This window comes from Croceicoccus sp., assembly GCF_983967925.1.
The window spans coordinates 1-103,687 of the sequence record NZ_CFETID010000010.1 but is presented as its reverse complement, the minus strand read 5'-3'; the positions used below and the strand labels follow the sequence as shown (position 1 = coordinate 103,687).

The 103,687-nt window shown below is 65.5% G+C and carries 98 protein-coding genes, 1 tRNA gene and 2 pseudogenes; 59 read left to right on the top strand and 42 right to left on the bottom strand.

Going from position 1 to position 103,687, the window contains the following annotated elements:
• Positions 1 to 968, top strand: a 968-nt coding sequence (locus AC4FIJ_RS07890; RefSeq protein ID WP_490336158.1) for a type II toxin-antitoxin system HipA family toxin, incomplete at its 5' end; no start/stop codon positions are given.
• A gap of 319 nt (positions 969 to 1,287) precedes the next feature.
• A complete protein-coding gene (locus AC4FIJ_RS07885; RefSeq protein WP_490336157.1) occupies positions 1,288 to 2,049 on the top strand; it encodes a sulfite exporter TauE/SafE family protein in 762 nt (253 codons plus the stop codon).
• A gap of 606 nt (positions 2,050 to 2,655) precedes the next feature.
• On the opposite strand, the gene AC4FIJ_RS07880 is transcribed toward AC4FIJ_RS07885, so the two are convergent.
• Positions 2,656 to 2,850, bottom strand: coding sequence for a DUF465 domain-containing protein (locus AC4FIJ_RS07880; protein ID WP_490336168.1), 195 nt, complete (start codon positions 2,848 to 2,850; stop codon positions 2,656 to 2,658).
• A 255-nt stretch (positions 2,851 to 3,105) separates the two neighbouring features.
• Here AC4FIJ_RS07880 and AC4FIJ_RS07875 point away from each other — a divergent pair, with 255 nt between their 5' ends.
• The 6 genes from AC4FIJ_RS07875 (at position 3,106) to ftsH (ending at position 10,834) form a co-directional block, all read left to right on the top strand.
• Positions 3,106 to 3,261, top strand: coding sequence for a YdcH family protein (locus AC4FIJ_RS07875; RefSeq protein WP_490336156.1), 156 nt, complete (start codon positions 3,106 to 3,108; stop codon positions 3,259 to 3,261).
• Between the two features lie 165 nt (positions 3,262 to 3,426).
• Complete coding sequence (ptsP, locus tag AC4FIJ_RS07870) at positions 3,427 to 5,703, top strand: phosphoenolpyruvate--protein phosphotransferase (RefSeq protein WP_490336155.1); 2,277 nt, start codon at positions 3,427 to 3,429, stop codon at positions 5,701 to 5,703.
• 202 nt (positions 5,704 to 5,905) lie between these two features.
• Positions 5,906 to 6,715: a helix-turn-helix domain-containing protein gene (locus AC4FIJ_RS07865; protein ID WP_490336154.1), complete on the top strand. Its 810-nt coding sequence runs from the start codon at positions 5,906 to 5,908 to the stop codon at positions 6,713 to 6,715.
• A gap of 105 nt (positions 6,716 to 6,820) precedes the next feature.
• Positions 6,821 to 7,813 carry a tetratricopeptide repeat protein gene (locus AC4FIJ_RS07860; protein WP_490336153.1) on the top strand — a complete coding sequence of 331 codons (993 nt, stop codon included), beginning with the start codon at positions 6,821 to 6,823 and terminating at the stop codon, positions 7,811 to 7,813.
• Positions 7,809 to 8,810 carry a tRNA lysidine(34) synthetase TilS gene (tilS, locus tag AC4FIJ_RS07855; RefSeq protein ID WP_490336167.1) on the top strand — a complete coding sequence of 334 codons (1,002 nt, stop codon included), beginning with the start codon at positions 7,809 to 7,811 and terminating at the stop codon, positions 8,808 to 8,810. Before AC4FIJ_RS07860 ends, tilS begins: the two co-directional genes overlap by 5 nt.
• An 86-nt stretch (positions 8,811 to 8,896) precedes the next feature.
• Entirely contained in the window at positions 8,897 to 10,834 is a 1,938-nt protein-coding gene (ftsH, locus tag AC4FIJ_RS07850; protein WP_490336152.1) for an ATP-dependent zinc metalloprotease FtsH, read from the top strand.
• 62 nt (positions 10,835 to 10,896) lie between these two features.
• On the opposite strand, the gene AC4FIJ_RS07845 is transcribed toward ftsH, so the two are convergent.
• From AC4FIJ_RS07845 to rpoZ, 3 genes are all read right to left on the bottom strand, one after another.
• Complete coding sequence (locus AC4FIJ_RS07845) at positions 10,897 to 11,394, bottom strand: GNAT family N-acetyltransferase (RefSeq protein ID WP_490336151.1); 498 nt, start codon at positions 11,392 to 11,394, stop codon at positions 10,897 to 10,899.
• Positions 11,388 to 12,470 (bottom strand): DUF3667 domain-containing protein, encoded by a 1,083-nt coding sequence (locus tag AC4FIJ_RS07840; RefSeq protein WP_490336150.1) that lies wholly within the window; start codon positions 12,468 to 12,470, stop codon positions 11,388 to 11,390. The genes AC4FIJ_RS07845 and AC4FIJ_RS07840 overlap by 7 nt, the downstream gene beginning before the upstream one ends.
• A 133-nt stretch (positions 12,471 to 12,603) precedes the next feature.
• The gene (gene rpoZ, locus AC4FIJ_RS07835) at positions 12,604 to 12,948 is read right to left on the bottom strand and encodes a DNA-directed RNA polymerase subunit omega (protein ID WP_066846919.1); all 345 of its coding nucleotides are present in this window, start codon (positions 12,946 to 12,948) and stop codon (positions 12,604 to 12,606) included.
• 148 nt (positions 12,949 to 13,096) lie between these two features.
• Between rpoZ and AC4FIJ_RS07830 the strand changes: the two genes are divergently transcribed.
• The 3 genes from AC4FIJ_RS07830 (at position 13,097) to AC4FIJ_RS07820 (ending at position 15,404) form a co-directional block, all read left to right on the top strand.
• A complete protein-coding gene (locus AC4FIJ_RS07830; protein ID WP_490336149.1) occupies positions 13,097 to 14,281 on the top strand; it encodes a phospholipase D-like domain-containing protein in 1,185 nt (394 codons plus the stop codon).
• Positions 14,282 to 14,547: 266 nt separating this feature from the next.
• Positions 14,548 to 15,105 (top strand): hypothetical protein, encoded by a 558-nt coding sequence (locus tag AC4FIJ_RS07825; protein WP_490336148.1) that lies wholly within the window; start codon positions 14,548 to 14,550, stop codon positions 15,103 to 15,105.
• Complete coding sequence (locus AC4FIJ_RS07820) at positions 15,105 to 15,404, top strand: transcriptional regulator (protein ID WP_490336147.1); 300 nt, start codon at positions 15,105 to 15,107, stop codon at positions 15,402 to 15,404. The genes AC4FIJ_RS07825 and AC4FIJ_RS07820 overlap by 1 nt, the downstream gene beginning before the upstream one ends.
• Before the next feature lie 90 nt (positions 15,405 to 15,494).
• Here the strand turns inward: AC4FIJ_RS07820 and AC4FIJ_RS07815 are convergent, their stop codons facing one another.
• The 4 genes from AC4FIJ_RS07815 to dapB form a co-directional block, all read right to left on the bottom strand.
• Complete coding sequence (locus AC4FIJ_RS07815; protein WP_490336146.1) at positions 15,495 to 15,743, bottom strand: hypothetical protein; 249 nt, start codon at positions 15,741 to 15,743, stop codon at positions 15,495 to 15,497.
• A gap of 118 nt (positions 15,744 to 15,861) precedes the next feature.
• Positions 15,862 to 16,716 carry a MipA/OmpV family protein gene (locus tag AC4FIJ_RS07810; protein WP_490336145.1) on the bottom strand — a complete coding sequence of 285 codons (855 nt, stop codon included), beginning with the start codon at positions 16,714 to 16,716 and terminating at the stop codon, positions 15,862 to 15,864.
• Positions 16,717 to 16,755: 39 nt separating this feature from the next.
• Positions 16,756 to 17,433 (bottom strand): endonuclease III, encoded by a 678-nt coding sequence (gene nth / locus AC4FIJ_RS07805; RefSeq protein WP_490336144.1) that lies wholly within the window; start codon positions 17,431 to 17,433, stop codon positions 16,756 to 16,758.
• Entirely contained in the window at positions 17,433 to 18,161 is a 729-nt protein-coding gene (dapB, locus tag AC4FIJ_RS07800) for a 4-hydroxy-tetrahydrodipicolinate reductase (protein WP_490336143.1), read from the bottom strand. The genes nth and dapB overlap by 1 nt, the downstream gene beginning before the upstream one ends.
• A 35-nt stretch (positions 18,162 to 18,196) precedes the next feature.
• On the opposite strand from dapB, the gene AC4FIJ_RS07795 reads away from it, so the two are divergent.
• A complete protein-coding gene (locus AC4FIJ_RS07795; RefSeq protein WP_490336166.1) occupies positions 18,197 to 18,898 on the top strand; it encodes an NAD-dependent deacylase in 702 nt (233 codons plus the stop codon).
• A gap of 4 nt (positions 18,899 to 18,902) precedes the next feature.
• A complete protein-coding gene (locus tag AC4FIJ_RS07790; RefSeq protein ID WP_490336142.1) occupies positions 18,903 to 19,292 on the top strand; it encodes a GFA family protein in 390 nt (129 codons plus the stop codon).
• Between the two features lie 54 nt (positions 19,293 to 19,346).
• Here AC4FIJ_RS07790 and AC4FIJ_RS07785 read toward each other — a convergent pair whose 3' ends face one another.
• Positions 19,347 to 21,620, bottom strand: coding sequence for an NADP-dependent malic enzyme (locus AC4FIJ_RS07785; RefSeq protein WP_490336141.1), 2,274 nt, complete (start codon positions 21,618 to 21,620; stop codon positions 19,347 to 19,349).
• Positions 21,621 to 21,880: 260 nt separating this feature from the next.
• Between AC4FIJ_RS07785 and mutS the strand changes: the two genes are divergently transcribed.
• Together mutS and AC4FIJ_RS07775 are read left to right on the top strand one after the other, a co-directional pair.
• Complete coding sequence (mutS, locus tag AC4FIJ_RS07780; RefSeq protein WP_490336140.1) at positions 21,881 to 24,499, top strand: DNA mismatch repair protein MutS; 2,619 nt, start codon at positions 21,881 to 21,883, stop codon at positions 24,497 to 24,499.
• Between the two features lie 41 nt (positions 24,500 to 24,540).
• Positions 24,541 to 24,960, top strand: coding sequence for a YidH family protein (locus AC4FIJ_RS07775; RefSeq protein WP_490336139.1), 420 nt, complete (start codon positions 24,541 to 24,543; stop codon positions 24,958 to 24,960).
• Here AC4FIJ_RS07775 and AC4FIJ_RS07770 read toward each other — a convergent pair whose 3' ends face one another.
• The 4 genes from AC4FIJ_RS07770 to gluQRS all read right to left on the bottom strand — a co-directional run bounded on the left by AC4FIJ_RS07770 (position 24,961) and on the right by gluQRS (position 27,054).
• Positions 24,961 to 25,284: a hypothetical protein gene (locus AC4FIJ_RS07770; RefSeq protein ID WP_490336138.1), complete on the bottom strand. Its 324-nt coding sequence runs from the start codon at positions 25,282 to 25,284 to the stop codon at positions 24,961 to 24,963.
• A 66-nt stretch (positions 25,285 to 25,350) separates the two neighbouring features.
• A complete protein-coding gene (locus tag AC4FIJ_RS07765; protein ID WP_490336137.1) occupies positions 25,351 to 25,929 on the bottom strand; it encodes a cob(I)yrinic acid a,c-diamide adenosyltransferase in 579 nt (192 codons plus the stop codon).
• A gap of 16 nt (positions 25,930 to 25,945) precedes the next feature.
• Positions 25,946 to 26,173, bottom strand: a complete 228-nt coding sequence (locus tag AC4FIJ_RS07760; RefSeq protein ID WP_490336136.1) for a hypothetical protein — start codon at positions 26,171 to 26,173, stop codon at positions 25,946 to 25,948.
• Positions 26,170 to 27,054 carry a tRNA glutamyl-Q(34) synthetase GluQRS gene (gluQRS, locus tag AC4FIJ_RS07755; protein ID WP_490336135.1) on the bottom strand — a complete coding sequence of 295 codons (885 nt, stop codon included), beginning with the start codon at positions 27,052 to 27,054 and terminating at the stop codon, positions 26,170 to 26,172. Before gluQRS ends, AC4FIJ_RS07760 begins: the two co-directional genes overlap by 4 nt.
• Before the next feature lie 331 nt (positions 27,055 to 27,385).
• On the opposite strand from gluQRS, the gene AC4FIJ_RS07750 reads away from it, so the two are divergent.
• Together AC4FIJ_RS07750 and AC4FIJ_RS07745 are read left to right on the top strand one after the other, a co-directional pair.
• Complete coding sequence (locus AC4FIJ_RS07750) at positions 27,386 to 27,994, top strand: HNH endonuclease (protein ID WP_490336134.1); 609 nt, start codon at positions 27,386 to 27,388, stop codon at positions 27,992 to 27,994.
• A gap of 44 nt (positions 27,995 to 28,038) precedes the next feature.
• Positions 28,039 to 28,602, top strand: a complete 564-nt coding sequence (locus AC4FIJ_RS07745; protein WP_490336165.1) for a DUF1993 domain-containing protein — start codon at positions 28,039 to 28,041, stop codon at positions 28,600 to 28,602.
• Positions 28,603 to 28,628: 26 nt separating this feature from the next.
• On the opposite strand, the gene AC4FIJ_RS07740 is transcribed toward AC4FIJ_RS07745, so the two are convergent.
• From AC4FIJ_RS07740 to AC4FIJ_RS07725, 4 genes are all read right to left on the bottom strand, one after another.
• Positions 28,629 to 29,699 carry a class I SAM-dependent methyltransferase gene (locus AC4FIJ_RS07740; protein WP_490336133.1) on the bottom strand — a complete coding sequence of 357 codons (1,071 nt, stop codon included), beginning with the start codon at positions 29,697 to 29,699 and terminating at the stop codon, positions 28,629 to 28,631.
• Positions 29,700 to 29,831: 132 nt separating this feature from the next.
• Positions 29,832 to 30,875: a ferrochelatase gene (hemH, locus tag AC4FIJ_RS07735; RefSeq protein ID WP_490336132.1), complete on the bottom strand. Its 1,044-nt coding sequence runs from the start codon at positions 30,873 to 30,875 to the stop codon at positions 29,832 to 29,834.
• On the bottom strand, positions 30,872 to 33,373 hold the full coding sequence (locus tag AC4FIJ_RS07730; protein ID WP_490336131.1) for a molybdopterin cofactor-binding domain-containing protein: 2,502 nt from the start codon (positions 33,371 to 33,373) through the stop codon (positions 30,872 to 30,874). Before AC4FIJ_RS07730 ends, hemH begins: the two co-directional genes overlap by 4 nt.
• Positions 33,370 to 34,362, bottom strand: coding sequence for an Mrp/NBP35 family ATP-binding protein (locus AC4FIJ_RS07725; RefSeq protein WP_490336130.1), 993 nt, complete (start codon positions 34,360 to 34,362; stop codon positions 33,370 to 33,372). Before AC4FIJ_RS07725 ends, AC4FIJ_RS07730 begins: the two co-directional genes overlap by 4 nt.
• Positions 34,363 to 34,570: 208 nt before the next feature.
• Here AC4FIJ_RS07725 and hflK point away from each other — a divergent pair, with 208 nt between their 5' ends.
• From hflK to AC4FIJ_RS07710, 3 genes are all read left to right on the top strand, one after another.
• Positions 34,571 to 35,737 (top strand): FtsH protease activity modulator HflK, encoded by a 1,167-nt coding sequence (gene hflK / locus AC4FIJ_RS07720; protein ID WP_490336129.1) that lies wholly within the window; start codon positions 34,571 to 34,573, stop codon positions 35,735 to 35,737.
• A complete protein-coding gene (hflC, locus tag AC4FIJ_RS07715; protein ID WP_490336128.1) occupies positions 35,737 to 36,588 on the top strand; it encodes a protease modulator HflC in 852 nt (283 codons plus the stop codon). Before hflK ends, hflC begins: the two co-directional genes overlap by 1 nt.
• Positions 36,589 to 36,737: 149 nt before the next feature.
• Positions 36,738 to 38,291, top strand: coding sequence for a Do family serine endopeptidase (locus AC4FIJ_RS07710; RefSeq protein WP_490336127.1), 1,554 nt, complete (start codon positions 36,738 to 36,740; stop codon positions 38,289 to 38,291).
• 114 nt (positions 38,292 to 38,405) lie between these two features.
• On the opposite strand, the gene AC4FIJ_RS07705 is transcribed toward AC4FIJ_RS07710, so the two are convergent.
• The 4 genes from AC4FIJ_RS07705 to AC4FIJ_RS07690 all read right to left on the bottom strand — a co-directional run bounded on the left by AC4FIJ_RS07705 (position 38,406) and on the right by AC4FIJ_RS07690 (position 42,836).
• Entirely contained in the window at positions 38,406 to 40,700 is a 2,295-nt protein-coding gene (locus AC4FIJ_RS07705; protein ID WP_490336126.1) for a transglycosylase domain-containing protein, read from the bottom strand.
• Between the two features lie 173 nt (positions 40,701 to 40,873).
• On the bottom strand, positions 40,874 to 41,293 hold the full coding sequence (gene msrB / locus AC4FIJ_RS07700; protein WP_490336125.1) for a peptide-methionine (R)-S-oxide reductase MsrB: 420 nt from the start codon (positions 41,291 to 41,293) through the stop codon (positions 40,874 to 40,876).
• 33 nt (positions 41,294 to 41,326) lie between these two features.
• On the bottom strand, positions 41,327 to 41,821 hold the full coding sequence (locus tag AC4FIJ_RS07695; RefSeq protein WP_490336124.1) for an NfeD family protein: 495 nt from the start codon (positions 41,819 to 41,821) through the stop codon (positions 41,327 to 41,329).
• A 13-nt stretch (positions 41,822 to 41,834) separates the two neighbouring features.
• On the bottom strand, positions 41,835 to 42,836 hold the full coding sequence (locus tag AC4FIJ_RS07690) for an SPFH domain-containing protein (RefSeq protein WP_490336123.1): 1,002 nt from the start codon (positions 42,834 to 42,836) through the stop codon (positions 41,835 to 41,837).
• Between the two features lie 177 nt (positions 42,837 to 43,013).
• Between AC4FIJ_RS07690 and AC4FIJ_RS07685 the strand changes: the two genes are divergently transcribed.
• Positions 43,014 to 44,534: an HWE histidine kinase domain-containing protein gene (locus AC4FIJ_RS07685; RefSeq protein WP_490336122.1), complete on the top strand. Its 1,521-nt coding sequence runs from the start codon at positions 43,014 to 43,016 to the stop codon at positions 44,532 to 44,534.
• 81 nt (positions 44,535 to 44,615) lie between these two features.
• Here AC4FIJ_RS07685 and AC4FIJ_RS07680 read toward each other — a convergent pair whose 3' ends face one another.
• Together AC4FIJ_RS07680 and AC4FIJ_RS07675 are read right to left on the bottom strand one after the other, a co-directional pair.
• Positions 44,616 to 46,115 (bottom strand): arylsulfatase, encoded by a 1,500-nt coding sequence (locus tag AC4FIJ_RS07680; RefSeq protein ID WP_490336121.1) that lies wholly within the window; start codon positions 46,113 to 46,115, stop codon positions 44,616 to 44,618.
• Between the two features lie 194 nt (positions 46,116 to 46,309).
• Positions 46,310 to 47,185: pseudogene (locus tag AC4FIJ_RS07675) on the bottom strand (YifB family Mg chelatase-like AAA ATPase); the annotation flags it as partial.
• Between the two features lie 76 nt (positions 47,186 to 47,261).
• On the opposite strand from AC4FIJ_RS07675, the gene AC4FIJ_RS07670 reads away from it, so the two are divergent.
• The 7 genes from AC4FIJ_RS07670 (at position 47,262) to AC4FIJ_RS07640 (ending at position 54,315) form a co-directional block, all read left to right on the top strand.
• Positions 47,262 to 48,893 (top strand): recombinase family protein, encoded by a 1,632-nt coding sequence (locus AC4FIJ_RS07670; RefSeq protein ID WP_490336120.1) that lies wholly within the window; start codon positions 47,262 to 47,264, stop codon positions 48,891 to 48,893.
• Positions 48,894 to 49,873: 980 nt separating this feature from the next.
• Positions 49,874 to 50,656: a hypothetical protein gene (locus tag AC4FIJ_RS07665; protein WP_490336119.1), complete on the top strand. Its 783-nt coding sequence runs from the start codon at positions 49,874 to 49,876 to the stop codon at positions 50,654 to 50,656.
• Positions 50,657 to 50,694: 38 nt separating this feature from the next.
• The gene (locus AC4FIJ_RS07660; RefSeq protein WP_490336118.1) at positions 50,695 to 50,988 is read left to right on the top strand and encodes a hypothetical protein; all 294 of its coding nucleotides are present in this window, start codon (positions 50,695 to 50,697) and stop codon (positions 50,986 to 50,988) included.
• A gap of 281 nt (positions 50,989 to 51,269) precedes the next feature.
• A complete protein-coding gene (locus AC4FIJ_RS07655; protein ID WP_490336117.1) occupies positions 51,270 to 51,854 on the top strand; it encodes a hypothetical protein in 585 nt (194 codons plus the stop codon).
• 535 nt (positions 51,855 to 52,389) lie between these two features.
• Positions 52,390 to 52,968, top strand: a complete 579-nt coding sequence (locus AC4FIJ_RS07650) for a recombinase family protein (protein ID WP_490336116.1) — start codon at positions 52,390 to 52,392, stop codon at positions 52,966 to 52,968.
• A 195-nt stretch (positions 52,969 to 53,163) separates the two neighbouring features.
• Positions 53,164 to 53,658: a hypothetical protein gene (locus tag AC4FIJ_RS07645; protein WP_490336115.1), complete on the top strand. Its 495-nt coding sequence runs from the start codon at positions 53,164 to 53,166 to the stop codon at positions 53,656 to 53,658.
• A gap of 126 nt (positions 53,659 to 53,784) precedes the next feature.
• Positions 53,785 to 54,315, top strand: a complete 531-nt coding sequence (locus tag AC4FIJ_RS07640) for a hypothetical protein (RefSeq protein WP_490336114.1) — start codon at positions 53,785 to 53,787, stop codon at positions 54,313 to 54,315.
• A 22-nt stretch (positions 54,316 to 54,337) separates the two neighbouring features.
• Here the strand turns inward: AC4FIJ_RS07640 and AC4FIJ_RS07635 are convergent.
• Positions 54,338 to 54,976: pseudogene (locus AC4FIJ_RS07635) on the bottom strand (magnesium chelatase domain-containing protein); the annotation flags it as partial.
• Between the two features lie 215 nt (positions 54,977 to 55,191).
• Here AC4FIJ_RS07635 and rpmH point away from each other — a divergent pair.
• The 5 genes from rpmH (at position 55,192) to yihA (ending at position 58,565) form a co-directional block, all read left to right on the top strand.
• Positions 55,192 to 55,326, top strand: coding sequence for a 50S ribosomal protein L34 (gene rpmH, locus AC4FIJ_RS07630; RefSeq protein WP_066847021.1), 135 nt, complete (start codon positions 55,192 to 55,194; stop codon positions 55,324 to 55,326).
• A gap of 107 nt (positions 55,327 to 55,433) precedes the next feature.
• Positions 55,434 to 55,832 carry a ribonuclease P protein component gene (rnpA, locus tag AC4FIJ_RS07625; protein ID WP_490336164.1) on the top strand — a complete coding sequence of 133 codons (399 nt, stop codon included), beginning with the start codon at positions 55,434 to 55,436 and terminating at the stop codon, positions 55,830 to 55,832.
• Positions 55,829 to 56,038: a membrane protein insertion efficiency factor YidD gene (gene yidD, locus AC4FIJ_RS07620; RefSeq protein ID WP_490336113.1), complete on the top strand. Its 210-nt coding sequence runs from the start codon at positions 55,829 to 55,831 to the stop codon at positions 56,036 to 56,038. Before rnpA ends, yidD begins: the two co-directional genes overlap by 4 nt.
• 80 nt (positions 56,039 to 56,118) lie before the next feature.
• Positions 56,119 to 57,891: a membrane protein insertase YidC gene (yidC, locus tag AC4FIJ_RS07615; protein ID WP_490336112.1), complete on the top strand. Its 1,773-nt coding sequence runs from the start codon at positions 56,119 to 56,121 to the stop codon at positions 57,889 to 57,891.
• 8 nt (positions 57,892 to 57,899) lie between these two features.
• Positions 57,900 to 58,565 (top strand): ribosome biogenesis GTP-binding protein YihA/YsxC, encoded by a 666-nt coding sequence (gene yihA / locus AC4FIJ_RS07610; RefSeq protein WP_490336163.1) that lies wholly within the window; start codon positions 57,900 to 57,902, stop codon positions 58,563 to 58,565.
• Positions 58,566 to 59,098: 533 nt separating this feature from the next.
• Here the strand turns inward: yihA and AC4FIJ_RS07605 are convergent.
• The gene (locus AC4FIJ_RS07605; RefSeq protein ID WP_490336111.1) at positions 59,099 to 59,770 is read right to left on the bottom strand and encodes a YitT family protein; all 672 of its coding nucleotides are present in this window, start codon (positions 59,768 to 59,770) and stop codon (positions 59,099 to 59,101) included.
• 187 nt (positions 59,771 to 59,957) lie between these two features.
• On the opposite strand from AC4FIJ_RS07605, the gene AC4FIJ_RS07600 reads away from it, so the two are divergent.
• Together AC4FIJ_RS07600 and AC4FIJ_RS07595 are read left to right on the top strand one after the other, a co-directional pair.
• Positions 59,958 to 60,392, top strand: coding sequence for a DUF4019 domain-containing protein (locus AC4FIJ_RS07600; protein ID WP_490336110.1), 435 nt, complete (start codon positions 59,958 to 59,960; stop codon positions 60,390 to 60,392).
• A gap of 82 nt (positions 60,393 to 60,474) precedes the next feature.
• A complete protein-coding gene (locus AC4FIJ_RS07595) occupies positions 60,475 to 61,176 on the top strand; it encodes a glutathione S-transferase family protein (protein WP_490336109.1) in 702 nt (233 codons plus the stop codon).
• A gap of 4 nt (positions 61,177 to 61,180) precedes the next feature.
• Here the strand turns inward: AC4FIJ_RS07595 and AC4FIJ_RS07590 are convergent, their stop codons facing one another.
• On the bottom strand, positions 61,181 to 61,666 hold the full coding sequence (locus AC4FIJ_RS07590; RefSeq protein WP_490336108.1) for a DUF2165 family protein: 486 nt from the start codon (positions 61,664 to 61,666) through the stop codon (positions 61,181 to 61,183).
• 118 nt (positions 61,667 to 61,784) lie between these two features.
• Between AC4FIJ_RS07590 and ligA the strand changes: the two genes are divergently transcribed.
• Genes ligA through AC4FIJ_RS07575 form a run of 3 tightly spaced genes read left to right on the top strand, consistent with a single transcriptional unit; the run spans position 61,785 to position 65,580 of the window.
• Positions 61,785 to 63,923 (top strand): NAD-dependent DNA ligase LigA, encoded by a 2,139-nt coding sequence (gene ligA, locus AC4FIJ_RS07585; protein ID WP_490336162.1) that lies wholly within the window; start codon positions 61,785 to 61,787, stop codon positions 63,921 to 63,923.
• Between the two features lie 43 nt (positions 63,924 to 63,966).
• Positions 63,967 to 64,392, top strand: coding sequence for a hypothetical protein (locus tag AC4FIJ_RS07580; RefSeq protein ID WP_490336107.1), 426 nt, complete (start codon positions 63,967 to 63,969; stop codon positions 64,390 to 64,392).
• 54 nt (positions 64,393 to 64,446) lie between these two features.
• Entirely contained in the window at positions 64,447 to 65,580 is a 1,134-nt protein-coding gene (locus AC4FIJ_RS07575; protein WP_490336106.1) for a transporter, read from the top strand.
• 23 nt (positions 65,581 to 65,603) lie between these two features.
• On the opposite strand, the gene AC4FIJ_RS07570 is transcribed toward AC4FIJ_RS07575, so the two are convergent.
• From AC4FIJ_RS07570 to AC4FIJ_RS07555, 4 genes are read right to left on the bottom strand one after another with little or no spacing between them, the layout of a single operon-like run.
• Positions 65,604 to 66,290: a DUF2459 domain-containing protein gene (locus tag AC4FIJ_RS07570; RefSeq protein WP_490336105.1), complete on the bottom strand. Its 687-nt coding sequence runs from the start codon at positions 66,288 to 66,290 to the stop codon at positions 65,604 to 65,606.
• Complete coding sequence (locus tag AC4FIJ_RS07565) at positions 66,263 to 67,168, bottom strand: 50S ribosomal protein L11 methyltransferase (RefSeq protein ID WP_490336104.1); 906 nt, start codon at positions 67,166 to 67,168, stop codon at positions 66,263 to 66,265. Before AC4FIJ_RS07565 ends, AC4FIJ_RS07570 begins: the two co-directional genes overlap by 28 nt.
• Positions 67,165 to 68,055 (bottom strand): subclass B3 metallo-beta-lactamase, encoded by an 891-nt coding sequence (gene bla, locus AC4FIJ_RS07560; RefSeq protein ID WP_490336103.1) that lies wholly within the window; start codon positions 68,053 to 68,055, stop codon positions 67,165 to 67,167. Before bla ends, AC4FIJ_RS07565 begins: the two co-directional genes overlap by 4 nt.
• On the bottom strand, positions 68,045 to 68,779 hold the full coding sequence (locus AC4FIJ_RS07555) for an SDR family NAD(P)-dependent oxidoreductase (protein WP_490336102.1): 735 nt from the start codon (positions 68,777 to 68,779) through the stop codon (positions 68,045 to 68,047). The genes bla and AC4FIJ_RS07555 overlap by 11 nt, the downstream gene beginning before the upstream one ends.
• A gap of 205 nt (positions 68,780 to 68,984) precedes the next feature.
• Here AC4FIJ_RS07555 and sdhC point away from each other — a divergent pair, with 205 nt between their 5' ends.
• The 3 genes from sdhC to sdhA are packed head-to-tail and all read left to right on the top strand — an operon-like array spanning position 68,985 to position 71,606.
• Positions 68,985 to 69,386, top strand: a complete 402-nt coding sequence (gene sdhC, locus AC4FIJ_RS07550) for a succinate dehydrogenase, cytochrome b556 subunit (protein WP_490336101.1) — start codon at positions 68,985 to 68,987, stop codon at positions 69,384 to 69,386.
• 20 nt (positions 69,387 to 69,406) lie between these two features.
• Entirely contained in the window at positions 69,407 to 69,787 is a 381-nt protein-coding gene (sdhD, locus tag AC4FIJ_RS07545; protein WP_490336100.1) for a succinate dehydrogenase, hydrophobic membrane anchor protein, read from the top strand.
• Position 69,788: 1 nt separating this feature from the next.
• Positions 69,789 to 71,606: a succinate dehydrogenase flavoprotein subunit gene (gene sdhA / locus AC4FIJ_RS07540; RefSeq protein ID WP_490336099.1), complete on the top strand. Its 1,818-nt coding sequence runs from the start codon at positions 69,789 to 69,791 to the stop codon at positions 71,604 to 71,606.
• Between the two features lie 6 nt (positions 71,607 to 71,612).
• Here the strand turns inward: sdhA and AC4FIJ_RS07535 are convergent, their stop codons facing one another.
• The 3 genes from AC4FIJ_RS07535 to thrS are packed head-to-tail and all read right to left on the bottom strand — an operon-like array spanning position 71,613 to position 75,096.
• On the bottom strand, positions 71,613 to 72,143 hold the full coding sequence (locus tag AC4FIJ_RS07535) for a hypothetical protein (RefSeq protein ID WP_490336098.1): 531 nt from the start codon (positions 72,141 to 72,143) through the stop codon (positions 71,613 to 71,615).
• A 42-nt stretch (positions 72,144 to 72,185) separates the two neighbouring features.
• Positions 72,186 to 73,073, bottom strand: coding sequence for a DMT family transporter (locus AC4FIJ_RS07530; protein WP_490336097.1), 888 nt, complete (start codon positions 73,071 to 73,073; stop codon positions 72,186 to 72,188).
• 25 nt (positions 73,074 to 73,098) lie between these two features.
• Positions 73,099 to 75,096 (bottom strand): threonine--tRNA ligase, encoded by a 1,998-nt coding sequence (thrS, locus tag AC4FIJ_RS07525; RefSeq protein WP_490336096.1) that lies wholly within the window; start codon positions 75,094 to 75,096, stop codon positions 73,099 to 73,101.
• 352 nt (positions 75,097 to 75,448) lie between these two features.
• Here thrS and AC4FIJ_RS07520 point away from each other — a divergent pair, with 352 nt between their 5' ends.
• The 5 genes from AC4FIJ_RS07520 to AC4FIJ_RS07500 all read left to right on the top strand — a co-directional run bounded on the left by AC4FIJ_RS07520 (position 75,449) and on the right by AC4FIJ_RS07500 (position 80,829).
• Positions 75,449 to 76,603, top strand: coding sequence for a YjgN family protein (locus AC4FIJ_RS07520; protein ID WP_490336095.1), 1,155 nt, complete (start codon positions 75,449 to 75,451; stop codon positions 76,601 to 76,603).
• Complete coding sequence (locus AC4FIJ_RS07515; RefSeq protein WP_490336094.1) at positions 76,560 to 77,666, top strand: M48 family metallopeptidase; 1,107 nt, start codon at positions 76,560 to 76,562, stop codon at positions 77,664 to 77,666. Before AC4FIJ_RS07520 ends, AC4FIJ_RS07515 begins: the two co-directional genes overlap by 44 nt.
• Before the next feature lie 30 nt (positions 77,667 to 77,696).
• The gene (locus AC4FIJ_RS07510) at positions 77,697 to 78,479 is read left to right on the top strand and encodes an alpha/beta fold hydrolase (protein ID WP_490336093.1); all 783 of its coding nucleotides are present in this window, start codon (positions 77,697 to 77,699) and stop codon (positions 78,477 to 78,479) included.
• 30 nt (positions 78,480 to 78,509) lie between these two features.
• Complete coding sequence (locus AC4FIJ_RS07505; protein ID WP_490336092.1) at positions 78,510 to 79,505, top strand: LLM class flavin-dependent oxidoreductase; 996 nt, start codon at positions 78,510 to 78,512, stop codon at positions 79,503 to 79,505.
• Positions 79,506 to 79,596: 91 nt separating this feature from the next.
• A complete protein-coding gene (locus tag AC4FIJ_RS07500; RefSeq protein ID WP_490336091.1) occupies positions 79,597 to 80,829 on the top strand; it encodes an NAD(P)/FAD-dependent oxidoreductase in 1,233 nt (410 codons plus the stop codon).
• On the opposite strand, the gene queG is transcribed toward AC4FIJ_RS07500, so the two are convergent.
• Positions 80,826 to 81,884, bottom strand: a complete 1,059-nt coding sequence (queG, locus tag AC4FIJ_RS07495; protein WP_490336161.1) for a tRNA epoxyqueuosine(34) reductase QueG — start codon at positions 81,882 to 81,884, stop codon at positions 80,826 to 80,828. The genes AC4FIJ_RS07500 and queG overlap by 4 nt on opposite strands.
• A gap of 127 nt (positions 81,885 to 82,011) precedes the next feature.
• Here queG and AC4FIJ_RS07490 point away from each other — a divergent pair, with 127 nt between their 5' ends.
• From AC4FIJ_RS07490 to AC4FIJ_RS07470, 5 genes are all read left to right on the top strand, one after another.
• Positions 82,012 to 83,013, top strand: a complete 1,002-nt coding sequence (locus AC4FIJ_RS07490; RefSeq protein WP_490336160.1) for an ABC transporter ATP-binding protein — start codon at positions 82,012 to 82,014, stop codon at positions 83,011 to 83,013.
• Positions 83,010 to 84,266 (top strand): ABC transporter permease, encoded by a 1,257-nt coding sequence (locus AC4FIJ_RS07485; protein ID WP_490336090.1) that lies wholly within the window; start codon positions 83,010 to 83,012, stop codon positions 84,264 to 84,266. The genes AC4FIJ_RS07490 and AC4FIJ_RS07485 overlap by 4 nt, the downstream gene beginning before the upstream one ends.
• A gap of 25 nt (positions 84,267 to 84,291) precedes the next feature.
• On the top strand, positions 84,292 to 84,783 hold the full coding sequence (gene msrB / locus AC4FIJ_RS07480; RefSeq protein ID WP_490336089.1) for a peptide-methionine (R)-S-oxide reductase MsrB: 492 nt from the start codon (positions 84,292 to 84,294) through the stop codon (positions 84,781 to 84,783).
• A 92-nt stretch (positions 84,784 to 84,875) separates the two neighbouring features.
• Entirely contained in the window at positions 84,876 to 86,813 is a 1,938-nt protein-coding gene (gene dxs, locus AC4FIJ_RS07475; protein WP_490336088.1) for a 1-deoxy-D-xylulose-5-phosphate synthase, read from the top strand.
• The gene (locus tag AC4FIJ_RS07470) at positions 86,810 to 87,619 is read left to right on the top strand and encodes an alpha/beta hydrolase (protein ID WP_490336087.1); all 810 of its coding nucleotides are present in this window, start codon (positions 86,810 to 86,812) and stop codon (positions 87,617 to 87,619) included. The genes dxs and AC4FIJ_RS07470 overlap by 4 nt, the downstream gene beginning before the upstream one ends.
• On the opposite strand, the gene AC4FIJ_RS07465 is transcribed toward AC4FIJ_RS07470, so the two are convergent.
• A complete protein-coding gene (locus AC4FIJ_RS07465) occupies positions 87,616 to 88,302 on the bottom strand; it encodes an NnrU family protein (protein ID WP_490336086.1) in 687 nt (228 codons plus the stop codon). The two genes, AC4FIJ_RS07470 and AC4FIJ_RS07465, sit on opposite strands and share 4 nt — an antisense overlap.
• 57 nt (positions 88,303 to 88,359) lie before the next feature.
• Positions 88,360 to 89,937, bottom strand: coding sequence for a peptide MFS transporter (locus tag AC4FIJ_RS07460; RefSeq protein ID WP_490336085.1), 1,578 nt, complete (start codon positions 89,935 to 89,937; stop codon positions 88,360 to 88,362).
• A gap of 175 nt (positions 89,938 to 90,112) precedes the next feature.
• Between AC4FIJ_RS07460 and AC4FIJ_RS07455 the strand changes: the two genes are divergently transcribed.
• The 7 genes from AC4FIJ_RS07455 (at position 90,113) to AC4FIJ_RS07425 (ending at position 96,028) form a co-directional block, all read left to right on the top strand.
• Complete coding sequence (locus AC4FIJ_RS07455; protein WP_490336084.1) at positions 90,113 to 90,472, top strand: GntR family transcriptional regulator; 360 nt, start codon at positions 90,113 to 90,115, stop codon at positions 90,470 to 90,472.
• A 206-nt stretch (positions 90,473 to 90,678) separates the two neighbouring features.
• Positions 90,679 to 90,957 (top strand): integration host factor subunit beta, encoded by a 279-nt coding sequence (locus tag AC4FIJ_RS07450; RefSeq protein ID WP_490336083.1) that lies wholly within the window; start codon positions 90,679 to 90,681, stop codon positions 90,955 to 90,957.
• Positions 90,958 to 91,076: 119 nt separating this feature from the next.
• A tRNA-Leu gene (locus AC4FIJ_RS07445) sits at positions 91,077 to 91,161 on the top strand.
• 176 nt (positions 91,162 to 91,337) lie between these two features.
• Positions 91,338 to 92,033: a PilZ domain-containing protein gene (locus AC4FIJ_RS07440; RefSeq protein ID WP_490336082.1), complete on the top strand. Its 696-nt coding sequence runs from the start codon at positions 91,338 to 91,340 to the stop codon at positions 92,031 to 92,033.
• A gap of 142 nt (positions 92,034 to 92,175) precedes the next feature.
• Positions 92,176 to 93,792: an NAD(P)/FAD-dependent oxidoreductase gene (locus tag AC4FIJ_RS07435; protein WP_490336081.1), complete on the top strand. Its 1,617-nt coding sequence runs from the start codon at positions 92,176 to 92,178 to the stop codon at positions 93,790 to 93,792.
• The gene (locus AC4FIJ_RS07430) at positions 93,789 to 94,217 is read left to right on the top strand and encodes a GtrA family protein (protein ID WP_490336080.1); all 429 of its coding nucleotides are present in this window, start codon (positions 93,789 to 93,791) and stop codon (positions 94,215 to 94,217) included. Before AC4FIJ_RS07435 ends, AC4FIJ_RS07430 begins: the two co-directional genes overlap by 4 nt.
• 35 nt (positions 94,218 to 94,252) lie before the next feature.
• Entirely contained in the window at positions 94,253 to 96,028 is a 1,776-nt protein-coding gene (locus AC4FIJ_RS07425) for a hypothetical protein (protein WP_490336079.1), read from the top strand.
• 38 nt (positions 96,029 to 96,066) lie between these two features.
• Here the strand turns inward: AC4FIJ_RS07425 and AC4FIJ_RS07420 are convergent, their stop codons facing one another.
• From AC4FIJ_RS07420 to rpe, 6 genes are all read right to left on the bottom strand, one after another.
• Complete coding sequence (locus AC4FIJ_RS07420; protein WP_490336159.1) at positions 96,067 to 96,585, bottom strand: Fur family transcriptional regulator; 519 nt, start codon at positions 96,583 to 96,585, stop codon at positions 96,067 to 96,069.
• Between the two features lie 74 nt (positions 96,586 to 96,659).
• Positions 96,660 to 97,334 carry a peptide-methionine (S)-S-oxide reductase MsrA gene (msrA, locus tag AC4FIJ_RS07415; RefSeq protein ID WP_490336078.1) on the bottom strand — a complete coding sequence of 225 codons (675 nt, stop codon included), beginning with the start codon at positions 97,332 to 97,334 and terminating at the stop codon, positions 96,660 to 96,662.
• 9 nt (positions 97,335 to 97,343) lie between these two features.
• Positions 97,344 to 97,613: a hypothetical protein gene (locus AC4FIJ_RS07410; RefSeq protein WP_490336077.1), complete on the bottom strand. Its 270-nt coding sequence runs from the start codon at positions 97,611 to 97,613 to the stop codon at positions 97,344 to 97,346.
• The gene (gene purH, locus AC4FIJ_RS07405; RefSeq protein WP_490336076.1) at positions 97,610 to 99,202 is read right to left on the bottom strand and encodes a bifunctional phosphoribosylaminoimidazolecarboxamide formyltransferase/IMP cyclohydrolase; all 1,593 of its coding nucleotides are present in this window, start codon (positions 99,200 to 99,202) and stop codon (positions 97,610 to 97,612) included. The genes AC4FIJ_RS07410 and purH overlap by 4 nt, the downstream gene beginning before the upstream one ends.
• A 122-nt stretch (positions 99,203 to 99,324) precedes the next feature.
• Positions 99,325 to 101,250 (bottom strand): heparinase II/III family protein, encoded by a 1,926-nt coding sequence (locus tag AC4FIJ_RS07400; RefSeq protein WP_490336075.1) that lies wholly within the window; start codon positions 101,248 to 101,250, stop codon positions 99,325 to 99,327.
• 7 nt (positions 101,251 to 101,257) lie between these two features.
• On the bottom strand, positions 101,258 to 101,920 hold the full coding sequence (gene rpe, locus AC4FIJ_RS07395; RefSeq protein WP_490336074.1) for a ribulose-phosphate 3-epimerase: 663 nt from the start codon (positions 101,918 to 101,920) through the stop codon (positions 101,258 to 101,260).
• A gap of 165 nt (positions 101,921 to 102,085) precedes the next feature.
• Here rpe and AC4FIJ_RS07390 point away from each other — a divergent pair.
• Positions 102,086 to 103,687, top strand: a 1,602-nt coding sequence (locus AC4FIJ_RS07390; protein ID WP_490336073.1) for an ATP-binding cassette domain-containing protein, incomplete at its 3' end; no start/stop codon positions are given.

Sequence of the window (103,687 nt, the reverse complement as noted above, 5' to 3'; positions counted from 1 at the left end):
TGGGCGATCGCTTGCCGAGCGAAATCGATCTCATTCTGGCCTCGGGCGAACATCGCGTGGGTGCGCTCGCCTTTGGGCCGACGTCCGCCCAGCCTGAGAGAATTACGCCATGGGGGGACGGCCCTGCTCCGGGCGAAGAGTTCACGCTCGCAGAGCTAGCAGAAGCCGCCGAACGAGCGCAGCATGTCGACGAACTCGACGAGAACTTGAGGGCGTTGCTGGCCGCCGGGTCATCTCTGGGCGGCGCCCGGCCGAAGGCAGCTACAAAAATCGGCGAGCAGCCCTGGATCGCGAAATTCCAGAAGCGGGGGGATAGCTTTCCCGAATGCAGGGTCGAACTAGCGACAATGCGGCTTGCCGGCGAATGTGGTCTCGACGTTCCGCCACTCGACTTCCGCTGCGTCCTTGATCGCGACATCTATCTGATCGAACGGTTCGACCGGATTCCTCACGGGAACTGGCTGGAGCGTAGGCCCTTCGCTTCGGGGCTCACAATGCTCGGGGCGCATGAGAGCGAGGTCAGCAGCTTCAGCTATGCCGATCTCGCAGGAGCGATCCGGCAATTCGGAACCGAAGTACGTCAGGATCTGCACGAGCTATTTCGTCGTATGCTGCTCAATATCCTCGTCACGAATGATGATGATCACCTGCGTAATCATGGCTTCCTGTTCGATGGTGAGGGTTGGCGGCTATCGCCGCTTTACGATGTAGTGCCAAAGCCGCAGCTGGGACTGGAGCGACGGCTCGTCCTCGGTGTGGGGCCGGAAGGCCGCAATGCAACGATCGAGAATGCTCTCGCCGGTGCCGCGGTCTTCGACCTCGGCCATGAGGACGCGACAGCAATCGCCGAAGACATGAGTAGGATCGTAGCGACACGGTGGGAACACCTATTCACAGAAGCAGGGATAAGCGCGGCTGATCGCAAGCGTTTCGCCACCTGCTTCCGATTGGCAGCACCTGCGTCATGATCACAAACGCAGAAATCCGTTCATGGGGGCGCGCGCTTACCAAATTCGGCACGGTGATTACCCGGTGATTGCTAGCCGAGAAAATGGGGATCAAAAAATGCTAGTTAGTGATTATATATCAGTGTGTTATGATAGTATAGCCACTAAGGTCTGGTATTTCCGCTATCGCCGCCGCGACTGAGGCGCTGGGCATACGCAAAGTGCATTGCGCGATTCCGGCAAGATAATTTGCCTATCACCCCCGCGCTTAAAACTGTTTCGCGAAAACGGCGGCGTGCGATAAGCCTTGGTCCCGGTTCCACTACCGGGATGACCTTGCATGGCCACCGAATTCCTGGCCGACCTCGTTCCCTTCATCATCGTCGGATTTCTTGCTCAGCTGGTCGATGGCGCGCTGGGCATGGCGTTCGGCGTGATCTGCAACTCGCTGCTGGTTGGCCTGCTGGGCATGCCGCCCGCGCTGGCGTCGGCCAAGGTGCATCTGGTCGAATGCTTTACCACCGGGGCAAGCGGCATCAGCCATCTGGCGCATCGCAATATCGACAAATCGCTGTTTTTCCGCCTTGCGGGCGCTGGCGTGCTGGGCGGGATCGCGGGGGCCTATCTGCTGAGCAATATCGACGCCGCCATCGTGAAGCCCATCGTGCTGGCCTATCTGACGATCATCGGCGTGTGGCTGATCGCGCGCGGCGTGCTGTATCCGCCCGAAGCGAAACCCGCTCGCCACGTGGCGCCACTGGGGGCCATCGGCGGCTTTCTGGATGCGGCGGGCGGCGGCGGATGGGGACCGGTCGTCACCTCGAACCTGCTGGTGCAGGGCGTGGAGCCGCGCCGGGTGATCGGCACGGTCAGTGCGGCGGAGTTTTTCCTGACGATCGCCATCTCGATCACTTTCATTTCGCAGATCGGTTTCGCGGATCTGGCGGGCGCGACACTGGGGCTGATCATCGGCGGCGTGTGTGCGGCGCCCATCGGCGCCTATGCGGCCAAGCGCATTCCGATCAAGCCGCTGCTGATCTTCGTCGGTGTGGTGCTGACGATCACGAGCATCGTGGGGATCGCGACGGCGCTGCGGGGCTGATGGGGCCGGTTTGCCGACGGCTTCGCCATTCTCGCGCAGGCTGGGTGCCAGAGCGGTGTTGCGCTTTTGCTCTATGGATTCCCTCCTTCGCGGGAATGACGAGTGCAAGGATGGCACGTCCGTTATTGGCGGAGTGATCGGTTGGCTTGGAAGGCAGGAAAGGGGCGGGAAGCTGACGTTTGCCCTTACTCTATTCCAATAGTGATTTCGATTCTCGCCACGTTCGGGCCGTCAATAGGAATAACCAACTCAATGCAGACACAATAAAGGTCAAAGGCAAAAATATATATTTTGGTTGCTGAAAATAGACTGCAAAAACAAATGAAGCGCTCATCGCGAGAGATAATGTCATCTCAAGGGGTGTGAACCTCCAGAAACTCTGTCCGATCTGACGGTTCATCAAACTCAGGCAAAGCGTGGCGTTCAACCAGAACAATGCCTTAAGACCTATTGGGCCCAAGGCGGTTAGAACAATGGCAAGCAAGAGATGCATGCGTTCAAACTAAAGTTGTCAACGCGAATCCACAACGTCCGAAATCGGTCGTAACCGGAATGACCGCTTACGATAAAGCATGGCGCTTTGCGGACTCATACCACCTTGCCGCCCTAGGCAATGATATCCGGGATCAGCGCGTCCTCAAGCTGCAGGATCTGGTCCTTGAGCAACAGCTTGCGCTTTTTCAGGCGGGCGACGCGCAATTGGTCCGACGGGTTTTCCGCCAGCGCGGCGATCGCGGCGTCGAGGTCGCGGTGTTCCACGCGCAGAATTTCCAGCCGCTTGCGCATCTCGTCTTCGGTCATGGCCATGCTCATGCCCCGTTCGCCGCGCGCAGGCAACGGCTGTTGCGGCCTGTCGCAAATCGGGCGGCTTTTCGTCGCGGTCACTCCGGATTGCCCTTCGCAAGATGACAGTTTTGTGATTGTCTAGGGACTGTCGGTAACGCGACCGCCACGAGTCGCCCCGGCCGCTTAAGTTGGCTTCGATCATGAGGGATCCTTCTTGACGAGGGAATCGACCGCCAGATCCGAAACACGCGAACGCAGGAGACTGACTTCATGGAATCCACGCACATCAGCGCGCTCAACACCAAGCACGCCGGCCTCGAACGCCAGATCCACGAAGAGATGACGCGCCCCGCGCCCGATGATGCGAAGATACAGGCTCTCAAGCGGCAAAAGCTGAGGATCAAGGAAGAGATCGCGCTGAACTAGCGCGGATTTTCCCGATCCAGCCTGCCCGCAAAGGCAGGTTTCACAGCCCCCGGCGTCCCGCGCAGGATTCCGGGGGCGGATTGCATCCGGACCATGCGGACAACAGCAGGCAAAACGGTGCATTTCCGGTTTGGCGGTTCGGCGGCTTTGCTATAACCGAATGCCATGCCATCACCCGTTTCAGCCGCGCGACAGATCCTTACCAACCTTCACGAGGTGATGGCCTCGCGCAATAATGCGCAATCGAAGCTGAACCAGGTGGTCGATCTGATCGGCGAAAGCCTCGATAGCGAGGTGTGTTCGATCTATCTGCTGCGCGAGGGCATGCTGGAACTGTTCGCGACGCGCGGGCTGAACCAGGACGCGGTGCACGTCACCCGGCTGGCCATCGGCGAAGGCCTTGTCGGATCGCTGGCCGAGCATGTCGAGACGCTGAACCTGGCCGAGGCGGCGGCGCATCCAGACTTTTCCTATCGGCCTGAAACGGGGGAGGACAAGTTCCACTCCTTCGCGGGCGTGCCGATCGTGCGGATGGAGCGCGCGGTGGGCGTGCTGGCGGTCCAGCATGTCGAGCCGCGCCGCTATGAAGAGGTCGAGATTGAAGCGCTGCAGACCGTGGCCATGGTGCTGTCGGAACTGATCGCCAATGCCGGGCTGATCGACGATGCCGATGCGGTGGCGGCCAGCCCGATGCTGACCGATCCGCGCCAGCTGTCGGGCCTCTCGCTGGTCAAGGGTCTGGCGACGGGGCACGCGGTGTTCCACCAGCCGCGCATCACCATCGAACATGTCATGGCCGAGGATACCGAGGCCGAGCGTGCGCGCGTCCTGTCCGCCTTCGACAAGATGCGCGAGCAGATCGAGACCATGTCGAACCAGGCCGAATTCGGCGTGGGGGGCGAGCATGACGAGGTGCTCGAGACCTACAAGATGTTCGCCTATGACGAGGGCTGGACCCGCCGCATCAACGAGGCGATCGATTCCGGCCTGACCGCCGAGGCCGCGATCGAACGCGTGCAGCAGCGCACCCGCATGCGCATGCGGCAGATCGACGATCCGCTGCTGGCCGACCGGATGCACGATCTTGAGGATCTGGCCAACCGCCTGCTGCGCATCGTGTCGGGGCAGGTGTCGACCGCCGCGCGGCTGGGGCTGCGCGACGATACGATCCTGATCGCGCGCAACCTGGGCCCGGCGGAACTGCTGGAGTACGACCGGCGGCGGCTGAAGGGCGTGATCCTGGAAGAGGGCTCGCTCACCAGCCATGTCGTCATCGTGGCGCGCGCGATGGGCGTGCCGGTGCTGGGCCGCATCCGGGGCCTGCGCGGCATGATCCGCGAGGGGGATCTGATCCTAGTCGACGGCGCGCAGGGCATCGCCAATATCCGCCCCACCCAGTCGGTGGTCGAGGCGTTCGAGGCGCGCTCTGCCCGCAGCCGCGAGCGGCAGGCCCGCTATGCCGCGCTGCGCGATGTGGAGCCGTTCACCAAGGACGGCGAGCGCATCACGCTGATGATCAATGCCGGGCTGCGCGACGACGTGCCCATGCTGAACCTGACCGGCGCGGACGGCATTGGCCTGTTCCGGACCGAGTTCCAGTTCCTTGTATCCGCCGCCCTGCCCCAGCGCGACCGGCAGACGCGGCTGTACCGCGACGTGCTGGACACCGCGGGCGACAAGCCGGTGGTGTTCCGCACCGTGGATGTCGGCGGCGACAAGTCGCTGCCCTATCTGCGCGGTGACGAGGAGAACGGCGGCGACGAGAACCCCGCGATGGGTTGGCGCGCGCTGCGCCTTGCGCTTGAGCGCGAGGGGCTGATGAAGGCGCAGGCGCGCGCCCTGCTGGAGGCTTCGGCGGGCCGCACGCTTAACGTGATGTTCCCGATGGTGTCCGAACCGTGGGAGTTCGATGCCGCCAAGGCCGTGTTCGACGCGCAGCTGGCGTTTTTGCGCAGCCGCCGCAAGGTGCTGCCCGAACAGATCCGCTATGGCGTGATGCTGGAAGTGCCCGCGCTGGCCGAAATGCTCGACGTGCTGGCGCCCAAGCTGTCCTTCGTGTCCATCGGCACCAACGACCTGACCCAGTTCCTGTTCGCCGCCGACCGGTCGAACCCCAAGCTGGCCGAACGCTATGACTGGCTGAACCCGTCGATCCTGCGTTTCATCCGCCGCGTCGTGCGCACGCTGGCGGGGCAGCAGATCGACATCACCGTCTGCGGCGAGATGGGCGGACGCCCGCTGGAGGCGCTGGCGCTGACCGGCATCGGCATCCGCCGCCTGTCGATCACCCCCGCTTCGGTCGGCCCGCACAAGGCGATGTTCCGCAAGATCGACACGCGCGAACTGGCCGAGCAGATGGAGCAATGGCTGAACGAACCGGTCAGCGATCTGCGCGGCGCCCTGACCGAATGGGCCGACGAGCGCGAGATCGAATGGGAGTGATCCGCGCCCGCCATCGCGCGACGCACTGAGCAGTCAGCAAATTTTTGCGGCAGAATGCATTTCTGCTGGGAAAGATCGAGGGGGGCGGGGTGCAATCGCCCGTGCAATCGCCTATCGATACTCGTGCAGCCGTTCATGTCCGGCCATTGCAGGCTGCATGTTGGACGCGAATATCATTGGGCTGGCGAGAGGTTAGGGACGCGTGGACGAGAACGAGATCGACGATACGGCTCCCACCGGCACGACGGTGTCCGACACGCTGCGGCAAGAGCGTGAGCGGCAGGGGATGAGCCGTGCCGATCTGTCCGATCGCACCAAGATCTCGGAACGCCATCTGATCGCCATCGACGAAGGCGATTTTTCGGCGATGCCCAGCCGGACCTATATCATCGGCTTCGTGCGCAGCTATGCCAATGCGCTGGGGCTGGACAGCAGTGCCATGGTCCAGCGCCTGCGGGACGAGATGGGGATGGCCGAAAAGGTCCGCCCCGAACGCCATCTCGACCATCTGGAACCGGGCGATCCCGAACGCAATCCGTCGGGCAGGCTGACGTGGGTGGTGCTGGCCGCGGTGGTCGCGCTGGTCGTTGTCGTACTGGTGGTGTGGAAGGGCTTTTTCGTGCCCGCCGCGGAAATGCCGCCGCTGGAAGGCGAGCAGCCGCAGGTCGCCGCAGCGGCCCCCGTGCAGGCCGAAGCGGCGCCCGAGGACGCGGCGACATCGGACGAGGTGGTGTTCACCGCCACGGTCGACGGTATCTGGGTCAAGTTCTACGACCAGAGCGGATCGCAGCTGTTCCAGAAGCAGATGGCGCTGAACGAAAGCTTCACCATACCCGCCGACGCCGAAGGTCCGCAGATCTGGACCGGCCGCCCCGACGCGCTGTCGATCACGGTCGGCGGGCGCGCGGTGCCCCCGCTGGCGGCCGAGCAGACCGTGATTCGCGACGTGCCCGTCGACGCCGCGGCGCTGCGCGGGCGCGCGCCCGGACCGGGCCTGCCGCAGGGCGAGTAGGACCGGCGCGATGACCTGCGGTGCGATTGCCCCATTCATCCACCGTTTTGCCGCCAGCCGACATCATAGTTCTTTCGCATTCAGAATCCCGTGAGGTTGCCTTTCATGACCGCCCCCCTGCGTTCCCTTCGTTTCAAATCCAGCCCCCTGCGCACGCTGCGCCGCCATGCGTTGATGCTGGGCGGCGCGCTGGTCGTCGCCATGCCCGTGACGCTTAGCGTTTCGTCGCCCGCCTTCGCGCAGGACGATGTGCGCATCCGCAAGCTGGAGCAGGAGGTAAAGGCCCTGCAACGCAAGGTCTTCCCCGGCGGCGCGGGCCCCTATTTCGAGCCTGAGATCGTCGCGCCGCAGACGCAGCCGGTCGGCCCCAGCAACACCGCCGGGCCCGTCACCGATCTGCTGGCCCGCATGGATGCGGTGGAATCGGCGCTGCAGAGCCTGACCGCGCAGGTCGAGACCAATTCCAATGCGATGCGCCTGTTGACCGAGCGGGTCGAGACGCTGGAAGCGGGCAGCATGCCGCCCAGCGACGCGCTGGTGCCTTTCGACGGGGACGCGGCGAACGGCAACGCTACGCCTTCCACGCCGGCACCGACGGCCAATTCCAACGCCAGTCCCAATGCCACGGGCAACAACATGGCCGCGATGACTGGCGGCGCCGCGACCGGCGCGACCGCCGTGGCCGCGGTCGAGAAGCCCTCGACCGGCGACGATGCCGACGACACCTATGTCTATGGCTATCGCCTGTGGGAAGCGAAGCAGTACCCCGCCGCGCGCGAGCAGTTGCAGAAGGTCGTCAACGTCTATCCCAATCATCGCCGTGCAAGCTGGGCGCGCAATCTGATCGGCCGTTCGTGGCTGGACGAGGGGCAGGCCAGCCGGGCGGGCGAGGCGTTCCTGCAGAACTATCTCGCCGACCGCAGCGGCGAGCGGGCGCCCGACAGCCTGCTCTATCTCTCGCGCGCGACGCTGGCGCTGGGCAACAAGTCGAAAAGCTGCGAGGCCCTGGCCGAATTCCGCCGCGTCTATCCGGCCGAGGCGAATGGACGGCTGTCCTCGCTGAACCTGCAGACCGGGCGCGAGGCGGGCTGCGATTGATACGCCGACCGATCTGAACGAGGCCGCGTCTCGCTTTGCCGCCGATTGCGCGGCGCTGGCGGGCGCGGATGAGCGGATCGGGCTTGCCGTATCGGGCGGGCCGGATTCGCTGGGCATGCTGGTGCTGGCGGCGCGTGCCTTTCCGCAGCGGGTCGAGGCCGCGACCGTCGATCACCGCCTGCGCCCCGAAAGCGCCGACGAGGCCGCGATGGTGGCGCGGGTCTGCCGCGAGCTGGGTGTGCCGCATGCGATCCTGCCCGTCACCCTGCCCAAGGGCGGCAATATGCAGTCCCGGGCGCGGCACGAACGCTATCTGGCGCTGGGCGGCTGGGCGCGGGAGCGGGGCCTGCCGGTCGTCGCCACCGCGCATCACATCGAGGATCAGGCCGAGACGCTGCTGATGCGCCTCAACCGCGGATCGGGGCTGAAAGGGCTTGCCGCGATGCGGACGCGGCGGGCCATGCCGATGGCGGCGGACATCATGCTGATACGCCCGCTGCTGGGCTGGCACCGCGGCGAACTGGCGGCGCTTTGCGCGGCGGCGGGGCTGGAACCTGCGTGCGATCCGTCGAACGAGGATCCGAAATACGACCGCGCACGGTTCCGTGCCGCGATGGCGAAAGCCGAATGGCTCGATGCCGAAGGGCTTGCCCGCAGCGCGCGCCATCTGCGCGATGCGTTCGATGCGCTGGAAGCCATGGTCGATGAGGAACTGCGGGACAGCGTCACCTTTCTGCCCGGCGACGAGGCGGCGATCTATGCCCCCTCCTCCCGAGAGACCGGTGTGCGCGGCCTGCGCTTTCGCGTGATCGAGAGGCTGATCGGAGAGCTTGGCCGGGCGCAGACCGGCCCGCGCGGGGCCGAGATCGAGCGGCTTTTGACCACGCTCGAATCGGGCGGAACGGCGACTCTGGCGGGCCTGCGATGCGCGGCGAAACAGGGGCACGGCGGCCCGGAATGGCTGTTTACCCCCGAACCCCCGCGAAAAACGGGCTGAATCGTGGCTTTCGGCAGGCTTCGTTTGCTTGCCATTCACCATCTGTCGCCTATCTTGGTTGGCTGAAAGGATATCCGGCAAACACGATGAACAAAGACGAACAGCCAGGCGGCAATCCATGGCTCAAGAGCCTGATGATCTGGGGCGGGATCTTTCTCGCACTCCTGCTTGTCGTATCGATGTTCGGAGAACGTGGCGCGACACAGGGTACGCAGATCCGCTACTCCGATTTCCGCGAGCAGGTTGCTGCCGGAAGCGTGCGCGAAGTGCAGATCGCACCCGACCGCATTACCGGCACGCTGAACAACGACCAGCCGTTCTCGACCGTTCCGGTACCGGGCGATGCCAGCCTGCCCGAACTGCTTGAGGCGAACGGCGTCGAGTATACCGGCGCGGAGCCGGAGCAGCAGAGCCTGCTGCTGATCATCCTGTTCAACTCGCTGCCGTTCCTGCTGATCCTCGGCATTGCGTTCTTCGCGCTGCGTCAGGTGCAGAAGGGCGGGGGCGCCGGCGGCGCGATGGGTTTCGGCAAGTCCAAGGCCAAGCTGCTGACCGAACGCCAGGGCCGCGTCACCTTTGACGATGTGGCCGGCATCGACGAGGCGCGTGAGGAGCTGGAGGAAATCGTCGAATTCCTGAAGGACCCGTCGCGCTTTTCCAAGCTGGGCGGCCAGATTCCCAAGGGTGCGCTGCTGGTCGGCTCGCCCGGTACCGGCAAGACGCTGCTCGCCCGCGCCATCGCGGGTGAGGCAGGCGTGCCGTTCTTCACCATTTCTGGTTCCGACTTCGTCGAGATGTTCGTCGGCGTCGGTGCAAGCCGCGTGCGCGACATGTTCGAGCAGGCGAAGAAGAACGCGCCCTGCATCCTGTTCATCGACGAAATCGACGCGGTGGGCCGTTCGCGCGGCCATGGCCTCGGCAATTCGAACGACGAGCGCGAGCAGACGCTGAACCAGCTGCTGGTCGAGATGGACGGTTTCGAGGCCAACGAGGGCATCATCATCATCGCGGCGACCAACCGCCCCGACGTGCTCGACCCCGCGCTGCTGCGTCCGGGCCGTTTCGACCGTCAGGTCGTGGTGCCCGTGCCCGACATCGACGGGCGCGAAAAGATCCTGGCCGTGCACATGAAGAAGGTGCCTCTGGCTCCCGACGTCAATTCGCGCATGATCGCGCGCGGCACGCCCGGTTTTTCGGGTGCCGACCTCGCCAATCTGGTGAACGAGGCTGCCCTGCTGGCCGCCCGCCGCAACAAGCGGCTTGTCGCGATGCAGGAGTTCGAGGACGCCAAGGACAAGGTCATGATGGGCAGCGAGCGCCGCTCGATGGTCATGACCGACGACGAGAAGAAGATGACCGCCTATCACGAGGCGGGCCATGCGCTCGTCTCGCTGAACGAGCCGGCTTCGGACCCGATCCACAAGGCGACGATCATCCCGCGCGGCCGCGCGCTGGGCATGGTGATGCGCCTGCCGGAGCGGGACAGCTACTCCTATCACCGTGACAAGATGCATGCGAACCTTGCGGTCGCGATGGGCGGACGCGTGGCGGAGGAGATCATCTTCGGGCACGACAAGGTGTCGTCGGGTGCGTCTTCCGACATCCAGTACGCGACCGATCTGGCCCGGAACATGGTCACCAAGTGGGGCATGTCGGACAAGCTGGGCCCGCTGCAGTACGAGCAGAGCCAGGAAGGCTATCTTGGCATGGGCCAGACTACGCGCACCTTCGCGGGCGCGGAGACCAACAAGCTGATCGACGCCGAGATCAAGCAGCTGGTCGAGGATGCGCACAGGCGCGCGACCGATGTGCTCAACGATCAGGAAGACAAGCTGCACCTGCTGGCGCAGGCCATGCTGGAATATGAAACGCTGACCGGCGACGAGATCGACCAACTGCTGGAAAATGGCCGGATCGACCGTCCCGATGCGCCGAGCGGTCCTGCGCGGCCGGTTCCGGCAAGCGGCTTTGGCGTTCCCAAGGCCGGCAAGCGCTTCTCGGGCGAAGGACCGCATCCGGCCTGACGGTTAGGGTCAGCGACAAGATCGAGGGCGGGCGGCTTCGGCTTCCCGCCCTTTTTCGTATTTTACGAGTGCAGGTCGAGGTGCAGGAACTGGTTGAAGTCGGTCGCGGTGTAATCGGCGAAAGCCCCGCCGCTTGTAAAACCCCGCTTACGATAGAGCGAAAGCGCCGGTTCGAACGCCTCTCCGCTCCCGGTTTCGAGGCTGAGGCGGCGCAGGCCTTCCTCCCGTGCAAGCGCGATGATGGCTTCTAGCAGCGCCGCAGCCGCGCCTTTTCGCAGGAAATCGGGGTGGGTGCGCATTGACTTGACTTCGGCCTGCCCCCCGCCCGGTCGTTTCTCGCCCAGTCGCTTCATTGCGCCGATCGCTGCCAGCCGCCCGTCCGGCGACCATGCGCCCAGCAAGGTCAGCGCCGGTCCCGATAGTCCGGTGAGGTCGAGCGCATGAACCGATTCGGCGGGCGAATGTTGACGCATCCCTGCCAGATGCAGCGTAAGCAGGTCGAGGAACTGCGGATCGTCCAGCGCCACCGGGCGCACCGCGAAGGGTGCGGCGCTCACCATATGCCCAGCATCAGCAGGATCGCGAGGAACAGCATCAGCACCAGCGAGACGAACACCAGCACGCCCGACGTCCGCACCAGCGCACCCGCGCGGCTGAGGTGATAGCCATAGCGCAACTGCTTGTAGATATGGATCACCGGCACCGCCGTGCAGAGCGTGGTGATCACCCATTCCGGCGCGCCCAGCACCGCGAGCACGCTTGCGGTGAGGAACAGCAGCGACATGAACGCGATCGAATAGGTCACGAACACCGAATGGTCGTACATGCTGAACTGCGGTTTCCAGAAGAACATCAGCCACATGAAGGGCAGCGACAGCGGGATCAGCAGCCACGAGAACTTGTACCCGCTCGACTGCAGCTTGTAGACCATGAGCGAGGGGTTCTCGCGCCACTTCTGCACGCCCTTGTCGAGCTTGGCGACGCCGGTCCGGCCCATTTCGAAAGCAGGGGCTTCTTCGCCGTTCATGTTGCGCAAAACATTGCGGGCGGCCTTCAGATTCTCGACCCTGCGTTCGAGGACGGCATATTCCGCGCTTCCCGGTTCCATTTCGGCAAGGCGGCGCTCTTCGGCGGCAAGCTCGTCCTCGGTCTCGCCGATGACCACGGGGATGTCGCCCTCCACCAGCTCGCCGCGCAGGTCGGTCGGGGCGGAGAGGCCCAGCATCGAGAACACCGCGAACATCGCGAAGACCGAGAACAGGAACAGCGCCATCGGCGACACGTGGCTGCGGCGCTTGCCGTCGATATATTCGCGAGTGAGATGCCCGGGTTTCAGCACCAGCATCGGCAGTGTCCGCCAGATCTTGCCGTCAAGGTGCAGCACCCCGTGCATCAGATCGTGCAGGAACGCGCCGACGGTCCGGTGCAGATGCGCTTCCTGCCCGCAGTGGTGGCAATGCGATCCAACCAGCTGCGCGCCGCAATTGAGGCACTCGCTTTCGTGGAAATGGCCTTTTTCGGTATTCGCGCGGGGCGCACTGCCGCCCCGGCCCGCCGGATTGACCTCGCGCTCTGCCGCGCGGCCATGGGCGCCGCCTTCGACCATCCCGCCGATCCCGTCGGAAATATCGCTCACCAAGACCCCCTCGCTTGCGTCGGTCCAAGTCTATACCCGCTGGCGAGGGTTCGTGAAGGGTTTGCCGCAGTGCAAATGAAAAGGGCCGCCCGATGGCAGCCCTTTCCCTGAATTCGCAAATATACGCGCAGGATCAGCCGTCGTAGTCGGACCCGATCGAGGTGTTGCGCGTGGGCGCGGCGGCGGTGAGGCGCAGCGCCTCTGCCGAGCGCGACAGCGAGCCGACTTCATCGACCTCGTCATCGTCGTCCACGGCGACCTTCTGCATGCCCTGTACCAAAGTTTCCTTGAGGTCCTTGGGCTTCACCGTCTGCTCTGCGATTTCGCGCAGCGCGACGACCGGATTCTTGTCGCGGTCGCGGTCGACGGTCAGCTCGCTGCCGGCCGAGATTTCGCGCGCCCGCTGGGCAGCCAGCAGAACGAGATCGAAACGGTTCGGGATCTTGTCGACGCAATCTTCGACGGTAACGCGCGCCATAGGGCACCTCGGCTAAAAAGTTGGTCCTGTCGGAAAGCGCGGCGAATAGGCAAAAGCCGCCCGCGAGTCAAGAAATGCCGCCTCTTGCACCGCGCTTCGCTTGCCCTGCCCCCTTGCCCTCTCCCTTTCGGCGGGCCATCACCGCGCCATGACCAAGGTAGAGCCGATCAACGCCGGGACGCCGGCCTATCGCGACCCGCCGCCGTTTCACCTGACCGCGCAGGACCACTGTCTGGGCTTCTATCCTGCGGGCAAGGATCGGCTGAAGGCGCTGCTCGCGCTGATCGACGGAGCGCAGGGCACGCTGCGCATGTGTTTTTACATCTTCGCCGAGGACGAGGTGTCGCATCAGGTGCGCGATGCGCTGATCGCGGCGGCGCGGCGCGGGGTGCGGGTGACGCTGATCCTTGACGGGTTCGGCGCCACGGCCAGCGAACAGTTCCTCGAGCCGCTGAATGCCGTCGGCGGGCAGACGGCGCGTTTCAGCGCGCATTGGTCGCAGCGTTACCTGATCCGCAACCACCAGAAGATCGTCGTCGCGGACGAGCGGCTGGCGATGATCGGCGGCTTCAACATCGAGGACGATTATTTCAGCCCGCCCGCGATGAACGGGTGGAACGATCTGGCCGTCACGGTCGAGGGCAAGGCGGTGGCCGATCTGGTGCGCTGGTACGATCGGCTGCTGGACTGGACCAGCCAGCGCAGGCCGCGCTGGTCGGCGATCAGGCGGATCGTGCGGCAGTGGGATGCGGGCAAGGGTCCGGTGCGCCTGCTGGTGGGCGGGCCGACCAAGGGGCTGTCGAGCTGGGCGCGCTGCGTGTCGGAGGATCTGATCGCGGGCGACCGGCTGGACATGATGATGGCCTATTTCTCGCCGCCCAAGCGGCTGCAGCGGCGGATCGCCCGGATCGCGGAAAAGGGCGACACGCGGCTGGTGATGGCGGGCAAGTCCGACAATAATGCCACTATCGGCGCGACGCGGGCGCTGTATCGCTATCTGCTGAAGCGCGATGCGCGGATCTGGGAATTCGGCGCGTGCAAGCTGCACACCAAGCTGATCGTGCTGGACGATGCGGTCTATGTCGGCAGCGCCAATTTCGACATGCGCAGCCTGTATCTGAACCTGGAACTGATGCTGCGGATCGAGGATGCGGCGCTGGCGGACCGCATGCGCGGCTTCGTGAGCCAGCACCTGCCCGCGAGCGAGGCGATCACGCCCGAATTGCACAAAGAGCGATCGACGCTGTGGAACCGGCTGCGTTGGCGGCTGAGCTGGTTTCTGGTCGCGGTGATGGATTATACGGTAACGCGGCGGCTGAACCTGGGGCTGTAACCCGTTCGAAAAGTGACAAAGGTGACACGTCCTACACACCCTGTCCGCCCCTGTTTTTCCCGGAATTCCGCGGCCTGAGGGGCCAAAGGTGACACCGGTGGGTGCGGGGAAAATCTCGACAATCTGAAAGAGCCTTTGCGAAATGCGTCCCTAGCGCCGGATCGCCGTGTAGGACAGCGCGAGCTGACTCGACATCGCAAATAACTCTGCTTGACAGAGCTCTCTGTTCGTATACTCTATGAGGCAGAGTAGATGGAGATGACGCCATGATTTCGCAGCAAGAGGCCAGTTCCGTCCTGCGGGACGTCGAGGCAACCGAGACCCGCACCGTCCGGTCGGGGCTATATGCCGCCGCCAGCCCGCATCTGGTCCTGTGGGGCGCCGTGTGGGCCTGCGGCTATGCGGCGTGCCAGTTCACCGGGCCTGAGCGCTGGGCGCCGATCTGGGGCGCGCTGACGGTGGTCGGCATAGCGCTGGCATTCTGGCTGAGCTGGCGGCAGTCGAGCCGTTCTGCCAGCCGCGATCATTCGGCGGGCACGATCGCGGTGATGACGCTGACGGTCGGCCTGTTCATCATCGCCACGCTGGTGTTGTTCGCGCCGGTCGAACCCATGGCGGCGCTGGCGTTTCCCTCGCTGGTGATGGGGCTGGTCTATGTGATCATGGGCTATAATCTGATGCCGCGGCTGGCGATCGTGGGCGCGGGGATCGCTGCGGTGGTGATGGCGGGATTCCTGCTGGCGCCGGAATGGACCGCGCTGTTCGCGGCACTGGCCGGGGGCGGCGGGCTGATGCTGGGCGGGTTGTGGCTGAGGGACGCGTGATGGAAGGGTTCGACGACATCATCCACCAGCCGCTGCGCCTGCGGATCATGGCGGCGCTGCATGCCGCGCGAAAGTTCGAACCGCTGGAATTCGCGCGGCTGAAGAAGCTGACGGGCGCGACCGACGGCAATCTCGGCAGCCATCTGAACGCGCTGGAAGCGGCAGGCTATGCGGCGATCACCAAGGATTTCGTCGGCAAACGCCCCCGCACCCGCGCCGCCATCACCACGGCAGGCGAGCGCGCCTTTCGCGGCCACACCGATTGCCTGCGCGACCTGATCAACGAGGCGCGGGATTGAGGGCTGGTGTGGGTGATGGGATGATGTCTGCTGTTTGGGCCGTCGCTAGAGGGACCGGGCGGCGGGAATGGGGTGGGAAGCGGACGATAGTCATCCAACTTTCCAACGATAGATAAGGTAGCCGTTCACCATCGCGATAGCACTCACAACTGCGAGAGAAGCAATGACTAAAAATCGCTTTTGCTTTCGCTGAACACTCGTTGTCGATCGGAACTCCATGGCCGCAAAAAGCAGCGAACCGAAAAAAATTAGGGCGCCTACCGCCATATGCCACTTAGCGACCAAAATAACCATCGCGTCGGGCCAGAGCTGAAAAATCCAATCGTAGACTGCGGTCATGGGAGCCTTATTGTTAAGAGGCAGGCAGTCACAAAGACAAAAACGACGAACGTCCGCAATCGGTCGTTAGCGGACATTCTGCTTTTCTTTATAACCCGTACGAATCCGACGACCTTACCTACAGGCTGAACCGGTACCCATAGCCCACGCCCAGCGAAAACTGCACACGCTGGCCTCGTTCTTCGACGAGGGGGGAGTTGGCGGGTTCGCTGCCGAGGTGGTCGACGCTGCCGAAGGCGCTGAGCGCGCTGCGGCGCGAGAGCGGGTGGATCAGGCTGGCGCCGAGGCCATAGGACAATATGCCGCCATCGGCGTCATAGGGCGCTAGGCCGGTGCGCGCCGATTGCCCCTGGTCGATGCCGAAATAGGTGTCCATGAAATCGCCGCTCACGATGTTCAGCCTTGGGCCAAGGCCGATCATGGTGCGGCCCGTGCGCAGCCGGTAGTCGAGCGAGGTATAGGCCACCACGCCGTCGTGCCCGCCAAAGCCCTTGAGCACTTCGGCGCGGGCTTCCCACTGGCCGCGCGCGCCGAACCGCTTTTGCACGAAGCCGCCGATTTCGGCCGAGGGATCGATGTCGCCCATGCCCAGCAGATCATCGCTGCCGCCCGCGATCAGGAAGGGCGATCCGCCATCGCTCTCGTCACGGCCAAAGCGGATCTTGGCGAGCGGGCCGACGGTCCAGCCGTTCGACTTGATCGCATTCCAGCCCAGGCCTTCGGGGATGGAGGCGAAAATCTCGTCCCCGTATTGCACGCGGATATCGGGCAACAATGACAGCGAGATGTCGTCCGAACCCAGCCATGCGGGCGTCACCAGCGCCGCACCGCGCAAGGTGATGGCCCATTCGTCGGGTGCCTCCGCCGGGCGGCCGCGCACTTCGGGGGCGAGCGTTTCCTGTGCGGCGGCGGGGGTGGTCAGCGCCGCAAGCAGCGGCAGGGCAGCGAGCGCCCATCGGGTCAGATCATGCATCGGGCAAGCCTATCAGATTGCTTGCCGTTTCCAAGCCGGTCAGCGAGTCTTGGGTTTCTCCAGCACCTTGTCTTTGTAGCCGCACAGGTCGACCACAGGGCAGCGCCAGCATTCGGGCGTGCGCGCCTTGCAGAGATAGCGGCCGTGCAGGATCAGCCAGTGATGCGCGCCCATGCGGAAGGGTTCGGGGACCTTTTTCTCCAGCTGCGCCTCGACCTTGTCGGGCGTCTTGCCTTTGGCCACGCCGGTGCGGTTGCAGACGCGGAAGACATGGGTGTCGACCGCGAAGGTCGGCTGTCCGAACGCGCAGTTCAGCACGACATTGGCGGTCTTGCGCCCGACGCCGGGCAGCTTGACCAGAGAATCGCGGTCGTCCGGCACGGTGCCGCCGAAGGTGTCGATCAGCATCTGCGACAGGGCGATCACGTTCTTGGCCTTGGAATTGAACAGGCCAATGGTCTTGATGTGCTCCTTCAGCCCGTCCTCGCCCAGCTCGAGCATTTGCTGCGGGGTCTTTACCTCGGCGAACAGTTTCTTCGTCGCCTTGTTGACGCCGACATCGGTGGCCTGCGCCGACAAGGCGACCGCGACGACGAGCTGGTAGTCGTTGCCGAATTCCAGCTCGGTCTGCGGGTCGGGATTATCCTCGGCCAGCAGGCGGAAGAATTCGAAGATCTCCGCCTTGTTCTTCGGCGCGTGGCCTCTTTTTTCCGCCATCAGAGGCCCAGCACGTCGTTCATGGTGTAGCGGCCTGCGGGCTTGCCGATCAGCCATTTGGCACCCTTGACCGCGCCGCGTGCGAAGATCGCGCGATTCTCGGCGCTGTGGGATATGGTGATGCGCTCCTGCTCTCCGGCCAGGATGACGCTGTGTTCGCCCGCGACCGTACCGCCGCGCAGGGCCGCGAAGCCGATGGCGCCGGTGGCCCGCGCGCCGGTGTGGCCGTCGCGGCCGCTTTCGGTGTTGGCGGCAAGATCGATGCCGCGTCCTTTGGCGGCAGCCTCGCCCAGCAGGATCGCGGTGCCCGAGGGGGCGTCGACCTTCATGCGGTGATGCATCTCGACAATCTCGATGTCCCAGTCGTCGCCCAGCCGCGCGGCGGCCTGTTCGACCAATGCGGCCAGCATGGTGACGCCCAGCGATGTATTGCCGGTCTGCAGCACGGGGATGGTCCGCGCCGCCGCGTCGATGGCGGCATGGTTCTCCGCGCTCAGCCCGGTGGTGCCGATCAGCAGCGGGATGCCCGCCTTTACGCAGGCGTCCAGCGTATCCGCCAGCGCGCCCGGCGTGGAGAAATCGACCAGCGCATCGGCCTTGCCCGCCAGCGCGCCGACGTCGTCGCCCCGGTCCGCGCCGCCTGCCTGTGTCTCGCCCGCCTCGTCTATGGCGGCGGCCAAAGCCTGCCCCATGCGCCCTGCCGAGCCGACGATACCGATAGCTGCCATTGCATTCTCCTTGGTCGGCGTGCTTCATGGCGGTCATGGAGCGAGTTCGCAATATCGTGATCCTGACCGGCGCGGGTGTTTCCGCCGAAAGCGGGATCGACACGTTTCGTTCGGAAGGCGGGCTGTGGGAACAGCACCGGGTGGAGGATGTCGCCACGCCCGAGGGCTTTGCCCGCGACCCCGAGCTGGTGCTGCGGTTCTATGACATGCGGCGCGAGGCGATCCAGCAGAAGCAGCCCAACCCGGCGCATGACGCGCTGGCGCGGCTGGACGCGGCTTGGGACGGCGAATTGCTGATCGTGACGCAGAACGTCGACGATCTGCACGAGCGGGCGGGTGCAGCCAATGTGCTGCACATGCATGGCGAGCATCTGAACGCATGGTGCACCGCCTGCGATGTGCGTTCGCCGTGGACCGGTCCGCTGATCACCCGCCCGCCCTGCCCCGAATGCGGCGAGAGCGCGCTGCGCCCCGATGTCGTGTGGTTCGGCGAGATGCCCTATCAGATGGACCGCATCTATCAGGCGCTGGCGGATTGCGACCTGTTCGTGTCGATCGGCACGTCGGGCGCGGTCTATCCCGCCGGGGGCTTCGTGCGCGAGGCAAAGGCGAACGGGGCGCGCACGCTGGAGTTGAACCTCGAACCAAGCAAGGGATCGCGCTTTTTCGACGAGACGCGGCTGGGCCCGGCAAGCGAGCTGGTCCCGGTGTGGGTCGACGAAGTGCTGGGTAACTAGGCGGGTGGAGCCTTCCCGGCATAACGGATCATGCCTGTGCGGCGCGGTTCGCTTTACCGTGAAGGGCGATCTGCCCGCGCCCGACATCTGCCATTGCCGCGCGTGCCGCAAGCAATCGGGCCATAGCTTCGCCTCTGCCGATATTGCCGAGGCGGATCTGTCAATTTCGGGCATGGAATCGCTGGGTTGGTACCAGTCGTCGGCCAAGGTGCGGCGCGGGTTCTGCACGCGCTGCGGATCGACCTTGTTCTGGGATCCGCTGGAACGGGACTGGACCGCCGTCGCCGTGGGCGCCTTCGACGGGCCGACAGGCGCGCGGGCGCACGCCCATATCTTCACCGCCGAAAAGAGCGATTACTACGATATCGCGGACGATCTGCCGCAAAATCTGTGAAGAAGCATCCGTGAAGCGGGAGGGCGCGGCCGGCCTTCCCGCTAATCACGCGCCTCAGCTCAGGACCCCGGCCGCCGCCAGCACCGCCAGCGTCAGCACGTCGGGCGCGATCGCGGTCATCGGGGCGATCTGCACCGGCTTTTCCATGCCGATCATCATCGGGCCGATGGTGGACGCGCCCGCCAGTTCGCGCAGCAGCTTGGCCGACAGGTTCGCCGATTGCAGCCCCGGCATCACCAGCACGTTGGCAGGCGCGGACAGGCGGCTGAACGGATAGAGCTTCATCACCGTCGGATTGAGCGCCGCGTCTGGGGCCATTTCGCCTTCATATTCGAAGTCCACGCCTTCCTCGTCGAGGATGTGGACCGCGTCGCGGATGTTTTCCAGCCATTTGCCCGACGGATTGCCGAAGGTCGAATAGGACAGGAACGCCACGCGCGGATCGTGGCCCAGACGGCGCGCGACCTTGGCGGTCTGACGCGCGATATGCGCCAGCATGGCCGCATCGGGCCGTTCGTTGATCGTGGTGTCGGCAAGGAACACGGTATAGTTCTTGCCGATCATCAGATGGATGCCGAAGGGCACCTCGCCCTCCTTGGGGTCGAGCACGGTAGCCACTTCCTTGGCGGTCTGCGCGAAGGGGCGGGTCAGGCCGGTGATCATCGCATCGCCCGCGTCGATCGCCAGCAGCGCCGAGCCGAAGATGTTGCGATCCTGATTGACCATGCGGCGCACGTCACGCTCGGTATAGCCGCGGCGTTGCAGCCGATTGTAGAGATGCTCGACCATGGCGGGCACGTGGTCGCTGTCGGCGGAATTCTGGATCTCGAAACTGTCGGGATCGTCGACGCCCAGCTGGATCAGCTTGTCGCGCACCGCTTGCGTGCGGCCCACCAGGATCGGGTGGCCATAGCCGAAATCGCGGAACTGGATCGCGGCGCGGATGACAACGTCCTCCTCCGCCTCGGCAAAGACGACGCGCTTGGGGTTCTTCTTCGCATCCTCGTACACCTTGGTCAGGACCGAGGTGGTGGGGTTGAGCCGGGCCTTGAGCGAGAGCTTGTAAGCCTCGAAATCCTCGATGGTGCCCTGCGCCACGCCGGTGTCCATCGCGGCCTTGGCGACCGCGGCGGAGACGCGCTCCATCAGGCGCGGGTCGAACGGGGCGGGGATGATATATTCGCGCCCGAACTGGTGGTCGACGCCGTAGGCCGCCGCGACCTCGTCGGGCACGCGTTCGCGGGCGAGTTCGGCGATGGCCTCGGCGGCGGCGATCTTCATCTCCTCGTTGATGGCGGTGGCGCGCACGTCGAGCGCGCCGCGGAAGATGAAGGGGAAGCCCAGCACGTTGTTGACCTGGTTCGGATAGTCCGAGCGGCCCGTCGCGATGATCGCGCGCGGCTTCACCTTCTTGGCTTCCTCGGGCAGGATTTCCGGGATCGGGTTGGCCATGGCAAAGATGATCGGCTGGTCGTTCATGCCTTCCAGCCATTCGGGCCTCAGCGCGCCCGCCGCCGACAGGCCGAGGAACACGTCCGCACCGACCAGCGCTTCTTCCAGGCTGCGGGCCTTGGTTTCGACCGCATGCGCGCTCTTCCACTGGTCCACGTCGTCGCGGCCCGGATAGATCGGGCCGGAACGGTCGCACATGATGACGTTGTCATGTTTCACGCCCATCGCCTTGATCAGCGCGGTGCAGGCAATGGCCGACGCGCCCGCGCCGTTCACCACCATCTTGATGTCTTCCAGCTTGCGTCCGGTGATGTGGCACGCGTTGATCAGGCCGGCGGCGGCGATGATCGCGGTGCCGTGCTGGTCGTCGTGCATGACCGGGATCTTCATGCGTTCGCGCAGCGCCTGCTCGATGATGAAGCATTCGGGCGCCTTGATGTCCTCGAGGTTGATGCCGCCAAAGGTCGGCTCCATCAGCGCGACCGCGTTGATGAACGCCTCGGGATCCTCGGTCGCCAGCTCGATGTCGATGGAATCGACGTCGGCGAAGCGCTTGAACAGCACCGACTTGCCTTCCATCACCGGCTTGGACGCCAGCGCGCCGAGGTTGCCCATGCCCAGGATCGCGGTGCCGTTGGAAATCACCGCGACAAGGTTGGAACGCGCGGTGTAGCGCGCCGCCATCGACGGATCGTCCGCGATCGCCTGCACCGGGGCGGCAACGCCGGGGGAATAGGCCAGCGAAAGGTCGCGCTGGGTCGCCATCGGCTTGGAGGCGATGATCTCGATCTTACCGGGACGGATCGTCTCGTGATAGAACAGCGCCTCGCGCTCGGTAAAGGAAACGTCGGGCTTGTTGGTACCGTCACTGGTCAAGGTCGGTTGCTCCTCTTGCCCCTCTCCAAGGGCTGCGCGCGATGTGATGCTGGCGCGCCTATAGCCCATTCGCCGCCAAGCGACAGGGGTTTGCATTGCGATTTTCGCCGCTGCCCTTGCGGTAATAGTCGGACAAATCCCGGTCAAGCATGACCCACGCCAAAATGTCGGGGGCCAGAATGTCGGGGGTCAGCATGTCCGGGGATAGCGCCGCGGCGAGGTTTGGCCGAATCGAGCCTGCGTCGCTAACGCTCTCGCCCATGGCAGGCGGAACGGTCACCCCGATGATGGCGCAATATCTGGCGCTGAAGGAGAAGGCGGGCGATTGCCTGCTGTTCTACCGCATGGGCGATTTCTTCGAGCTATTCTTCGAGGATGCGAAGCGGGCCGCGCAGGTGCTGGACATCGCGCTGACATCACGCGGGGAACATGATGGAGCGCCGATCCCGATGTGCGGCGTGCCGGTGCATTCGGCAGAGAGTTACCTTGCGCGCCTGATCCGCGCAGGGCTTCGGGTCGCGATTGCCGAGCAGACCGAGACGCCCGCCGAGGCCAAGGAACGTGCGCGGGCCGAAGGGCGGGCGTCCAAGGCGCTGGTGGCGCGCGACATCGTGCGTTTCGTGACCGCGGGCACGCTGACCGAGGATAATCTGCTGGAAGCGCGGCGGGCCAATGTGCTGGCGGCGATCGCGCCGGTGCGCGGGACGATCGGCATCGCGGCGGTCGATATCTCGACCGGCGAGATGGCGCTGGAAAGCGTGGCGCCCGAGGCTTTAGGCGCGGCGCTGGCGCGCATTGGCGCGGCAGAGATTGTCGCGCCGGAGGATGCCGATCCGCTTCCCGAAGACGCAATCCTGCGCCCTGCCCGCGAATTCGCAAGCGACAAGGGCGAGGCGCGGCTGAAGGAATTGCACGGGGTCGCGACGCTCGACGGGTTCGGCGCGTTCGACCGCGCCGCGCTGGCGGCTGCCGGGGGCCTGATCGCCTATCTCGACCATGTCGGGCGCGGGACATTGCCGCTGCTGCTGCCGCCGCGGGCGCGGTCGGCGGACGGGCATCTGGCGATGGACGAGGCGACGCGGGGATCGCTGGAAATCCTGGTATCCGCAGGCGGGACGCGCAAGGGCAGCCTGATCGATGGCCTCGACCGCTGCCTGACCGGCGCGGGGGCGCGGCTGCTTGCCGAGGATCTGTCGGCGCCGCTCTGCGATGTCGAGGCGATCCGCGCGCGGCTGGCGGCGGTGGGCTGGCTGCACGATGACCCGCTGCTGCGCGAGGCGGTGCGCGATGAACTCCGCGCCCTGCCCGATATCGGGCGCGCACTGGGACGGATCGTGGCGGGGCGTGGCTCTCCGCGCGATCTGGGGCAGCTGCGCGACGGGCTGAACGTGGCGCTTGGCCTGCAGGACCGGCTGGCGCGGCGGGGCGAGATGCCGCCGCTGGTGCAGGCGCTGCTGCCGCGCCTGCAGGGGCACGGCGCGCTGATCGAGCTGTTCAGCCGCGCGCTGGTCGAAACGCCGCCGACCGAGCGGGCGCAGGGCGGCTTCATCGCGGCAGGCTATGACGCCGGGCTGGACGAGCTGCGCGACATTGCGAAGAACGGACGCCGCGCGATCGCGGCGCTGGAGGCGAAATATCGCGAGCAGACCGGCATCGCGACGCTGAAGATCAAGCATAACGGCGTGCTGGGCTATTTCATCGAGGTGCCTGCCCGCCATGCGGATGCGCTGATGGCGGCGGAGAGCGGGTTCACCCACCGCCAGACGATGAAGGACGCGGTGCGCTTCAACGCGCTGGCGCTGCACGAGGAAGCGAGCCGCATCGCCGAGGCGGGCGGTCGCGCTCTGGTGGCCGAGGACGCGCATTTCGAGGAACTGGTGGCGACGGCAGTCGAGGCTCGCGAGGCGATTGCCGCCACCGCTCAGGCATTGGCGCGGATCGACGTGTGTGCCGGCTGGGCCGAGCGCGCGGGCGAACATGCGGGCTGGGTCATGCCCGAGGTGGAGGACAGCCAGACGCTGGACATCCGGGCGGGCCGCCATCCGGTTGTCGAGGACGCGCTGTCCCGCGCGGGCGAGCGGTTCGTCGCCAATGATTGCGAATTGTCGGAAAGGTCGCGGCTGTGGCTGATCGGCGGGCCGAACATGGGCGGCAAGTCGACCTTTCTGCGGCAGAACGCGCTGATCGTGCTGATGGCGCAAGCGGGCGGCTTCGTGCCGGCGGAGGCGGCGCGGATCGGGTTGGTCGACCGGCTGTTCAGCCGCGTGGGCGCGTCGGACAATCTGGCGCGCGGGCGCTCGACCTTCATGGTCGAGATGGTAGAGACCGCCGCAATCCTGTCGCAGGCCACCGACCGCAGTTTCGTGATCCTGGACGAGGTCGGGCGGGGAACGAGCACCTATGACGGGTTGGCGCTGGCATGGGCGGTGGCGGAAAGCGTGCACACGACGCTGAAATCGCGCTGCCTGTTCGCGACGCATTACCACGAGCTCTCGCGCCTTGCCGAGAGCTGCGAGGCCTTGTCGCTGCACCATGTGCGGGCGCGCGAGTGGAAGGGCGATCTGGTGCTGCTGCACGAGCTGGCCGAGGGGCCTGCGGACCGATCCTATGGCCTGTCGGTGGCGCGGCTGGCAGGTCTGCCCGCGCCGGTGATCGCGCGGGCCAAGGCGGTGCTGCAAAAGCTGGAGAAGGGCCGCGCTGAAACCGGCGGGCTGGCGGCGGGGCTGGGCGAATTGCCCTTGTTCGCGGCGGCGGCGGAAGCGGCGGAGGAACAATGCGACACGCTGCGCGAGGCGCTGCGCGATCTGGATGTCGACGCGCTGTCCCCGCGCGAGGCGCTGGACATGCTCTACAGGTTGAAGGCCGAGGCGGGGGACTGACGGGTTCGGAACCCGATCCTTCGTGCGGCGGTTAAGCCTGTATGGCCGAGGACGATCCCTATAACGGCAAGGCCGAAAGCGAAGACAGCGACGATCTTGCCCATGACCGCACCGATATGGCCGAGGACCGCACCGTCATGGCGGTCGAGCGCACGTTCGCGGGCTGGATCCGCACCGCGTTCGGCGCCATCGCGATCGGGCTGGGTTTCAAGGCGCTGTTCGGCGCGGTGGAGCCGTGGTGGGTGGCGCGCGCCATCGCCTCGATCTTCATCGTGCTGGCGGTGGCGCTGGCATTCGTGGCGGCGCATCGCGCGCGCAAAGCGCTGGAGAGGATGAGCGGCCATGCCGTCGATCGCCCCGGCGCGCCGCACCTTCGCTATATCGCGTGGTCGGTCTGCGCCGGGGCGTTGACGTTGATCGGGGCGATCTGGTTCCTGCTGGAAGATTTGCCCGGCGGCTGATCAGCTCTCGGAATTGCCCGGCTCGTCCTTCATGACATTGCGCTTGCCGTATTTCTGTTCGTTGTCGTCCATGTTCGGCTCGCCGCGATAGGCGGACATGTCGATGCCGCCGCGGTCCATCTGCTTGATGTGATCGACAAGGTCTTCCTTGCCGTCGCCGTCGCTGGTGATCGAACCGATGGCCTTTTCGCTATCCTCATCGAGGCCAAAGCTCGACGGGCTGCGGCCCTTTGCCTGTGCGGCGACGGTCTGCGCCTGTGCGTCCTTGTCGACCTGTTCGTCGTTCACCGTTTCGGGCGGAAGGTCGTTGCGGGGATCGGCCATGATAATTGTCCTGTTGCTAGGGGGCTTTGCAGGACAAACGGATGGCGGGGGGCGCTTGTTCCGGGTTCACCGGTTTCCGGCGGGCACCCACATCACGTCGTCGCTGCCGCCGTCATTGGCAAGCCGGGCCAGCACGAACAGCAGGTCGGACAGCCGGTTGATATAGGCGCTGGCGGCGGGATTGACCGGTACTTCTGCGGCCATGGCGACCACGCTGCGTTCGGCGCGGCGCGCGCTGGCGCGGGCGACGTGCAGGCGCGCGGCGGCTTCGCTGCCGCCGGGGAGGATGAAGCTGGTCAGCGGTTCGAGGTTGCCCGTCGCATCGTCGATGGCGCTTTCCAGCCATGCGGTCTGCGATTCCACCATGCGCAGCACCATTTCGGACGGGGCGAAATCCTCGCCCTCTCCCAATGGCGTGGCAAGGTCGGCGCCAAGGTCGAACAGATCGTTCTGAACGCGGCGCAGCGTATCGGCGATGGGATCCCCGGGCAGCGCGACCGCGGCAAGGCCGATGGCGCTATTGGCCTCGTCCACCGCGCCGATGGCTTCCATGCGGGCGTGATGCTTGGGCAGGCGCGATCCGTCGACAAGGCCGGTGGTGCCGTCGTCGCCCGTGCGCGTGTATATCCTGTTCAGCCGGACCATGCGGGATGCGCGCCGCTCAGCGCGCGATCAGCAGCAGCAGCGCGACCACGGCAATGGCGGCGGCCTGGTACTTGATGCGTGCGAACATCGCCTTGTTCTGGCGTTCCTGCATCATTTTCACCCGCTCTTCCCCGCCTTCGAGGTCGAGCCGCGTCGTTTGCAGAAACGCGACGATACCGCGCACCAGCGAGACGACGACCATGACGGCCAGAATGGCAATGACGATGGCGAGGAATGTATTCATGGCTGCCCAGATAGGGACGATGAGGCGATAGTGCCAGTCCCCCCATAGCCCCCTGCCCCTAAGGTCAGGTCGCCCGGAAACACGCCCGCGCGCAACTGCCGCGCCAGCGCCGCGCCGTCCTCACCCGCCAGCCTGCGCTGCGCCAGCGACGGCGATCCGCGCCGCTTCGCCAGCTTGTGCCCATTTGGTTCCAGCAGCAGCCCATGGTGGTGCCACACCGGCACCGGCAGGCCCAGCAGCGCCTGCAGCAGGCGGTGGACATGGGTGGAGGCGAACAGGTCCATGCCCCGCGTGACCACTGTGATGCCGTCCGCCGCATCGTCCAGCGTGACGGCAAGGTGATAGCTGCCCGGCGCATCCTTGCGGCCCAGCACGACATCGCCGAAGATTTCGGGCGCGGCGCGGACCATGCCTGCGATCTCGTCCTGCCATGTCAGCGGTCCGGAACGGCGCAGTGCCTCTGCCATGTCGAGCCGCCATGCGACGGGGCGGTCGGTGGCGATATGCTGTCCGCGGCAGGTGCCGGGATAGACCGGCCCATCCGGACCCATCTGCGTCGCTGCTGCGGCGATTTCGGCGCGGGTGCAGCGGCATGGATAGACGAGGCCCTCGTGCTTCAGCCTTTCCAGCGCCCCGGCATGGGCGGCGATGCGCGAGGACTGGCGGATCGCCTCGCCGTCCCAGTCGAGTCCGAGCCACCGCAGATCCTCCAGCGCGGCCTCTGCGAATTCGCCGCGGCTGCGCGCGCCGTCGATATCCTCGATCCGCAGCAGGAAGCGGCCTTCACTCTCGCGCGCCCGGTCGTGCGCGACGATGGCCGCATAGGCATGGCCAAGGTGCAGCGGGCCGTTGGGGCTGGGCGCGAAGCGGGTGACGATCATCGCGCATGTCTCTGCCGCGCGCGCCTCCTGTGTACAAGCCTGCGGACAGATCGTGGGCAAAATGCGGACAACAGGGGCACAAACACGGCACATCATGTGCACGGACTGTGGAAAGCGGCCCTCGCGCCATCTTGACCCGCAAGGCCGGTCAGGGCAGCAATTGCATTGTCATGCGTCATCATGCGGTCATCCAACCCTGCCAGTCAGCGCCCCGTACCGGCGCTATTGGCAATGTGATGTTCCGGGCAGCCGTGTGGCTGCATACCGCCGTGGCGCACCGTGGGAGGGCTGTCCAAAGGCCTTCCGCTCAAAGGGAGGCGCGGCAAAGGATATGTTTCGGGCTGAGTTGATCGAACAGAAGGCCAGGCTCGCCAGCGCGGACGATGATCCCGTCCGCAAGCTTGCGAGTTGCCCTGCCCTTGTCCTCAACGCCGACTACACGCCGCTTTCCTATTATCCGTTAAGCCTGTGGCCGTGGCAGACCGCGATCAAGGCGGTGTTCCTCGACCGGGTGGCCATCGTCGCCAGCTATGACCGCGAGGTGCATTCCCCCTCACTCGACATGAAGATCCCCAGCGTGATCGCGTTGAAGGAATTCGTGAAGCCGTCGCAGTTCCCGGCCTTCACCCGGTTCAACCTGTTCCTGCGCGACCGGTTCTGCTGCCAATATTGCGGCAGCCCCAAGCAGCTGACCTTCGACCACGTGCTGCCGCGCCGTCTGGGCGGCAAGACCAGCTGGGAGAACATCGTCACCGCCTGCGCGCCGTGCAACATGAAGAAGGGCGGGCGCACGCCGAAGCAGGCGCATATGCACCTGCATGTCGACCCGATCCGCCCGACCAGCTGGCAGCTGCAGGAAAAGGGGCGCGGCTTTCCGCCCAACTATCTGCACGAGACGTGGCGCGACTGGCTGTACTGGGATATCGAGCTGGAGGAATAGCGGCGATCCTGCCGCAAGACGCGAAAACCGCCCCGGACCCCATGATTTCCTTCACCAATCTTCTTGCGCCTACCTATGTGCCTTTGCTGACCAATCTGTCGGCATGGCTCGACAAGGCGAAGGCCGAATTGCCTGCCGATGAAGCGGAGATACTGCTGTCGGCGCGGCTGGCGGACGACATGTTCCCGCTGGCGACGCAGCTGCGCTTTGCCTGCGTGCAGGTGCTCGAGGCGCTGCACAGGCTGCAGGACAAGCCGTTTCCCGAGCGCGTCGCCGCCATCGTCGAACAGGGGCGCGCGGCGGGCGACAATCCCGGCACCATCGCCGATGCGCAGGTGCTGATCGCCGCCACGATTGCCGAGGTGGAGGCGCTGGGGGCGGACACGCTGGACGCCGATCCCGATGGCGCGCTGGCGCATGCATTGCCCAATGGCATGGTGCTGGACCTGACCGCGCAGCAATATGCGCGCGACTGGGCGCTGCCGCAGTTTTATTTCCACCTGATGGCCGCCTATGCGATCCTGCGGCACAAGGGCGTGGCGCTGGGCAAGGCGGATTACTGCGCGAACATGCTGCCCTTCGTGCGGCAGGACGAGCCCGCAGATTGATCGCCCACGCCAAATGAGCGGAGCCGCTAGCCCGGCCTGATCCGGACCGAGTGTGCGTCGTGCGAACCCTCTATCGCGACGAGTGCGCCCGGCGCCGTGTCGATGGGGCTTTCGAACGGATAGAACAAAGGCCGCCAGTGCGACTCGCCGTTTGAAAGCGGATGGTTCTCGTAAGTGTCCGACCCGCCCAGATCGATGCGCAGCCATTGCACCGCGCCATTCGCCGCCCCGCCCGTGCCTTCCAGCAGCACGCGGTTTTCACCCGTTTCAAGCATGTCAGGATCGGCAAAGTCGAAGGTGAACAGCGCCGCCGGATTGCTGCGCAGCGCCAGGTCGCCCTGATCCGCGTTCAGCCTGCGGGTCGCCATCATCAGCGGGTTGATATCGGCCAGATCGAAACCCGACACGCGCTCCAGCGGGGCGAAGCGGGTCCAGTGGCACAGGGCAATCCGCGCTTCGGCGGTTGGCGGCACCATGCGCCCGCCGGGGCGCAGCAGGCGCGAGGCAGCGTCTTTCATCGTCGGCAGCATGCCTTCGTGCAGCACATCATTGCCCAGCACTTCGCCGATGATCACGTCGAAGCTACCGATCGCATCGTCAGCGGGATCGAGATCCTGCGAACTGGCCGCAACGACCCGGATGCGATCCGAAAGCCCGTTGCGCCTGACGATATGGAGCGCCGCATCCGCCAGCAGCGGGTCCTTTTCGCAGGCGACAACTTCGCCCGCACCCGCACGCGCCGCGATCATGGCAAGCAGGCCCGATCCCGTGCCGATGTCGAGCACCCGGTCGCCCGGCCTGACCGCGCGCCGGATCGCGCGTTCGAAGGCCGCATTGCGCGCCTCGTCGCGCAGCATCGACCAGTGCCACGAGGGTATGGCCCCCGCTATCCAGTCACGAATCTCGCGGTGAAGCTTCGATCCCGGCTCGGCGCTGGCCCGCGCACGCAGCAGCAACTGGCGCGACTGTACCCACAGCCCAAGCCGCTCCGCGCTTTTCGCAAGGCCTAGCAGCCGCCGCGGATCGTCGCCTGCGCGCTGCACGAAACCGCCGAAATGCGTCCGTAATCGCTCCAGATTCTGCGTTTTGCCGTCCATCGACACTCTTCGTTGTCTTTCACCCCGCCGCACGATGATGCCACGGCGGACAGGCCATGGGGAAACTATTCCCCATGATCCCGCTTACTCTTTCGGATGCGGTGTCTTCTTTATGCGATCAGGCCGGGGCGATCAGGCCCAGCCCGACAATTCGCGGCGAACCAGAACCTCGAGCATGTCCATGCCCGCTTCCCCATCGTTCAGGCACGCCAGCGCGGCGAATTGCTCGCCGCCTGCCTGGGTGAACTGGTCGCGGCCCTGCAGCGCCAGTTCCTCCAGCGTTTCGAGGCAATCGGCCGAAAAGCCGGGCGCGGCGACGACCAGCCGTTTGGTGCCTGCCTCGCCCTCTGCCTCCAGCACGGTGTCGGTCGCGGGTTCCAGCCATTTGGCGCGGCCAAAGCGGGACTGGAAGCTGACCTCGACCCGCAGGCCGGGATGGGTTTTGGCCATGGCTTCGGCCAGCAGGCGCGCGGTCTTGCGGCAATGGCAGTGATAGGGATCGCCCAGTTGCAACGTGCGTTCGGGCATGCCGTGGAACGACAGCAGTAGCACCTCCGGCGTCCAGTCCAGCGCCGACACCTGCCGCGCGATATCGGCCTGCAATGCGGCGATATAGGCCGGATCGTCGTGATAGGGCGGCAGGGTGCGGATCGCGGGCTGCCAGCGCATTTTCGCCAGTGCCGCGCCCAGCGCATCGACCGCCGTCGCCGTGGTCGCGCCCGAATATTGCGGATAGAGCGGCGCGAACAATATGCGGTCGAACCCTGCGTCCTTCAGCGCCTGCACCTTGTCGGCAATCGCGGGCCTGCCATAGCGCATCGCCCAATCGACCTTGACCGCCCCCTGTTCGGGATCGCCCAGCCGGTCCTGCAGCGCCTCGGCCTGCTGCCGGGTGATCGCGGCGAGCGGGGAGCCGTCCTTGGTCCACACCTGCGCATAGGCATGGGCGGATTTCGCGGGCCTTGTGTTGAGGATGATGCCGCGCAGGATCGGCTGCCACGCGATGGGCGGGATCTCGACCACGCGGCGGTCGGACAGGAATTCGGCCAGATAGCGCTTTACCGCGCCCTTTTCGGCGGCGTCGGGCGTGCCGAGATTGACCAGCAGCACCGCGCCCCGTCCGGTCGGGGCGGCGGGATGGCCTTCTGGCCGGGGCATGGGCGTGAATCGGTTCATTGGGCGATGGTTCCATCGGGCAGTTCGACCGGCTCGTCATAGTCCGGCGGCGCGGCGTCGGGGGCGACTTCATCGGCCGCCGGTTCCGGGGCGGCCTCGGCAGCATTGACGTCGGCGGTGTCCTGCTGGGGGGTGGCGGGCTGCATCTGGCTGATCCGGATCGGCATGGAGCGATAGCGGCTGCCGGTCGCGGCGCGCAAGGCATTGGCGATCGCGGGGGGCGCGGCGACCACGCCGATCTCGCCCGGATCGAAGGGCGGGGCGTCGTTCTCGGCAAAACCGACGTTGATTTCGGGCATGCGGGCCAGGCCGGGCAGGTTCAGCGCCGCCAGCGTGCGTTCGCGCGGCAGGCCCCGGTCGAATCCCGCCGCCATGCCCAGCGCCAGCGACATGCCATAGATCAGCCCGCCCTCGATCTGCTGAAGCGCGAGGTCGTAATCGACGATCCGCCCGATATCGACATAGGCCGACAGGCTGGACACCTCGACTCCGCCTCCTGTCTCGCTGGACCCCAGCCGCGCATCGGCGATGACCGCGATATAGCCGCCGCCATCCGCGCGGCCCGCCGGGTCCGCCATCTGCCAGCAGGCCAGCCCCTCGCTGCTGCCGTCCACGCCGCCGTCCCAGCCCGCCAGCTGCGCCGCGCCCTGCAGGCAGGCGAACAGGCGCGGGTTGTTGCCCAGCATGGCGATGCGGAACGACAGCGGCTCCTCGCCATTGGCGCGGGCGACCTCGTCCACGAAGCTCTCGGTCGCGAAACACGGATGAATCTCGCCATTGCCGCGCAGCCGTCCCACCGGAATGCCGACATCGGCGGGGACGCAATCGACCAGCATTTCGGGGATCGCATAGGGCGGCGCATGGCCCATCAGCGCGGGCGGATCGACGAGGCCGGATGCCGCTTCCATCGCGGCTTCCGGGCGAAGGCCGTTTTCCAGCCTTTCGTGCATCTGGCGCGCCGCCGCGGGGGTGGCGATGCGGCTGTGCCATGCGCGGATCGTGCCTTGCTGGCCCACCAGCGCGCGGCAGTCGATGCGAGCGGGCGGCAGCGGAAGGGCGCGCAGATGTTCCTGCCAGCGCGAATAGCTCAGCTGCACCGGCCGTCCGATGGCAAAGGCGATGGCGGCGACTTCGCGCGCGATGGATATGTCGAGCCGTGAATCGAAACTGCCGCCCGCGCCCGTCGGCAGCAGCACGACATCGCTTTCCTGTATGCCAATCGCCTCGGCCGCCGCGCGCCGCGCCGCACCGGGGGCCTGCGCCGCCATCCACAGCGACAGCCGCCCGTCGGCAAAGCGCGCGGTGGCGCTGACCGTCTCGACCGTGCCGTGAAGCTGCGGGGCGAAGCTGTACGATGCCTCGGTCACGCCCATGCCCTGCAGCGCGGGCAGCGGATCGGCCTGCTGGTGGATCACCACCGGATCGCCTTCCGCCATGGCAAGGTCCAGCGCGCCCTCGATCCGCGAATCGTCGGGCAGCGCGCGGCCGGGGCGAAAGCGCGGCTTCATCAGCCCCAGCGCCTTTTCCGCCGCCCACTGGCTGTTGGCGACGCAGGCGAGCCAGCCCTCGCCCTCGACCCGGCCCAGATAGCCGATCACCCGCCGCGCGGCGCTGTCATTGGCGTCGGCATCGAAACTGTCGAGCACGCTGTCCGCCAATGGCCCATGCGCGATGGCGGCATAGACAAGGTCGGGGATGCGGATGTCGGCGGCGAAGGGATAGCTGCCGTCGACCTTGGACGGGCCGTCCAGCCTGCCGAGCCAGCCGCTCTCCATCAGCCCGCCGGTTCCGATCAGGTCGGGCGTCGTCGCGCTGGAAGGATCGGGGCGCAGCGGCACCGGGTCGGGCGGGGTCAGCAAGGCCGCCTCGTCCACCAGCTCGCCGAAGCGCAGGCTCTTGCCTTGATGGGTGATGAAGCCCGCCTCGGCGGTGCATTCCTCGAAATTCACGTCCCAGCGGTCGGCGGCGGCCATGGCGAGAACGGTGCGCACGGCAGCGGCGGCCTCGCGCAGCTTCAGCTCGTACGCCGCGAGGCCGGTGCCATCGGCGGTCGCCATCAGCCGCTCGGTCTCGGCATGGCGCTCGACCAGATAATCGTCCGGATCGTCGGCCAGTCCCAGCCAGTTCGACGACCACAGCCCCGACCAGTGCGCCGCCAGCACCGGATCGGCATAGGCGGCGCTGATCGGCGCAGGCTCGACCGCGACCTGCCGCCAGTCCGCGCCCAGTTCCTGCGCGGCGATGCGCGGCAGCAGCGTGGTGACGCCTTGCCCCATTTCCAGCTGCGGCACGGCCACGGTGACGACCCCGTCGCGCCCGACCTTCAGCCAGGCGTTGAACGCCTGCTCGCCCTCGGTCGCGGGAAGAGGAACCGGATAGTCGCGCGGCATCAGCGCCCAAACCGCGACGATCCCGCCGCCCGCCGCGCCCGCGATCAGCAGGTTGCGGCGGGTCATATGCGGCTGAAGCCCGCGCTTCTTGTCTTCAGCCTCCTTCATCGCACGCCCTCAAGCAGCCGGTCTGCCAGCGCCGCGAAGGAATCGGCGATCGCGCCCTCGCCCGCGGCGGGTGGCTCGCCCTCGTCGCTGGCGGTGCGGATGTCGATGGCCAGCGGAATGCGGCCAAGGAACGGATAGCCCAGCCGCTTCGCCTCGGCCTCTGCGCCGCCGGTGCCGAAGGGATCGCTTGCCTCGCCGCAATGGGGGCAGACATAGCCCGCCATGTTCTCGACCACGCCCAGCACCGGCACGTCGGCCTTTTCGAAAAAGGCGATGGCGCGGGTGGCGTCGATCAGCGCAAGGTCCTGAGGGGTGGAGACGATCACCGCGCCCGCGGGCTTGAACTTCTGGATCATGGTCAGCTGCACGTCGCCGGTGCCGGGCGGCAGGTCGATCACCAGATCGTCGATGTCGCCCCAGTCGGCCTCCATCAATTGTGTCAGCGCGCCTGCCGCCATGGGCCCGCGCCATGCGATCGCCTTGCCCGCCTCGACCAGCTGGCCCATCGACAGCATCTTCACGCCGAACGCGGTCTGCACCGGGATCAGCTGCTTCTCACGCGCCGTGGGTGTCATCCCCTCCGCCGCGAGCAGGCGCGGCTGCGAGGGACCGTAGATGTCGGCATCGACCAGCCCGACCCTGCGCCCCTTGCGCGCCAGCGCGACCGCCAGATTGGCCGAGAGGGTGGACTTGCCCACGCCGCCCTTGCCCGAACCGACCGCGATCAGGCGCGGTCCCTTGGGCGCGGGGGGCTGTGCGCTGCGTTCGGCCATGTGCGCGACGCGAAGCTCATCCACGCCCATATCCGCGAGCGCGCTCCGCACCGCCTGCTCCAGCGCGTCGCGCGCCGCCGCGTCCATGCAGCCGGTTTCCAGCACCAGCGTCACCGCGCCGGTCGCGCCCACGCGCACCCCCGCCAGCCGGTCGCCGGCCACGGGCGCAAGTCGGGACTGGATCGCGGCGGTCTGGTTCTGCGTGTCGTCGGCCATGGCGCATGCACTGGCAGCTTGATGCGCAAAATCCAATGCCACAAAATCGATTTCATCGATCGCTTTCGCCCCGCTCCCCGCCCCGCTCCCTGCCGCACCCGTCCTTTGGGGCGATTTTCGCGCCATGCCCCTGTTTTTATCGGCCCACATACCTATAAGGAGATACATGAAAGACTTGGGCGGGTCCGTGAAGGACGCAATTTTGGGAATGGCCGGTCGCAACCCGTGGGGATCGCCGGGCTCTGGCCACGACGACAGCGGTGACGATGCACCGAATGCGGGCGATGGGGCTTCGGACGATGCGCCGCGCGGCGACAGGCCTGCCGCGGACGACGGAAACCGCCCGCCCAAATCCAAACCGAAAAATCCCTGGCTGCCCGAGGGAGGCGCCGGTGCGTCCGGCGGACCGCGCCGTGCCGCCAATATCGAGGATCTGTTCGGCCGCCGCGGCCAGCGCGGTCCCGGCGGCGGTCCGAGCGGCGGCGGCGGCGGCGGATTCCCGCGCATGCCGCAGGCCCCCGGCGGTAAAAGCTGGGTGCCGCTGCTGGTCATCGCGGTGGTCGCGTTCTGGTTGCTGATCTCCAGCTTTCACATGGTCGATCCCAAGGAACAGGGCATCGTCACCACTTTCGGCAAGTACGAAAGGACGCTGACCCCCGGCGTGTCCTTCACCATGCCCTGGCCGATCCAGCAGGTTGAGATCGAGGACGTGACCTCGATCCGCCGCGACACGATCCCCGAAGGCGAGGGCGAGAAGCTGATGCTGACCGGCGATCAGAACCTGGTCGACCTGTCCTATCTCATTCGCTGGAACATTAAGGACCTCAAGCTCTACAAGTTCCAGCTGGCCGACCCTGACGAGACGGTGAAGGAAGTGGCCGAGGCCGCGATGCGCGCCTCTGTCGCAGAGGTGACGCTGGATCAGGCGCTGTCCGGTTCGGGCCGCGCCGAGATCGAGCGCAGCGTCGCCGCCAACATGCAGGCGCTGCTCGATGCCTATCGCGCGGGCGTCAGCATTCAGGGCGTCGAGATCAAGAAGGCCGACCCGCCCGAGCAGGTGATCGACGCCTTCCGCGAAGTGCTGGCCGCGCAGCAGGATGCGCAATCCGACATCAACCGCGCGCGTGCATGGGCCGAACAGGTCACCGCCCGCGCCGAGGGTGAGGCGCAGGAGTTCAACGAGGTGTACGAGCAATATCGCCTCGCCCCCGAAGTGACCCGCCGCCGCATGTATTACGAGACGATGGAGCGCGTGCTGCGCCAGACCGACAAGACCGTGGTCGAGGCCGATGGCGTCGTCCCCTATCTGCCGCTGCCCGAAGCACGGCGCAGCAGCCCCGCGCCCGCCCCCGCCACCCCGCAGGAGAGCAACTGATGGACGCGATCTGGGAACGCTGGAAACTGGCGATCATCGGCGGGGCCATCGCGCTGGCGGTGATCCTGTCCTCCTTCATCGTGGTGCCCGAGACCATGCAGGCGGTGATCGTCCGCACGGGTGAACCCGTGCGCGTCGCCAACCGTTTCCGCCCCAATGCCGATTTCGGCAGCACCGGCGCGGGCGTCGTGCCGCGCATTCCGATCCTTGAACGCGTCGTGTGGGTGTCGAAGCAGGTGATGGACGTCGACATGCAGCGGCAGGAAGTGCTGAGCCGCGACCAGCGCCGTCTGGAAGTGGACGCCTATGCGCGGTTCCGCATCATCGACCCCGTGCTGATGGTGCAGACCGCGGGCAGCACCGAGCGCGTGGCCGAGGCGTTGCAGCCGATCCTGAACTCCGTGCTTCGCCAGCGGCTGGGCACGCGCAGTTTCCAGGCGCTGCTGACCGCAGAGCGCAGCGCGTCGATGGAGGAAATCCGCGAGGGGCTGGACAAGGAAGCGCGCGAATATGGCGCGCAGGTCATCGACGTGCGCATCAAGCGCGCCGACCTTCCCGCCGGACGCCCGCTTGAAACCGCCTTCACCCGCATGGAAACCGCCAGAAAGCAGGAATCGGACACGATCCGCGCGCAGGGTTCCAAGGAAGCGCAGATCATTCGCGGCGAAGCGCAGGCCGAGGCGTCGCGCACCTATGCGCAGGCGTTCAACCAGGACCCCGACTTCTACGACTTCTACCGCGCGATGCAGAGCTATGACGCGGTGTTTGCCGACGGGAACGTGAACAGCGAAAGCTCGATCATCCTGTCGCCCGAGAACGAATATCTGCGCCAGTTCAGGGGCCGCCGCTGATCCGGCCTGCGGCGGGGTCTGCGGTGGGGCCTGACGGCGCCGCCGCCCCCTTATTCAATCCGGGTTAAGGGCGTTTGTCGTGAAATGTCGCGGTCAATGGAAAATTTCCCCTCCCTCCCCATATTGACCTGAAACCGCCACAAGAATTCATGAAACATTTCAAGAGGACCCAAATCGTGCGCTACGCCTATTCGGTCACCGCCGCGCTGCTTGCTGGCGGCGCAGCCCTCTCCTTCGCAACCGGCTTTCCCGCAGGCGCTCAAGTCGCCCAGAACGACGATGCGTCGATCAATCGCGTCGTGCCCCGTTCGGGCGCGCCCGCCAGCTTTGCCGACCTGACCGCGCAATTGCAGCCGGCGGTCGTCAACATCTCGACCCGCCAGCGCGTGCAGGTGGCCAACAACCCGTTCGCGGGCACCCCGTTCGAAGGGCTGTTCGGTGGACAGGGCCAGAACCAGACGCGCGAGGCGCAGTCGCTGGGCTCGGGCTTCATCATCAGCGCCGATGGCTATGTCGTGACCAACAACCACGTCATTTCCGTGCAGGGCAATGGCGAGCTGGAATCGATCACCGTCACCATGCCTGACGGCACCGAGTACGAGGCCGAGCTGATCGGCAAGGATCCCGAATCCGACCTCGCCGTGCTTAAGATCCAGAGCGACAAGGACTTCCCCTTCGTCGAATTCGGATCGTCGAGCGAGGCGCGCGTGGGCGACTGGATCATCGCGATCGGCAATCCGTTCGGTCTGGGCGGCACGGTCACCAGCGGGATCATTTCCGCCGTGTTCCGCAACACCAATTCGGGCGGCATCTACGACCGCTATCTGCAGACCGATGCCGCGATCAACCGCGGCAATTCGGGCGGGCCGATGTTCGACATGGACGGCAACGTCATCGGCATCAACAATGCCATCTTCTCGCCCACCGGGGGCAGCGTGGGCATTGGTTTTGCCATTCCCGCCGACACCGCCGAACCGATCGTGCGCAAGCTGATCGCGGGCCAGTCGATCGACCGCGGCTATCTTGGCATCCAGATCAACCCGGTGACCGACGATCTTGCCTCCTCGCTCGGCCTGCCGCGCAACCGGGGTGAGTTCGTGCAGTCGGTCGTGCCCGGCGGCGCGGCGGATCAGGCTGGGCTGAAGCCCGGCGATGTGGTCGTCAAGGTCGCGGGCAGGGACATCACCCCCGACCAGACGCTGAGCTATACGGTCGCCAATATCGAACCCGGCACGCGCGTTCCGATCGAGATCATCCGCAACGGCCAGCGCCGCACGCTGACCGCCACGGTCGGCCTGCGCCCCAGCCAGGAAGAGCTGGCCAACAGCTTCGCCAATCCGGATGACGAGGAAGAGGACGGCTTCGCCAATCCCGGCACCGGCGGCGAGCAGGAATATATCGCCGACAAGCTGGGCGTGTCCGCCATCCCGCTGACGCCGGAAATCCGCCGCCAGCTGGGTGTGGGCGCCGACATGCAGGGCATGGTGATCGCGGCCGTCGACGGCAGTTCGGATGCGGGCCAAAAGGGCCTGCGCCGCGGCGATATCATCCTGTCGGCAAACTATCAGGACGTGACCAGCGTCGCCGAACTGGAAAGCGCGGTGCGCGCGGCCGAACGCGACGGGCGCGATGCGGTGCTGCTGCGCGTGCAGCGGCGCGGCCAGCCCGCGATCTACCTGCCGATCCGCCTGTCGCGCGACTGATCCGCGCGACTGATCCGGCAGCTTTAGCCTTATATCACAAAGGGCCGCTTCCCACCCATGGGGAGCGGCCCTTTGCTTTGCCCGGTACCCTCGCCCGCATGCGAAGCTGCGCGGTCAGGGCTGGTACTGGTCCTCGACGCGCTCGAACTCGATCACCTTGGGCGTGACCTGCCGCGCCGGGTCCGCTCGCCGCGCGCCCTGCTGCTGGCCCCCTTGCTGGCCCTGCTGGCCCGATCCGGGCGGGGGATCGCGGCGGAGCGGCTGATCCTGCCGTCCGGTCGCCCCGGTCGCGCGATCGAGGAAGTCCTGGTCGATCCCGCGCGGCGATTCGGGCTGACGCTCCGAAGGCGGCATGGTGCCGTAGCCATCGGGATAGCCGTCGTCGTAATAGCCATCGCGGTAGCCGTCGGCGCCATAAGGCCCGTCCCCGGGACGCCTTCCGTCATCGGGCGGGGCGCGATAGTCGCGGCCATAGGGGTCGATCGGATTGCCCTCTTCGTCGAAGAAGTAATAGTCGCCGCCCTCGCCGCCGAACCATGCCTCTTCGTCGGGTTCCAGCTGCCATTCGGGCAGGGTCAGTTCGGTGGTGAATTCCTCGACCGGGCGCTTTTCGGTGGCGACGCGCATATAGGCCGCCCATGCGCGCGCCGGTGCAGTGCCGCCCTGCAGGCCGGCGACGCGCGCATTGTCGTCGCGGCCCATCCACACGCCGGTGGTGATGCCGCTGGAAAAGCCCATGAACCAGCCGTCCTTGTTCGAACTGGTCGTGCCGGTCTTGCCCGCCGCGGGACGCCCGATCTGCGCCGCGCGGCCCGTGCCGGTGTTGACCGCGGTCTGCAGCAGATCGGTCATCTGCGCCGCGACATAGGGCGCGACCAGCTGGTCCTGCCGCCCGCGCTGGCGTTCGTAGAGCAGTTCGCCGTCCGCCGTGGTGACGCGGGTGATGCCGTAAGGCTCGACCGAGCGTCCCTCTGCCTGCACCGCCGCGAAGGCCGCGGTCAGGTCGATCAGCCGCACTTCCGACGCGCCCAGCACCATCGAGGGATAGGTGCTGATTGGGCTGGTGATGCCGAAGCGGCGCGCCATGCTGGCCACCGTGCCGAAACCGACCGACTGGCCCAGCTGCGCCGCGACCGTGTTCTTGGAATAGGCAAAGGCGGCGCGCACGTCGATCTTGCCCGCATAGGTCCCGCCCGAATTGCGCGGGGTCCAGCCGTCGATGGTGATCTGCCGGTCATAGACGGGCGTGTCGGGGGTATAGCCTGCCTCGAGCGCGGCGAGATAGACGAACAATTTCCACGCCGAGCCCGGCTGGCGCTGCGCCTGCGTGGCGCGGTTGTAATTGGTCTCGACGTAATCGGTACCGCCCACCAGCGCGAGCACTGCGCCGTCGCGGTCGACGCTGACCAGCGCCCCCTGCGCGCCGCCGGGCACGTTGGACTTGATCGCGGTGGTCGCCGCGCGCTGCATGCCGACGTCCAGCGTGGTCCACACCTCGATCGGTTCGAAACTGTCGGGGATCAGGAAGTCGAGCTGCGGCAACACCCAGTCGGTGAAATAGCGCACCGAGTTCTGGCCGTGGTCTTCCTTGAGCTTGACCGTGCTGACGTCGATATTCGCGGCCTCGGACGCGCTGATATAGCCTTCCTGCTCCATCAGGCGCAGCACAATCGCCGCGCGCGACACGGCGGCATCGGCATCGGCGGTGGGCGAATAGCGCGAGGGCGCCTTGACGAGGCCTGCGATGATCGCAGCCTCGGCCGGTTTCAGCTCGGTCGCGGGATGGCTGAAGAACAGGCGGCTGGCGGAATCGACGCCATAGGCGCCGCCGCCGAAATAGACCTTGTTGAGATATAGCTCGAGGATCTGGTCCTTCGAGAATTTCCGTTCGAGCGCCAGCGCGAGGATCGCCTCGCGCACCTTGCGGTCGAAGGTCTTGTTGTTGTTGAGGAAGATGTTGCGCGCCAGCTGCTGCGTGATGGTCGATCCGCCCTGCCGCCAGTATCCCTGCTCCACCCGCACCATGATCGAGCGCAGGACGCCGACCGGATCGACGCCCCAGTGGTCGTAGAAACGGCGATCCTCGACCGCGATCATCGCGTTCTTCATGACATCGGGAATCTCTCGCGCGTCGAGCCATTCGCCATAGCTGGGGCCGATTGACACCAGTTCGCGCCCGTCGCGCGCGCGCACGACGATCATCTGGCCATGCTCGCTGGCCTTCAGCGTGGAATAGCTGGGGAGCGAACGCATGGTGACGAACACCGCCATCACCAGCCCGATCGCGGCCAGCACGCCGATGCCCAGCAGCGTCACCAGTATGCGCAGCCACCAGCGCTTCTTCGGTTGATCTGAATTGCGCGATCGCCTGCCCGAACCCGAGGACCGCCGCTTGCCGTTACTGGCCATTACCCGCCTATCACATCATCGGCACCGCATTGTCCGCGGCCCCGTCCAAACGGACGGCGGCATGCGATATGCGAGCAGAACCCATGCTGAACAGGGTTGCGCATGGCGCAGCCCCGTTCAAGCGGGCGGGCCGATCCATCCTCGGCTTTTTTGGGTTCGGGTAGTAGGGGTTTTCAGGACGTCACGTCGCCGTCGGAACTCTCGGCATCGAAATCCAGCGCCACGCTGTTCATGCAATAGCGCTGTCCGGTCGGCTGCGGACCGTCGGGAAAGACATGGCCCAGGTGCCCGTCGCAGGTGGCGCAGCGGATTTCGGTGCGGATCATGCCATGGCTGGTGTCGCGGATTTCCTTGACCGCATCGGGACTGATCGGCTGGAAAAAGCTGGGCCAGCCCGATCCGCTCTCGTACTTGGTGTCCGAGGTGAACAGCGGCGAATGGCACCCGGCGCAGCGATACAGCCCGTCCTCGTCATTGTGATAGAGCGCGCCGGCAAAGGCCCGCTCGGTCCCGCCTTCGCGCAGGACGTGATATTGTTCGGGGGTCAGCCGGTCGCGCCATTCGCTTTCGGGCAGGTCCAGTTTCTCGGCCATGAGGGGACTTTCCTTTCGCCGCCCGGCCATGCGTCAGGGCAATGCGGGCGGGATGTTCGTGGGTGAACCGGGGATATGGGAAGTGTCCGGCGGGCCGACAAGCAGGACCGCCCCGTCATGCCCCGTCACCACCAGCCGCGTGCCGACCGCCGCATCGTCGCCGCGCGCGATCCATTCGCTGTCGCCGTGGCGCACGCGTCCACTGCCGCCTTCGATCGCGCGGCTGACGACCACGCTTTCGCCCACCAGCCGCCCGCCGCGGTCGTTCATCAGCGGATCGCTGCTCTCGATCGGATAGAGCGACAGCCAGTGCCGCGCGGCCAGCACCGAAAAGCCCGAGAACACCGCGAAGGTCAGGACCTGTATCGCAAAATCGACATCGGCGACCCCCGCCACCAGCGCGGTCGCAAAGGCGGCGAGCCCCAGCCAGATCAGGAAATAGCCCGGCGCGATCAGCTCCGCCGTCAGCATCACCGCGCCGAGGATCAGCCAGAGCCACACATGGTCGATGCCGTCGAAAAAGCCCATCGCCGTTCAGCCCCTAACCCGAACGCGGCACGCTGCCGACATAGGGCGAGCCTGACGACGTGCCGCGTGGTGGTTGCGGCGGGGGAACGTCGGTCTTGACCGTGCCCGCGGGCGGCGTCACCGCGTCTCGCACAAGTTCGCCGATGCCGCCTAGCGTGCCGATCAGCTGCGTCGCCTCGACCGGGAACAGGATGGTCTTGGCATTGGGGCTGGTCGCAAAATCGCTGACCGCCTCGACATATTTCTGCGCGACGAAATAGTTGAGCGCCTGCGTGCCGGATGAGGCGATCGCCTCGGACACCACGCGGGTTGCCTCTGCCTCCGCCATGGCCTGGCGTTCGCGCGCCTCGGCATCGCGGAAGGCGGATTCCTTGCGGCCCTCGGCTTCCAGGATGCGGGATTGCTTCTGCCCCTCGGCGCGCAGGATGGCGCTGGCGCGGTCGCCCTCCGCCTCGAGGATTTCGGCGCGCTTCAGGCGCTCGGCCTTCATCTGGCGGGCCATCGCCTCGGAAATGTCTATCGGTGGGCGGATGTCCTTAATCTCGACCCGCGTGATCTTGATGCCCCAAGGCGACGTCGCGTGATCGACCACCGATAGCAGCTTGGCATTGATGTCGTCGCGCTGCGACAATGTCTCGTCGAGGTCCATCGAGCCCATCACAGTGCGCAGATTGGTGGTGGTCAGCGCCATGATCGCGTTCTGCAGGCCCGACACCTCGTACGCCGCCTTGCCCGCGTCGAGCACCTGGAAGAACACCACCGCGTCGACGCCGACCATGGCGTTGTCCTTGGTGATGATCTCCTGCCCCGGAATGTCGAGCACCTGTTCCATCATGTTGATCTTGTGACCCACGCGGTCGACCAGCGGGACGATCAGGTGCATGCCGGGATGCGCGGGCTTGGTATAGCGGCCCAGCCGTTCGATCGTATAGACATGACCCTGCCGCACGACCCGCACGCTGGTCATCAGCAGCAGGACGATGAACACGATCAGCGCGATCAGAAAAGCTTCCATCCCCGTTCCCCCTTAGACGCAGAGGCCCGCAGCGGGCGTCCGGGGCGTATCATGATGGGCTTTCGCTGCTTTTTCCAGACAATCCGGCGCCTTGGTTGGAAACACAGGCTAAAGATGTCCAACAGATTAACAAAGACTGTATCCCCGCCCGCCCGATGTCGCTAGAAAGGGGTAGCTATGGCGTATGGCGACACCACCCGAGGCCCGACGGCGACCGAACAGGCGGCGTCCGCGAATGAGCGGCAGCGGATACGCGCACTCGCCGACTACGAAGTGCTTGATACTGATGCAGAAGACGCGTTCGACGAGATCGTGTTCATTGCGAAGACGGTCTGCGAAACGCCCATCGCGCTGATCAGCCTGGTCGACAGCGACCGGCAATGGTTCAAGGCACGAATCGGATTCGACGCCTGTCAGACGCCGATCGACCAGTCGGTCTGTTCGCACGGCCTCTACAGCGACGAGATCCTGGTGATCCCCGACCTTGCCGCCGATCCGCGCACGAAGGACAATCCGCTGGTGACCGTGGCGGGCGGCGTGCGGTTCTATGCGGGGGCGCCGCTGGTGACGCCTTCGGGCGCGATCATCGGCATGCTGTGCGTGCTGGACCAGGCGCGGCGGCCCGGCGGGCTGAACCCCACGCAGCGGCGGATCCTGAAATCGCTGGCGAACCAGGCCATCAGCCAGCTGGAACTGCGCAAGACGGTGCGTGCCGCCCAGCGCGAGGCGGAGCGTCACAAATCGCAGACCGAGGTGCTGAAGAACGCCACCGACCGTCTGCGCCTTGCCGAGGAAGCGGGCAATGTCGGCGCGTTCGAGCTCAATTGCGAAACCCGCATGGTCAAGGTCAGCCCCGAGTTCTGCCGGATCTACGGTTTCGACAATGTCGAGACGATCCATGGCAGCATCATCGGAGAGCGCCGCAGGATCCCGGTCGACGTCAGGGTGGAAGAAAGCAGCAAGACCGACCCCGACCACCAGGTCGTGGAGGAATATGAGATCACGCGCGCCAATGACGGCGAGTTGCGCTGGGTCGAGATGCGCGGCCGCTATGTCGAGGGCGAGGATGGCGCGGCACCCGTGCTGGTCGGCATCATCACCGATGTCACCGACCAGCACACGGTGAACGAGGAAATCGCCCACCGGCTGAAGAACACGCTGGCGCTGGTGCAGGCGGTGGCCGGGCACACGCTGCGCGATATTCCCGATCCCGGCCCGGTGCGCGAATTCAACCGCCGTATCGCCGCGATGGCAACGGCGCACGATCTTCTGCTCAGCCGCAGCCGTGCGTCGGGATGCCTGATGGAACTGGCGACGGGCGTGTTTTCAAAGCTGGGCATCGAACAACGCGTGAAGGTCAGCGGGCAGGACTGCGAACTGGCGTCGCGCCCGGTGCTGAACCTGTCGATGATCCTGCACGAGCTGAGCACCAATGCGATGAAATACGGATCGCTGTCGCATCCCGACGGCGAGGTCGAATTGCACGTCCGCCGTCACCGCTGCGAAGAAGGCAAGGAATGGCTGACGCTGGAATGGACCGAACGCGGCGGCCCGCCCGCGGTCCAGCCAAAGGGCAAGGGCCTTGGCACGCGGCTGATCGACCGCGGCCTCGACCCCGAGGGCGAGGTCGAGATGAATTTTGGCGAGAAGGGCTTTTCGCTGAAAATGTCCGCGCCGCTGGCGAACTTGCAGAAGTAATCTCCGGCCACGGCGGTTGCCCAAACGGAAACGGGCCCCGCCGATGGCAGGGCCCGTTCGTTTATCCGGCGATCCGATCGGTCAGGCGCTGCCCGAGGCCGCATCCGTCATCGTCGCCATCACCTTTTCGAGGTTGAAGCTGCCCGCCTTCTGGCTTGGCGGGAATTCCCTGAGCGTTTCAAGGAACTTGGCGATGATGCCCTGCATCGGCACCAAAATGAACGCGCGGTCGAGATACCAGTCCCAATAGGTGTTCAAGGTGACATCCGCGAACTCATACGGGTCGGTGCGCAGGTTGAAGAGCTTGGGTATGCGCCCGGTGACGAAAGGCTCGCCCCAGACCGCCAGCGTGCCCCTGCACCGCTGCTCCATGAACAGCGCCTTCCAGTTGTCGACACGCAGCGCGGCGACCTCGCCCTCGTCGGTCCAGTAGATGAAGCCTTCGCGCGGGGATTTCTCGCCCTTGGTCAGGTGCCCCACCATGGAATGACCGTCGAGATGGACCTTGTACTTGTGGCCATTCATCTCGTGGCCCTTTTTCAGCTTGCCCGTGATGTCGTCGATCCCGGCCATCTCGGCAAAGGTGGGCAGCCAGTCGAGGTGCGAGACGATGTCGTTCGACACCTGCCCCGGTTCGATATGGCCCGGCCACTTGACCATGGCGGGGACGCGATAGGCGCCTTCCCAGCTGGTGTTCTTTTCGCTGCGGAACGGCGTGGTGCCGGCATCCGGCCAGCTGTTGCGGTGCGGGCCGTTGTCGGTCGAATACATCACGAAGGTGTTGTCGGTGACGCCCAGCTCGTCCAGCAGCTTCAGCATCTGGCCGATGGTCTTGTCGTGATCGATCATCACGTCGTGATATTCGCTCTGCCAGCGTCCGGCCTGCCCGCGGCTTTCGGGCTTGCAGTGGGTGCGGAAGTGCATGTGCGTGGTGTTGAACCAGACGAAGAAGGGCACATCGTCTTTCACCGCCTTGCGGATGAAGGCGCTGGCCTTTTCATAGGCCTCGTCGTCAATGGTCTCCATCCGCTTCTTGGTCAGCGGGCCGGTATCCTCGATGGTCTGGCCGCCCTTGCCGTCGGCCTTGCAATGCAGCACGCCGCGCGGGCCATAGTTCTTGCGGAAATTGGGAAAATCCTCGGGCTTGGGATAGTCGGGATTTTCCGGCTCTTCCTCGGCGTTGAGGTGGTAGAGATTGCCGAAGAACTCGTCGAACCCGTGCATCGTGGGCAGATGCTCGTCGCGGTCGCCCAGATGGTTCTTGCCGAACTGCCCGGTCGCGTAACCGGCCGATTTCAGCACGGTCGCGATGGTCGGGTTTTCCTTTTGCATGCCTTCCTTGGCGCCCGGCATGCCGACCTTGGTCAGGCCCGTGCGCACGCCGTTCTGCCCCATGATGAAACTGGCGCGGCCCGCCGTGCAGCTCTGCTCGGCGTAATAGTCGGTGAACGCCATGCCCTGTTCGGCGATGCTGTCGATATTGGGCGTCTTGTAGCCCATCATGCCCTTGGTGAAGAAACTGATGTTCGACTGACCGATATCGTCTCCCCACAGGATGAGGATATTGGGTTGCTTGGCCATTTCATGCTCCTGCTTTCCGTACGGCGGAATTCTGCGTCCGCCGCGAGGGAGCGGCGACGGCAGGAAAGTGGAGCAATTGGGCGCAGCGAATAATCAGCGTTTACCCTGAGGACGGGCAAGGGCGGCTTGGTAGGCGCGCGAATGCCTGCCCGGTCGCCAGCATGAACGGCAAGCCGTTCGCATTCAGAGCATGGTTAGGCCCGCGGCGCCTGACGGCGATAGCTCAGCGCCTCGGCCACATGGGCGCGGCCCGTCGTCTCTGCACCTGCCAGATCGGCGATGGTGCGCGCAACGCGCAGCAGGCGGGTGAAGCCGCGGGCCGACAGGCGCATCTTGTCCGCCGCATCCATCAGCAGCTTGCGCCCCGCCTCGTCCGGCGCGGCGAAGCGGTCCAGCGCCTCTCCGTCAAGCGCGGCATTGTTGCGCATCGGCGTGCCTTCCAGCCTTGCGGTCTGGATCGCGCGCGCAGCCCGGACGCGCGCGGCGACTTCCGCGCTGCCTTCGCCGGGCGGCGGCAGGGCCAGGTCGCGGGCGGACACCGGCTCCACCTCGACATGCAGGTCGATGCGGTCGAGCAGCGGGCCGGAGACGCGGCTCTGGTAATCGGCGGCGCATTTCGGCGCGCGCGAACAGGCCAGCGCGGGATCACCCAGATGGCCGCAGCGACACGGGTTCATCGCCGCCACCAGCTGGACCCGCGCGGGAAAGGTGACATGCGCATTGGCGCGCGCGACGCTGACCTCGCCCGTTTCCAGCGGCTGGCGCAGCGAATCGAGCGCGTTCCGCTGAAATTCGGGCAATTCGTCGAGGAACAGCACGCCCAGATGCGCCAGGCTGACCTCGCCGGGACGGATCTTGAGCCCGCCGCCCGTCAGCGCCGCGATGCTGGCCGAATGATGCGGGCTGCGGAACGGGCGCGCGCGGCTGATGCGGCCGTCTTGCAGCATTCCCGCCACCGATTGCACCATCGAGATTTCGAGCACTTCCTCGGTCGTGAGGTCGGGCAGAATGCCGGGCAGGCAGCTGGCCATCAGCGACTTGCCCGCGCCGGGCGGGCCGACCATCAGCACCTAGTGTGTCTGTGGACCCGAAATAACCCGCACCATTGGCGAGGGAACGTTTCGCCAGCCACAGGAGATCATGAAAATGCAAGCTGCCATCGCGCAAGTTGTTACGCCTTTAGCGGCTATGGAAGCCGCCCCCCGCGTCTATAGCTACACCCGTTTCTCCACCCCTGAGCAGGCCGAGGGCGATAGCCGCCGCCGCCAGTACGACGGGGTGCTGCGCTGGTTGGAGCGAAAGAATATCGAGCGGACGAGAGACGGCCTTGCACCTCTCGCGCTTGATGAGCGCCTCACCCTTAATGACCTCGGGGTCTCCGCCTATCGCGGCGCGAACACCGGGGAAGACAAGGGGCTGGGCGGGTTCCTCACCGCCTGCCGTACCGGCCTCATCCCATCCGGCTCCTTTCTAATCGTCGAGAGCTTGGACCGCGTCAGCCGCATGACACCTCGCCGGGTCTCACGGCTCCTTGACGACATCGTCGACGCAGGCGTCATTGTAGCGACCCTAAGCGACGGGCAGGAATATGACGCCGACCGGCTGGACAACGACCCCACGGCGCTCCTGATTGCCCTCATGGTCTCTTGGCGTGCACACGAAGAAAGCAAGGTGAAGGGACAGCGCCTTTCGGCTGCTTGGGCCGAAAAGCGGCAGCGGGTGCGCGATGGGCGCGACGACAAACTGACGTCAAAAGGCCCCTCTTGGCTCCAATGGACCTCGGAGGGCTGGCGCGAGTTACAGCCGAACGCTGATGCTGTGCGCCGGATCTTTGGCCTGACGCTCGGCGGCATGGGCGAAAACAAGATAGCGCAAACACTCAACGCCGAAGGTATCCCTGTCATGGGGCGGGGTAAGATGTGGCATCGGTCCACTATCGCAAAGATCCTCCGCAGCCCGGCAGTCATTGGCACCCTTGTTCCGGGCCGCATCGATCACAGCGACGGCAAGCGGCTCCGTCGGCTGGAGCAGCCAATCCCTGAAGCCTTCCCGGCGGTCATCTCCGAAGCGGATTGGATGGCGGTCAGGGCCTTGAAGGACGGCAAGGCTCCAGCAGTTCGTGGCAGGGGCGCTAAAGCGCCTCTGACAAATGTCTTTGCCGGATTGGCCCGCTGCCCCGAGTGTGGCTCGTCAATGACACGGGTCAACAAGGGCAAGGGTCCGAAAGGGGGCAAGCCGAAGCTGGTCTGCACGAAGGCTAAGGTCGGCGCTGCCAGTCACGCTTACCGGTCAGTCAACCTCGACGAGGTGCAGGACAAGCTCCTGTCCAACTGGCGATCGCTAATGGTTGACGTTCCGGCTGGAAGCGCGGGCGCGGGATTGGATTGTGACCATCAGGATCTGACAGGGACAATCGACGCGACCGAGCTAGAACTGGACGAGGTTCGGCGTGCATACGAACGGAGCCCCTCTCACGTTCTGAGAGTTCGTCGCCGCGCTCTTGAGGCTGCGCTCGCCTCCTACCGTGCCGACCTTGACGAGGTGGAGCATCAGCGGGCCATGGCAGATCACGGGCTGGTCATTGCCAGACTTGAGGCCCTAGCCGAAGCCATTGAACCTGAGGCGCATGGGTCCGCGGAACCTGTCAACGTCGGTCAGATAAATGCTGCCCTGCGGACACTGTTCGAAAGGGTCACCGTCGATTACCGGACGGGGTTCCTGCGGTTCCATTGGCGGCAAGGCGGTGAAACTGCGATGATGTTCGCTTGGGTTGATTGATCCGCCGGAGGCCAAGAGGTGCCGGGCTGGTCCATGCCATGCCATAGGAAATGACCGCGTCCTGCCGTCATTTTGGACAGGGCTAGCCCGTCCGGCGCCTCCGGTCCCCTTTCGGCCTCGTCTCCAAATTATGACGTCAGGCCATGGTCATTTTAGCGACTGACTTGGAAGCTCCGGCGGTGATGCAAACTGATCAATCGCACTTAGTAGCACTTCCCGGAGCGGTGCGGATCGTACCGCTAACCTTAATCCCAGCGCCATTGGCAAGCTTACAGGAGGTCGCGTCTGTCCCTTCTAGTGGGTCCCCGGTCGGGAGGTTGGAATATGTGCCGCTAGGTGCCGGTGTACCGCTGGTGGCACGATTAGAAGATTCGACTCTCGCCCGCTCCGCATCCGCAGCGGCCTGAGCAGCCTTGGCTTGCTGCTCTTGAATGTCGTATTTTCGCTTCAATAGTTGTTGCATGCTCTGCGCATGAGCCGATGTCGCTAACACGCCTGCAATGGCCACAGACGCCGCGACCAAGTTCATTTTTGAAAGTCTCATGCTTTCCCCCCGTACTGATCGCGTAAGTGTGTCAGCCGCAGCCGATGATGGCAAGCTGCGCGAGTTCGACCTTGATGCCAAAAGCTCGCAAAACTCCTAGCGTTCTAAATGACCCTCACCCATGGACAGAGAAGCGTTTCAGCGGTTCGTCTCCCGCCATTCCGCAATTAACCCATACCCTTGGAGGGTGGAGATACAGGTAAGGGACCATGAGGGATTCCTAAAGGATCCTTCGGGGCACCTGCAGAAGCGAAAGGCTTCGGCCGCTACCGGCCATCCCTGTCTCACCCCCATTCCCGAATAACCCATACCCTTGGACAGAGAAACGTTTCCACGTTCGCTTCTGTCCTCCCTCGGTCTCCAGCAGGAGCGCCGAGCCAGCCCCATGCGGCCTCACGCCGCTGCCCCAACACAATCAGACACGAAAGGCCAATCAATGGCTGATAACGAAACTTCCAGCGACACCGGCATGCGCGCCGTGGTCGATAACATCGGCAACCCGCAGCCCCGCGTCCAGAATGCCGACCCCGAACTGACCCCCTACCTCGACCGGATCTACAAGATGGATCCTTTTGACGACGTACCCGGTCCCGTGAAGGTCGCACCGGGCACCCGCTTTTCGCCTCCGACGGTCAAGGTTCTGCACGAAGACGACCGGCACGAGATCTTGGCCGCTCTCCGCGACCTGCCGCCAGAGCAAAGGGACGAGCAGGAATCTAAGCTCGTCCTCGCGAAGATGCGTGAGGTCGCGGCCCGCCAGCGCGCTTGGGTCGGCGTAAGCGATGACGCTCTGCCGTATCATAAGGAGCAGGCTCTGGTTGCCCGTCAGGTTCTCGACATCGAACGTGAGATGGCGACCTATCAGGAGCAGATTGACCGCGTTGTCTTTCGTACCGAGTACAACGAGGAAACGGGCAAGAACGAGCCTGTGGAAGTCCCCTTCCTGCCCCAGACCCGGCGCGATGCTTATGCCGCCCATATCCGTAGCCTCCGTCGTCACCGGCTCCTGCTGGTCAAGGACGACGGCACCTATGGTGTCGAAGGCATGAAGCGGATGCACGAGGCAGCGCAAGAATCCGCCAAGGCCCTGAAGGCCATCGACGATGCCCGCAAGGATGCAGAAGAGGTCGAAACGCTTGCCCGTCAGATGGTGCGGGAAGACCGGATTAAGGAGCGGGCAAGGTCCAGGGCAAACATTCTGAAGAATGAGGTCCGTTGATGCGAGGCCGAAAGCCCCGGCACATCATGCCGAAGCGGATGAAGACGCCGCCTGCTATCACGGACCCCGACCGCCCCGGCTCCGCCTTCTATGCCGAGCGGCACCGGCAGACCGTTTCGGTGACGCCCGGCGGCATGCGCATCATCTGCAAGGGCGAGCCACTGCGCGTCATTGGTCGGGAAAGCGTTCCGCTCGAGCAGGACGAACCCGTGGCCCCCTCGGTCGCCGCCAGCACCCCGGCAGCTAGCCCCGAACCGGCCAAACCGGCTTCCGTGTCCCCGCCACCCGAAAGGGACTGGCGGAAGGACTACGGACTGATGAAAGGCGGATAGTGGCCAGCCGCTCGCTCCGTGCCTCCATCGACGCCAAATGCCGTGACTGTATCTACGACGATGCAGAACCCGGCGGCTGGCGTCAGCAGGTGGAAGCATGCACCATCACCGCTTGTCCTCTCTACGAGGTCCGGTGCCGGTCGAAAGCAACTGCAGCTAATCGCTGAACGGCCCCGCTAGGGTCCAAAATGACCCCGAAGGGGCGACATTTCCGAAAGGTCTGTCGCTCCCGAGGGTCATCATACCCGCGCCCTATTCCACCTCCAGAAAAAGCCCTGCCAATGACCGATTTTCAGACATGCAAATCATGCGACGAGACCAAGCCGCTGGATGCTTTCGAACGCCAGCATAGAGGCGGCTATCGCCGCAGCTGCAAGGATTGCCGAGCTGCCCAGCGCGCAGCAAAGCTTGAAGCCCAGCAGGCAGAGCGAGGGGAACGGGAGGCATCGGTGCGGGATGACATCTGGGCAGCGATGAAACGCGGAAGGTCCACAAGAGCCTTGCAGGCTGTGAAGTCATCTCCGCAGGGCAGCCACCGCATCCGCGTAAAAGACACCGCAGGGTTCATTTCTATCGGGGAGCTTGCCTGCCGTCATGCCGAACGCGAGGCATGCAGACGCGCTGCCAAGTCCTGCAAGACATATGAAGCCGCCGCCGGTGCTGTCCGCATCCTTGAGCAGGCCACGCCCACTTTCGAACGCACCCGTCAAATGAAGCAGTCATGGCTTACCTTGCCGCCCCCGCGCCCCATTGAGGCCTTGCAGCACCCCGATAGCGAACCCGAGGACGACAATGACGACGCCTTCGGCGAAGCATTCGGCGACTGGTCACCGGCGTGGATGCTGGCGGCCTTAGCGGCCGGTTAGTTTTGCTGCAAAAATCCGAAGCTGCATATCGTACGTTACAAGCCCGCGTGTCCCCCCATGGGGCGGGGGTCCGCCGGGAGCTACCGGAGCCACCGAGGTTGAGCGCCCCATGATCGCGGGCAGCGTTCCCTCGGTTGCTCCGGTGGCGTTTCATTCGGGGGAGGTAGCTACACCCAGCAAGCGGCCTAGCCGTTCATGCACTGCAGCCGCCTTGCCTTCGATTTCATCCGCGTCACGCCTTGCCTGTCGTTCGTTCGTCACGGTCTTCTCTTCGTTTGTGGAGGGGATTGGCTGGCACGGACCCGCGCAGCGATCTATCGGCCAAACGGTACCAATGGCCTGTTTGACTCCAAACGAGTCGTTTCTGCGGTGAATTGATGAAGGGCAGCTTTATCCATCAGCATCACCCCTCCCTCAAAACTTGATCCTTGTGAGGTACGGCCAAACGGCCCTGCACTTTTCCATCACAAGATACCTTGACGCATTGTGAGGCATGCCTCATATGGCGGCGGTAACTTCTGATGGAGACCGCCATATGACCCGCATCGCCTATTACCGCGTCAGCACCGCCGATCAGTCCATTGCGTCCCAGCGGGGTGCCATGGGTGGCACCTTCGACAGGGAGTTCTCCGACGAGGGCGTGAGCGGCGCAACGCTTGCCGCCAACCGTCCCGGCTTCTCCGACCTCCTTGCCTATGTGCGCGAGGGTGACACCGTCTGCGTCTATGCAGTGGACCGGCTGGGCCGCGATGCTCTCGACGTACAGGCCACCGTCCGCCGCCTGCTGGACGCCGGGGTCACCGTAGACATTCATGGCCTTGGGCCGATTGGCAGGGGCGTGGGTGAACTCGTCCTGGCTGTTCTAGCGCAGGTGGCCGACATGGAGCGCCGCCGGATCGCTGAAAGGACCGCAGCGGGACGGGAAGAGGCCCGAAGGTCTCTCGCGGAAACCGGCAAGACCCACAGGGGCAAGGCGAGCCTAGGCCGTCTTCCTGCAGCCGATCCAGTCGAAGTCACTGTGTGGCGCAAAGCCAATGCTGCTAGCATCGCCCAGACCGCGAAGCAGTTCGGGATCTCGACCGCGACCGTCAGCAGGTACTGTCAGAGGGTCTAAGGGACCGAAGCTTGCACGCCCAGCCCTCAGATAGACTGATCTAATCCCGCCAGCCCAACGCTGATGGCTTGGCTTTAGCGGGCGTTGAAGAGGGGCAGTTGTCTGTTGCCCTGCTTTTTTCACGAAAATCGCTCAAGGCTATCTTGCCGGAAGGCCAATCGTTTGAAAAGGCTATCAGTGTTAGCGGAGGATGGGATGAACGTAGAAGTTCCGAAGATTGTTCGAGTTGAAGATTTGCAACCGGGGACGCTCTTTTACCACTTAAATGCCGGTCAGGGCGTCCTGTGTATCTCCGGCGATTCTACGCAGGAGAGAGGTGCCGATCAGCGACAGGTTATTCCGCTGCAATATGACGCATCGCCGGGAAGCGTGGGAGTCGGCATTTACCAGTCGCATTTCCCGGGGTGGGCCCTAATCCTTGAAGATGCAGTGGCTAGAGTAGATGAAACTTCAGCAGCGACAGACGGCGTGGATGCTCGGATTTTCGTAAGCGATGCGGGGCTCTATTGCCCTGTACTCGGAGGCCGAGGTTTCCGTGCTGGATTTATCGATCTCGCCAGTGGGAAGATCTCACCACACGTGTCTAATCTTATCGGTTTTACCCGTTGGGAGATTGTCCGCGCAGGGGATCCTGATAGCGTGATTTGGAGTTCTGAGGGGCAGGCGAATGACGAAAAAAACCAAGGATGACAGAAGCAGTTCGAAAGTCATCATTCAGCGGCTAAATGATGGGGTCAAACTCGAATACAAGCGTGTCAGGAATCAAGCGACAAAAATAACTTCTGAGATCAAGCCACCAGATCGACCTAAGAAGAAATGACGGAAGAAGAGCGACTTGATGAAAGGTATCGCTTGGCGTTTCGTGCTGAATATTCAGCACGCTATCATCGCCGAAGGGCTGCCTTTCTTATCAATTTAGACAAACTCCTGACGGCGCTGGTTCTGGTTTGCGGCGCAGGCGCGTTCGTCGCCCTATTGGATCAGAGCCCGCAATGGCTCGGTCGTGCTGCGGCGCTTTCGGTCACCTTCATCACCATTCTGCAGGTTATCTTCTCGTTCGGCCTTGCCGGTGCGCGACATGGAGAATGGCTTAGAAGATGGGAGCGGCTTGCGACAGACATTCGCGCCCACCCCCTTCCCGAAGATAATAAGCTCAGGGAGTGGGATGAATTAAGGGCAGGCATTGAATCAGAGTGCATCGGCGAACTGCGTGGGTTGGCTATCGACTGTGAAAATGCCGCCCGCCGGTATTTAGGAGTACCCGAGGGTCAAAGACGGATTGGGCGCACTCAGCGCCTCTTCATCCATTTCGGCACGTTCCAACAGGAGTTCAAAATCGTCGACTAATGGGTCTTGTGGCCTACTAAGTTAGCAGGTTGTGACCGCCCGCCGCCGCTATTTCCAATGCGCGCTTGGCGGTTTCCTGGCCCTTCACCTGTTTGAGGTCGGGGCCATGGGCGCGCTCGGCCAGTTCGCCCTTTTCGGGCAGCGGCAATTGCTGGACGCCTTTGAGATGGTTGAGCAGGCTGACGAGATCGGGCGCGGCGACCACGGCGGTCTCGCTCGCCCAGCGTGCCTCGGCCCCTTGCGCGGCGGGGCAGATCAGCGCCTTGTCCTCGCTCGCCGCGTGGATCGCGGCAGGCAGCACGCCGGACGAGGCCACGATGCGACCGTCCAGTGCCAGTTCGCCCACCGCGACGTAATCGACAAGCTGCTCGCCATCGGTGACGCCCATCGCCGCCAGCAGCGCCAATGCGATGGGAAGGTCGAAATGCGATCCCTCCTTGGGCAGGTCGGCGGGCGACATGTTGACGGTGATGCGCTTGGGCGGCAGGGCAAGGCCCATCGCGGCCAGCGCGGCGCGGACGCGTTCGCGGCTTTCGCCCACGGCCTTGTCGGGCAGGCCTACGATCTGGAAAGCGGGAAGCCCCGATGCCAGCTGGCATTGGACTTCCACGCGGCGAACCTCGAGGCCCAGATAGGCCACCGTCTGCACCAGCGCGACCATGATTGATGTATTTCCTTGCGACCCTTTGGCCCATGGCTATGAATCAGCACCGGCGGCGCTGTCCAGCCCGCTTGCCGCTTGACTCACAGCTGCAACGCCAGTAACCGCGCCCCAGCAGAGGCTGCCTCTTGTACGGGCGGCCCTTTTTGTTGGCACTGTGCGGGATATTCCCCTGGCGGTGTCGGAACACAGTTTTCGGATTTGGGAATTTCACCATGAAGCGCACTTTTCAGCCGAGCAATCTCGTGCGTAAGCGCCGCCACGGTTTCCGCACCCGCAGCGCCACCCCCGGTGGCCGCAACGTGCTGCGTGCGCGCCGTGCCCGCGGCCGCAAGAAGCTGAGCGCCTGAGGCTTTCGAGCCTTAGCTCACGCGATTCGCGAGATCAGCAAAGCGCCGGCCGGGTCCGCCCGAGCCGGCGTTTTGCGTTTGCGCTTCGCGGGTTTAAATTCGTGCCCATGCCCCCTGCGCCTGCTCCCAGCGTCATCCGCAAGCGCCGCGACTTTCTGGCGGCGAACAAGGGTCTGCGCGTCGCGCGGCCGGGTTTCGTGCTGCTGGCGCGGCCCAACGGGCTGGACGATTCGCCCATGCGCTTCGGCATTACGGTGACGAAGAAGATCGGCAATGCGGTCGTGCGCAACCGGATGAAGCGGCGCTTTCGCGAATTGCTGCGCGCCGAACTGCCCGTGCACGGCCTTGCCGGTCACGATCACGTGCTGATCGGCCGCGATGGCGGGGTGGAACGCGATTTCACCCAATTGCGCGAGGAACTGCGCGCCGCCCTCACCCGCGCGCGCGAAGGCAAGGGCGATCCGCCGCGCAAGAGAAATCCGGGACGCAAGGGGCCGAAACGGTGAAATATGTTTTCATTGCCCTCGCCCGCGCGTGGCAGCTTGGTCCCTCGATGATCCTGCCGCCCTCGTGCCGCTTTACGCCGTCGTGTTCGGAATATGCGATCCAGGCGCTGCGCAGGCATGGCACGATTAAGGGTGGATGGCTGGCGACGAAGCGACTATTGCGCTGCCACCCTTGGGGCGGGTGTGGCCACGATCCGGTTCCCTGACCGGATCGGCAGGCCTCGAACAGTTTGGACGTGCGCCCGGTTTCGCGGCGCCTGAATTTTAGATCGACTGGATTGGGATTTTGGAAAACCAGCGCAATATCTTGGTCGCACTGGTCCTCGTGGCCTTGCTGCTGTTCGGCTGGGATTCGGCCATGCAGTATTTCTATCCGCAGCCCGCGGTAGAGGCGCAGAATGCCGCGCAGGCCGCCGCCGACGCGGACGAACCTGCGCCCCGCGGCCGCAATCGCGAGGGCGGGCTGACGTCCGCCGCCGATATTGAGGAAGAAGAGCGCGATCTTGAAACCCAGCTAGCCGATGCGGGCCGCGTCGCCATCGCGGCGCCCGCGGTGGAGGGATCGATCAATCCGGTCGGCGCGCGCATCGACGATCTGACGCTGACCCGCCACCGCCAGACGGTCGACAGGGATTCGCCGCCCGTCCGCCTGTTCTCGCCCAATGGCACGCCGGCGCAATACTTCACCCAGTTCGGCTGGGTCGGAGAAGGCGTGTCGGTCCCCGGTCCCGATACCGTGTGGCAATCCGAAGGCGGTCCGCTCACCCCGGACAGCCCGGTGACGCTCAGCTGGAACAACGGTTCGGGCCAGCGTTTCGCGATCCGTTTCGAGGTCGACGACAATTACCTGATCACCGCCACGCAGACGGTGGCGAACACCGGCGACGGGCCAGTCGCGGTACAGCCCTATGGCTTTATCAACCGCACCAGCCGCACCGCCAGCAGCGACATCTGGAACGTGCAGTCCGGCCCCATCGCCGATGTCGACAATTCGGTCGATTTCGGCACCGACTACGACGATCTGGACGAGACCAAGGTGATCCCTGCCGAGGGAAGCTCGGAATGGCTGGGATTTACCGACATCTACTGGCTGTCGGCGCTGGTGCCCGAAGAGACCGCGTCCGCCGACGGATCGTTCCGCGCGCTGGGCGACAAGCATTACCGCGCCGACCTGATCTACGATCCCGTCACCGTCCAGCCGGGCAAGCAGGTGTCGCGCACCACGCGGCTGTTCGCGGGCGCCAAGGAAAGCGACGTTCTGGAGGCCTATGAGGCGCAGGGCATTGACCGCTTCAGCCTGGCGATCGACTGGGGCTGGTTCCGCTGGTTCGAAAAGCCGATCCTGTGGCTTTTGAAGGCGCTGAACAGCGCGGTCGGCAATTTCGGCGTGGCGATCATCCTGCTGACGCTGATCGTGCGCGGCATCATGTTCCCCATCGCGCAGAAGCAGTTCGCAAGCATGGCCGCGATGCGCGCGCTGCAGCCCAAGATGAAGGGCCTGCAGGAGCGGTACAAGGACGACAAGCAGACGCTTCAGCAGGAGATGATGAAGCTCTACAAGGAAGAGAAGGTGAACCCGCTGGCGGGCTGCCTTCCGATGTTCCTGCAGATCCCGGTCTTCTTTGCGCTCTACAAGGTGCTGCTGATCGCCATCGATATGCGCCACCAGCCCTTCGTGCTGTGGATCAAGGATCTGTCCGCGCCCGATCCGCTGCATATCCTGAACCTGTTCGGCCTGCTCGACTTCCAGCCGCCCGGCTTCCTCGCGATCGGCGTGCTGGCGCTGCTGCTGGGCCTGACCATGTTCCTGCAGTTCAAGCTGAACCCCGCGCAGATGGATCCGGCGCAGCAGCAGATCTTCATGATCATGCCCTGGGTGCTGATGTTCGTGATGGCGCCCTTTGCGGCGGGTCTGCTGATCTACTGGATCACCTCCAACACGCTGACCATCGCGCAGCAGAAATATCTCTATTCGCGCCACCCGCAACTGAAGGAGCTGGCGGCGAAGGACGCGGAAGAGAAGAAGCGCAAGGCCGAAGAAGCGAAGGCCAAGGCGTGAGCGAGGATCTGACGCCCGAAGAACAGGACCTCCGCGCCGAATATGAAGAACGCGCGCGCAAGCTGTTCTCGGGCCCCGTCAGTTTCCTGCTCAGCGCGCCGCAGCTGAAGTTCCTGCCCGAACCGACGGTGCCGGAAATCGCCTTTGCGGGGCGATCGAACGTGGGCAAGTCGTCGCTGCTCAACGCGCTGACGGGGCGCAAGGCGATCGCGCGCACATCGGTCACGCCGGGGCGCACGCAGGAATTGAACTATTTCGACGTCGGCGGGGGCGAGAGCGGACCGGTGCAGTTCCGGCTGGTCGACATGCCCGGATACGGCTTTGCCAAGGCGCCGCTGGCGGTCGTGAAGAAATGGCGTTTCCTGGTGAACGACTATCTGCGCGGGCGGCAGGTGCTGAAACGCACGCTGCTGCTGATCGACGCGCGCCACGGCATCAAGCCGGTGGACCACGAGATCATGGAGATGCTCGACACCGCGGCGGTGTCCTATCGCATCGTCCTGACCAAGGCGGACAAGATCAAGGCGAGCGAGCTGGAAGAGGTCACCGCCCGCACCCTGGCCGAAGCGCGCAAGCATTCGGGCGCCTACCCCGAGCTTTCGGTGACCTCCGCCGAAAAGGGCATGGGCATCGCCGAACTGCGCGGCTTTGTGCTGGAGAGCGCGGAGATCTGATCCGCTGCACGTCTGGCGGGCGACGTAGGCGCGTGGGCAAAATTCATTACCGGTTTGACGGCTGAGATCGGGTGAAAGCTGACGTTTGCAAACATCGCTCGCCGATGGCAGCTAACGACCGTATTTGCGGACTTAATCGTCTTTCTTGTAGGGGTCAGGTCCAAACATTATCTCGTTGAGCCGCTCGTAAAGTGTCAAAGCGCCTTGCCAAACAAACCAAAATGGGATCCCACAACCGAACAGTATCAGGCCGGTTTTTGCGTCATTCCAATCGTACCCCAACCCAAACTCCAAGAAGGAGTCAGCGGCAGCAACGATTGCGCCTAGCCCAGCGACTGCCAGCCAAATCGGTATGAAAATTCGACCATAGCCTCGGAGGAAGCGAGCGTTTTTATGAGCGAACGAACCGGGCTTCATCACTTGATCCTAACATCGCAAGCGGCGGCTACCCACCCGATTTCAGACATTGAACCTGTCGAACAATCATAACCGCAATCAGGCCGTCAGCGGACATTCGAATTTGTCCGCACCGCCTAATGGCCGACGTAGCGGCCGGGACGGTGGTTCACCATCAGGATCGAATTGATCGCGAGCGCCGACAGGATCGACACAAAAAACGCGCGCCAGTCCAGTGTGACGAGCGAGGCCGTGACGATCACCGCGTCGCCGATCATCTGTGTGCGGCCCGCGTTCCAGCCCTTCGTCTTCATCAGCGCCAGCGCCACGATGCCCGAACCGCCCACGCCCGCGCCGTGGCGCGCCAGCGACAAGATCCCCAGCCCCGCCATCCAGCCGCCCAGCAGCGCGGCGAACACCGGGTCCACCCTTTCGGTCACGATGCCCCATGGCAAGACCATGCCCAGCACCATGATCGCCACATTGGCGAGCAGCGTCTTAAGCGCAAAGGCGCGCCCCATGACCCGCGCGGCCAAGAAGAAGAACGGGATGTTGATGACGATGAACAGGGTCGTGGCCGGGACCGGCAGCAGATAGGACGCCAGCAGCGCCACGCCAGCCATGCCGCCCGTCACCAGCCCCGCCTGTTTCAGCAGCACCACGGCAAAGGCGATCATGCTGCTGCCGATCACGATGGCATAGCAGTCCTCTGCCAGCGAATGGCGCGTGCCGTCGCGTGCCGCGGGGTGCGAGGCGGGCTGGGCTACGGGGCCGGAAGGCGGGAAACTGGTGTCGGTCGACTGCTGCATGGCGTCCTTCGCATCACGAAACGGCCAGGCATCCTCTTGTCGTGGCCGCCGTGTCGTCGCACGCGGGCCTGCGCGCGGCTTTTGCGTATCGCGGCGCGCGGCGCAAGCCCCAAGCGGCGGCTACTGCGCTGGAAACAATTTCGCTGCGCCCCTATGGTCGCGCCGTCTCCTCCGGAAAAGGATCATCATGTCGCTTGTATTCGCTGCCCTTGCACTCTCCCTTTCGGTCGGCGGCTCCGCCCAGCCCGATGCCCCGCCCGCGCCTTCGGTCATGGCCGAACCGGCTTCTGCCGCTGCCGCGCGGGAATGGCTGGCCCTGATCGACAACGGGCAGTGGGAGGAAAGCTGGCAGCAGGCGGGCCTGTTGTTCCGGTCCGAAATCACCTCGGGCCGATGGACGCATCAGTTGCGGCCGGTGCGCGAGCAGCTAGGCGGCGTCGTTTCGCGCGCGTTTCTAAATGCCGAGCCCGCCGAGAGCCTGCCCGGCGCGCCCGATGGCGACTATGTCGTGCTGCAATTCGCCACGGCGTTCGAGACGATGCCCGAAGCGGTCGAGGTCGTGACGCTTGCGAAGGAAGAAACGGGCTGGGCGGTCATCGGCTATTTCGTCAGATCCGCCTGAACGCGGGAGAAAGCCGGCGGGATCGGGCCGACGGGCTTCTGACCGCTCGACTTAACGAGCGCGCGGGTTTAATCCGCCGTTCATGAAACTCATCATCGGCAACAAGAACTATTCCAGCTGGTCGCTGCGCGGGTGGCTCGCGGCGAAGCAGTCCGGCCTCTCGTTCGAGGAGATCACCGTCAATATCAGCGGTGAGGAATGGGAAGACGCCAAGAAGGGCTGGGCCGACGTTCAGCCGTCCAGCGGCAAGGTGCCGATCCTGTGGGACGGCGAGGTCGTCATCTGGGACAGCCTGGCGATCATGGAATATCTCGACGACAAGGTGCGCGAGCAATGCCGCACCGCCAACAAGGCCGCCGGGGGCGAGAGCCGGTTCTGGCCCAAGGATCCGGTCGCGCGCGGCCTGTGCCGGTCGATGGTCGCCGAAATGCACAGTTCCTATCTGCCGCTGCGGCGCGAGATGCCGATGAACGTGCGCCGCCGGGTCGAAGGGATAGCCCTGGGCGACGAGGCGAGGGGCAATATCGTGCGGATATTGTCGCTATGGGCCGAGGCGCGCTCGCGCTTCGGATCGGGCGGGCCGTTCCTGTTCGGCGGCTATTCGGCTGCGGACATCTTTTACGCGCCGGTTGTCAGCCGTTTCATCACCTATGGCGTCGGCGTTCCGCAGTTTGCCGAGACATACATGGAAGCCTTGTGGGAACACGACTGGATGCAGGAATGGATCGCCGGGGCCGAGGACGAGGAATGGCGGATAGAGGCATTCGAGATGGCGGCCGGGTAAGGCCCTAATCCCCGCGCTGGCCGATGTAGATCAGGACCATCATCGCGATCCCGCCATAGATCCACGACCCCATCATCGGCCCTTCGCCCAGCGGCATCTGCCACAGTTGATAGCCCGCGATCGCGATCCCCTGAAACAGGCCCCACCAGTTCAGCACCGCGCAGCCGAGGCCGATCTTCGCCCATCTCTTGCCGGCTTCGAAGGCGGCAGCATCGGCGCGGCGCAGCGCGAACAGGTGCCACGCGCCATACAGGCACAGCAGACCGGCGGCGATTTCCAGCGTGAAGACCAGCCCCATGGCGATCACGATCACGAACGGCGGCGGCACCGGCAGCAGCGTGACCGGATAGGCCTCTTGGTCCGCGTGGCTGGTGGTGTAGGTGAAGAAATCATAGGCCGCGCCGACATTCGCCAGATTATGCGCGACATAAAGCAGCGCGATAAGTCCGACGATTGCGCTCATCAGCGCCTTCAGAATCCGGTCCGTCATGCTAACAGTCCCCCCAGATCATCCGCGCCCCTGCCGGCGGGATAGCATGGAACAAGCAAAAGGGCGAAAAAGCGTGACGCTGGACGGAATCACCGAAGCGGAAGCCGCGAACGAGTTGATGCGGCTGGCGCGCCAGATCGGCCGGCACAACCGGCTCTATCATGCTGACGATGCGCCCGAGATTTCGGACGCGGAATATGACGCGCTGGTGCGCCGCAATGCCGAGCTGGAGGCGGCGTTCCCGCATCTGGTGCGCGCCGACAGCCCGTCGCAGGAGGTGGGGCACGAAATCGCCGCCTCGCCGCTGTCGAAGGTTCGCCACGAGGTTCGGATGATGAGCCTCGACAATGCGTTCGACGACGAGGAGGTGGCCGATTTCGTGGCGCGGGTGCGCCGGTTCCTGGCGCTGGATGCCGACGAGCCGGTGGCCGTCACCGCCGAGGACAAGATCGACGGACTGTCCTGTTCGCTGCGCTATGAAGGGGGGAGGCTGGTGCGCGCCGCCACGCGCGGCGACGGGCAGGTGGGCGAGGACGTCACCGCCAATGTCGCGCATATCCCTGACATTCCGCAGCAGCTGAAGGGCGATGTGCCTGAATTGTTCGAGGTGCGCGGCGAAGTCTATATGGAACGCGCCGCCTTCACCGCGCTGAACGAAGCGCTGATGGAAGAGGCGCGCAGCAAGGCCGAGGCGAAGGGCGAGACGTTCGACCCCGAAGCCGTCCGCCAGTTCGCCAATCCGCGCAATGCCGCCGCCGGATCGCTGCGCCAGAAGGACGCGAGCGTCACCGCGAAACGCCCCTTGCGCTTCTGGGCGCATGGCTGGGGCGCGGCCAGCGACGTTCCGGGCGAAACGCAGCACGATGTGGTGAAGGCGCTTCAAGGCTGGGGCCTGCCCGTCTCGCCCGATTTCCGCATCTGCCATTCGCTGGACGAGATGCTCGCCGCCTACAACGCGATTGCCGAGGGGCGGGCGGGCCTGCCCTATGAAATCGACGGCGTCGTCTACAAGATCGACCGGCTGGACTGGCAGCAGCGCCTGGGCTTCGTCGCCAAGGCGCCGCGCTGGGCGCTGGCGCGCAAGTTTCCGGCGGAGCGGGCCGAGACGGTGCTGGAAAGCATCGACATACAGGTCGGGCGCACCGGCAAGCTGACTCCGGTGGGCCGCCTTGCCCCGGTGCTGGTCGGCGGCGTCACCGTCACCAATGTCACGCTGCACAACCGGGACGAGATTGCGCGGCTGGGCGTGCGCCCCGGCGACCGCGTGGTGATCCAGCGCGCGGGCGACGTGATCCCGCAGGTGGTCGAGAACCTGACGCGAGACGAAGACCGCCCGCCCTTCCCCTTCCCCGACCATTGCCCCGAATGCGGCAGCGAGGCGGTGGCCGAGGAGGGCGAGGTCGACGTGCGCTGCACCGGCGGCCTCATCTGCCCCGCCCAGCGGACCGAGCGCCTGAAGCATTTCGTCAGCCGCGGCGCGCTGGATATCGAGGGGCTGGGCGAGAAGACCATCGACGAGTTCTTCGCGCTGGGCTGGCTGGAAAGCCCCGCCGACATCTTCCGATTGAAAGACCGGCGCGCGGCGATCCTGAGCCTTGAGGGGTGGCAGGACAAGTCTGTCGACAACCTGTTGGCGGCGGTGGAAAACAAGCGCACGCCCGATTCGGCGCGCCTGCTGTTCGGGCTGGGCATCCGCCATGTCGGCGCGGTGACGGCGCGCGACATATTGAAGGGCATAGGCGACATCCGCCTGCTGCCCGCCAAGGCGCAGGAACTGTTCGATTACCGTGAAGCCCATCCCCGCGGCCCTGCTGAGGCGATCAGCCCGTTCAAGTCGCGCATGGCCGACAAGGCCAAGAGCGTGCTGGGCGGCGCCGACGGCATCGGCTGGGCCGTGGGCGAGGCGCTGGCGGATTTCTTTCACGAGGATCACAACCGCGACGTCTGGAACGACCTGATCGGCGCAGAGCCGGGCGGCGGCGTGGTCGATCCCCCGCCCTATGTGGTGGAAACGACCGAAAGCCGCGTATCGGGCATGACCGTGGTCTTCACCGGCAAGCTGGAAACCATGAGCCGCGACGAAGCCAAGGCGCAGGCCGAGCGTCTGGGCGCCAAGGCCGCCGGATCGGTCAGCGCCAAGACCGACCTGCTGGTCGCCGGACCCGGCGCGGGGTCCAAGCTGAAAAAGGCCGAGGAACTGGGGATCGAGGTCATCGACGAGGCCGGCTGGGCCGCGATCGTCGCCGAGGCCGGATAAGGACTGTTGCAGGGCGGCTCGCTGCGCTCTAGGCGCGGCGGCGATGGGCGCGATCCGGCATAGACACTGGCTGATCTGGAGCGTGCTGGCATTTGCCTTTGCGGTGCGTGCGCTGGTGCCCGCGGGATGGATGCCCGCCGATCTGGCGGACGGATCGGTCCTGATGCCCTGCCCCACCGATCCGGCAATGGGGCGGATTTTTGGCTCGCCGCCCCGCCCCGACACACAGGGCGCGCATCACGCGCATCACGGCACCGCGGCTGACGAACCCGACGCTTTCGATCCGCACGACGCCCCGCCCTGCGCCTTTACCGCACTGGCTGGCCATGCACCCGAACCGCCCTTCGCGCAGCTGCCGCAGCCGCCGCTGCCCGAAGGCCAGGCCGCCATTCCGGTTCGCGCGCCGCTGATCCTTCAGCGGATCGCCCGCGAACGCCCGCCCAGCCGCGCACCGCCGCTTCCTGCCTGATGCCTTCGGCCGGATCGCTCCGGCCTTTCCAAGCACACAGACAGGATATTCGAAATGAAACGCTTTTCGGCGCGCATGGCCTGCGCGCTCATCACCCTTGCCTGCGCCAATTCCGCGCTGGCGGACGACACCATTGCCCCCGATACCGCCACCATGGAAGGCGAAGCACCGCCCATACTGGTGGAGCCGACGCTGATGCACCCCAGCGCATCGCTCATGAACGACCACATGCATGACGGCGGCGAGTTCATGGTCGGGCTTCGCTGGATGCGCGAGAATTACGGCGGGGCGAACCAGTCGGGAACAGACAGGTTGACCGACGCTGAGGTTCTCGCCGCAGGCTATGCCGTGCGCGCCAGCGACATGACGATGGACATGGTCATGCTGGACCTGATGTATGCGCCAAGCGACGATGTCACGCTGATGGTGATGCCGATGTGGATGCGGCACCGGATGACCATGCTGGGCATCGATCCGATGGAGGGCATGGATCACGGCATGGGCGACATGGACGACATGAACGGCATGGGAGGCCACGGCGGCCATTCCATCGGCTTTGGCGACACCATGACCCATTCGGTCGAGGGCTTTTCCGATACGCTGGTGTCGGCCTCATACCGGCTGGCGCGGACCGGCGGCTTCAACGCCCATGCCACGCTGGGCGTGTGGGTGCCGACCGGTTCGGTCTCGAAACGCAATGGTGACGGCAGCTTCGTCCATTACGGCATGCAGCCCGGCAGCGGGACCTGGGACATAGAGCCTTCGGTGACCGTATCCGCGCAGGACGGCCTGTTCGGCTGGGGCGCGCAGGCCAGCTACAAATGGCGGGCAGAGGACGAGAACAGGTCGGGCTTTGCCTCTGGCGATGTCGCGCTGGCGACCGGCTGGGCCAGCTATGCGCTGACGCCTTCGGTCGGCGCGGTGGCGCGTCTGGGCTGGGAACATGAGGGCGCGATCGAGGGGCATTACAACGCGGCCCACGGCCATAGCTCGCCCGCCGACATACAGGGAAATTACGGCGGCGATACCGTCCGGCTTGGCCTTGGCGTCAACGCGCTGCTGCCGTTCGGTTCCGCCAAGCGCCCGCAATTGAGCGCGGAAGCCGCCTTCCCGCTCTATCAGGACCTGAACGGCATCCAGCTGCCCGAGGACTGGCGTCTGGCGCTCAGCCTCAGCCAAACGTTCTGATAGGCTGATGGGTGCCGCTCCCCCTATTGTTCCGGGGGCGGCACCCATTTCATGACCGAGCTTTCGAAGGGCGTCCATGCGCCGGTCAGGATGCCCGCGCGGCGCAGGCTTTCGCCCACCCATTCGTTGCAGGTGAGGTAGAGCGTGTAGGTGCCGCGCGCGCCGTAGAACACGTCCTGCGCGCCATAGCCGGGATAGGACCGGCGTTGCTCCGGCGGCGGCAGGTCGCGCAGCAGCGCGCGGACGAGGCGGCGATATTGCGCGCGGCTGATGCGCAAGGGGCGGTAATGTTCCGAGGGCTGCGGGTTCACCCAATGCTCGACATGCATCAGCCCCTCGCCGCCCACGACCGCCACGCGCAGTACCAGCAGGGGCGAGAGATCCGCCCATGTCGGCGTGTCGAGAAACACCTCGCGCTGGCCCCAGCTGATGCCGACATGGGTATAGGGCCGATATGGATTGCCGAGGTCGGAGGGAGGGAAGACGCGGTGCCAGTCCAGCCCCTCGGTGCGGGCGGGCATGACGACCGAGTTGTGGACGCCATTGGTCGCGATCAGGATCTCCACCCCGTCATCGGTCTCCCGGAAATCGCGGTTCACCGGAAAGGACGAGCCGATCCAGCCCAGCAGGAAATAGGCGCCAAGCGCCAGCGACGCCCAGCCAAGGGCGGCGCGCAGGAGCCTCAGCGCGCGGATCGCCGCCGCAGCCACAAGATCGACCAGTCGCCGTTCACCGCCCTGCGCGCCAGCCGGAAACCGGCGCGAAACGCGGCGCGGCGCACCGCCTGTTCCTGCGTTTCGAGCAGGCCCGCCAGCACCAGATGCCCGCCCGGCGCGCAGATGCGCGCGAAATCGGGGGCGAGTTCGATCAGCGGCCCCGCAAGGATATTGGCGATCACCAGATCATAGGGCGCGCGCGCCGCGATCAGCGGGGAATCGCAGCCCTCGGCCACGGTCATCACTAGTTCGCCCGCACCGCCGCCCATCGCGAAGCCGTTCGCCTCGGCGTTATATTCCACGACCTGCGTGCAGACCGCGTCGATATCGGACGCCAGCGCCAGTGCGCGCGGCCACAGATCCATCGCCGCAAAGGCCAACAGGCCCGTGCCCGTGCCTATATCGGCGAAATTGCGCACGGTAACGCCCTCGCGCTTCATCAGCGTCAGCATGGCGAGGCAGCCCGCCGTCGTCTCGTGCCGGCCGGTGCCGAAGGCCTGGCTGGCGGGGATCAGCAGGTCGCGCATCCCCGGCTCGTCCACCGGGGGGAAGTCGGGCGTGTGGACATGGAACCGGCCCGCACGGATCGGCTGGGTCAGGCTCTGGCTGGCGACCAGCCAGTCGGTGTCGGGCAGTTTCTCAACCCCCAGCGCGGGCGCGCCATAGGCGAACAGGCCTGCCACGGCGGCCTTGTCCTGTTTGGTGGGTCTGCGCGGCAGCCATGCCTCCAGCTTCCAGTCGTGCGGCTTGTCCTCGGCAATCTCGCTGCCCGCGATGACGATCTCGGGGTCCCAGTCCCACACATCCTCATGCGCGACCAGCGCGGCCTGCACCACGTCGCGCGGGGCATGGGCGGTGATCTTCCAGCTCATTGTGCGGCCTCTGCCGCCAGCCGCTCGTCGATCCGCGCATAGATAGACGCGGCATAGGCCTTGCAGGCGTTCGCATCGGTCAGATCGCCGGCGACCAGCCGCTCGCGCATCTGGCTGGCCGAGGGATGCGGGGTGAGCAGGATGTCGCAATCGCGCGCGGCCAGATCGCCCAGCCCCGCGCGATAGGCGGCCAGATAGGCGGCGTGATCGGAAAAGCGGTAATCGTCCGCGCTGACCGGCGAGAGGCTGTCGGCATAGACGATGCTGCGGCAATCCGCACCGTCGCAGGATTGCCATTGCCAGCTGACCGCCCCCGGCGTGTGTCCGGGCGTGGCGATCATGGTCAGGCGCAGCGGGCCGACCTCGACCGTTTCGCCGGGTGCGAGGATGCGGCTGACGCGGGCGGGCGCCATGGGGTCGTGCATGTCCGCCTGCGGATCGTCCCCGCTCGCCCTTCCGCTGGCCAGAACGGCGGCGGCGGGGGCGCTGGCATATAGTTTAGCGCCGGTCCTCTGCTGGACCAGCGCCGCGCCGCCGACATGGTCGAAATGCTCGTGACTGGACAGCAGCACCGCGATGTCCTGCGGGTCGAAGCCCAGCCGTGCGACATTGGCGAGCACGGTTTCGGCTCCGGCTTCGGTGCCGGTGTCGATCAGCACATGGCCTTGCGGAGCGGTGACGAGGATCGCCGCGATGCCGCAGGTGCCGACGTAGAAACTGTCACCGTGGATGCGGAACGGCGGTCCGCGCTTGTCCCATTCGTCCCAGTCCTCGCAGGCGGCCACCCAGCCGGAGGCTGGCGGCACGGTTTCGGCAGGAGCCTCACCCGCACCGGCGCATCCGCTTGCCAGCAGGGCGGCCAGTGCCGCCACGGCCCTAGCGGACATAGCTGGCGCCATTCGCGTCGAGCACCGCGCCCGTCATGCTGGGCGGCGCGTCGGTGGCGCAGAATGTGGCGATGGCGGCGATCTCCGCCGGTTCGGCCACGCGGCCCAGCGGGATGTCCGCCAGCAATCCCGGCCCGCCGCGCGAGGCAAGATAGTCGCCCGCCATGGACGAATCGGTGAAGCCCGGACAGATCGCGAAGGCCAGAATGCCCTGCCGCGCATAAGCGCGCGCGATGGTCTTGGTCATCGCCACCTCGCCCGCCTTGGCCGCGGCATAATGCCAGTGATCGGGCGAATCGCCGCGATAGGCGGCGCGGCTGGCGATATTGACCAGCCTGCCTGCCACCGGTTCGACCGTATCCTTCAACCACTGCCGCACCGCCAGCCGCGACAATTGCGCCGCGCTGGTCAGGTTGATGCGCAGGCAGCGCTCCCATTCCGCCAGCCAGTATCCGTCGGTGTTGTCGATCGGGCTGGCCTCGAACACGCCGGCATTGTTGACCAGTACGTCGATGCGGCCGCCCGCCTTCTCGCGCGCCTCGTCCCACAGGCGGGCGGTTTCGGCAGAATCGGCGAGGTCGGCGGCGACGCTGGCGGGGCCCTCGGCGCGGGTGCCGTGGCGGATGACGTGGATCCCGCGCGCTTCCATCGCATCGGCGATGGCAAGGCCGATGCCGCGTGTGGAACCGGTGACGAGGGCCGTGGTCGTGCGATGCTTTTTCATGGAAAACCCGGTAGTGCGCGCAGGCGCGGCGGGCAAGCCTTCGAGATAGGCCGTCCCCCTGCGCATCGCAAGAGGCACCATATAACCCCTTGCCTACGCCGCACGGGCCTGCCATTCGCGCCCGCAGCACCTTTCTTTGACGCGGCGTGGATTCCATCCTGGCGGGATCCGCTTGCTGGCCGCATATCGCAGGGGATTGAAATCCATGGCGCATCCCAAAGGCAACGCGGCCCGCCCGCTCTCGCCGCATCTGTCCATCTGGAAATGGAGCCCGGCGATGGCCGTCTCCATCCTGCACCGCGTGTCGGGCAATGGGCTAGCGGTGGCAGGCGTGGCCGTATTGCTCTGGTTCGTGGGCGCGATCGCTTCGGGTCCGGCGGCGTATGAAACCTTTGCCGCCGTGATGGGCAGCCCCATCGGCATCATCGTGCTGATCGGCATCAGCTGGGCGTTCTTCAACCATTTGATGAGCGGGATCCGCCACCTCGTGCTCGACGTGGGCGCGGGGTACGAGGTCGATCGCAACAATCGCTGGTCGACGATCTCGATCCTGCTGGGCATTCTGCTGACCGTCCTGTTCTGGGCGGTGATCTTGTTCGCCAAGTGAGCCACACGGGGATTTGATTCATGGGTAACGGAACTCGCATCGGCCGCGTACGCGGGCTCGGCTCTTCGCATCAGGGCGCGCATCACTGGCTGCTGCAACGATTCACCGCGGTCGGCAATCTGCTGCTGGTGCTGTGGCTGGTGTTCAGCCTGCTCGCCATGCCCGACTATTCCTACGGCACCGTCTATGGCTGGCTGTCCAGCCCGTTCGCGGCCACCGCGATGGTGCTGCTGATCGTCTCGACCTTCTGGCATGCGCGTCTGGGCATGCAGGTGATGATGGAAGACTATCTGCACGGCGCCAACCGCTTCGCGGTGCTGCTGCTCCTCAATCTCGCGTTTGTCGCGCTGGGCGTCTTTGGCGTCGTCAGCGTGATCCGCATCGCGCTGGGAGGCGCGTAAAATGGCCGAAACGACTGCACCCGCCTACAAGATCATCGACCACACCTACGACACCGTCGTCGTGGGCGCGGGCGGTTCGGGCCTGCGCGCCACCATGGGCAGCGCCGAGGCCGGGCTGAAGACCGCCTGCATCACCAAGGTGTTCCCCACCCGCAGCCACACCGTGGCGGCGCAGGGCGGCATCGCGGCATCGCTGGGCAACAACACGCCCGACCACTGGTCGTGGCACATGTACGACACCGTCAAGGGGTCGGACTGGCTGGGCGATCAGGACGCGATCGAATATCTGGTGCGCGAAGCCCCGCAGGCGGTGATCGAGCTTGAGCACGCGGGCGTTCCGTTCAGCCGCAACCCGGAGGGCACGATCTATCAGCGCCCGTTCGGCGGCCATATGCAGAACATGGGCGAAGGGCCTCCCGTTCAGAGGACATGCGCGGCGGCCGACCGTACCGGCCATGCCATGCTGCACGCGCTGTATCAGCAGTCGCTGAAGTATGACGCGGACTTCTACATCGAATATTTCGCCATCGACCTCATCATGGTCAACGGCGAGTGCAAGGGCGTGATCGCCATGTGCATGGACGACGGTTCGATCCACCGCTTCCGCGCGCATGCGGTGGTGCTGGCGACCGGCGGCTATGGCCGGTCCTATTATACCGCGACCAGCGCGCATACCTGCACCGGCGACGGCGGCGGCATGGTGCTGCGCGCGGGCCTGCCGCTGCAGGACATGGAATTCGTGCAGTTCCACCCCACCGGCATTTATGGCGCGGGCGTGCTGATTACCGAGGGCGCGCGCGGCGAAGGCGGCTATCTCACCAATTCCGAGGGTGAGCGTTTCATGGAACGCTATGCCCCCTCGGCCAAGGACCTCGCCTCGCGTGATGTCGTCTCGCGCTCGATGGCGCTGGAGATCCGCGAAGGACGCGGCGTCGGCAATGACAAGGACCACATCTTCCTCCACCTCGATCACATCGATCCCAAGGTGCTGGCAGAGCGGCTTCCCGGCATTACCGAGAGCGGCAAGATCTTCGCGGGCGTCGACCTGACGCGCCAGCCGTTGCCCGTGGTGCCGACCGTGCATTACAACATGGGCGGCATTCCGTGTAACTATCACGGGCAGGTCGTGACCATCGGCGCCGACGGCGATCCCGAAACCGTGGTCCCCGGCCTCTATGCCGTGGGCGAAGCGGCCTGCGTGTCGGTGCATGGCGCGAACCGCCTCGGCTCCAACTCGCTGATCGATCTTGTCGTGTTCGGCCGCGCGACCGGCCACCACCTCAAGTCCTCGATCAAGCCGGGCACGGCGCATGACAACCTGCCCAAGGACAGCGCGGATTTCGCTCTGTCGCGGCTGGATCATTTCCGCTACGCCAAGGGCGGATCGCCCACCGCGGAAATCCGGAACGAGATGCAGCGCACCATGTCGGCCCACGCCGCCGTGTTCCGCACCGACGAACTGATGGCGGAAGGCAAGGAAAAGCTGGCCGCCACCTATGCGCGGATGGAGGACATCTCCGTGGCCGACAAGTCGCTGATCTGGAACAGCGACCTGATCGAGACGCTGGAGCTGGACAATCTGATCAGCCAAGCCACCGTCACCATGCATTCGGCGTTCAACCGCAAGGAAAGCCGCGGCGCCCACGCGCACGAGGATTTTCCCGAGCGCAACGATGCCGAATGGATGAAGCACACCGCCAGCTGGTTCGATGGCTGGGGCGGCAAGGGCGGATCGGTCAAGCTGGACTACCGCCCGGTGCACGAGTTCACGCTGACCGACGATATCGAATACATCAAGCCGAAGAAGCGGGTCTACTGATCCGCCTTACCGGTTTGGACGAAATTGGGTCGGAGGCGTTGGGGCTTCCGGCCCTTTTTGTTTGTGCACGTGAGGCAGGATCTCAGCGCTGCGCCGGGATTGCTCGTGCACCACATGGGCGGAAATCTTCCTGGCGATTTCGTTCAACGTCGCTTCAAGGCGGTTCAGTTCCGACAGCTTAGAGCCCGATGGCTGATAGCGGGAAACCAGATATTCTCTCGATAATGAAATTTGCCTCAGATGCTGCAGTGTCAGCTTTCTCAATCGCAGCTTGCCCTCCTCAACCAGCTCGATCCGTTTCATCAGATCATGCTGAAGACCCCTGATCCGGCGGTTCGGATGTCCTTCGACAGAAAGCCAAGCGTTTAAGTATAGCTCAATCGCATGGATGGCGAGCAGGCGAAAAGGGGCGCGCTCACCTCCGCATTTCATATTACGCAATGCTTCGGCTGCCGCCTTGTATTCATCTGCCAGCCGGAGCATCTGCTCTGGGTTGGCGCCTTCTCCGGGATAAAAACTATGGTCGGCGATCGTCATTCATTTTGGGTATGCGGATAGTTCTGAAAAACCCGCTAACACCTACAAACGCGTCCGCACCAGCATCGCCTTGAGATAGTTCCGTCCCGGCCGCAGCACGATCACCAGCACGCCTGCCGCCGCGACCAGCGCGCCGGCGACCAGAGTAGGCCCCACCTGGTCGCCCGTCAGCGACACGCCCAGCAGCACAGTGAACACCGGCGTCATCAGCGTCAGCGGCGCGATCAGATTGACGTCATGCTCGGCCAGCAGGCGGAAATAGAGCGTGTGCGCGCCGACCGAGACGACCAGCCCGGAAAACAGGATCGCGCCCAGCGCGCCCCATGGCTGCGCTCCGACGGCGGCGACCTGTCCATGCTCCAGCGCCAGCGACAGGGGCAGCAGCACGATGGCCGATACCGCCCCCGCCCACGCCTGCATGCGCAGCGGTTCGAGCAATATGCGTTTCAGGCCCACGCTGCCCAGCGCGCCCACCACCGAGGACGCACCCACGAACAGCAGGCCGATGCTGCTTTGCCAGCCCGATGGCGAGGCGACGGCGATGCCCACGCCCACGAAGGTCAGCGCGATACCGAGCGCGCGCCGCCAGTGCACCTTTTCTCGCAAAAGGATGATCGCGAACAGCACCGTCAGCGGCGCGCCGGTCAGGCTGACGATGCCAGCCGCCGAGGGGCTGGCATCGGTCAGACCGATGAACAGCAGCGCGAACGATCCGCCGCTGACCGAGAGCGCGGTGGCGGCGACGAACAGGAAACGGTCCGGCAGCGGCCTCAACCACGGCAGCAGGGCCAGCGCCACCACCGCCGAGCGCAGCGTCGCGTAGAACAGCGGCGGCAGTCCCAGATCGCTCACCGCGATTTTCGACACGATCGTGTTCAGCGCCCAGACGAGGCAGATCCCGACCAGCCACAGAAAGCTGCGCGCGGTCATCACCCGTGTCTGCCCGTCTGCACGGTCATGTCAGATCGGGCGGGGTGACCTCCGCCTTCAGCATGGCGATCGCCTCGTCCAGCGAGCAGAAATTTTGCTGCTGTTCGCCCAAGGTGCGGATCGCGACGGTGCCTTCCTCGGCCTCGCGCTTGCCGACGACCAGCAGGTGAGGGATCTTGGCGACCGAGTGCTCGCGGACCTTGTAGTTGATCTTCTCGTTGCGAAGATCGCTCTCCACCCGCACGCCGGCGGCCTGCAGTTTCGCGACCACCTCGTTCGCGTAATCGTCCGCATCGGACACGATGGTCGCCACGACCGCCTGCACCGGCGCGAGCCACACGGGCAGCTTGCCCGCGAAATGCTCGATCAAAATGCCGATGAAACGTTCGTAACTACCGAAGATCGCGCGGTGCAGCATGACCGGGCGGTGCTTCTCGCCGTCCTCGCCCACATAGGTCGCGTCCAGCCGTTCGGGCAGCACGCGGTCGGACTGGATCGTGCCCACCTGCCATGTGCGGCCAATGGCATCGGTGAGGTGCCATTCCAGCTTGGGCGCATAGAACGCGCCTTCGCCGGGCAGTTCTTCCCAACCGTATTCTTCCGTCGCGAGGCCCGCCTCGATCACCGCGTTGCGCAGCTCGTCCTCGGCCTTGTCCCAGTCGGCATCGCTGCCGAAACGCTGGTCGGGACGCAGCGCCAGCTTGATCGAATAGGTGAAACCGAAATCGCGATAGACCCGGTCGGCGAGTTCGCAGAAGGCGCGAACCTCGTCGACGATCTGGTCCTCGCGGCAAAAGATATGCGCGTCGTCCTGCGTGAACTGGCGCACCCGCATCAGCCCGTGGAGCGCGCCATGCGGCTCGTTCCGGTGGCAGCAGCCGTTCTCGTACAGGCGGATCGGCAGCTCGCGATAGGACGTGATGCCCTGCTTGAACACCAGCACATGGGCCGGGCAGTTCATCGGCTTCAGCGCCATCCAGTCGGCGTCATGCGACACGACGGGGCCTTCGTCCTCGACGTTGGGCACCTCGTCGGGGACCACGAACATGTTCTCGCGGTACTTGCCCCAGTGGCCCGATTTCTCCCACTGGCGCGCGTCCATCACCTGCGGAGTCTTGATCTCCTGATAGCCCGCGCCGTCGATGGCGCGGCGCATATATGCCTCAAGCTCGCGCCAGACCTTGTAGCCATTGGGATGCCAGAAGACCGACCCGTGCGCCTCTTCCTGCAAGTGGAACAGGTCCATCTCGCGTGCCAGCTTGCGGTGGTCGCGCTTGGCGGCCTCTTCCAGCCGCGTCAGATGCGCGTTCAGCTGCTTTTTATTGAGCCAGCCGGTGCCGTAGATGCGCGTCAGCTGCGCGTTCTTCTGGTCGCCGCGCCAGTATGCACCGGCGACGCGCATCAGCTTGAACGCCTGCGGGTCGAGCTTTCCGGTCGAGGGCAGATGCGGGCCGCGGCACATGTCGAGCCAGTCCTCGCCCGACCAATAGACGGTCAGTTCCTCGCCCTCGGGCAGTTCGGCGGCCCATTCGGCCTTGAAAGTCTCGCCCTCGGCTTTCCAGCGGTCGATCAGCTGCTGGCGAGTCCAGACCTCGCGGCGCAGCGGCTTGTCGGCCTTGATGATCTCGCGCATCTTTTCCTCGATGGCGGGAAGGTCGTCCATGCTGAACGGGTCGCGGGTGGCGGGGGCCATGACGTCGTAATAGAACCCGTCGTCGGTCGCGGGGCCAAAGGTGATCTGCGTGCCGGGCCACAGCGTCTGCACCGCCTCTGCCAGCACATGGGCATAGTCGTGGCGGGCGAGCTCCAGCGCGTCATCCTCGTCCCGCGCGGTCACCAGCGCCAGCTCGGCATCGCCGTCGAACGGGCGGCCAAGGTCGCGCAGTTCGCCATCGACGCGCGCGGCGATCGCGGCCTTGGCAAGGCCGGGGCCGATCGCGGCGGCGACATCGGCGGGGCTTGAGCCTGCGGGCATCTCGCGCACCGAACCGTCGGGCAGGCTGATTTTCAGAAGTTCGCTCATAGTCTCTCAGGCCGATCAAAAGGGCTGGGCGCGCCATGGCACATGCACGGCCCAGCCGGAAGGGGCGGCGTCGGCGAAAAAAGCGGGATATCGGGAAGAGACGCCGTCCGCCCGAACCCCGGGCGACGGCGGCAGCGTCAATGCGCGACCAGCCGTCCCCGGGCGAGCCGGGTGTTAGTCGTCGTCGTGGTCGCGGTCTGGATCTGCTTCATGATGCCATGACAGATAGCGACGATGCAGCGCCCTGTCACCCTTTCGAAGCCGTGAAAAACGCTCCGGGCGCGTTACCGTTTGCTTGACACTCTGCCGCTATGGCGTGACCCTTACGGCAAGGGTCACGAGGGGTCGTTACATGGACGGTATGGCTGGCGGTTTCGGCGGAGACGGCGGCGCGCCTTCGGGCGGCGACCCGGCCAATGCCGACGGCGGCCCCGCATCGGCCTTCGTGTTCGAAGGGACGTGGCGCGAATTCGCGCCCATCGCCTTTACCAACCTGCTGCTGACCATCGTCACGCTGGGCATCTACCGGTTCTGGGCGACCACCCGCGAACGGCAATATCTGTGGAGCCGCAGCCGCTTCATCGACGAGCATCTCGAATGGACCGGTCTTGGCAAGGAGCTGTTCTTCGGCTTCCTGATGGTCGCGGTGCTGTTCGGCATTCCCGTGCTCGTCCTGCAATTCGTGGTCGAGGCGCTGATGATCCAGGGCTATCCGGGCCTCGGCGCGGCGCTGATGGTGGCGATGGTGCTGACGATCTTCTACCTGTCGGGCGTCGCGCGCTATCGGGCCTTGCGCTACCGGCTGGGCCGCACGCATTGGCGCGGAATCCGGGGCGGCAGCTATGACCCCGGCTTTCGCTATGGCCTGTCCTATATGTGGAAATATGCGGTCGGCTATCTGGCGATGGGCCTGATGGTGCCGTGGGCCATGGTCTCGCTGTGGAACGAGCGCTGGGGGCACATGAGCTTCGGGCAACTGCGTTTCAGCGGACAGGCCGATTTCTCGCCGGTGATGAAGCGATATCTGCTGTTCTATCTCGCGCCGCTGATCCTGCTGATCGTCGGTTTCCTTGCCATCGGGGCGGTCGCGCTGGGTATCGGTGCGGCGGGAGAGTTCGACCGCAAGGAACTGGCGTGGGGCGCGCTGGGCGGGCTGATCGCGATCGGCTTCGTCGCCTTCTACCTGCTGTGGGGGCTGGCCTATCTGTTCTTCTATGCCAAATATCTGCGCGTGGTGATCGGCGAGATGCGGCTGGGCGACGATATCAGTTTCGGCTTTTCGGCGACCACCAAGGACTGGTTCCGCCTGATCCTGGGCGATGTGGGTCTGGTGCTGGTGACCTTGGGCGTCGGCTGGATCTTCCTTTCCTATCGCCACTGGAAGTTCTTCATCACCTATGTGGAAGCCTATGGCGTGATCGATCCCGACGCGCTGATGCAATCCGACACGCCGATGGCCAAACATGGCGAAGGTCTGCTGGACGCGTTCGATATGGGTGCGATCTAGCTTCGTGGCGGAGATGGTCGAGGCGGAGTGGTACGACGGGCTGACGGCGCGCAAGCGGACCGGCCATGCCTCTCTGTCGGGCAGCGTCCTGCTATTGCGGGAGGATGACGGGACGCAAACCGCCCTGCCCTTGCAGGATCTGCGCTTTGTCGAGCGCCGCCCCGAAGGTCCGGTTCTGTCGCTCAACGATAATCGCGGTTTTCGCCTGCGCCTGCTGGGCACGATCCCGCCCGATCTGGCCGAACGCCTGCCGGGCGAAAGCCGCTATGGCCACTGGATCGACCGGCTGGGCCTGCCAAAGGCCGCCGCCCTGTTTGCGGGGATCAGCGCGGTGGCGCTGGCGGCGGTGCTGACGCTGCCCAACTGGCTTGGCCCGCTGATCCCGCAATCGTGGGAACGGCGCGCGGGCGATGCGGTGATCGGCGACATGGGCAACACGCTGTGCCATTCCGAATTCGGCGATCCTGCGCTGAAGCAGCTGGCCGCCGCGATCGACCCCGAACGCCCGGTCACCCGCGTCGACATCGCCAATATCGACATGGTGAATGCCGTCGCCCTGCCCGGCGGGCGGGTCGTCGTATTCGACGGGCTGGTGCAGGAAGCGGAAAGCGCGGACGAGCTGGCGGGCGTGATCGCGCATGAAATCGGCCATGTGCGCGAACGCCACGTCATGCAGGCGCTGCTGCGGCAGTTCGGCCTGTCGATCCTGCTGGGCGGGATCAATTCCGACGTCGGCAGCGGCATCTTTGGCATCGCGTCGACCAGCTACACCCGATCGGCCGAACGCGAGGCCGACGAATATGCGCGCGAAAGGCTGGCGGCGGCGGATATCTCTCCGCTGGGCGCGGCGGCGTTTTTCGAAAGGCTGAAGAAGGAGCACGGCGACGGGCCCGACTGGGCCGCATGGGTCGCAAGCCATCCCGTCCCCTCCGAACGGCAGAAACAGTTCGAACGCGCCGCGCAAAAAGGGGCGGATTACCGGCCCGCGCTGTCCGAACAGGATTTCGGCGCGCTGAAAACCATGTGCGACGAAGACGAAGACGTCGAGGAATTCTATTTTTAGCGCTGCCCCCGACCGGAGAGTGAAACGAGCATGAGCGAAACCGCGACCCCGCTTCCCGAGATCACGCGCTGCTCCGGTCCGGACGGCCTTGCGCTCGCCTGCCGCCATGCCGAGGGTGACGGCCCGCTGATCGTGTTCCTGCCCGGATATATGTCCGACATGGCGGGATCGAAGGCGGAGGCCGTGCTGCAATGGGCGGCGGACCATGGGCGCGCGTGCCTGCTGCTCGACTATTCGGGCTGCGGGAAAAGCGCGGGGCGATTTGCAGATGGTACGCTGTCGCGCTGGCGGGACGAGGTGCTGCACCTGATCGAACAGCACGGCGCGGGCACACCGGACAGGCCCGTGCTGCTGATCGGATCGTCGATGGGCGGCTGGCTGATGCTGCTGGTCGCGCGCGAATTGGCGGCGACGCATGGCGATGCGTCGGTGGCGGGCATGATCGGCATTGCCGCCGCGCCCGATTTCACCAGCTGGGGCTTTGACGAACAGCAGCGGCGCGCATTGGCCAGCGGCAAGGTGCTGTACGAGGACAATCCCTATGGCCCCGAACCCACGCCGACGCATCCCGGTTTCTTCACCGATGCCGAGGAGCAGCTGCTGCTGGGAGAGCCTCTGGCGATCACGGCGCCGACCCGCCTGCTGCACGGCCAGCGCGATGATGACGTGCCGTGGGAAACCTCGATCCGGCTGGCGCATACGCTGGCGGGCGATGACATTCGCGTCGTGCTGGTGAAGGACGGCGATCACCGCCTGTCACGCGAACAGGATATAAAGCTGCTGTTGTCCACGCTGGAAGAATTGCTGCATTGAGGCTGGGGGCCTGATCCCCATATCGGTCCCATGACAAAATTCTCCGTTCTCGATTTCGTATCCATTGTCGAAGGCGGCACCGCCTCCGACGCGCTGGCCGCCAGTGCCCGCCTTGCCGCCCATGCCGAGGCCGAGGGCTATCACCGATTCTGGCTGGCCGAACATCACGCCATGCCCGGCATCGCCAGCAGCGCGGTATCGGTGTGCCTTGCGCATATCGGCCATGCGACCAGCACCATCCGGATCGGATCGGGCGGGATCATGCTGCCCAACCATAACCCCTTCGTCATTGCCGAGCAGTTCGGCACGCTGGAGGCACTGTTTCCGGGCCGCATCGACCTGGGGCTGGGCCGCGCACCCGGCGCCGATGGCCGGATCGCACGCATGCTGCGCAAGGACCTGCACGGCGCGGCGGAGAATTTCCCGCAGGACGTCGTCGAACTGCAGGCGATCTTCGCAGGCGACGAAAGGCTGCCGCTGCAAGCCACCCCCGGCGCGGGCGCGAATATCGATATCTGGCTGCTCGGCTCCAGCCTGTTCGGCGCGCAGCTCGCCGCGCGGCTGGGCCTGCCCTATGCGTTCGCGGCCCATTTCGCGCCCACTCAGCTTGACGATGCCTTGCGCGTCTATCGCGAGTTCTTCCAGCCGTCGGAACAATACGAAAAACCGCATGTGATGGTCGGCACCAATGCCTTTGCCGCCGACACGACCGAGGAAGCCTATCTCCTCGCCTCGAGCGGGGACCAGAGCATCGTGGCCCTGCGCACCGGCACGCCCGGCAAGCTGCCGCCGCCCGTTCCCGGATACCGCGACAGCCTTCCCCCGCAGGCCGCCGCCATGCTGCAATCGATGCGCTCGGTCAGCGCTATCGGCACGCGCGAGGAAGTGGGCGAGCAGCTGGCCGCGCTGGTCCGCCGCACGGGTGCGGACGAGCTGATTCTGGCGGGCAATTGCTTCGACCCCGCCGCGCGCGAACGCTCGCTCTCGCTGACCATGGAGGCGATGGAGGCGGCACTTCCCGCCTGATGCAGCGCAAGCGTCTTGCCATCCCGGTCGGCTTTGCCCTAGCCCTGTGCGCGATTGGCCCGGCCCGAATGCCGGGGGGAGAAGGATTGGGATGAATCAAGCAGACGTCATCATCGTGGGCGCAGGGCACGGCGGTGCCGCCGCCGCACTCGCCTTGAGGCAGGCCGGTTTCGAGGGTTCGATCGCCATGATCGGGCGCGAGAAGGAGCCGCCTTACGAACGTCCGCCGCTGTCCAAGGAATATCTGGCGCGCGAGAAGGAGTTCGAGCGGCTGTATATCCGTCCGCCGCAGTTCTGGGGTGAGAAGGACATCGATCTGATTTTGGGCACCAGCGTGACCGAGATCGATCCCCGCGCCAAGACCGTAAAGCTGAGCAATGGCGAGGACATGGGCTATTCCCATTTGATCTGGGCAGCGGGCGGCGACGCGCGGCGGCTGTCCTGTTCGGGCGCGGAGCTGCGCGGCGTGCATGCCGTGCGCACGCGCGCCGATGTCGACCGCATGATGGCCGAGATCGACGCGGGCGCGAAACGCTGCGTCGTCATCGGCGGCGGCTATATCGGGCTGGAAGCGGCGGCGGTGCTGCGCAAGCTGGATATCGAGGTGGTGCTGATCGAAATGCTCGACCGCGTGCTGGCGCGCGTGGCGGGTGAGACATTGTCGCGCTTCTACGAAAAGGAACACCGCGACCACGGCGTCAATATCATGCTGGAAACCGGCGTCGACTGCATCCTGGGCGACGGGGACAAGGTCACCGGCGTGCGCCTGTCGGACGGCAGCGAGATCGAGGCGGAGATGGTGATCGTGGGCATTGGCATCGTGCCCTGCATCGGCCCGCTGATCGTGGCGGGCGCGACCGGGGCGAACGGGGTCGACGTCGACGATTATTGCCGCACCTCGCTTGAGGACGTCTATGCCATCGGCGACTGCGCGGCGCATGCCAACGACTATGCCGACGGCGCGGTGATCCGGCTGGAATCGGTGCAGAACGCCAATGACATGGCCAAGACGGCGGCGCTGGCGATCTGCGGCGAAAAACAGCCCTACAAGGCGACGCCGTGGTTCTGGTCAAACCAGTATGACCTGAAACTGCAGACCGTCGGCCTGTCGATGGGCTTCGACCAGTTCGTCGTGCGCGGCGAGCCCGAGAGCCGCAGCTTTTCCATCGTCTATCTGCGCGACGGCAAGGTCGTGGCGCTCGACTGCGTGAACAAGATCAAGGATTACGTGCAGGGCAAGAAGCTGGTCGAACGCCATGCGGTGATCGACCCGGATCTGCTGTCCGACAATGAGGTGGCGCTGAAGGAAATGGCAGAGGGCTAACCGACTGGCTGTAGCGCGCGCTCCAGCCGGGCCAGCGCCCACCCGGCGGCTTCGGCCACCACCGGATCGGGATCGGTCAGCAGCGCGCCGACCGGCTCGATCAGCGCCGCCTCGCCGCTGTTGCCCGCCGCGATCAGGCAATTGCGCACGAACCGGTCGCGCCCGATCCGCTTGATGGGAGAGCCCGAGAACAGCGCGCGAAAGCCCGCATCGTCCAGCGCCAGCAATTCCGCCAGCCGCGGCGCAACCAGCTCGGCGCGCGGCAGGAAGGCGCGATTGGCCGCCGCGCTTTGGGCAAAGCTGTTCCACGGGCACACCGCAAGGCAGTCGTCGCAGCCATAGATGCGATTGCCCATCGCCTCGCGGAACTCCTCGGGGATCGGCCCCTTGTGCTCGATGGTGAGGTACGAAATGCAGCGCCGCGCATCGAACTGGCGCGGCGCGGGAAACGCGTTCGTCGGGCACGCGTCGAGGCATGCGCTGCAGCTGCCGCAGCGGTCCGGATGCACCTCGTCGGCGCGCAGCGGCAGGGTGGTGTAGATCGCTCCCAGAAACAGCCAGCTGCCATGGGTGCGGCTGACCATGTTGGTGTGCTTGCCCTGCCAGCCGATGCCCGCCGCTTCGCCCAGCGGCTTTTCCATCACCGGCGCGGTATCGACGAAGACCTTGACTCCCGCCTCGATCCCTTCGCGCCGCGCTTCCTCGACCAGCCAGCGGGCCAACCGCTTCAGCGCCTTTTTCACCGTGTCGTGATAATCGCGCCCCTGCGCATAGACCGAGATGCGGGCGCGGTCCCCCTGCCCCTCCAGCGCCAGCGGATCGTGCCCGGGCGCATAGCTCATGCCCAGCGCGATCACGCTCTGCGCCTCGGGCCACAGGGTCTGCGGCGCGCCGCGCTGGTCGGCGCGGTCCTCCATCCAGCCCATCGAGCCGTGGCGTCCTTCGTCCAGCCAGCCCTTCAGCCGTGCGATCCGGCGCGGATCCTCGCCCGCGCCGGCGATCCCGGCAGCAACGAAGCCTTCCTCCTGCGCCCGTGTCAGAAGCGCTTGCCTCAGCCGTTCCAGCCTGTCAGCGCTTGCGTCGTTCAAATGCCTTAACCTTATCTTGCGAGTTTGCGGGCAAAGCCGCATTCTCATCCGGGGAATCTAGTTGCAGCAGGCGATGACACAAGCTTTCGATCCGATGCTCGCCCCGGGCCATGGCCCGATTGCATCGCCTGACGATATCGATTCCGCCACTTCCTATGCAATCGAAGCCAGGGGGCTGGTCAAGCGGTTCGACGGCGTTGTCGCGGTCGACGGTGTCGACATCGCCGTGCCCGAAGGCTCGATCTTCGGCATACTCGGCCCCAATGGCGCGGGCAAGACGACGACCTTGCGCATGTTGCTGGGCATCATCGACCCCGACAAGGGCACCCGCCGCGTGCTGGGGAGCGAAAATCCGCACGCGCTGGCCAATCGCATCGGATATCTGCCGGAAGAGCGCGGGCTGTATCCGGCGATGAAGGCGGTCGATGCCATTGCCTTCGTCGGCGCCTTGCGCGGGCTGCCCACGGCGGAAGGTCGGAGGCGCGGATACCGCCTGCTGGAAGAGCATGGTTTCGCCCATATCGCGGACCGCCAGATCCGCCAGATGTCCAAGGGACAGGCACAGACGGTGCAGCTTTTGGCCACTTTGGTGCACGACCCCGCACTGGTCGTGCTGGACGAGCCTTTCTCGGGCCTCGACGCGATCAGCCAGGGGCGACTGGAGCGCACCATTCGCGAGCTTGCCGCGCGGGGCACGACGGTTATCTTTTCCACCCATGTCCTCGCCCATGCCGAGCGGTTGTGCGAGCGGATCGCGATCATCGCGGGCGGGCGGGTGCCGTTTCATGGCCTCGTCTCCACCGCGCGCGACCGGCTGCCGCCGCAAGTGCATCTGGAAACCCGCTCCATCGACGGGCCATGGCGCGCGGCGCTGCCTGAAAATGCCGTGCCGCAGCTGAAGCAGGGCGGCGGGGCGATCTGGGGATTCTCGCTGCCCGATGACGGGGTGGAGCCGCTGCTGACCGCTCTGGTCGAGGGCAAGGCGGGGATCGAATCGCTGTCGATCGAACGCGCGGGGCTGCACGATGCCTTCGTCGCCATCGCTGGCGAAGCCGCGGCCAAGGCGCTTGAGGAAGAGACGGGAGCCGCCCGGTGAAGCAGTTCCTTGCCAGGATCATGGTGATCGCCCGCCGCGATTTTCGCGCGATCCTGTTCAGCCGGTCGTTCCTGTTCTTCATCCTGGGCCCGCTGTTTCCGGTGATCGTCGCGTGGATGGCGGGCGGCATCGGCGCCAGCGTGCAGGGGGCGACGGGCGAGGCGCGCCTTGGCATCGCGATGGCCCCCGCCGAAAGCGCGCTGGTGACGCAGGCGCGCGGTTCGCTGTCGCGCGCCGCGGGCGGCCTGCCGGGGATCGAGATTTTGCATGGTGACCGCAACAGCCCCGCCGAGATCCGCGCGATCCTGGCCGACGGACCGGGCGAGCGGAACGTGGCGGCGGTGCTGTCGGGCACGCTCGACAATCCGGCCTTGTCGGGTCCGCAGGGCCGCATTTCGGGATGGCAGGGCCATGTCACCCTGCTGGTGGACGAGGCGCGGCGGCTGCGCGATCTGCAGGCCGGCGACGGCGCGCGCCAATGGCCCGCCGTCGCGCTGCAACCCATGGCGCAGCCCAGCCAGATCGACGAGGCGGGCGGCCGCATCCGCACCGCGCAGGCGGGCCAGACGCTGCTGTTCCTGCTGACCATGCTGCTGGCGGGCATGGTGCTGTCCAATCTGGTCGAGGAAAAGGCCAACAAGATCATCGAGGTGCTGGCCGCCGCCGTGCCGATGGACGCGGTGTTCTTTGGCAAGCTGCTGGCCATGCTGGGTGTCAGCCTTGTCGGCATCGCCGTATGGGGAAGCGTCGCGGGGCTGGCCCTGCTGGCGGGCGGCGGCGGTTTGTCGATGCTGTCGACGCCTGCGGTGGGATGGCCGATGTTCATGGCGCTGGGCCTTGCCTATTTCGCCTGCGCCTATCTGCTGCTGGGGTCGCTGTTCCTGTCGATCGGCGGGCTGGCCGCCACGGTGCGCGAGGTGCAGACCTTGTCGATGCCCGTCACCATGGCGCAGTTGCTGGTGTTCTTCCTCGCCTCCTATTCGCTGGGCCATCAGGGTGAGACGATCGAGATGGTCGCGGCCATCGTGCCGTTCAGTTCGCCCTTCGCCATGCTGGCGCGAGCCGCCATGCAGCCCGAGATCTGGCCGCATTTCGTCGCCATCGCGTGGCAGGGGCTGTGGGTCTTCCTGATCGTGCGCGCGGGCGCGGCGCTGTTCCGCAAGACGGTGATGAAATCGGGCCCCTCGCAGGGCAAGCGCGGGCTGGGCGCATTACTGCGGCAGGTCATGACCCGTTCGTTCAGGCAGGCCTAAGGCACCGATTGCTATGCTGCTCCCCATGACCAATGATCGCCGCAGCTTTATCGGCCTGCTGCTTGCAGGCACCCTGACCCCGCTCGCCTCTGCCTGCGGGCGCGAGGCCACGGCGAAGGAGAGCTTCCCCTTCCAGCTGAGCGAGACGCAGTGGCGCAAGCGGCTGACTGCTGCCGAATATCGCATCCTGCGCGAGGAAGGGACCGAACGGGCCTATTCCTCGCCGCTCGACGATGAAAAGCGTTCGGGCATCTATGCCTGCGCGGGCTGCGACCACCGGCTGTTCTCTTCGCGCACCAAATATGACAGCGGGACCGGCTGGCCTAGCTTCTATCGCCCGCTGAAGGGCGGTGTCGGCACCAGCACCGATTACAAGATCGGCTATCCGCGGACCGAGGTGCATTGCGCCAATTGCGGCGGGCATCTGGGCCATGTGTTCGACGACGGACCTGCCCCTACGGGCAAACGATACTGCATGAACGGCGTGGCACTGGATTTCATTCCCGGCCCGTCCTAAGGGTTGCGTTTATCCAAAGGGGGTCCGCGCGCGTGCCATTGGCTGGACGCGCAGCAATCGACTCCCGCGCAATTCACGGCTAGACCATAGAAATGACTGCCGAACAGGCCCAAAACAAACCGCTCACGCCGCTGCTGGACACGGTCGACACACCGGACGACCTGCGCAGACTGGCCCCATCCCAATTACGGCAACTGGCTGACGAGCTTCGGCTGGAGATGATCGACGCGGTCGGCCAGACCGGCGGGCATCTGGGGTCGGGGCTTGGGGTGGTCGAACTGACCACCGCGATCCATTACGTGTTCGACACGCCCAACGACCGGCTGGTCTGGGACGTCGGCCATCAGGCCTATCCGCACAAGATCCTGACCGGGCGGCGCGACCGCATCCGCACGCTGCGGCAGGGCGGCGGGCTGTCGGGTTTCACTAAGCGGAGCGAGAGCGAATACGACCCGTTCGGCGCGGCGCATTCCTCCACCTCGATCAGCGCGGCGCTGGGTTTCGCGGTCGCCAACAAGCTGTCGGGCAAGCCCGGCAAGGGCATTGCGGTGATCGGCGACGGCGCGATGAGCGCGGGCATGGCCTATGAGGCGATGAACAATGCCGAGCAGGCGGGCAACCGGCTGGTCGTGATCCTGAACGACAACGACATGTCGATCGCGCCGCCCGTCGGCGGATTGTCGAGCTATCTTGCGCGGCTGGTATCCTCGGGCCAGTTTCTTGGCCTGCGCGATCTGGCGCGCAAGTTCGCGCGCAAACTGCCCCGCCCGCTGCATGTCGCGGCGCGCAAGACCGACGAATTCGCCCGCGGCATGGCGATGGGCGGCACCCTGTTCGAGGAGCTGGGCTTTTACTATGTCGGACCCATCGACGGGCATGACATGGACGCGCTGGTGTCCGTCCTCGAAAACGTGCGCGACGCGGCCGAGGGGCCGTGCCTCGTCCATGTCGTCACGCAAAAGGGCAAGGGCTATGCGCCTGCCGAGAAATCGGCGGACAAGTATCACGGCGTCCAGAAATTCGACGTCATCACGGGCGAGCAGAAAAAGTCCAAGGGCGGACCGCCCAAGTATCAGGACGTGTTCGGCAAAACGCTGGCCGATCTGGCGGACACCGACGAGCGCATCTGCGCCATCACCGCCGCCATGCCGGGCGGCACGGGCGTCGACATCTTTGCCAAGGCGCATCCGGGGCGCAGTTTCGACGTGGGCATCGCCGAACAGCATGCGGTGACGTTCGCGGCAGGGCTTGCCGCACAGGGCATGCGGCCGTTCTGCGCGATCTACTCCACCTTTCTGCAGCGCGCCTTCGACCAGGTGGTGCACGATGTCGCCATCCAGAACCTGCCGGTGCGTTTCGCGATCGACCGCGCCGGTCTGGTCGGTGCCGACGGCGCGACCCATGCGGGCAGTTTCGACGTCACCTATCTGGCGACCCTGCCCAACATGGTGGTGATGGCCGCCGCGGACGAGGCGGAGCTGGCGCATATGACCTATACCGCCGCCTGCCACGACAGCGGCCCCATCGCATTCCGCTATCCGCGCGGCGAAGGCATTGGCGTGCCCATGCCTGAAAAGCCCGAGCGGCTTGAGATCGGCAAGGGCCGGATCGTGCGGCAGGGCAGCAAGATCGCGGTGCTTTCGCTGGGCACGCGGCTGGCCGAGGGGCTGAAGGCCGCCGACCAGCTGGAAGCCAAGGGCCTGTCCACCACGGTCGCCGATTTGCGCTTCGCCAAGCCGCTGGACGAAGAGATGATCCGCAGTCTGATCGCCAGCCACGACGTCGTCGTCACGGTGGAAGAAGGCTCGATCGGCGGGCTGGGCGCGCATGTGCTGACCATGGCGAGCGACGAGGGGCTGCTCGACAACGGGCTGAAGATCCGCACCATGCGCCTGCCCGATGTGTTCCAGGACCACGATTCTCCCGACAAGCAATATGATACGGCGGGGCTGAACGCGTCGCATATCGTGGACACGGTGCTAAAGGCGCTGCGCCACAATAGCGCGGGGGTCGAGGAAGCGCGCGCTTGACGGCTTTCCGCGCCGTGATGATCCTCATCATCGGCGCGGCCCTGCTTTACGGACTTGTCGTCGCGGCGGCCTATCTGGGGCAGCGGCGGCTGATCTATCCGGCGCCTGCGGGGTCGCAGCCGGTTCCCGGTGGCTATGACCGCGTCATACTGAAAACCTCCGACGGGCTGGAGATCGACGCCGCGTGGCGCGAAGGCCTGCCGGAGAGGCCCGTCATCGTGTTCTTCCACGGCAATGGCGACCGCTGGGCGGGTGCGGCGCAGGCCGTCCTGCCGCTGGCCCGCGCGGGATTCGGCGTGCTGCTTCCCGAATATCGCGGCTATTCCGGCAATCCTGGCGATCCCGGCGAGGAAGGGCTCTACCGCGACGGCGAGGCGGCGCTGGCATGGTTACGCGCCCAAGGGGTGCCGCCGGAACGGATCGTGCCCGTTGGCAATTCGCTTGGCTCAGGCGTCGCGGCCCATGTGGCGGCGGCATACGGGCTGGAACGGCTGGTGCTGGTGTCGCCGTTCACCAGCCTTCCCGATGCGGCGAGCGCCCGTTTTCGGTTTCTGCCGGTGCGGCTGCTGATGAAGGACCGGTTCGACAATCGGGCCAAGCTGTCGGGTTACGGCGGACAGGCCCTGATCCTGCACGGTTCGCGCGATGCGTTGATTTCGGCCAGCCATGCCCGCGAACTGGCGTCATTGTCCGACCGGTTTGCGCTGCGCATCTTCGACAATGCCGGGCACGAGCTGGCCTACCTGCCCGAATCGGGCCGCAGCATTCGCGACTGGCTGGAAACGCGCCAGCCTGCCGAGCGCTAGCCCAGCCAGCGCCAGAACCCCGCCGCGATGCCGCCCAGCGGCATGTGCAACCAGTTGATGAGCAGCCACAATGCGAAAGCGCCCAGCCACATGACCGGGCGTATCGCGGCAAATCCGGCGGGGCGCGGGAAGTAGCTGGTCCGCGATTGCCAGCCGCTCCATGCCGTTCCCAGCTGATGCTGTTTCTTGCGGTCCTGCATCGCCGATCCGACCAGCGCCAGCACGATCAGCGACCCCAGCAGGAACAATGTGCGCGGTTCGGGCACCAGCAGGATGTGCGACAATGCCCAGATCGCGATCCCCCACATCATCGGGTGCCGCGTCACCGCGAACACGCCGGTCGGCTCCTTGGTGGCGGCCACTTCCTCGGCATTGGGCGACGGGGCGGCGGGATTGCGGATGAAGCTACCGATCAGCAGCAGCAGGGCGGGATAGGTCAGCACCATGGCGGCGATCCATGCCCAGTCGGAATAGGGCTGCCACGCATAGGGCCCGCGCGGCGCGGTGCCAAAGGCGAAGATCGCCCAGCCCAGGGTAACGAAAGCGATAAGCGAATAGGCGGCCATAAACCCCGCCTTGCCCAGAAGGGCGATGAGCGGTTGCCGCAGTTGGTGGGTCAGGATGATATGCGTGCCCACGAAGACGATCGCCGCCGAGAGCAGGAAGGAGAGCCGTAGATCCATGTGCGCCGCCTGTCCTTGCTGTAAGGCGCGGATCGTGACAGCCCCGAGGGGCCTTGGCTAGCCCCTCGTTTCCGGATGCATGCCCGCGGCCTGCGGTTCGCCCGCTTCGGCCTGCCCCAGCAGGTCGTCGCCGACATTGTCGTCCTGCAGCGTGTCGAGATGCATCAGCCAGCGGATCGCGGGCGACAGCACCAGCACCGCGACGCCGATGCCGATGGCGTACCAGCCGACCGTCGAATAGACCGACAGCACCAGTTCGCGCCCGGCCTCCTCGCCTTCCAGCCCCTCGCCGCCGGCCGCGCTGGAGATCAGGCCCGCCGCGAAATTGCCGGTGGCCGATGCGAAGAACCACGTCCCCATGATCAGCGAGGCCATGTGCGCGGGCGCCAGCCGGTTCATCGACGACAGGCCGACCGGCGACAGGCAAAGCTCACCCGTGGTGTGGAGCAGATAGATCAGGAAGATGAAGATCACCGGCACCGCGCTGACACCCGCGGCATTCGCGCCCCAGACGAGGACGAGGAAGCCGAGGCCGACCTGAATCACGCCAAGGCCGAACTTGAACGGCGCCGAAGGCTCCTTCCCCTTGCGGCCGAGGATCGTCCAGCCCCATGCGAAGAACGGCGCGAGCAGGAAGATATAGGCCGCGTTCAGCGACTGGAACATCGAGGCCGGAACGTCCCAGCCGAACAGCGAGCGGTCGACATGGCGGTCGGTGAACAGGTTCAGCGAATTGCCCGCCTGTTCGAACAGCGCCCAGAACACGATGGACACGAAGATCAGAAACAGCGCGGCAAAAATGCGGTCGCGGTCCTGTGCGGGCAGTTTCACCACCGAATAGCCGATGATGCCCAGCACGAGGATCGCGCCGAACACGCCCAGCAGCGTGCCGACCACGTCCTGGTTCTGCACCATCCACCAGCACACGACGACCGCGCCGAGGCCCACGACATAGAGGCCGTATTCCATCCCCTTGGACAGCGCCTTGGGCGGCTCGCCCCGGCCCATCAGATAGGGTTTGCCGATGATGAACACGATCAGGCCCAGCAGCATGCCGACGCCCGCCGCGCCGAAGCCGTACGACCAGCCATAGACCTCGCCCAGATAGCCGCACAGCAGCGAGCCGAGGAACGCGCCCAGATTGATGCCCATGTAGAAGATCGTATAGGCCGGATCGCGCCGCGCATCGGTGCGCGGGTAAAGCTGCCCGACGATCACCGAGATATTGGCCTTCAGAAAGCCCGATCCCACGATGATGAAGGCCAGCGCAAGCCAGAAGATGTTGAGCGAGGCGGCATCCTGTCCGCCCGTCCCCTCGAATCCCATCAGGAAATGCCCGAAGGTCAGGATCACCGCGCCATACAGCACGGCCTTCCTCTGCCCCAGCCAGCGGTCGGCCAGATAGCCGCCCAGCACCGGCGTGATATAGACCAGCGCGGTATAGGCACCATAGATGACCCCCGCCTCGCCGTCCGAGAACAGCCAGTGCTTGGTGAGGTAGAAGATGAGCAGGGCGCGCATTCCGTAATAGGAAAAACGCTCCCACATCTCGGCGAAGAACAGGATGAACAGGCCCTTGGGGTGGCCTAGGATCGTCCCGCGGGCATCGCCGCTCTGCTCGTAACTGGTCGCCATCTGCGGGCTTGCTTCCTTGTCTCGCATCCAAACCTTAAGCGGCGCACCCTAAAGCATCGCGGGCGCGGGTAAAGCCCCGATTGTTGCATGTGAAACCGGTATCGTTGCCCTCAAGACACGCTCTGGTCGGGTTCGCCCGCTTGTCTGCGGCAGTGTATTATGCCAGTGTTACGCCATGCCACGCCCCACCGGAACCCAGGCCACGCGCCCCGTCTATCTCAAGCTGCGCGACGAGATCGTGGCGGCGATCCTGACGGGCACGTTCCGCGAGGGCGAACTGCTGCCATCGGTCCGCTCCTTCGCCGCGGAGCATGGCGCCAATCCGCTGACTGTGGCCAAGGCCTATCAGCAATTTCAGGACGACGGGCTGATCGCGGTACGGCGCGGAATCGGCGTCGAACTGCTCCCCGGCGCGCGCCGCCGCCTGCTGGAGCAGGAGCGCGCGCAGTTTCTGGCGGAAGACTGGCCGGCGATTCGCCAGCGCATGGAATTGCTGGAACTGGACGCAGGACGTCTTGCCACAGCCGCGAACTGACCCCGATCGGTATTTTTCCTATCCATTTTCGTAAGATCCTGCCCCTTGGTGCAGGGGTAAGTCCCTTGAATGTTGCGCCTGCGAATGGCATGGTTTGCCAATTCCGTTTCTTGCACTTGTTCTGGACTGGGAGGGGCCCGGCCATACGGGAGTTCGACTGACGGATGCCGAAGGGGTCGCAGCCACGGCAAGCGGGGGTTTTGCGAATGATCAGATCGGAACTCATCCAGACACTGGCACGGGACAATCCCGAGCTTCGCCCTGAAGAGGTCGAGGCTGTTGTCACCACCTTCTTCGATGCGATCGCTGATCGGCTGGCAGACGGCGGCCGCGTGGAATTGCGCGGTTTCGGGGCCTTCTCGACGCGCGAACGTTCCGCGCGGGCGGGCCGCAATCCCCGTACCGGCGAAACGGTCGAGGTGCCCGGCAAGCGCGTCCCCTATTTCAAGGCGGGCAAGGAAATGCGCGAGCGCCTGAACGACTGATCCTGCCGAAACCGGCAAGCAGATGAATTTCGGCAAGCCGGCCGCGTCCGGCGTTGCACGGGAACGCGCACGCGCCTAGTCAGGGCGCGCCCGCGGCTGATCGCCTGCCGCGGCGCCGTGCGGACGTGGCGGAATGGTAGACGCCGGGGACTTAAAATCCCCTGATCCTTGATCGTGTGGGTTCGAGTCCCACCGTCCGCACCAGCTGGCGCATCCCCCGGTGTGGGACGCGATGGTTAAGATCATCCTGCCGATTTATCAGGATAATTTCGAAGCCTGGCGAACAATCCCTTAACCATTCCCATCGTAAACCCGATGCGTGGAGGATCGGGCACGGAACGAACGTCCGGTCCTGCCACGGGGCAAGCAGGGGAACTGGCGTGAGCGATCTGGGACAACATTCAATGTTCGGCGAGGCCATCGCCACCCATGCGGAACGGCGCAGCGAGGCGCGTTTCCCGATCATACGAACGGCCAAGCTGGTCTATGGCGATGTCGAGATGCCCTGCGTTCTGCGCGACATATCGAACAGCGCGCTGCGCGTGCGCATCTATGACGCGATTCCCGCCGACACCCAACCGATCGAACTGGAGTTCGGCGATGGCGACCGGCACGCGGTCGAGCTGGTCTGGCAGCGCGACGGTCATGCGGGCCTGCGCTTTCCCCAGTTTGCGGATCTGCGGGCGCTGGTCGGCGAAAAGGGGCCTTTCCGCAAGCGCGCGATCCGCATCGGGGTCGAATTGTCGTCCAGCATCACCGTGCTGGGCAGCAAGCACGAGGTGAAGATCGAGGACATCTCGCATCAGGGCGCGCGGATCGTCAGCGATCATCCGCTTGCGATGGACCAGCAACTGCGAATCGCGCTTCCCTCGCTGGGCGAGGTCTATGCGGTGGTGCGCTGGCGCGAGCATCCGGGGTATGGCCTCGCGTTTCTCGAAACCTTCCGATTTGAGGAAGTGGCCCATATGGCGGGCAATCTGCAGGCGATCTCTCGCATCTGGCGCAGGGAACATCCGCGCCAGGGCATCGTGCGCCCCGCCCCGTCGCAGCCCGAAAGGCGCGCGGTCAACGGCTGAGCGTCCGGAAACGCGGCAAATCGGCGCTCCGCGCGCGCAAAACCCCACGCGTTAACCATCCCTTAGCCAATATCGGTCAGGTTTTGCCTTGGATCCCCGCCGCTCGTTCGGCCTTGCAGGGTCCATCGAAACAGGGGGTAGCGTGAACATCTCACACCAAGCAGCTGGCCAAGCCGATCTGGCCGTCGACGTCGTCATCATCGGCGCCGGCCCGGCCGGGCTGACCGCGGCCTATCTGCTGACCAAAGCCGGCCAGTCGGTCGCGGTGATCGAAAAGGACGAGACCTATGTCGGCGGCATCAGCCGCACGGTCGAGCACGAGGGTTACCGCTTCGACATCGGCGGACACCGCTTCTTCTCGAAATCTAAAGCCGTCGTGGATCTGTGGAACGAGATCCTGCCCGACGAATTCATCAGCCGCCCGCGGATGAGCCGCATCTACTACGAGGGCAAGTTCTACTCCTATCCCCTCCGCGCGTTCGAGGCGCTGCGCAATCTGGGGTTGTGGCGCTCGGCGATGTGCATGGCAAGCTTTGCCAGGGTGCAGGCGTTCCCGCGCAAGCAGGTGAAAAGCTTCGAGGACTGGACCGTCAACCAGTTCGGCGAGAAGCTCTATTCGATCTTCTTCAAGACCTATACCGAGAAGGTGTGGGGCATGCCTTGCGACGAGATGAGCGCCGATTGGGCTGCGCAGCGGATCAAGGGGCTATCGCTGTGGGGCGCAGTGGTCGATGGGGTCAAGCGTTCGCTCGGCCTTAACAAGAGACCCAACAACGGCATGCAAGCCAAGACCTTGCTGGAAGAATTCCGCTATCCGCGGCTTGGCCCCGGCATGATGTGGGATGCGGCGCGCGACAACGTGGTGGCGGGCGGCAACAAGGTGCTGATGGGTCATGCGCTCAAGCAGCTGGCGAGCGACGGCGAAGGCGGCTGGCGGCTGGACGCGGTGACCGCGGATGGCGAAGAGCGGATCATCCGCGCGAAACACGCGATCAGCTCGGCCCCGATGCGCGAACTGGCGGCGCGGCTGTCGCCCGTGCCCGATGCGGTTCTGGATGCCAGCGGTCTTAAATATCGCGATTTCCTGACCGTCGCGCTGAAAATCCGCAGCGAGGATCTGTTCCCCGACAACTGGATCTACATCCACGATTCCAAGGTGCAGGTCGGCCGCATCCAGAACTTCCGCAGCTGGTCGCCCGAAATGGTGCCCGATGCCTCGGTCGCGTGTGTCGGCCTTGAATATTTCTGTTTCGAGGGCGACGGGCTCTGGGCGTCCTCGGACGATGATCTGGTGGCGTTGGCGACGCGCGAGATGGAAATTCTCGGCCTCGCCCGCCCCGAAGACGTCATCGGCGGCACGGTGGTGCGGCAGGAAAAGGCCTATCCGGTTTATGACGCGGATTACGCAAAGCGCGTCGCCGTCATGCGCGAGGAGCTAGAGGACAAGCACCCCACGCTGCATCTCGTCGGCCGAAACGGCATGCACCGCTACAACAACCAGGACCATGCGATGATGACCGCCATGCTGACGGTCGAGAACATCCTCGCGGGCCAGCGGGTCTATGACACCTGGTGCGTGAACGAGGACGCGGAATATCATGAGGCCGGAAGCGAGGGCGAGCAGCCCGCCTTCCCGCAGCATGTCGGCGATGCCGCCGATCGCGCCGCCGCCCTGTCCTCGATGCGCGCGGTGCCGATGCCGGTGGCAAACAAGCCCGATGCGGTTCCCGCACCGATGCAGGGACGCGACGCGGCATGAACCTGCTGCGCGAAGCCCGGCGCTTCGCCGCCTATGGCATCGCCAGCGCGGTGACGCTGGGCTTTGACATGGGTGCCTATCTGCTGCTGCTGGCAGGGGGCATGGCCGCCCCGCTGGCCGCGGTGTGCGGATATTCGCTGGGCATCGCGGCGCATTGGATCGCCTCCAGCCGCGTGGTCTTTTCAGGGCGCGTCGCCGAGGCGGGTGCGGCGCGGCGAGCACAGATGGGGCTGTTCGCCGCCTCTGCGCTTGTCGGGCTGGCGCTGACATGGCTGATCGTCAGCATGGGCGTCGCCGCCGGTCTCGACCCGCGCCTCGCCAAGCTGAGCGCGATTGCCGCCAGCTTCGTCGCGACCTTCGTTCTGCGCGCCCGCTTCGTGTTCGCACCTGGCGAATTGCGCGAACCGATGGGCGAGAGAGCCTGACGCCATGACCCGCCCCGCCACCCGGACAGACCATCATGATCGGTGAGCGCCGCCGCCCCCTGATCGACGCCGACCTCGTCGTTCGCGCGACGCTGGCGTGGCTGCTGATGGCGGTGCTGCTGGCTATCGCGGGGTTTTCGTCCGTGGCGGAGCGGCAGTTCAACGAAGGCGACGACATCATGCGCCTGTTGCAGGTCCGCGACTGGCTGGCCGGACAAAGCTGGTTCGATGTCTCGCAATACCGGATCGACGCGCCTTACGGGGCCAGCATGCACTGGTCGCGGCTGGTCGACATACCCCTCGCCGTCCTGATCGTGCTGCTGTCGCCGATTTTCGGTCAGCCGATGGCCGAGCATATCGCCGCCGTCGTGGTGCCGCTGGGCACGCTGTGGATCGCGGTGCTGCTGATCGGGCGGATCGCGTGGAAGATCTGCGACGAGGAAGCGACCGGCCTTGCCTGTCTTGCCGCCGCGCTGGCCGCGCCGCTGCTGCACCAGATGCGGCCGATGCGGATCGATCATCACGGCTGGCAGATCGTGCTGTTCATGCTGTCGGTCAATGCGCTGATGGCGCGCGATGCGCGGCGCGGCGGCTGGATTCTGGGCGGCGCGCTGGCGCTGTGGCTCAATATCTCGATGGAAGCGCTGCCGATGGTGGCGGTGTTCGGCGGGATCCTGTTCGTGCGCTGGCTGCGCTGCTGGGGCGACCGTGCATGGCTGGCCTCCATGCTTCAATCGCTGGCAGCCGGTTCGGCGGGGCTCTACCTGCTGACGCGCGGGCTGACACCGTCGCTGCCGATGTGCGATGCGATGGCGCCCGCCCATATCGCGGCACTGGCCATCGTGGCCGTCGCTGCAACCGGGCTGGCCCGCGCCGAAACCCCGCGCCCGTGGCTGTTCATGGTGCTGGTGCTGGGGACCGGCGCGCTGACGGGTCTGGTCGTGCTGCTGCAGATGGCGCCGCAATGCGCGGACGGCAGCTTTGCGGGCATGGATCCGCTGGCCCGCGACGTGTGGCTCGCCAATGTGATCGAGAGCAAGCCGCTGTGGCATCACCCTCTCGACCTGATCGCGCAGATCCTGCTGCCTGCCATCGTCGCGATCGTCGTATCGCTGCGGCTGGCGGCGCGCAGTGCGGACTGGCTGCACCGCTGGCACCTGGAATATGCCGCACTGCTGCTGGCGGCACTGGCGCTGGCAATCTTTCTTCCGCGGTCGAGCGGGCTGGTCGCCGGAATGGCCGCGGTGCCGATCGGCATCCAGCTCAAGCAATGGCTGCGGCAGCTGCGCAATCTGGGACGACCGGGCAAGCAGGCCATCGCGGTCGCCGGCATGATCGCCTCGCTGCTGCCCGCCATGCCGCTGACGCTGATGATGCATGCCGCGCCCAGCCATGCCTCATCCGCCAAGGCCGCCCCTGCCATCAGCGGCGACAGCTGCGACGTGCGCGGCGTTCTGCCCGCGCTGGGCAGCGATACCGCCAATGTGATGGCGCCGATCGACCTTGGCCCCGCGATCCTGCTCGACAGTCCGCACCGCGTCGTCGCGACCGCGCATCACCGCGCGCATCGCGGCATCGGCGACACGATCCGCACCTTCACCGGGACGGAGCAGGCCGCCCATGCGATCCTGCGCGAACGGCGCATCGGTTTCGTGATGATGTGCCCGGGCAAGGCCGAGCTTCGGCTGTATCGCAGCATGGGTGAGGATAATTTTGCCGATCGTCTGTCCGCGGGGGCCGCGCCCGATTGGCTGATGCCGATCGCGCATGACGGCGATCAGGGCGTGCTCGTCTGGCGGGTGATCGGCTAGCTCAGTTCGGCTAGCCCAGTTCGGCCAGTTCAGTTCGGCTAATCGCCTTCCGCGTCGCCCAGACCCTTGGCGGCACATTCGGCGCAGGTTCCGCGCAATTCGACCACCGTGCGTAGCGATCCGAAACCTGCGGAAGCCGCCGCTTCGCGCAATCCGTCGGTCAGGCGGTCGTCGTCGATATGGTCGGCGCGCCCGCAATGATCGCAGATCACGAAGATGCAGTCATGGCGGCAGCCGGGATGGCGATTGACGAGATAGGCGTTCGCGCTTTCGATCCGGTTGGCCAGATTGGTCCGCACGAACAGGTCGAGGATGCGATAGACGCTGTTGGGCGCGACACGCTTTTCGCGCTCGCGGGTCAGGTCCTCGGCAATGTCATAGGCGGATACGGGCGCGGCGCTTTTCATCAGCTGGCCGAAAACGGCACTACGCATGTCGGTCCATTGCTCGCCCGCATCGGTCAATGCATCGCGCGCGGCGGACAACAGCGACTGGCCCGAGTGTTCCTCGTGGTCGTGTTTCGAATGGTCTTCGATTGCGGGATCAGCCTGCGTCATGTCGCCGACGGAGATATGGGGCCGGGGGCCGCGTGGCAAGCGCCCCGTCGTATCGACCCATCCTGGGCCTGACTTCAGCCCCGTTTGAAAGAGGCGCGGTAATCGTCCGGGAAGATGGCCTGCAACGCCTTCACCTTGGGCGCGTCCCAGCGCAGGATATAGGGGTGGCGCGGATTCTTCAGCGCAAAGTCCTGATGATATGTCTCGGCAGCATAAAAGCGCTTTTCCGCCTCGATCCTCGTCGCGATCGGCTTGTCCCACAGACCGGCATCGCCAAGCTGCGCGATATAGGCGCGGGCGACCTTTTCCTGGACCGGCGTGGTGGGGACGATGGCGCTGCGATACTGGCGGCCTGTGTCGGGGCCCTGCCGGTTCACCAATGTCGGGTCGGCGACAACGCCAAAGAAGATGCGCAGCAATTCGTCATAGCGAACCTTGGAAGGATCGTAAGTGATCTTCACCGCCTCGGCATGATCGGTCAGACCGGCGCTGACCTTGCGATAGTCCGCATCGGCCTTGGTCCCGCCATGATAGCCGGACACGGCGCTGGTCACGCCGTCGACATGGCTGAACACCGCCTCGACACCCCAGAAGCATCCGCCCGCGAAGATCGCGGTGCGCAGGCCGCCCGTTTCCTTGGCCTGCAGCTTGGCGGCAGGCGTCCGGACGGGTTCCTCAGCAAAGGCGGGATTCTGGCAGCTTGCCAGCAGGGCAGCTGCGAAAACGATGGTAGAGGCGCGAAAGATCATTCGCCCTTCTTACACGAAAACGGCGGCAATGGCGTCCGAAGCGATGGGGAAGCCGGTGGCAGCAAACAGGCCCGCCGTGCCGATGGCAAAGCCGATCGACAGATTGCGGATCAGGGCGCGGTCGCGCAGGACGGATGCCAGAATGCTCATGGTGCTGCTTTCGTTTCGAACTTCAATATGGTTACCGGTTCTACCGGAATGGCGCTGAAAAAAGCGTGAACGACGCCGTCGTGCGCCGTTCATCTTCGGATCGACCAATCGCCCGATCGGATCGATCAATGGCGAAAATGGCGCATCCCGGTGAACACCATCGCCAGTCCGGCCTTGTCCGCGGCAGCAATTACCTCGTCGTCGCGAATCGATCCGCCCGGCTGTATCACCGCCGTGGCGCCTGCCTCGGCCGCGGACAGCAAGCCGTCGGCAAAGGGGAAGAACGCGTCCGACGCGACCGCGCTGCCGACGGTCATCGGCTCGTTCCAGCCATAGATGTCGGCGGCTTCCTTCGCCTTGACCGCGGCGATGCGCGCCGAATCGCGGCGGTTCATCTGGCCTGCGCCGATCCCTGCGGTCTGCCCGTCCTTCACATAGACGATGGCGTTCGACTTGACGTGGCGCGCGACGGTCCAGGCGAACAGGCAGTCCTTGAGTTCCTGATCGGTCGGCTCGCGCCTGGTCACGACCTTCAACTCCTGCGGATCGACATGGGCGAAATCGCGGTCCTGCACCAGCAATCCGCCCGCGATCACCACCTGCGATATGCCGCGGCGGCGCGGGTCGGGCAGCGCAGGCACGATCAGCAGGCGCAGGTTTTTCTTGCGGGCAAAGATCGCGCGTGCCGCTTCGTCCGCGCCGGGGGCGACCACGACCTCGGTAAAGATCTGCGCGATCTTTTCCGCCGTCGCGCCGTCGAGCGGGCGGTTCACCGCGACGATGCCGCCGAATGCCGACACCGAATCGCAGGCCAGCGCCTTGTCCCACGCCTCGGCCAAATTTTCGCCGACCGCGACGCCGCAGGGGTTGGCGTGCTTGACGATCACCACGGTCGGCGGGCCGTCCGCGAATTCGGCGACCAGTTCCAGCGCGGCATTGGCGTCATTGTAATTATTGTAGGACAGTTCCTTGCCCTGCAGCTGCTCGGCCTGCGGCAGGCCGACGGCGTGCGGGCCTTCGGGCACGTAGAGCGCGGCTTCCTGATGCGGATTCTCGCCATAGCGCAGGGTCGTCACCAGCTTTGAGGCCATGGTCCGGCGCGGGGGGAACTTCAGCTGCTGGTCCGAATAGGCGAACCACTGGCTGATCGCCGAATCGTAGGCCGCCGTCGCGGCATAGGCCTTGGCCGCCAGCATCTTGCGAAACGCATAGCCGGTGCTGCCCTCGCCCGCATCCAGCTCGGTAATGAGCGCGGCATAGTCGTCGGGATCGGTGACGATCGACACATAGGCATGGTTCTTCGCCGCGGAACGCACCATCGAGGGGCCGCCGATGTCGATATTCTCGATGATCTCGTCGCGGTCGGACCCCTTGGCCACGGTTTCCACGAAGGGATAGAGATTGACGACGACGAGATCGATCGCGCCGATATCGTGCTCTTCCATCGCCTGCGCATGCGCCGGATCGTCGCGCACCGCCAGCAGCCCGCCGTGGACCTTGGGGTGCAATGTCTTGACGCGGCCATCCATCATTTCGGGAAAGCCGGTGAGGTCCGAGATGTCCTTCACCGTCAGCCCCGCCTCGCGCAGCGCCTTGGCCGTGCCGCCGGTCGAAACCAGCTCGACATCGCGCGCGGCCAGCGCCTTGCCAAGATCGGCGAGGCCGGTCTTGTCCGAAACGGACAGCAGGGCGCGGCGAACGGGGACGGGGTTTTCCATGGATCGGGCTTTCGTGGCAGCGGCGCGCATGCGCCAATTGTGCGCGTGCGCTTAGGCCCGCAAGCGCCATTCATCAACCCGGCGATAACCCCCGGATGCCGCGTTTTGCCCGGCGGCGGCGGTCAGCCCATCTTGCGCAGCGACCAGTGCACCATGTCGCCTTCACGCCCGACATCGCCGGTGACGACCAGCTGCAGCGTCTGGCGCGGCTGTCCGCCGCCGTCGACCCACAGGCTTTCCTCTATCGCAAGGCCGGGCTCGTCCACGCGGAACTGCCAGAAACTGCCGTCGGGCAGCGCCAGCATCGCGCCGCTGCCGCCATCCTCGGTCTTTACCAGATGGTCGGCGGCGACATTGGCGCCAAGGTGAAAGCGGATCGCGAAATTATGGCTGCCGCGCCGTGCCCGCTTGCCGCGCGGCATCAGCGCGTCCTGTCCTTCCAGGATCGACCCGTCGTCGGCCAGCGCCAGCCGCCGTTCGTGATAGAGCCCGTGCCGCGCGACATAGCCGTCGTGGCTGGCAATCATGATGCTTGCGCCCTTGGCCCGTTCGCGGTCGAAGGTGACGGTCTTGACCCCGCCGCCCAGCCGTCCGTCGGCCTCGACCGCGGTCGAATCGCTATCGCCCAGCGTCAGCGTGCTGTGCGCCGCGGTACTGCGCAGCCCTTCCTCGATCCGGCGCGGCACCGCCCCGCCCGCCATCGATGCGCCGCCGCAATTGACGAAGATACGCTCCGCCCCATGGCTGAATTCGATGGCCAGCGTCGATGCGCAGCCGCCATGCGCCTCGCGACCCGAAGGCGGCGGCGCGGCGTCGAATTGCAGCACCGCCTGTTTCGCGGCCAGCCGCTGAAAGCCCCAGTGCCCCGCCTCACGCAAGGGACGCGCATGCGGATCAGCCGCCTCGCACAGCATCATCAGGCGATGCGCGGAAATCGGCGCACAGCCTTGCCAGCTACCCAGCGATCCGTCGGCATGCGCCAGCGCCAGCAGAGGCGGCGTCATCAGCCGCAGCATCGTTTCGATCTGGATCGGCGGTTCGCGGCGGCACGCGCGATAGCAGGCGACAAGGCGCAGCAGCGCGCCGATCGCGGCGATCTGGTCGTCGGGGCTGCGCGACAGCATGCCGCCATCCTCGCCCACCGCGTCGCCCAAGGTGGCGATCAGCCCGGCCTCGCCATACAGGCGGCGCGGCTTGCCATCGGGCATCAGCAGGCCCGCGGCGGTCACCGCGGTCCATGCCGCGATCGCGTCCTGCGGACTATTCCGGCGGCGCGCCTGCTTGTCGAGCCAGAGCGCGGTTTCGGACATGTGCCGCAGCAGCGCGGCGCGGAACGCCCGGTCGCTGCCCGACAGGATCAGCGGCGCATGCACCAGCCAGATCAGCAGGCGCTGTCCGGCCACGCCCGTCTGCCATGCCGGCCCCTCGCCGATCACCGGATTGGCCAGCATCCAGCGGCGCAATATGTCCTCGGCCACGGGGGCGACCTTGTCGCGTGTCCCGGCCGCTTCCAGATCGGGCAGCCATGTAAAGCCGTGGATCGCCCGCGCGATCGGCGGGGCCAGCTTGGCCGAACTGAAGTCGAGGTTCTCGACGCTGAGCCGTTTGCCCGCGATCAGGAAATGCCCGGCGCGCAGCGCCATGCCGCCCGGACGCTCGCCCGGCAGCGGTTCGGCGACCGTCGCCAGCAGGCGCATCTTCGACGGTTTGTGAAACGGGCGCACCAGATTGCGCGCCGAAATGCCGCGCGCATAGAGAAAGCGCATCGTCCGGTCGATCGGGCCAAGGCTGGGCGGCGACAGTTCGGCCAGCGCCAGCTCGCCATCGCGGTGAGGTGCAGACTGCGGCGGCGGGGCGTGTGGGCCTTCGCCATTCATGGGCCCGGCGCCGTTCATGGCCCCGGCAGAAGCGAAGCCGCCGTCCGCCGCATCCGCGCGCTCGACCCAGCCGCCATCGCCGCCGCCACCCGCCAGCGGAATGCCGCGCACGCCGTCCGCGCCCGAATGCGGTTCGGCGCCGTCACGCAAGGGAGAGGGGTGAAACGTCATGGCCGGATCAATCCTCACCCTTCAGGGCCGCGATATTGGCGGCATATTGCGACGGTCCGCCCTTGAAGGTGGCGCTGCCCGCGACCAGCACGTCGGCGCCCGCATCGACGCACAGCCGCGCGGTCTCGGCGTTCACCCCGCCATCGACCTCAAGCCTTATGTCGCGGCCCGATTTCTCGATCATGCGGCGCACCGCCTCGATCTTCTTCAATTGGGAATGGATGAAGCTCTGCCCGCCGAAGCCGGGATTGACGCTCATCACCAGGACAAGGTCGATCTCGTCGATCAGGTAATCGAGCATCTTGGCGGGCGTCGCGGGATTGAGCGAGATGCCCGCCTGCTTGCCCAGCCCCTTGATCGCCTGCACCGTGCGGTGGACATGCGGCCCCGCCTCTGGATGGACGGTGATGATGTCGGCCCCCGCATCGGCGAAATCCTGCAGATACTGGTCGACCGGGCTGATCATCAGGTGGACATCGAAGACCTTGTCCGAATGCGGGCGCAGCGCCTTTACCACGGCGGGACCGATGGTGATGTTGGGCACGAAATGGCCGTCCATCACGTCGACATGGATCCAGTCGGCCCCCGCCTCGTCAATGGCGCGGACTTCCTCTCCCAGCCGGGCGAAATCGGCGGACAGGATGGACGGGGAGATGAGCGGTTTGGGCATGCAAGCTGATTAGTCCACCGGGCCGAAGCGTCACAAGCAAGATAGCCTGTTTTGTCCACACGGTCGCCCCGGTTCGTCCCTTATGGAGACAGTTCTGGTGGCCGAGCCGGTGGGAAAGCGCGACCACCCGTGCCAAGCATCGCAAATCCGGTTAGGACAGGCGCGATGATCCGCCCGACGATCCCGCCCATGATCCCTTATGCGATCGGCCTTTTGCGTTCGATCCCGCCCGCCCGCATGGCGGGGCTGGTCGCGCTGACGCTGGCCTCGGCGCTGAGCGAGGGTGTCGGGCTGCTGATGCTGGTGCCGATGCTGGCGGTCCTGTCCGGCGGCGCACTGGCGGGCGGCGGTGTCCCGGGCGGGCAGCTGGCGGCTGGAATGCCGGACTGGGTGGCTGGCGCATCGGGCCTTCTCGTCGACCGGCTGGGACTCGGCGGATTGCTGGTGCTGTTCGTGGCGCTGGTGGCGGCGCGGGCGGTGCTGAACTACCGGCTCGCGCTGGCACAGACGCGCAGCCAGTATGCCGTGGTCGACGACTGGCGCAGCCGTATCTATCGCGCGCTGCTGGCGGCGAGCTGGCGTCATTTGTCGGCGATGCGGCAATCGGACAATATCAGCCTGCTGGTGCAGCTGGTCGATACCATCGGCGACGGGATCTTTCGCCTGCTGATGCTGGCGACCAGCCTTGTGACGCTGGCAGTGGTGTGGGCGGCGGCCTTTGCGCTGTCGCCACTGACCGCGCTGGCGGGCGCGGCGGGCGGGCTGGTGGTGATGGCGCTGTTCACGCGCTTTCGCCGCCGCGCGCGGGCGCTAGGCGGCGACGTGGTGCGAGAGATCGGCAGCCTGCAGGGCGAGGCGCAGGAGGCTTTGGGCGCACTGCGGCTGATCAAGTCGCATGGCCGCGAATCGGCGGCGGCCTCGCGCCTCACCCGCAATGTCTTTGCCCTGCGCCGCGCGCAGCTTGCGATGATCGGCACCACCGCGGGCAGCCGCGCGCTGCTGCTGGTCGGCGGGGCGGTGGTGATGGCGCTGGTCGTCTATGTCGCGCAGGCACAGGGCACGCCGCTGGCCGTGCTGCTGCCGCTGGTCGCGCTGTTCGCACGCTCGGTTCCGCTGCTCGACACGCTGCAGACCGGGCTTCAGCATTGGTCCCACGCGCTGCCCGCCATCGAACGCGCCGAACATCTGGTGGCAGAGGCGGATGCGGCGAGGGAGCCCGAATGGCCGGCGGAAGCTGCCCCGCGCCCCGTGCGCGAGATCGCGGTCGAACAGGCGACCGTGCGCCACGCCGGACGCGACCGGCCCGCGCTGGACGACGTTTCGCTGACCCTGCCCGCCGGTTCGATGACCGCGCTGGTCGGCCCCTCGGGCGCGGGCAAGAGCACCTTGGCCGATCTGTTCGGCGCGATGTTCGCGCCCGACACGGGCGGGCTCTCGATTGACGGGCAAAGGCTGGAGGGGCCCGCGCTGGTCGGATGGCGGCGGGTCACCGCCTATCTGCATCAGGAACCCGTGCTGTTCCATGCCTCGATCCGCGAGAACCTGCTGTGGGCCCGCCCCGATGCTGCCGAGGCCGATCTGATCGCCGCGCTGGACAAGGCCTCGGCGCGCTTCGTGCTGGATCTGCCGGAAGGGCTGGACACCATCGTCGGCGATGCGGGCAGGCGGCTGTCGGGCGGAGAGCGGCAGCGCATCGCGCTGGCGAGGGCGCTGCTGAGCGATCCGGCGCTGCTGATCCTGGACGAGGCGACGAGCGCGCTGGACGCC

Coding starts and splice junctions, on each gene's coding strand:
- AC4FIJ_RS07885 (WP_490336157.1), top strand. CDS start 1,288: ATGGCCACCGAATTCCTGGCCGACCTCGTTCCCTTCATCATCGTCGGA.
- AC4FIJ_RS07880 (WP_490336168.1), bottom strand. CDS start 2,850: ATGACCGAAGACGAGATGCGCAAGCGGCTGGAAATTCTGCGCGTGGAA.
- AC4FIJ_RS07875 (WP_490336156.1), top strand. CDS start 3,106: ATGGAATCCACGCACATCAGCGCGCTCAACACCAAGCACGCCGGCCTC.
- ptsP (WP_490336155.1), top strand. CDS start 3,427: ATGCCATCACCCGTTTCAGCCGCGCGACAGATCCTTACCAACCTTCAC.
- AC4FIJ_RS07860 (WP_490336153.1), top strand. CDS start 6,821: ATGACCGCCCCCCTGCGTTCCCTTCGTTTCAAATCCAGCCCCCTGCGC.
- ftsH (WP_490336152.1), top strand. CDS start 8,897: ATGAACAAAGACGAACAGCCAGGCGGCAATCCATGGCTCAAGAGCCTG.
- AC4FIJ_RS07845 (WP_490336151.1), bottom strand. CDS start 11,394: ATGGTGAGCGCCGCACCCTTCGCGGTGCGCCCGGTGGCGCTGGACGAT.
- rpoZ (WP_066846919.1), bottom strand. CDS start 12,948: ATGGCGCGCGTTACCGTCGAAGATTGCGTCGACAAGATCCCGAACCGT.
- AC4FIJ_RS07830 (WP_490336149.1), top strand. CDS start 13,097: ATGACCAAGGTAGAGCCGATCAACGCCGGGACGCCGGCCTATCGCGAC.
- AC4FIJ_RS07825 (WP_490336148.1), top strand. CDS start 14,548: ATGATTTCGCAGCAAGAGGCCAGTTCCGTCCTGCGGGACGTCGAGGCA.
- AC4FIJ_RS07820 (WP_490336147.1), top strand. CDS start 15,105: ATGGAAGGGTTCGACGACATCATCCACCAGCCGCTGCGCCTGCGGATC.
- AC4FIJ_RS07815 (WP_490336146.1), bottom strand. CDS start 15,743: ATGACCGCAGTCTACGATTGGATTTTTCAGCTCTGGCCCGACGCGATG.
- AC4FIJ_RS07810 (WP_490336145.1), bottom strand. CDS start 16,716: ATGCATGATCTGACCCGATGGGCGCTCGCTGCCCTGCCGCTGCTTGCG.
- nth (WP_490336144.1), bottom strand. CDS start 17,433: ATGGCGGAAAAAAGAGGCCACGCGCCGAAGAACAAGGCGGAGATCTTC.
- dapB (WP_490336143.1), bottom strand. CDS start 18,161: ATGGCAGCTATCGGTATCGTCGGCTCGGCAGGGCGCATGGGGCAGGCT.
- AC4FIJ_RS07795 (WP_490336166.1), top strand. CDS start 18,197: ATGGAGCGAGTTCGCAATATCGTGATCCTGACCGGCGCGGGTGTTTCC.
- mutS (WP_490336140.1), top strand. CDS start 21,881: ATGGCAGGCGGAACGGTCACCCCGATGATGGCGCAATATCTGGCGCTG.
- AC4FIJ_RS07775 (WP_490336139.1), top strand. CDS start 24,541: ATGGCCGAGGACGATCCCTATAACGGCAAGGCCGAAAGCGAAGACAGC.
- AC4FIJ_RS07770 (WP_490336138.1), bottom strand. CDS start 25,284: ATGGCCGATCCCCGCAACGACCTTCCGCCCGAAACGGTGAACGACGAA.
- AC4FIJ_RS07765 (WP_490336137.1), bottom strand. CDS start 25,929: ATGGTCCGGCTGAACAGGATATACACGCGCACGGGCGACGACGGCACC.
- AC4FIJ_RS07760 (WP_490336136.1), bottom strand. CDS start 26,173: ATGAATACATTCCTCGCCATCGTCATTGCCATTCTGGCCGTCATGGTC.
- gluQRS (WP_490336135.1), bottom strand. CDS start 27,054: ATGATCGTCACCCGCTTCGCGCCCAGCCCCAACGGCCCGCTGCACCTT.
- AC4FIJ_RS07750 (WP_490336134.1), top strand. CDS start 27,386: ATGTTTCGGGCTGAGTTGATCGAACAGAAGGCCAGGCTCGCCAGCGCG.
- AC4FIJ_RS07740 (WP_490336133.1), bottom strand. CDS start 29,699: ATGGACGGCAAAACGCAGAATCTGGAGCGATTACGGACGCATTTCGGC.
- hemH (WP_490336132.1), bottom strand. CDS start 30,875: ATGAACCGATTCACGCCCATGCCCCGGCCAGAAGGCCATCCCGCCGCC.
- AC4FIJ_RS07730 (WP_490336131.1), bottom strand. CDS start 33,373: ATGAAGGAGGCTGAAGACAAGAAGCGCGGGCTTCAGCCGCATATGACC.
- AC4FIJ_RS07725 (WP_490336130.1), bottom strand. CDS start 34,362: ATGGCCGACGACACGCAGAACCAGACCGCCGCGATCCAGTCCCGACTT.
- hflK (WP_490336129.1), top strand. CDS start 34,571: ATGGCCGGTCGCAACCCGTGGGGATCGCCGGGCTCTGGCCACGACGAC.
- hflC (WP_490336128.1), top strand. CDS start 35,737: ATGGACGCGATCTGGGAACGCTGGAAACTGGCGATCATCGGCGGGGCC.
- AC4FIJ_RS07710 (WP_490336127.1), top strand. CDS start 36,738: ATGAAACATTTCAAGAGGACCCAAATCGTGCGCTACGCCTATTCGGTC.
- AC4FIJ_RS07705 (WP_490336126.1), bottom strand. CDS start 40,700: ATGGCCAGTAACGGCAAGCGGCGGTCCTCGGGTTCGGGCAGGCGATCG.
- msrB (WP_490336125.1), bottom strand. CDS start 41,293: ATGGCCGAGAAACTGGACCTGCCCGAAAGCGAATGGCGCGACCGGCTG.
- AC4FIJ_RS07695 (WP_490336124.1), bottom strand. CDS start 41,821: ATGGGCTTTTTCGACGGCATCGACCATGTGTGGCTCTGGCTGATCCTC.
- AC4FIJ_RS07690 (WP_490336123.1), bottom strand. CDS start 42,836: ATGGAAGCTTTTCTGATCGCGCTGATCGTGTTCATCGTCCTGCTGCTG.
- AC4FIJ_RS07685 (WP_490336122.1), top strand. CDS start 43,014: ATGGCGTATGGCGACACCACCCGAGGCCCGACGGCGACCGAACAGGCG.
- AC4FIJ_RS07680 (WP_490336121.1), bottom strand. CDS start 46,115: ATGGCCAAGCAACCCAATATCCTCATCCTGTGGGGAGACGATATCGGT.
- AC4FIJ_RS07670 (WP_490336120.1), top strand. CDS start 47,262: ATGCAAGCTGCCATCGCGCAAGTTGTTACGCCTTTAGCGGCTATGGAA.
- AC4FIJ_RS07665 (WP_490336119.1), top strand. CDS start 49,874: ATGGCTGATAACGAAACTTCCAGCGACACCGGCATGCGCGCCGTGGTC.
- AC4FIJ_RS07660 (WP_490336118.1), top strand. CDS start 50,695: ATGAAGACGCCGCCTGCTATCACGGACCCCGACCGCCCCGGCTCCGCC.
- AC4FIJ_RS07655 (WP_490336117.1), top strand. CDS start 51,270: ATGACCGATTTTCAGACATGCAAATCATGCGACGAGACCAAGCCGCTG.
- AC4FIJ_RS07650 (WP_490336116.1), top strand. CDS start 52,390: ATGACCCGCATCGCCTATTACCGCGTCAGCACCGCCGATCAGTCCATT.
- AC4FIJ_RS07645 (WP_490336115.1), top strand. CDS start 53,164: ATGAACGTAGAAGTTCCGAAGATTGTTCGAGTTGAAGATTTGCAACCG.
- AC4FIJ_RS07640 (WP_490336114.1), top strand. CDS start 53,785: ATGACGGAAGAAGAGCGACTTGATGAAAGGTATCGCTTGGCGTTTCGT.
- rpmH (WP_066847021.1), top strand. CDS start 55,192: ATGAAGCGCACTTTTCAGCCGAGCAATCTCGTGCGTAAGCGCCGCCAC.
- rnpA (WP_490336164.1), top strand. CDS start 55,434: ATGCCCCCTGCGCCTGCTCCCAGCGTCATCCGCAAGCGCCGCGACTTT.
- AC4FIJ_RS07605 (WP_490336111.1), bottom strand. CDS start 59,770: ATGCAGCAGTCGACCGACACCAGTTTCCCGCCTTCCGGCCCCGTAGCC.
- AC4FIJ_RS07600 (WP_490336110.1), top strand. CDS start 59,958: ATGTCGCTTGTATTCGCTGCCCTTGCACTCTCCCTTTCGGTCGGCGGC.
- AC4FIJ_RS07595 (WP_490336109.1), top strand. CDS start 60,475: ATGAAACTCATCATCGGCAACAAGAACTATTCCAGCTGGTCGCTGCGC.
- AC4FIJ_RS07590 (WP_490336108.1), bottom strand. CDS start 61,666: ATGACGGACCGGATTCTGAAGGCGCTGATGAGCGCAATCGTCGGACTT.
- ligA (WP_490336162.1), top strand. CDS start 61,785: ATGCGGCTGGCGCGCCAGATCGGCCGGCACAACCGGCTCTATCATGCT.
- AC4FIJ_RS07580 (WP_490336107.1), top strand. CDS start 63,967: ATGGGCGCGATCCGGCATAGACACTGGCTGATCTGGAGCGTGCTGGCA.
- AC4FIJ_RS07575 (WP_490336106.1), top strand. CDS start 64,447: ATGAAACGCTTTTCGGCGCGCATGGCCTGCGCGCTCATCACCCTTGCC.
- AC4FIJ_RS07565 (WP_490336104.1), bottom strand. CDS start 67,168: ATGAGCTGGAAGATCACCGCCCATGCCCCGCGCGACGTGGTGCAGGCC.
- bla (WP_490336103.1), bottom strand. CDS start 68,055: ATGTCCGCTAGGGCCGTGGCGGCACTGGCCGCCCTGCTGGCAAGCGGA.
- AC4FIJ_RS07555 (WP_490336102.1), bottom strand. CDS start 68,779: ATGAAAAAGCATCGCACGACCACGGCCCTCGTCACCGGTTCCACACGC.
- sdhC (WP_490336101.1), top strand. CDS start 68,985: ATGGCGCATCCCAAAGGCAACGCGGCCCGCCCGCTCTCGCCGCATCTG.
- sdhD (WP_490336100.1), top strand. CDS start 69,407: ATGGGTAACGGAACTCGCATCGGCCGCGTACGCGGGCTCGGCTCTTCG.
- sdhA (WP_490336099.1), top strand. CDS start 69,789: ATGGCCGAAACGACTGCACCCGCCTACAAGATCATCGACCACACCTAC.
- AC4FIJ_RS07535 (WP_490336098.1), bottom strand. CDS start 72,143: ATGACGATCGCCGACCATAGTTTTTATCCCGGAGAAGGCGCCAACCCA.
- AC4FIJ_RS07530 (WP_490336097.1), bottom strand. CDS start 73,073: ATGACCGCGCGCAGCTTTCTGTGGCTGGTCGGGATCTGCCTCGTCTGG.
- thrS (WP_490336096.1), bottom strand. CDS start 75,096: ATGAGCGAACTTCTGAAAATCAGCCTGCCCGACGGTTCGGTGCGCGAG.
- AC4FIJ_RS07520 (WP_490336095.1), top strand. CDS start 75,449: ATGGACGGTATGGCTGGCGGTTTCGGCGGAGACGGCGGCGCGCCTTCG.
- AC4FIJ_RS07515 (WP_490336094.1), top strand. CDS start 76,560: ATGGCGAAGGTCTGCTGGACGCGTTCGATATGGGTGCGATCTAGCTTC.
- AC4FIJ_RS07510 (WP_490336093.1), top strand. CDS start 77,697: ATGAGCGAAACCGCGACCCCGCTTCCCGAGATCACGCGCTGCTCCGGT.
- AC4FIJ_RS07505 (WP_490336092.1), top strand. CDS start 78,510: ATGACAAAATTCTCCGTTCTCGATTTCGTATCCATTGTCGAAGGCGGC.
- AC4FIJ_RS07500 (WP_490336091.1), top strand. CDS start 79,597: ATGAATCAAGCAGACGTCATCATCGTGGGCGCAGGGCACGGCGGTGCC.
- AC4FIJ_RS07490 (WP_490336160.1), top strand. CDS start 82,012: ATGCTCGCCCCGGGCCATGGCCCGATTGCATCGCCTGACGATATCGAT.
- msrB (WP_490336089.1), top strand. CDS start 84,292: ATGACCAATGATCGCCGCAGCTTTATCGGCCTGCTGCTTGCAGGCACC.
- dxs (WP_490336088.1), top strand. CDS start 84,876: ATGACTGCCGAACAGGCCCAAAACAAACCGCTCACGCCGCTGCTGGAC.
- AC4FIJ_RS07465 (WP_490336086.1), bottom strand. CDS start 88,302: ATGGATCTACGGCTCTCCTTCCTGCTCTCGGCGGCGATCGTCTTCGTG.
- AC4FIJ_RS07460 (WP_490336085.1), bottom strand. CDS start 89,937: ATGGCGACCAGTTACGAGCAGAGCGGCGATGCCCGCGGGACGATCCTA.
- AC4FIJ_RS07455 (WP_490336084.1), top strand. CDS start 90,113: ATGCCACGCCCCACCGGAACCCAGGCCACGCGCCCCGTCTATCTCAAG.
- AC4FIJ_RS07450 (WP_490336083.1), top strand. CDS start 90,679: ATGATCAGATCGGAACTCATCCAGACACTGGCACGGGACAATCCCGAG.
- AC4FIJ_RS07430 (WP_490336080.1), top strand. CDS start 93,789: ATGAACCTGCTGCGCGAAGCCCGGCGCTTCGCCGCCTATGGCATCGCC.
- AC4FIJ_RS07425 (WP_490336079.1), top strand. CDS start 94,253: ATGATCGGTGAGCGCCGCCGCCCCCTGATCGACGCCGACCTCGTCGTT.
- AC4FIJ_RS07420 (WP_490336159.1), bottom strand. CDS start 96,585: ATGACGCAGGCTGATCCCGCAATCGAAGACCATTCGAAACACGACCAC.
- msrA (WP_490336078.1), bottom strand. CDS start 97,334: ATGATCTTTCGCGCCTCTACCATCGTTTTCGCAGCTGCCCTGCTGGCA.
- purH (WP_490336076.1), bottom strand. CDS start 99,202: ATGGAAAACCCCGTCCCCGTTCGCCGCGCCCTGCTGTCCGTTTCGGAC.
- AC4FIJ_RS07400 (WP_490336075.1), bottom strand. CDS start 101,250: ATGACGTTTCACCCCTCTCCCTTGCGTGACGGCGCCGAACCGCATTCG.
- rpe (WP_490336074.1), bottom strand. CDS start 101,920: ATGCCCAAACCGCTCATCTCCCCGTCCATCCTGTCCGCCGATTTCGCC.